This is a genomic window from Methylovorus glucosotrophus (assembly GCF_009858335.1).
Classification (GTDB): Bacteria; Pseudomonadota; Gammaproteobacteria; order Burkholderiales; family Methylophilaceae; genus Methylovorus; species Methylovorus glucosotrophus.
The window spans coordinates 1614803-1730145 of record NZ_VMSE01000001.1 but is presented as its reverse complement, the minus strand read 5'-3'; the positions used below and the strand labels follow the sequence as shown (position 1 = coordinate 1730145).

Annotated in this window: 94 protein-coding genes and 1 tRNA gene (2 of these 95 running past the window's edge); 34 read left to right on the top strand and 61 right to left on the bottom strand. The window is 55.1% G+C overall.

What is annotated here, in order from left to right:
* Both FNL37_RS08050 and FNL37_RS08045 read left to right on the top strand, forming a co-directional pair.
* Window positions 1–1446, top strand: partial view of a methyl-accepting chemotaxis protein gene (locus FNL37_RS08050; protein WP_159355760.1) — the 3' portion only. The gene continues 1083 nt to the left of window position 1, outside the view; the window shows 1446 of its 2529 coding nt (coding positions 1084–2529); the start codon falls outside the window, past its left edge; it ends in the stop codon at window positions 1444–1446.
* Between the two features lie 240 nt (window positions 1447–1686).
* On the top strand, window positions 1687–2148 hold the full coding sequence (locus FNL37_RS08045) for a hypothetical protein (protein WP_159355759.1): 462 nt from the start codon (window positions 1687–1689) through the stop codon (window positions 2146–2148).
* 459 nt (window positions 2149–2607) lie between these two features.
* Here FNL37_RS08045 and FNL37_RS08040 read toward each other — a convergent pair whose 3' ends face one another.
* On the bottom strand, window positions 2608–3069 hold the full coding sequence (locus tag FNL37_RS08040) for a YdiL family protein (RefSeq protein ID WP_041362115.1): 462 nt from the start codon (window positions 3067–3069) through the stop codon (window positions 2608–2610).
* Between the two features lie 153 nt (window positions 3070–3222).
* On the opposite strand from FNL37_RS08040, the gene FNL37_RS14100 reads away from it, so the two are divergent.
* Window positions 3223–3618 carry a hypothetical protein gene (locus FNL37_RS14100; protein WP_015829921.1) on the top strand — a complete coding sequence of 132 codons (396 nt, stop codon included), beginning with the start codon at window positions 3223–3225 and terminating at the stop codon, window positions 3616–3618.
* Between the two features lie 166 nt (window positions 3619–3784).
* Here the strand turns inward: FNL37_RS14100 and FNL37_RS08030 are convergent, their stop codons facing one another.
* Window positions 3785–4111, bottom strand: coding sequence for a cupin domain-containing protein (locus FNL37_RS08030; RefSeq protein ID WP_015829922.1), 327 nt, complete (start codon window positions 4109–4111; stop codon window positions 3785–3787).
* Window positions 4112–4444: 333 nt separating this feature from the next.
* Here FNL37_RS08030 and FNL37_RS08025 point away from each other — a divergent pair, with 333 nt between their 5' ends.
* On the top strand, window positions 4445–6691 hold the full coding sequence (locus tag FNL37_RS08025; protein WP_159355758.1) for a putative bifunctional diguanylate cyclase/phosphodiesterase: 2247 nt from the start codon (window positions 4445–4447) through the stop codon (window positions 6689–6691).
* A 39-nt stretch (window positions 6692–6730) separates the two neighbouring features.
* On the top strand, window positions 6731–8002 hold the full coding sequence (locus tag FNL37_RS08020; protein ID WP_159355757.1) for an OmpP1/FadL family transporter: 1272 nt from the start codon (window positions 6731–6733) through the stop codon (window positions 8000–8002).
* A gap of 368 nt (window positions 8003–8370) precedes the next feature.
* On the opposite strand, the gene cfa is transcribed toward FNL37_RS08020, so the two are convergent.
* The 4 genes from cfa to adh form a co-directional block, all read right to left on the bottom strand.
* Complete coding sequence (cfa, locus tag FNL37_RS08015; protein ID WP_159355756.1) at window positions 8371–9549, bottom strand: cyclopropane fatty acyl phospholipid synthase; 1179 nt, start codon at window positions 9547–9549, stop codon at window positions 8371–8373.
* A 441-nt stretch (window positions 9550–9990) separates the two neighbouring features.
* Window positions 9991–12600: a sensor domain-containing protein gene (locus FNL37_RS08010; protein WP_159355755.1), complete on the bottom strand. Its 2610-nt coding sequence runs from the start codon at window positions 12598–12600 to the stop codon at window positions 9991–9993.
* Window positions 12601–12778: 178 nt separating this feature from the next.
* Window positions 12779–13153: a DUF779 domain-containing protein gene (locus tag FNL37_RS08005; protein ID WP_013442030.1), complete on the bottom strand. Its 375-nt coding sequence runs from the start codon at window positions 13151–13153 to the stop codon at window positions 12779–12781.
* Window positions 13154–13268: 115 nt separating this feature from the next.
* Entirely contained in the window at window positions 13269–14789 is a 1521-nt protein-coding gene (gene adh, locus FNL37_RS08000) for an aldehyde dehydrogenase (RefSeq protein WP_159355754.1), read from the bottom strand.
* A 412-nt stretch (window positions 14790–15201) separates the two neighbouring features.
* On the opposite strand from adh, the gene FNL37_RS07995 reads away from it, so the two are divergent.
* From FNL37_RS07995 to ispF, 7 genes are all read left to right on the top strand, one after another.
* Window positions 15202–15672 carry a formate dehydrogenase subunit gamma gene (locus FNL37_RS07995; RefSeq protein ID WP_015829927.1) on the top strand — a complete coding sequence of 157 codons (471 nt, stop codon included), beginning with the start codon at window positions 15202–15204 and terminating at the stop codon, window positions 15670–15672.
* Window positions 15672–17222 (top strand): formate dehydrogenase beta subunit, encoded by a 1551-nt coding sequence (locus FNL37_RS07990; protein WP_013442033.1) that lies wholly within the window; start codon window positions 15672–15674, stop codon window positions 17220–17222. The genes FNL37_RS07995 and FNL37_RS07990 overlap by 1 nt, the downstream gene beginning before the upstream one ends.
* Before the next feature lie 20 nt (window positions 17223–17242).
* Window positions 17243–20089 (top strand): formate dehydrogenase subunit alpha, encoded by a 2847-nt coding sequence (gene fdhF / locus FNL37_RS07985; RefSeq protein ID WP_159355753.1) that lies wholly within the window; start codon window positions 17243–17245, stop codon window positions 20087–20089.
* Between the two features lie 6 nt (window positions 20090–20095).
* Window positions 20096–20956, top strand: coding sequence for a formate dehydrogenase accessory sulfurtransferase FdhD (gene fdhD, locus FNL37_RS07980; protein WP_159355752.1), 861 nt, complete (start codon window positions 20096–20098; stop codon window positions 20954–20956).
* Window positions 20953–21177: a formate dehydrogenase subunit delta gene (locus FNL37_RS07975; RefSeq protein ID WP_013442036.1), complete on the top strand. Its 225-nt coding sequence runs from the start codon at window positions 20953–20955 to the stop codon at window positions 21175–21177. The genes fdhD and FNL37_RS07975 overlap by 4 nt, the downstream gene beginning before the upstream one ends.
* A gap of 121 nt (window positions 21178–21298) precedes the next feature.
* Window positions 21299–22018 (top strand): 2-C-methyl-D-erythritol 4-phosphate cytidylyltransferase, encoded by a 720-nt coding sequence (gene ispD / locus FNL37_RS07970; RefSeq protein WP_159355751.1) that lies wholly within the window; start codon window positions 21299–21301, stop codon window positions 22016–22018.
* Window positions 22015–22497, top strand: coding sequence for a 2-C-methyl-D-erythritol 2,4-cyclodiphosphate synthase (ispF, locus tag FNL37_RS07965; RefSeq protein WP_013442038.1), 483 nt, complete (start codon window positions 22015–22017; stop codon window positions 22495–22497). The genes ispD and ispF overlap by 4 nt, the downstream gene beginning before the upstream one ends.
* 106 nt (window positions 22498–22603) lie before the next feature.
* Here the strand turns inward: ispF and FNL37_RS07960 are convergent, their stop codons facing one another.
* From FNL37_RS07960 to FNL37_RS07930, 7 genes are all read right to left on the bottom strand, one after another.
* A complete protein-coding gene (locus FNL37_RS07960; RefSeq protein ID WP_159355750.1) occupies window positions 22604–25711 on the bottom strand; it encodes an efflux RND transporter permease subunit in 3108 nt (1035 codons plus the stop codon).
* Between the two features lie 12 nt (window positions 25712–25723).
* Window positions 25724–26842, bottom strand: coding sequence for an efflux RND transporter periplasmic adaptor subunit (locus FNL37_RS07955; protein ID WP_159355749.1), 1119 nt, complete (start codon window positions 26840–26842; stop codon window positions 25724–25726).
* A gap of 1 nt (window position 26843) precedes the next feature.
* Window positions 26844–28130: a TolC family protein gene (locus tag FNL37_RS07950; protein ID WP_159355748.1), complete on the bottom strand. Its 1287-nt coding sequence runs from the start codon at window positions 28128–28130 to the stop codon at window positions 26844–26846.
* 205 nt (window positions 28131–28335) lie between these two features.
* Window positions 28336–28731 (bottom strand): VOC family protein, encoded by a 396-nt coding sequence (locus tag FNL37_RS07945; RefSeq protein ID WP_159355747.1) that lies wholly within the window; start codon window positions 28729–28731, stop codon window positions 28336–28338.
* A gap of 52 nt (window positions 28732–28783) precedes the next feature.
* Window positions 28784–29305, bottom strand: coding sequence for a Smr/MutS family protein (locus FNL37_RS07940; protein WP_015829935.1), 522 nt, complete (start codon window positions 29303–29305; stop codon window positions 28784–28786).
* 164 nt (window positions 29306–29469) lie between these two features.
* A complete protein-coding gene (gene trxB, locus FNL37_RS07935; RefSeq protein ID WP_013442044.1) occupies window positions 29470–30420 on the bottom strand; it encodes a thioredoxin-disulfide reductase in 951 nt (316 codons plus the stop codon).
* Window positions 30421–30475: 55 nt separating this feature from the next.
* Window positions 30476–30940 (bottom strand): Dps family protein, encoded by a 465-nt coding sequence (locus FNL37_RS07930; RefSeq protein WP_013442045.1) that lies wholly within the window; start codon window positions 30938–30940, stop codon window positions 30476–30478.
* A gap of 242 nt (window positions 30941–31182) precedes the next feature.
* On the opposite strand from FNL37_RS07930, the gene FNL37_RS07925 reads away from it, so the two are divergent.
* The 4 genes from FNL37_RS07925 to serS are packed head-to-tail and all read left to right on the top strand — an operon-like array spanning window position 31183 to window position 36787.
* Window positions 31183–33486: a DNA translocase FtsK gene (locus tag FNL37_RS07925; protein ID WP_425325804.1), complete on the top strand. Its 2304-nt coding sequence runs from the start codon at window positions 31183–31185 to the stop codon at window positions 33484–33486.
* A 3-nt stretch (window positions 33487–33489) separates the two neighbouring features.
* Window positions 33490–34119, top strand: a complete 630-nt coding sequence (gene lolA / locus FNL37_RS07920) for an outer membrane lipoprotein periplasmic chaperone LolA (RefSeq protein WP_159355745.1) — start codon at window positions 33490–33492, stop codon at window positions 34117–34119.
* Between the two features lie 22 nt (window positions 34120–34141).
* Window positions 34142–35464, top strand: coding sequence for a replication-associated recombination protein A (locus FNL37_RS07915; protein ID WP_159355744.1), 1323 nt, complete (start codon window positions 34142–34144; stop codon window positions 35462–35464).
* Between the two features lie 33 nt (window positions 35465–35497).
* Window positions 35498–36787 carry a serine--tRNA ligase gene (gene serS, locus FNL37_RS07910; protein ID WP_159355743.1) on the top strand — a complete coding sequence of 430 codons (1290 nt, stop codon included), beginning with the start codon at window positions 35498–35500 and terminating at the stop codon, window positions 36785–36787.
* 102 nt (window positions 36788–36889) lie between these two features.
* Here serS and FNL37_RS07905 read toward each other — a convergent pair whose 3' ends face one another.
* Window positions 36890–38644 (bottom strand): cation:proton antiporter, encoded by a 1755-nt coding sequence (locus FNL37_RS07905; protein WP_015829942.1) that lies wholly within the window; start codon window positions 38642–38644, stop codon window positions 36890–36892.
* Between the two features lie 22 nt (window positions 38645–38666).
* On the bottom strand, window positions 38667–40094 hold the full coding sequence (gene mltF / locus FNL37_RS07900; RefSeq protein ID WP_159355742.1) for a membrane-bound lytic murein transglycosylase MltF: 1428 nt from the start codon (window positions 40092–40094) through the stop codon (window positions 38667–38669).
* Window positions 40095–40701: 607 nt separating this feature from the next.
* Here mltF and FNL37_RS13900 point away from each other — a divergent pair.
* The 4 genes from FNL37_RS13900 to FNL37_RS07885 are packed head-to-tail and all read left to right on the top strand — an operon-like array spanning window position 40702 to window position 45382.
* Entirely contained in the window at window positions 40702–41721 is a 1020-nt protein-coding gene (locus tag FNL37_RS13900; protein ID WP_244948231.1) for a type IIL restriction-modification enzyme MmeI, read from the top strand.
* Entirely contained in the window at window positions 41705–43312 is a 1608-nt protein-coding gene (locus FNL37_RS07895) for a DEAD/DEAH box helicase (RefSeq protein ID WP_211371951.1), read from the top strand. Before FNL37_RS13900 ends, FNL37_RS07895 begins: the two co-directional genes overlap by 17 nt.
* Complete coding sequence (locus FNL37_RS07890) at window positions 43305–44501, top strand: GIY-YIG nuclease family protein (protein WP_159355741.1); 1197 nt, start codon at window positions 43305–43307, stop codon at window positions 44499–44501. The genes FNL37_RS07895 and FNL37_RS07890 overlap by 8 nt, the downstream gene beginning before the upstream one ends.
* Before the next feature lie 26 nt (window positions 44502–44527).
* The gene (locus FNL37_RS07885; RefSeq protein WP_159355740.1) at window positions 44528–45382 is read left to right on the top strand and encodes a DUF4365 domain-containing protein; all 855 of its coding nucleotides are present in this window, start codon (window positions 44528–44530) and stop codon (window positions 45380–45382) included.
* A gap of 309 nt (window positions 45383–45691) precedes the next feature.
* Here the strand turns inward: FNL37_RS07885 and FNL37_RS07880 are convergent.
* The 8 genes from FNL37_RS07880 to FNL37_RS07845 all read right to left on the bottom strand — a co-directional run bounded on the left by FNL37_RS07880 (window position 45692) and on the right by FNL37_RS07845 (window position 53894).
* A tRNA-Ser gene (locus FNL37_RS07880) sits at window positions 45692–45781 on the bottom strand.
* A gap of 169 nt (window positions 45782–45950) precedes the next feature.
* Window positions 45951–47024, bottom strand: a complete 1074-nt coding sequence (locus FNL37_RS07875) for a GNAT family N-acetyltransferase (RefSeq protein ID WP_159355739.1) — start codon at window positions 47022–47024, stop codon at window positions 45951–45953.
* A 4-nt stretch (window positions 47025–47028) separates the two neighbouring features.
* Window positions 47029–48264 carry a beta-ketoacyl-[acyl-carrier-protein] synthase family protein gene (locus FNL37_RS07870; RefSeq protein ID WP_159355738.1) on the bottom strand — a complete coding sequence of 412 codons (1236 nt, stop codon included), beginning with the start codon at window positions 48262–48264 and terminating at the stop codon, window positions 47029–47031.
* Window positions 48265–48269: 5 nt separating this feature from the next.
* On the bottom strand, window positions 48270–48530 hold the full coding sequence (locus FNL37_RS07865; RefSeq protein WP_013442057.1) for an acyl carrier protein: 261 nt from the start codon (window positions 48528–48530) through the stop codon (window positions 48270–48272).
* Between the two features lie 16 nt (window positions 48531–48546).
* Window positions 48547–49380, bottom strand: coding sequence for an alpha/beta hydrolase (locus FNL37_RS07860; protein ID WP_159355737.1), 834 nt, complete (start codon window positions 49378–49380; stop codon window positions 48547–48549).
* 71 nt (window positions 49381–49451) lie between these two features.
* Window positions 49452–50825, bottom strand: a complete 1374-nt coding sequence (locus FNL37_RS07855) for an aspartate aminotransferase family protein (protein WP_159355736.1) — start codon at window positions 50823–50825, stop codon at window positions 49452–49454.
* Between the two features lie 11 nt (window positions 50826–50836).
* The gene (locus tag FNL37_RS07850) at window positions 50837–51529 is read right to left on the bottom strand and encodes an MtnX-like HAD-IB family phosphatase (RefSeq protein ID WP_244948230.1); all 693 of its coding nucleotides are present in this window, start codon (window positions 51527–51529) and stop codon (window positions 50837–50839) included.
* Between the two features lie 271 nt (window positions 51530–51800).
* Entirely contained in the window at window positions 51801–53894 is a 2094-nt protein-coding gene (locus FNL37_RS07845) for an autotransporter domain-containing protein (protein ID WP_159355735.1), read from the bottom strand.
* Between the two features lie 215 nt (window positions 53895–54109).
* Here FNL37_RS07845 and FNL37_RS07840 point away from each other — a divergent pair, with 215 nt between their 5' ends.
* Window positions 54110–54487, top strand: coding sequence for a surface-adhesin E family protein (locus FNL37_RS07840; RefSeq protein ID WP_159355734.1), 378 nt, complete (start codon window positions 54110–54112; stop codon window positions 54485–54487).
* A 37-nt stretch (window positions 54488–54524) separates the two neighbouring features.
* Here the strand turns inward: FNL37_RS07840 and FNL37_RS07835 are convergent, their stop codons facing one another.
* The 5 genes from FNL37_RS07835 to FNL37_RS07815 are packed head-to-tail and all read right to left on the bottom strand — an operon-like array spanning window position 54525 to window position 58389.
* Window positions 54525–55100 (bottom strand): SCO family protein, encoded by a 576-nt coding sequence (locus FNL37_RS07835; protein ID WP_159355733.1) that lies wholly within the window; start codon window positions 55098–55100, stop codon window positions 54525–54527.
* Between the two features lie 25 nt (window positions 55101–55125).
* Entirely contained in the window at window positions 55126–56031 is a 906-nt protein-coding gene (cyoE, locus tag FNL37_RS07830) for a heme o synthase (protein WP_013442064.1), read from the bottom strand.
* Between the two features lies 1 nt (window position 56032).
* Window positions 56033–57037, bottom strand: coding sequence for a COX15/CtaA family protein (locus tag FNL37_RS07825; protein WP_159355732.1), 1005 nt, complete (start codon window positions 57035–57037; stop codon window positions 56033–56035).
* A 3-nt stretch (window positions 57038–57040) separates the two neighbouring features.
* Entirely contained in the window at window positions 57041–57703 is a 663-nt protein-coding gene (locus FNL37_RS07820; protein WP_159355731.1) for an SCO family protein, read from the bottom strand.
* Complete coding sequence (locus FNL37_RS07815; protein ID WP_244948229.1) at window positions 57700–58389, bottom strand: SURF1 family protein; 690 nt, start codon at window positions 58387–58389, stop codon at window positions 57700–57702. Before FNL37_RS07815 ends, FNL37_RS07820 begins: the two co-directional genes overlap by 4 nt.
* A 127-nt stretch (window positions 58390–58516) precedes the next feature.
* Here FNL37_RS07815 and FNL37_RS07810 point away from each other — a divergent pair, with 127 nt between their 5' ends.
* A complete protein-coding gene (locus FNL37_RS07810; RefSeq protein WP_013442068.1) occupies window positions 58517–58711 on the top strand; it encodes a twin transmembrane helix small protein in 195 nt (64 codons plus the stop codon).
* Window positions 58712–58736: 25 nt separating this feature from the next.
* On the opposite strand, the gene FNL37_RS07805 is transcribed toward FNL37_RS07810, so the two are convergent.
* From FNL37_RS07805 to guaB, 18 genes are all read right to left on the bottom strand, one after another.
* Window positions 58737–59615 carry a cytochrome c oxidase subunit 3 gene (locus FNL37_RS07805; RefSeq protein ID WP_159355729.1) on the bottom strand — a complete coding sequence of 293 codons (879 nt, stop codon included), beginning with the start codon at window positions 59613–59615 and terminating at the stop codon, window positions 58737–58739.
* Window positions 59616–59711: 96 nt separating this feature from the next.
* The gene (locus FNL37_RS07800) at window positions 59712–60254 is read right to left on the bottom strand and encodes a cytochrome c oxidase assembly protein (protein WP_159355728.1); all 543 of its coding nucleotides are present in this window, start codon (window positions 60252–60254) and stop codon (window positions 59712–59714) included.
* 128 nt (window positions 60255–60382) lie between these two features.
* Window positions 60383–61975, bottom strand: coding sequence for a cytochrome c oxidase subunit I (gene ctaD, locus FNL37_RS07795; protein ID WP_159355727.1), 1593 nt, complete (start codon window positions 61973–61975; stop codon window positions 60383–60385).
* 41 nt (window positions 61976–62016) lie between these two features.
* Window positions 62017–63186, bottom strand: coding sequence for a cytochrome c oxidase subunit II (coxB, locus tag FNL37_RS07790; RefSeq protein ID WP_159355726.1), 1170 nt, complete (start codon window positions 63184–63186; stop codon window positions 62017–62019).
* 16 nt (window positions 63187–63202) lie between these two features.
* A complete protein-coding gene (locus FNL37_RS07785; protein ID WP_041362124.1) occupies window positions 63203–63667 on the bottom strand; it encodes a DUF2244 domain-containing protein in 465 nt (154 codons plus the stop codon).
* Between the two features lie 224 nt (window positions 63668–63891).
* Entirely contained in the window at window positions 63892–64482 is a 591-nt protein-coding gene (locus FNL37_RS07780) for a Yip1 family protein (protein WP_013442076.1), read from the bottom strand.
* A gap of 252 nt (window positions 64483–64734) precedes the next feature.
* Window positions 64735–65955, bottom strand: a complete 1221-nt coding sequence (locus FNL37_RS07775; RefSeq protein ID WP_159355725.1) for an ABC transporter permease — start codon at window positions 65953–65955, stop codon at window positions 64735–64737.
* A complete protein-coding gene (locus tag FNL37_RS07770) occupies window positions 65948–66667 on the bottom strand; it encodes an ABC transporter ATP-binding protein (RefSeq protein WP_159355724.1) in 720 nt (239 codons plus the stop codon). Before FNL37_RS07770 ends, FNL37_RS07775 begins: the two co-directional genes overlap by 8 nt.
* Before the next feature lie 2 nt (window positions 66668–66669).
* Window positions 66670–67905 carry an efflux RND transporter periplasmic adaptor subunit gene (locus FNL37_RS07765; RefSeq protein WP_159355723.1) on the bottom strand — a complete coding sequence of 412 codons (1236 nt, stop codon included), beginning with the start codon at window positions 67903–67905 and terminating at the stop codon, window positions 66670–66672.
* A gap of 36 nt (window positions 67906–67941) precedes the next feature.
* A complete protein-coding gene (locus tag FNL37_RS07760; RefSeq protein WP_159355722.1) occupies window positions 67942–69399 on the bottom strand; it encodes a TolC family protein in 1458 nt (485 codons plus the stop codon).
* Window positions 69400–69584: 185 nt separating this feature from the next.
* Window positions 69585–71180 carry an ABC-F family ATPase gene (locus tag FNL37_RS07755; protein ID WP_013442081.1) on the bottom strand — a complete coding sequence of 532 codons (1596 nt, stop codon included), beginning with the start codon at window positions 71178–71180 and terminating at the stop codon, window positions 69585–69587.
* A 126-nt stretch (window positions 71181–71306) separates the two neighbouring features.
* A complete protein-coding gene (locus FNL37_RS07750; RefSeq protein ID WP_159355721.1) occupies window positions 71307–71909 on the bottom strand; it encodes a nitroreductase family protein in 603 nt (200 codons plus the stop codon).
* Window positions 71910–71921: 12 nt separating this feature from the next.
* Entirely contained in the window at window positions 71922–72419 is a 498-nt protein-coding gene (locus FNL37_RS07745; RefSeq protein WP_159355720.1) for a GreA/GreB family elongation factor, read from the bottom strand.
* Between the two features lie 208 nt (window positions 72420–72627).
* Window positions 72628–75108: a TonB-dependent receptor gene (locus tag FNL37_RS07740; RefSeq protein ID WP_244948227.1), complete on the bottom strand. Its 2481-nt coding sequence runs from the start codon at window positions 75106–75108 to the stop codon at window positions 72628–72630.
* 106 nt (window positions 75109–75214) lie between these two features.
* Window positions 75215–76276: a FecR domain-containing protein gene (locus FNL37_RS07735; RefSeq protein ID WP_159355719.1), complete on the bottom strand. Its 1062-nt coding sequence runs from the start codon at window positions 76274–76276 to the stop codon at window positions 75215–75217.
* An 8-nt stretch (window positions 76277–76284) separates the two neighbouring features.
* Window positions 76285–76797: a sigma-70 family RNA polymerase sigma factor gene (locus FNL37_RS07730; protein ID WP_211371950.1), complete on the bottom strand. Its 513-nt coding sequence runs from the start codon at window positions 76795–76797 to the stop codon at window positions 76285–76287.
* Window positions 76798–77050: 253 nt separating this feature from the next.
* Window positions 77051–78658, bottom strand: a complete 1608-nt coding sequence (gene guaA, locus FNL37_RS07725; protein ID WP_159355718.1) for a glutamine-hydrolyzing GMP synthase — start codon at window positions 78656–78658, stop codon at window positions 77051–77053.
* A gap of 86 nt (window positions 78659–78744) precedes the next feature.
* Window positions 78745–80205 carry an IMP dehydrogenase gene (gene guaB, locus FNL37_RS07720; RefSeq protein WP_015829966.1) on the bottom strand — a complete coding sequence of 487 codons (1461 nt, stop codon included), beginning with the start codon at window positions 80203–80205 and terminating at the stop codon, window positions 78745–78747.
* Between the two features lie 221 nt (window positions 80206–80426).
* Here guaB and FNL37_RS07715 point away from each other — a divergent pair, with 221 nt between their 5' ends.
* Window positions 80427–80903, top strand: coding sequence for a DUF4124 domain-containing protein (locus tag FNL37_RS07715; protein WP_013442086.1), 477 nt, complete (start codon window positions 80427–80429; stop codon window positions 80901–80903).
* Window positions 80904–80976: 73 nt separating this feature from the next.
* On the opposite strand, the gene FNL37_RS07710 is transcribed toward FNL37_RS07715, so the two are convergent.
* Window positions 80977–81282 carry an RnfH family protein gene (locus FNL37_RS07710; RefSeq protein ID WP_159355717.1) on the bottom strand — a complete coding sequence of 102 codons (306 nt, stop codon included), beginning with the start codon at window positions 81280–81282 and terminating at the stop codon, window positions 80977–80979.
* Window positions 81283–81290: 8 nt separating this feature from the next.
* A complete protein-coding gene (locus FNL37_RS07705; protein ID WP_013442088.1) occupies window positions 81291–81722 on the bottom strand; it encodes a type II toxin-antitoxin system RatA family toxin in 432 nt (143 codons plus the stop codon).
* A 116-nt stretch (window positions 81723–81838) separates the two neighbouring features.
* On the opposite strand from FNL37_RS07705, the gene smpB reads away from it, so the two are divergent.
* Window positions 81839–82297 carry an SsrA-binding protein SmpB gene (gene smpB / locus FNL37_RS07700; RefSeq protein ID WP_013442089.1) on the top strand — a complete coding sequence of 153 codons (459 nt, stop codon included), beginning with the start codon at window positions 81839–81841 and terminating at the stop codon, window positions 82295–82297.
* A gap of 7 nt (window positions 82298–82304) precedes the next feature.
* Here the strand turns inward: smpB and FNL37_RS07695 are convergent, their stop codons facing one another.
* Both FNL37_RS07695 and FNL37_RS07690 read right to left on the bottom strand, forming a co-directional pair.
* Window positions 82305–83708, bottom strand: coding sequence for a phage tail sheath family protein (locus tag FNL37_RS07695; protein ID WP_159355716.1), 1404 nt, complete (start codon window positions 83706–83708; stop codon window positions 82305–82307).
* 72 nt (window positions 83709–83780) lie between these two features.
* Complete coding sequence (locus FNL37_RS07690; RefSeq protein ID WP_159355715.1) at window positions 83781–86396, bottom strand: chemotaxis protein CheW; 2616 nt, start codon at window positions 86394–86396, stop codon at window positions 83781–83783.
* Between the two features lie 218 nt (window positions 86397–86614).
* Between FNL37_RS07690 and FNL37_RS07685 the strand changes: the two genes are divergently transcribed.
* A complete protein-coding gene (locus tag FNL37_RS07685; protein WP_159355714.1) occupies window positions 86615–87850 on the top strand; it encodes a putative DNA modification/repair radical SAM protein in 1236 nt (411 codons plus the stop codon).
* Between the two features lie 5 nt (window positions 87851–87855).
* Window positions 87856–88716 (top strand): TIGR03915 family putative DNA repair protein, encoded by an 861-nt coding sequence (locus FNL37_RS07680; RefSeq protein WP_159355713.1) that lies wholly within the window; start codon window positions 87856–87858, stop codon window positions 88714–88716.
* A 91-nt stretch (window positions 88717–88807) separates the two neighbouring features.
* Here FNL37_RS07680 and efp read toward each other — a convergent pair whose 3' ends face one another.
* The 3 genes from efp to greB are packed head-to-tail and all read right to left on the bottom strand — an operon-like array spanning window position 88808 to window position 91058.
* Window positions 88808–89365 carry an elongation factor P gene (gene efp, locus FNL37_RS07675; protein ID WP_013442094.1) on the bottom strand — a complete coding sequence of 186 codons (558 nt, stop codon included), beginning with the start codon at window positions 89363–89365 and terminating at the stop codon, window positions 88808–88810.
* Window positions 89366–89424: 59 nt separating this feature from the next.
* Window positions 89425–90549, bottom strand: coding sequence for an elongation factor P maturation arginine rhamnosyltransferase EarP (gene earP / locus FNL37_RS07670; RefSeq protein ID WP_159355712.1), 1125 nt, complete (start codon window positions 90547–90549; stop codon window positions 89425–89427).
* Window positions 90550–90563: 14 nt separating this feature from the next.
* Window positions 90564–91058, bottom strand: a complete 495-nt coding sequence (gene greB / locus FNL37_RS07665; protein WP_041370008.1) for a transcription elongation factor GreB — start codon at window positions 91056–91058, stop codon at window positions 90564–90566.
* A gap of 76 nt (window positions 91059–91134) precedes the next feature.
* On the opposite strand from greB, the gene FNL37_RS07660 reads away from it, so the two are divergent.
* Window positions 91135–93864: a PD-(D/E)XK nuclease family protein gene (locus FNL37_RS07660; protein WP_244948226.1), complete on the top strand. Its 2730-nt coding sequence runs from the start codon at window positions 91135–91137 to the stop codon at window positions 93862–93864.
* A complete protein-coding gene (locus FNL37_RS07655) occupies window positions 93861–97286 on the top strand; it encodes a UvrD-helicase domain-containing protein (RefSeq protein WP_244948225.1) in 3426 nt (1141 codons plus the stop codon). Before FNL37_RS07660 ends, FNL37_RS07655 begins: the two co-directional genes overlap by 4 nt.
* An 86-nt stretch (window positions 97287–97372) precedes the next feature.
* Here the strand turns inward: FNL37_RS07655 and FNL37_RS07650 are convergent, their stop codons facing one another.
* On the bottom strand, window positions 97373–98008 hold the full coding sequence (locus FNL37_RS07650) for a DedA family protein (RefSeq protein WP_015829977.1): 636 nt from the start codon (window positions 98006–98008) through the stop codon (window positions 97373–97375).
* 156 nt (window positions 98009–98164) lie between these two features.
* Between FNL37_RS07650 and FNL37_RS07645 the strand changes: the two genes are divergently transcribed.
* Complete coding sequence (locus FNL37_RS07645) at window positions 98165–99070, top strand: choice-of-anchor A family protein (RefSeq protein ID WP_159355710.1); 906 nt, start codon at window positions 98165–98167, stop codon at window positions 99068–99070.
* Between the two features lie 100 nt (window positions 99071–99170).
* Here the strand turns inward: FNL37_RS07645 and mfd are convergent, their stop codons facing one another.
* The gene (mfd, locus tag FNL37_RS07640) at window positions 99171–102590 is read right to left on the bottom strand and encodes a transcription-repair coupling factor (RefSeq protein ID WP_211371949.1); all 3420 of its coding nucleotides are present in this window, start codon (window positions 102588–102590) and stop codon (window positions 99171–99173) included.
* A 96-nt stretch (window positions 102591–102686) separates the two neighbouring features.
* Between mfd and FNL37_RS07635 the strand changes: the two genes are divergently transcribed.
* Window positions 102687–102833 (top strand): hypothetical protein, encoded by a 147-nt coding sequence (locus FNL37_RS07635; RefSeq protein WP_159355709.1) that lies wholly within the window; start codon window positions 102687–102689, stop codon window positions 102831–102833.
* Here FNL37_RS07635 and FNL37_RS07630 read toward each other — a convergent pair.
* From FNL37_RS07630 to FNL37_RS07615, 4 genes are all read right to left on the bottom strand, one after another.
* Window positions 102830–103111: a DUF2934 domain-containing protein gene (locus FNL37_RS07630; RefSeq protein WP_159355708.1), complete on the bottom strand. Its 282-nt coding sequence runs from the start codon at window positions 103109–103111 to the stop codon at window positions 102830–102832. The genes FNL37_RS07635 and FNL37_RS07630 overlap by 4 nt on opposite strands.
* A 91-nt stretch (window positions 103112–103202) precedes the next feature.
* On the bottom strand, window positions 103203–104678 hold the full coding sequence (gene tldD, locus FNL37_RS07625; RefSeq protein ID WP_159355707.1) for a metalloprotease TldD: 1476 nt from the start codon (window positions 104676–104678) through the stop codon (window positions 103203–103205).
* A gap of 157 nt (window positions 104679–104835) precedes the next feature.
* A complete protein-coding gene (locus FNL37_RS07620) occupies window positions 104836–105696 on the bottom strand; it encodes a carbon-nitrogen hydrolase family protein (protein WP_013442105.1) in 861 nt (286 codons plus the stop codon).
* 113 nt (window positions 105697–105809) lie between these two features.
* Window positions 105810–109727, bottom strand: coding sequence for a YhdP family protein (locus FNL37_RS07615; protein WP_159355706.1), 3918 nt, complete (start codon window positions 109725–109727; stop codon window positions 105810–105812).
* A 240-nt stretch (window positions 109728–109967) separates the two neighbouring features.
* On the opposite strand from FNL37_RS07615, the gene FNL37_RS07610 reads away from it, so the two are divergent.
* Together FNL37_RS07610 and FNL37_RS07605 are read left to right on the top strand one after the other, a co-directional pair.
* The gene (locus FNL37_RS07610) at window positions 109968–111869 is read left to right on the top strand and encodes an ATP-binding cassette domain-containing protein (protein ID WP_159355705.1); all 1902 of its coding nucleotides are present in this window, start codon (window positions 109968–109970) and stop codon (window positions 111867–111869) included.
* A 42-nt stretch (window positions 111870–111911) separates the two neighbouring features.
* On the top strand, window positions 111912–112463 hold the full coding sequence (locus FNL37_RS07605) for a hypothetical protein (protein WP_013442108.1): 552 nt from the start codon (window positions 111912–111914) through the stop codon (window positions 112461–112463).
* A gap of 117 nt (window positions 112464–112580) precedes the next feature.
* Here FNL37_RS07605 and FNL37_RS07600 read toward each other — a convergent pair whose 3' ends face one another.
* Together FNL37_RS07600 and FNL37_RS07595 are read right to left on the bottom strand one after the other, a co-directional pair.
* Window positions 112581–113240 carry an EF-hand domain-containing protein gene (locus FNL37_RS07600; RefSeq protein ID WP_013442109.1) on the bottom strand — a complete coding sequence of 220 codons (660 nt, stop codon included), beginning with the start codon at window positions 113238–113240 and terminating at the stop codon, window positions 112581–112583.
* A gap of 205 nt (window positions 113241–113445) precedes the next feature.
* Window positions 113446–113985, bottom strand: a complete 540-nt coding sequence (locus tag FNL37_RS07595) for a Spy/CpxP family protein refolding chaperone (RefSeq protein WP_159355704.1) — start codon at window positions 113983–113985, stop codon at window positions 113446–113448.
* A 239-nt stretch (window positions 113986–114224) separates the two neighbouring features.
* Here FNL37_RS07595 and FNL37_RS07590 point away from each other — a divergent pair, with 239 nt between their 5' ends.
* Both FNL37_RS07590 and FNL37_RS07585 read left to right on the top strand, forming a co-directional pair.
* Complete coding sequence (locus FNL37_RS07590) at window positions 114225–114908, top strand: response regulator transcription factor (RefSeq protein ID WP_015829986.1); 684 nt, start codon at window positions 114225–114227, stop codon at window positions 114906–114908.
* Between the two features lie 2 nt (window positions 114909–114910).
* Window positions 114911–115343, top strand: partial view of a sensor histidine kinase gene (locus tag FNL37_RS07585; protein WP_159355703.1) — the beginning only. Its footprint extends 1022 nt past the window's final position; 433 of the gene's 1455 nt are visible here — the first part of the coding sequence; its start codon is at window positions 114911–114913; its stop codon lies beyond the right edge, outside the window.

Below are 115343 nucleotides of genomic sequence, written 5' to 3'. Positions count from 1 at the left end.
AACCTTTCTGTACGCGTGGATGCCGCGAAGCATCAGGGAGATTTCAAGCGGATTGTGGATGGGTTCAACCATACACTGGATGCCGTGATCGGGCCTTTGAATCTGGCCGCCCAATATATCGACGATCTATCCAAGGGAAGTATTCCCAAGAAGATTGATCAATCATTCCATGGAGATTTCGAGCGCCTGAAGCTCAATATCAACCAGTGCATAGATGCCATCAATGGCCTGGTTGAAGATGCGTCATTACTGGCGGCTAGTGCTGCAGAAGGTAATTTGGCGATTAGAGCCGATGCTCAGAAACACTTTGGCGAATATAGAAAAATTGTCGATGGCGTTAACGCCACTCTGGACGGGGTGATCGGCCCATTGAATATTGCCGCCTCCTACATCAGCCAGATATCACAAGGCTCAATACCCAAGTCGATTAATGAGGAATTCAAAGGCGATTTCAACATCATTAAATCCAATTTGAATACCTGTATTCTCGCCATTAATCGCCTTATTCAGGACACCAAAGTATTGGTCGATGCCGCTGAGGATGGCCGCATTTATGTGAGGGCGGATACTCGCCAGCATGAAGGGGATTTCAAGAAAATTGTGGAGGGAATTAACCAAACCCTGCAATTAATTGCGGACCCGATAGTTGTCGTGAAGCTGGCTGCCGAAACCATCAATCAAGGCGCCAGCGAAATATCCAACGGAAACAATGACCTCTCTCAACGCACGGAAGAGCAGGCCAGCTCCCTGGAAGAAACCGCCAGCAGCATGGAAGAGCTGGCCTCTACGGTAAAGCAGAATGCCGACAACGCAAGACATGCCAACGAACTTGCCAATGAAGCCTCCAGTATCGCGGTCAAGGGCGGCGAGGCCATGAGCGAAGTGATTAACACCATGAGCGACATTAACTCCAGCGCGCACCAGATTGAAGAAATTATCAGTGTCATTAATGGCATTTCATTTCAAACCAATATCCTCGCATTGAATGCAGCGGTGGAAGCGGCACGAGCCGGGGAAAATGGCCGAGGCTTTGCCGTCGTCGCAGAAGAAGTTCGTAACCTGGCACAACGTTCATCTACCGCCGCAAAAGAAATTAAAGAGCTTATAACGGCCTCGGTTTCGAAAACGATTGATGGGACAAGGCAAGTGGAAGCCGCGGGAAAGACGATAGATGAAACAGTGACTGCGTTTAAACGCGTGGCACAGATTATTGCCGAAATTGCAGCGGCATCGGCTGAGCAGAGCTCCGGTATCAATCAAGTCAATAACGCGATCACATTGATGGATCAGGTCACGCAGCAAAATGCCGCGTTAGTTGAAGAAGCTGCCGCCGCCGCCGAATCCTTAATGGAGCAAGCGGATAATCTGGTTGGCGCCGTCTTGAAATTCAAGACTGACCCAGCTCAGTCTTCCAATGTGCGTCAATTGAGTTTCACTGCGGGATAATCTTGATTGGAATGCTATGATTACCCTGAAGGCAGTGAAACAATCGATGAGGCTATATATGACTGGGCAAAGGAATTTTCATCTGCCGGAGTTATGGCTGGAAAAAAATATCTGGCGGGCGAATTGCACAGGGTGGCGAGTCATATTATTCAGGAGATGGTCTTAATAAGGCGCATTTGACGCCCGAGGAAATGATTAAGGCATTAAAAACATCGAAGGGTGAAAATTAATTATTAGGATATGAAAAATTTACTTATATTTATATTATTTTTTTTCTCAATAAACATATATGCTCAAGATGAATTTGAAAAATATCCAGCTCCATTGGTAACCGATTTTAAAAAAAATAATCTTGTTGTTTCGAAAGAAAATAGATCAATAAAAACTATCTTAATTAATGCTTATAAACAACCAGTAAACTTTTCTGGAAAATATATTATTTTTACATATGCATGTGGTGGTGGTTGCCTTTATGGTGGGGTGATAGATACAAAGAGTGGAAAAGTAGTGAGCCAACTTCCAGCTATGTATGATACTTCTGACAGTGCTGAATCGGAGTTCGAGATAGTTTATAAAAAAAGTAGTCGGTTGCTTATCATAAGAGGTAGGAGAATAGACAAAGATAGTTTTGAGCTTGGTGCTTTTTCGACTGATTTTTATGAGTTCAAAAACAATAATTTTTATTTGATAAAATCAGAATAAAAAATCCCGTTATAATTTCTAATTTAAAATGGTATATATTCAACTTTATATTGCCTTATTTTTTATATTTTTTTGTACGTTAAATGTCTCATATTCTGCTAATGTTGACGCAATATGGGGTGGGGAGGTTGGTTCATTTTTTTAAAAAAAAGAGATCGTCTTTTGTCTGAAGGTTGGCAACCGAAGAGAATGCATAGAGTAAACGAATATGATTACATTGGGTTTGAGAAATATATTATAAGTAGAAAATTTTATGAGCTTGAGAGTTGTTCTGTAGATAACAAAAGCTTTTTTATATTCAACTACGTTAAAGGTGATAAGTGCTTGCGTATTACAACAGAAGGGGAGGAGTTTAGATCACTCAGGGTAATTAGCATAAGTAGTGAGTGTGCGCCTGATGATGCTCTTTAAGTAATTCGCACTTGATAAATTAATCGCCATTTTATTTGCATACTCATCTCATCGCGTCACCACCGACGCCCACTGATCTCGCATCAATTGGCTATCCAGGCGGCCATCTAGCCAGCTTTGGTAGGCGTTGTTGTCAAACAGCACTAACTCAATCACGGGAAACTCTTCCGCCAGGGCGGCCATGGCCATGCAGTGGGGTTTCCATTGCACGGCGGTGGCGTCTTGTTGTGTGAGCCAGTCGGTTTCGGTGCCGTAGTAGGTTAGGGTGAGTGACTCGGGCATGCCTTGCACGTTGCAGATGTGCAGAAGTTGGCCACGGGCTTCTTCAATCAGCTGGCGTTTGTAGCTGACGAGCTTGCGCAGGGTATTTTCTATTTCGTCGGGGATAGGCTGGGCGTTGCTTTCCCAGTTTTTCCATGTGGCGAGGGGGACGGCGGCGACCATGTAGGCGGCTTCTTGCGGGGTGTAGCCTAGTGAGAGGCGGAGTGCTTGTAGGGTGGTTCCGTTCATGGGGTGATTTTACCTTGTTGCGTGGGCGAATCAGGCTTTTTTGTTGGGGTGATGTCGAGTTGTCATTAAAGTGACGCAAAACTGTAACGCATGCGTGTGGCGCCTTGCTATAGACTTGAGCCCTTGAATTTATGATGTAAATCGGGGGTAGTTATGAAGATGAGTAGTCCGGAGTATTTGGAGCAGGCCAAAAAGCTGAGTGCGGAAGAGCAGGAGCGTTTGCTTTCCAGAATGGCAGGTAAGTTGCCACGCCGTCTGCAAAAAGACAAGCTCAGCAAGGAAGAGGCCCTGGCGATTCAGCTGGAAATCGAGGATGAGCAGCTGCATGAGTGGCGTGCACGCATGCATGCCATCAAGGCTAAAAGCAAGGCGGATGCCGAGCCCAAGGTGAAAGCCAAGTCATCCAAGCAGGCGGTGGAAGAAGCGCCTGCTGCCGTCAAAGCAGCGGTCAAGAAGGCCGTGGCTGAGAAAGAGGCGGTAACGCCTGCGGCACAAAAAGCAGAATCGCCAGCGAAGAAGCCTGCCAGCAAGAAGAAAACATTAAGTTAAATGCGGATTGCCTGAGTACCACTGTGCGACCCGATCAGCGTGCAGATCAAGCGCTGAACTGAGGCATCACTGATTACACTCAGGCGTAATCCCATAAAAAAAGCCCCATGCTTGCATGGGGCTTTTTTATTGCCTAATGGCAGGCCAAGGCTCTTGGCGCCTGGGGTTAGCCTTTGATTTTGAGCAGGATTCTCCTGAAGACCTGGGTCAGGGCGTTGCCATCAAGCTTGTAGTGTTTGTAGAGAGGCTGTTTTACTTCCCACTGAATTTTCAGGCCGGCAGGGAAGGTGACGAGATCGCCTTTGCCGAATTTGACGGTGTCACCATTTTCCAGCGTGGCGATGCATTCGCCTTCCAGCAGGTAGGCAACCTCTTGCTCGGGGAATACCCATGGAAATACGGAGACTTCTTTTTTCCAGGTAGGCCATTTGGTGACGCCCAGCGTGGCCAGATGGTCTTTGGATGGATTGTGTTCAACGATGATCTTGCTCATGTGCTTGTGATGTCCTGTCTGGTTTTCGTGGTTCATGGTGCAACGCATGCGTATGGTAGTGCAATTGCGCTTGCTCGTGTGCTTATGCATGCCATGTTGTGCAGATTTTCATGCGAAAGCAATGACGTGCTGTATTCGCAGTAGAGGAGTAGCATGTACTTGTCTGCATGAGGATTATTAAAGAAAAAAGCACATGCGACGATACCTTAATTAACAGTAAAAAAATAATAAGATCAGTGCGGAGAGGGTATGTCAGGGAATGGATATCGGCCGTCGCCAGAAGCATTGTTATATTCGGGTAAGCATTCAGATTTAACGCTGGAAATCGTGGAGATGCTCTACGCCAGTAGCACGCGGTCGTTTGTGTTTGCGGCGATTGTGGCAAGTTTGCTGGTGTACGTGCAGTTGGATGTAGTTCCACTGGCGGTATGCCTGGCCTGGATGACATTTTTTCTGATTGTCTATGGCTTGCGCAAGGCGCTGGTCTGGGTATACAAGCGCACGCCTGTGCATGCTTATCCTCCAGGGTTCTGGCTTAACTGGTTCCGCGCCTTGTCGGGGTTGTGCGGTATTGCCTGGGGCCTGTCTGGCATTTTCCTTTTTTATCCTCACGATACAGCGCATCAGGCTTTTCTGACGCTGGCACTGGCAGGGGTGTGTGGCGGCGCCGTCATGGCGTATGCCACCGATAAGCCTACCGCCTATGCTTTTGCGGGTGGTTTGATACTGCTGGGCTTGCCTCGGTTTTTCTGGGGCGGCAATCACTTCTCCATGCTGATGGCCGTCAATCTGCTGCTGTTTATCTTATATGTCACCATTGCCAGCTTTAAATTAGCCAATCGGCTACGTGAAAACATCGTGTTGCGCATCATGGCGCACGAGAGCCAGGAGGCCATCAATGCGATGGCTCAGCGCCAGAAGCTGCATATCGACCATACCCCGCTTGCCGTGATTGAGTGGGATCTGAATTTCAGGGTCACCTCCTGGAATGCCGCTGCCGAGCATATCTTCGGCTATCCGCCGTCGGAGGCGTTGGGGCGGCACATGAGCTTTATTGTGCCCCCCGACGGACAGATGATGGCGCAGGACATCATGAGCAAGCTGGCGCATGAGGCCGGCGGTCAGCATTGGCAGCATGACAATGTGCGGCGTGATGGCCGGGTGATTCATTGCGAATGGTTCAATACCGCGATCAAGAATGACCAGAACCGCATTATCGGGTTTGCCTCGCTGATTCAGGATGAAACGGCTTACAAGAAGGCGCAGGATGAGATTGAGCGCCTGGCGTATTTTGATGCCTTGACCAATCTGCCCAATCGCCGGCTATTGATGGAGCGGCTCTCGCAGGCGCTTAACAATAGTCGAAGCTCCCATCGCATTGGCGGCCTGATGTTTATTGATTTGGATAACTTCAAGACCCTGAACGACAGCCGCGGCCATGCGTTTGGTGATTTGCTGCTGAAAGAGGTAGCGGCGCGTTTGCTGCGTGCCGTGAGAAATCACGACACGGTGGCGCGCATTGGCGGGGATGAGTTTGTCTTGTTGCTGGAAGACATTGGCCGCGATGAAGGCGCCGCCATCCAGACCGCCAGCCAGATTGCCGAAAAGATTCTTGCCGATATCAGCCTGCCGTTTGACTTGGGGAATTACAAGCATCAATGCTCTGCCAGCATTGGCATTTGCATGTTTTATCGTCAGGGCATGCACGTGGAAGAGGTGCTCAAGCGCGCCGATGCCGCCATGTATGAGACCAAAAGGGCGGGCCGCAACAACTATCGCTTTTTTGATGAGAGCATGCTGCCGGTGATTGATTCACGGGCCAGCCTCAAAAATGACCTGCGTTTTGCCCTGTCGCTGGGCCAGTTTGAGCTTTATTACCAGCCTCAAGTGGATGGCGAATTGCGGACAACGGGCGCGGAGGTGTTACTGCGCTGGCACCACCCCGAACGTGGCATGGTGCCGCCCGGGGAGTTTATTCCGCTGGCAGAGGAGTCCGGCATGATTATTCCTATTGGCAACTGGGTGCTGCAGCAAGCCTGCATGCAGTTGGGCAAGTGGAGCCACCATGCCAAGACCAGCCAGCTGCGACTGTCCGTCAATGTCAGCGCGATGCAGTTCGGGCAGGCAGATTTTGTCGAGCAAGTGCGCCATGCCTTGCTGGAAAGCGGCTGCAATGAAAAATTGCTGGTGCTGGAGCTGACGGAAAGTCTGGTGATTCAGAATATTGATGACATTGTCAGCAAGATGCAGGCACTCAAAAGTATCGGCGTTTCGCTTTCCATGGATGACTTTGGGCTAGGCTACTCTTCGCTTTCACTATTGCTGCGCTTGCCGCTGGACTCGCTGAAGATAGACCAGAGCTTTGTGCGCGAGATCCAGGACAATGCGCCCAAAAACGACAGCGCCGTGATTGTGCAAACCATCGTCGCCATGGGTAAAAACCTGGGGCTGGATGTGATTGCAGAGGGCATAGAGGAGCCGTATCAGCAGGCGTTTCTTGAGCAGGTGGGCTGCCATGCCTATCAGGGGTATCTGTATGGCAGACCCAGTGAGTTATCGGTATTTGAGCACACACTTTAAACACCAGACACCTTACTAAAATAAAAAAGCGGGGGGATTATGCGGAATAATCAGGTTACGATGGGTCTGCTGTTCAGGACACTTTCGGTGGTGGCGATTCCCATTCTCCTGCCCTCGGCGGCACATGGCGCAGGCTTTTCGCTGATTGAGCAAAGCGTGAGCGCCATGGGCAATGCCTATGCCGGCGCCGCCGCCGGTGCGGAGGATGCCACCACGGTGTATTTCAATCCGGCCGGGATGGTCTATCTGCCGCAATCGCAACTGGTGGTGGGGGCGCATGCCATTCGCCCATCGGGCCATTTCAACAACGAGGGCTCGGTGAGTGCCTTGGGCCGGCCCGGGACTGGGGAAGGCGGTGACCTCGGCAGCTGGGCGGTAGTACCCAATTTTTATTACTCGCATGTGGTCACGCCGGACATACGGATTGGTATTGCCGTGAACGCACCTTTTGGCCTCAAAACGGAATATGACAAGGACTGGATAGGCCGCTTTCAGGCCGTGAAGTCGGAACTCAAAACATACAACATCAACCCCGCCGTGGCATTTCGGGTCAATGATCGCTTGTCACTGGGCTTGGGTGTATCGGTGATGTATGCCGATGCCGAGCTGACGCGCGCGGTCAACCTGGTCACGAGTGAGAGCACGGCCAATATTTCAGGCGATGACTGGGGCTATGGGTTTAACCTCGGCGCCATCTATCAGCCAGCCAGCGATACGCGCATTGGCCTTACTTACCGTTCGCGCGTAGTGCAGCATCTGGAGGGCACGGTGAAGTTCGGACAGGCGCTGGCGGCCAATAACGGCAAGATCAGCGCCAATCTGGATTTGCCTGAATCCCTGTCCTTGAGCGCTGTTCATCATGTGAATGAACAATGGGAGCTGCTGGGTGATATCAGCTGGACGCGCTGGAGCCAGTTCAATGAATTGCGGATTCTCAATAGCAACGGCACTGTGCTTAGCCTGACCCCGGAAAACTGGCGCAACACCATGCGCTATTCGATCGGTGTCAGCTATCGGTATAACCCGCAATGGAAGCTGCGTGCCGGTCTGGCTTACGATGAAGAAGCCATGAACGAGCGTGATCGCACCACGCGCATTCCGGGCAATGACCGGCTTTGGCTCACCCTGGGCGCAGGCTGGGCCTTTTCAGAAAAGGACCGTCTTGATGTGGGCTATGCCCATTTGTTTTTAAGGGATGCGCGTATAGATGACAACCAGAGTAGTGCATCTGCCGGCTTTAATGGCCGTATTACCGGAAGTTATGACAGCGACGTCAATATTGTTTCCGTACAGTGGAGCAGGCGGTTTTAATAAAAAATGAGATGAACGAGCGGAGAGAAGCCGGGGTTTTAAAACTTTTACAAACTGTTACATTTTTAGAATTAGCTATCAAACCCTATGTGGATAGTAAGCATTACTTATTAAGTAATTGATAATCCATAAAAAAATAAATGCTCTCAAACGGCGTTTTATTGGCAGTCAAGGCTTGTAGGACTAATCCTACAAGGTCGACAGACAAACTCGTCTGAGAGCATGAGCGGGAAATATATACCATTGGTTCTGCAATATTTTCATTCCCTAATAGAAGTATTGCACAACCCTTCGTTATATACCCGTCGTTTCCCCAACGGCGGGTATTTTTTTGTCTATCGATTCTACTGGCTTTTGACGCGTATGCGCTAGCGGACAGAGCGATAAACCTGCCTCTTTTCACGTTTGCTCAATACCAGCTGCCATAGCTGGCCTTGCCGCGAGCGGAAGTAGCCCGCGCAACACATCAGGTAATAGCGCCACATGCGATAAAAGCGCTCGCCATATTGCTCTGAAAGCGTAGGCCAGGCCTCGTTGAAGTTCTGCCACCAACTCATGAGCGTGCGGTCGTAATCCTGTCCGAAGTTGTGCCAGTCTTCGAGGATGAATTTGTCTTCAATGGCGTGCGAGATTTCGTTAGCCGACGGAATCTTGCCATTGGGAAAGATGTAATTGTCTATCCATGCATCGGTGTTGGGCGCCGTCACATAATTGCCTATGGTATGCAGCAGGAATAACCCATCCTGCTTGAGCAGGTCGTGCGCTTGCTGAAAGTAGACTGAATAGTTCTTGGGCCCCACATGCTCAAACATGCCAACGGACACAATTTTGTCGTACTGCCCGCGCAGATCACGATAATCCATGAGCCTGATCTCAACGGGTAAGTGCGCGCAACGTTGCTGGGCCAATGCTTGTTGTTCTTTGGAAACAGTAATGCCGGTGACATTCACGCCATAATGCTCCGCCGCATAGCGCGCGAGGCCGCCCCAGCCGCAGCCGATTTCCAGCAGATGCTCACCTGGCTTTAGCGCCAGCTTGCGGCAGATCATGTCGAGCTTGTGCTGCTGGGCTTGTTCCAGATTGTCGGCGTGCTCCCAATAGGCACAGGAGTAGCTCATGGTGGAGTCGAGCATGGCCTCGAATACATCGTTGCCGATGTCATAATGTTTGTGGGCCACGGTAAATGCGCGCTCTTGCGACTGCAAATTGAAGATGCGATGGCGCACGGCTTCCGTCAATAAGCGAACACGAGCCCAGCCTTTCAACTTGCGATCCAGATCCGCGCTCAGCAGGCGATGAAAGGTTTCATCCAGCTGTTCTGCTTCCCACAAGCCTTCCATATAGGCCACGCCAAATCCCAGCGAGCCTTTGTACAGAATCATCCGGTAGACTTTTTCATCGTAGATCTGGATATCCCATGGCTGGTTGCCATTGATGGAAAGCCCGACATCGGCCAGAAGGTCGCTGATCACCCGCGGCGGCTCAGGTTGCGGCCGCGATGGTTGATGAAAAAACGGCGTGGTTTCTGTTAGCTTGTGCACAACCATTCACTCCCATGACTAAGGCGGCGCAGGGCGCCACGGTTAAGCATCAACAAGAACTGGATGAACGCGTTTGCCTGAAGCCTGCAACGGCCAAGGCGATATAGAACGAAGCTTTACATGAATATATGGGGTTAATCCTAGCAATACCAATGCCAGCTAAATCCTTGAGGCAGGGAGCCCGAGGGATATGCGTTCTGTTTTTTTAAAGGGTATTACCAGCGAATGGGGATTTCAAGAGCCCGGATGGCATGCCAGGCGTTTAAATCCGCTGTCTGACATGCATATCAGACAAATGCCGACAGATAAGAAATCAGAAGGCCACTATTATGAACTCACAACATTTCCTGACTCTTAATGTTGTGACTCTCTCTGATGAGTGAGCCTGTTATACCCGCTGTTATCCCCGATGGCGGGTATTTTTTTGCCCATTTTCTGCGGCAGACTTCAGGGACGAAGGTAGGCTTCAAAGGCTGGCGCGGGCAAGGGCGGCGAGAAGAGGTAGCCCTGACCAAAATCGCAGCCGATCTGTTGCAATAGTTCGCGCTGCTCTTCTGTTTCGATACCCTCGGCAATCACCTTGATATCCAGCTTGTGCGCCATCATGACAATGGCCTCGCACAAGGCCATATCACTGGAGTTGCGGCTGAGGTTGCGTACAAAAATGCGGTCTATCTTCAGGTAGTCGATGTCGAATTTCTTGAGGTATGAGAGGGATGAATAGCCTGTCCCGAAGTCATCCAGCGCCACCTGCACGCCCGCATCGCGGAACCCCAGCAGCTGGGCGGAAATACTTTCGTCGGTATGCATCAGCAGACCTTCGGTAATTTCCACCACGATGCTCTGACGGGGCAGATCATTCATCAGCAAAAACGAAATCCATGCCTCATGCCCGTGCGTCTCGTTATGAAATTGCACGGGAGATTTGTTGATGCTGATCTGGAAACTGGCGTGATGCAGCGACTGCAGGCGTTTGACCTGACGGGCTGCTTCGTAAAATACCCAGTTGCCAATATCTACGATAAGCCCGGTCTCTTCTGCCAATGGAATGAAATTGTCAGGAGGAATCATGCCGCGGGTTGGGTGCTGCCAGCGCAAGAGCGCTTCGGCCTTGTGTACCTGACCAGTGGCGAGCTCCACAATCGGCTGGTAATACAACTCGAATTGCTGCCCCGGCAGCGCGAGATGCAAGTCGTTGCTGAGCCGCATGCGGTTCTGGGCATGGGCCTGCATGGACGCGGTGAAATAGGAATAGCGATTGCGGCCATTGTTTTTGGCGACGTACATGGCCTGGTCCGCATTCTTGAACAGCACTTCCCCCGCGTTGCCATCCTCCGGATAAATGGTAATCCCGATGCTGACAGAGACATGGGTGAGGTCATTGTCGAGCTGAAAAGGGGTGTCGAATTTTTTCAGGATGGACTGGGCAATATCCTGCACCACATCCTTATCTTGCAGGCCAGACAAAATCACCACAAATTCATCCCCACCCAGGCGCGCCACCGTATCGCACTCGCGCACGGAATGCAGTAGGCGATGTGCAGATTCCTGCAGCAGTTGGTCACCCATCAGGTGACCGTAGGTATCGTTGACTTCCTTGAAGCGGTCCAGATCCAGGAACAATACCGCCAGCATCTGATGGTTGCGGTCCGCTTTCAGGATTTCCTGATTCAGTCTGTCATGCAGCATACGGCGGTTAGGCAGGCCGGTGAGCTGGTCAAAATTGGCCTGCCGCCAGATGACTTCCTGATTCTGCTTGTTCTTGGTGATGTCCGAGAATAAAGCCACCCGGCGGATGACTTCTCCGTGTTCATTGTAAATGGTATCGATGGTCAGCCACTCAGCGTAACTTTCCCCATTCTTGCGGCGGTTCCACACCTCGCCTTGCCATTTGCCATTGCTATCCAGCAAATGCCACATTTCTTCGTAGAATTTGCGGTCCTGCTTGCCAGAGGCGAGGATTTTAGGCGTTTTGCCCACCACTTCCTGCGCGGTGTAACCGGTCATTTCCGTGAATGCGGGGTTCACCGACAAAATCTGGCTCTCCGCATCCACCACCATGATGGCCTCGCTACTATTTTCAAACACCAGCGTGGCAAGCCGCATTTTATCTTCGGCCACCTTGCGATCGCTGATATCCTGAAACGAGCCTTGCAGCTTCAGCACGCGGCCATCAATGATGTGCGGCGTACAGACGGTGCGCACCCATTTTCGGATGCCACGGGCGGTGACCAGTTCCAGCTCCAGGTCGTAAGGCTTGCCATGTTCAATAGCTTGCTGAATGGCGGCTTCAATTTTCACGCGGCATTCTGCTTCATAAAATCCAAGGCCGAATTCGGCAGAAATGTTGTCCTTGAACTCCACTCCATGAATATGCGCGACTTCCCGCGTCCAGCTTCCAATACCGGTTTCCACATCAAATTCCCAGCCACCGATATGAGCAATGGCCGACATATGGGCGAGAAGCTGCTCACTCTCACGCAGTTTTTCGACAACACGCAGGCGCTCGGTAATATCCCGGACAATGGCCTGAATATAATCGCTACCGCCAATTTTCAGCAGACAGGCGCTGACCTCTACCGAAAAAGTGCTGCCATCCGCATGCTTGTGCTCGGATTCAAAAATAATGCCGTTATGCTGCGCCTCTGCCAGAAAGGAGCTGCGCCAATCGCTGGCGGCATCCGGCAACAGCTGGCGGGCGTGGATGTGCTGCATCTGATCGCGCGTGTAGCCATACATGCGCAAGGCACGGTCATTGGCATCCACCAGTTTGCCCTGATGGTCGAACAGCAGAATGCTGTCATTAGCATGCACCGTCAGACTGTTATAACGCGATGCCAGCAATTGCTGGCGGTGAATCAGATGATAGAGCAGGGCGGCTGTGAGCAGAATGAACAGCAAGCCCTTGAGGGTTTGAAAATGGGTAATGCTGGCGGCTTCGGGGAGGAGTAATGCCAGTATCTGATCCGACGCCATGATCCACAGTACCGCAAATACGCAATAGATCAGCGGGATGCGAATGGCTGCATAGCGTAGTTTTCGGCTAAAGAGTTTCATCGGTTTCCATAGGCTTGGCTGCTTTGCATAACGCTCAAAGTGGCTGGGCCGTGTTTATTAAGACCGTGTGCGATGGGTTGGTCGGAATAGTCAGTTTGCTGATAATCAGCTTGCTATTGTGCCGTATTTTATTGAAAAGCTCGTGTGTGGCTAGGGTAACGTTTACCTCTGGTTTTGGCTAACTGCAGCTTTCAATCGGGGCGAGCTGGTGCCATTCTTCGTCAGTAAACAGTCGGGAACGTATGATGAAATGTTTGCCGGTTGCCTGCTCCAGCGAAAACATGCCGCCATGACCGGCAATCACATCCAGTGTCATGTGCGTATGCTCCCAGTATTGAAACTGGAATTTCGCCATATAAAAAGGCACACCATGCACATCGCCCAGTTTGACATCCGAGCTGCCTATCATGAATTCACCTTCCTGGAGACACATGGGGGCGCTGCCTTCGCAACAGCCACCGGACTGGTGAAACATGAGATTGCCATGCCTGGCTTTCAGCTCATCAATAAGCGCTTCTGCTGCGGGGGTTGCCACAATACGTGCTGCTGTCATAGGTAACTCCTGTTCAAGCGCTACTGAATGTAGCACACAATAAAAATGAAAAAGCGAGAGGACGGGTAATAGCTCCGTCGCTCTCGCTGGTATGACACCTTAAAACAGCCAGGGTTTAGAAAAAGCCCAGTGCGTTAGGGTTATAGCTGACCAGGAGGTTCTTGGTCTGCTGGTAGTGATCCAGCATCATCTTGTGGTTTTCACGACCGATACCCGATTGCTTGTAACCACCGAAGGCGGCATGCGCAGGGTAGAGGTGGTAGCAGTTGGTCCACACGCGGCCAGCTTGAATGCCACGGCCCATGCGGAAGGCACGGCTGCCATCACGCGTCCACACACCGGCACCCAGGCCGTACATGGTGTCATTGGCAATCGCCAGAGCCTCGGCTTCATCCTTGAAGGTGGTTACCGACAGCACAGGGCCGAAGATTTCTTCCTGGAAAATGCGCATCTTGTTATGGCCCTTGAACACGGTAGGTTCGATGTAATAGCCTTCGCCCAGTTCGCCAGCCAGCTTGGTGACGTTGCCGCCGGTCAGTACTTCTGCGCCTTCTTCACGGCCCAGCTTGATGTAGGACATGATGATCTCTACCTGCTCGCTCGATGCTTGCGCGCCGATCATGGTAGAGGCATCCAGCGGGTTACCCTGCTTGATGGCCTTGACGCGCTTCAGTGCGCGTTCCATGAATTTTTCGTAGATCGATTCCTGAATCAATGCACGCGAAGGGCAGGTACAGACTTCGCCCTGATTCAGTGCAAACAGGGCAAAGCCTTCCAGACACTTGTCGAAGTAAGCGTCGTCGGCATCCATGATGTCTTCAAAGAAGACGTTCGGGGATTTGCCACCCAGTTCCAGCGTCACTGGAATCAGGTTTTGCGATGCATATTGCATGATCAGGCGACCCACGGAGGTGGAGCCGGTAAAGGCGATTTTGGCGATGCGTGGGCTGGTGGCCAGCGCCTTGCCTGCTTCTACGCCAAAGCCGTTGACCACATTCAGCACGCCGGGTGGCAACAGGTGACCGATGATTTCCATAACCACAAGAATGGAAGCTGGCGTTTGTTCGGCCGGCTTCATGACAATACAGTTGCCAGCAGCCAGGGCTGGTGCCAGTTTCCATGCCGCCATCAGAATCGGGAAGTTCCAGGGAATGATCTGGCCGACAACGCCCAGTGGTTCATGGAAGTGATAGGCAATGGTGTCGTGATCGATTTCGCTGATGCCTCCTTCCTGAGCGCGCACCGCGCCAGCAAAGTAACGGAAGTGATCAATGGCGAGCGGGATATCTGCCGCCATGGTTTCGCGGATAGGCTTGCCGTTGTCTATGGTTTCGGCAATCGCGATTTTTTCAAGGTTGGCTTCCATCGCGTCGGCGATTTTAAGCAGAATATTGGAGCGGGCTGTGGTCGAGGTCTTGCCCCAGGCTTCCTTGGCAGCATGTGCCGCATCCAGTGCCAGGTTGACATCCTTATCGTTAGAGCGGGCGACCTTGCAGAACACTTTGCCAGTCACCGGGCTGATGTTATCGAAATATTCGCCGTCTACAGGAGCTACCCATTTACCGCCAATGTAATTGTCATATTTGGCCTGATATGGAATCTCAACACCCAGGCCCTTCAAGCTTTCCAGACTCATAGCAACTCCTCCAAGAGTTATTGAAAAATACTAAAAAACAACGACATAAAACATTTTTTTATAACGACTTATAAATTACTGTACAGCCCATGCCGATTGGATCAGCATGTCCTTCTTAACCTGATTTTTTGTGGGGTTAATAGGTTAGTGTAGGCACAATCCATGGCTTCTGGCTAGCGCTATCCCACATAAATCATTTTTCAGCGAAGCCGAACTGATGCAACTCCGACTCTGATGGCGCAACTTAATTCACAGGCATGCTTCATAAGCTCGGCAATTCGCATGTCAGCACATGCAAAATTAATGAACTTGTGATTTGACACGCTTTCTAAAATTGTATCAAAATGTAAACAGGCAGTCTCAACGAACTCGAATAATAAAAACCAAGTTGTTTTGTAGTAGAGGAGATGTTGTGTTACCTGAGCAAGCAGCGCGTATAGACGCGCACATTACTGCACACAAGGCACTGCCTGGCGGGTTGTTGCCTTTGCTGCATGCCATACAGGACGACGTGGGATATGTGCCGGAGGAGAGCTATGGCAGCATATCCAAAGCCCTTAATCTTTCTGTGGCCGAAATTCACGGCGTCGTCACTTTTTACCACCACTTCCGAACGCATCCTCCCGGACGCCATGTCATCCAGATATGCCGCGCCGAATCCTGCCAGTCCATGGGCTCCACCGAACTCGAAGCGCATGCGAAAGCATCGCTGGGCATTGATTACCATCAGACCACCTCTGACGGCAGTATCACGCTAGAGCCGGTGTACTGTCTGGGCAATTGCGCCTGCTCACCGGCGATTACCGTGGATGAAGAAGTCTATGGCCGCGTCAGCCCCAAGCGGCTGGATGCGATTATTGCCGAAGCGAAGGGAGTGGTGTGATGACCCGTATCTATGTTCCCCGCGATTCCAGTGCCTTGTCACTGGGAGCGGAAAAAGTCGCCAAGGCGATTGCCGAGCACGCAGCACGCCAGAATCTGGCGGTTGAAATCATACGTAATGGTTCGCGCGGCATGTTCTGGCTTGAGCCGCTGGTAGAGGTGGAAACGCCTGCCGGCAGGATTGCCTATGGTCCAGTCGATGTCGCCGATGTGCCATCGCTGTTTGCTGCGGACTTTGTCAATGGCGGTGCCCATGCCCTGAAGCTGGGCGTGACCGATGAGCTGCCCTGGCTCAAGCAGCAAGAGAGACTGACCTTTGCCCGCGTCGGCATTACCGATCCCGTATCCCTCACCGATTATCTTGCGCACGATGGCTATCGCGGTTTGCAAAACGCCCTGGCACTGCAGCCTGCCGAGATTGTGCAACAGGTGACCGACTCAGGCCTGCGCGGCCGCGGTGGCGCGGCTTTCCCGACGGGTATCAAGTGGAAAACCGTGCACGACTGCAAGGCCGACCAGAAATACATCGTTTGCAATGCCGATGAAGGCGATTCCGGCACCTATTCAGATCGCATGATCATGGAAGGTGACCCGTTTGTCCTGATTGAAGGCATGACGATTGCGGCGCTGGCAGTAGGGGCTACGCAGGGCTATATCTACCTGCGTTCCGAGTATCCGCATGCGCTGGCCGTGCTCAATGAAGCCATTCAGCATGCCCGTGAAAAGCATTACCTGGGGCCGAATATTCTCGGCAGCGGCCATGCCTTTGAGCTTGAGGTGCGTCGCGCCGCCGGGGCGTATGTCTGTGGTGAAGAAACCTCGCTGCTGGAGAGCCTGGAAGGCAAGCGTGGCCTGGTGCGTTTCAAACCGCCATTGCCTGCGATCGAAGGCTTGTTCGGCAAGCCGACTGTGGTCAATAACGTGATTTCCTTTGCCAGTGTGCCGATTATTCTGGATAAAGGCGGCGCTTTTTACCGTGACTACGGTATGGGCCGTTCCCGCGGCACGCTGCCTATTCAGCTGGCAGGCAATATCAAACATGGTGGCCTGGTGGAAAAAGCCTTTGGCGTCACCTTGCGTCAGTTGCTGTATGACTTTGGCGGTGGTTCAGCCACCGGGCGTCCTATCCGGGCGGTGCAGGTTGGCGGCCCGCTGGGTGCTTATCTGCCGGAGTCGCAGTTTGACACGCCACTGGATTACGAAGAGTTTTCCAAATTGTGGGCGGTGCTTGGTCATGGTGGCATTGTGGCGTTTGATGACACGGTGGACATGGCCAAAATGGCCCGCTATGCCTTTGAATTCTGTGCCATTGAGTCCTGCGGCAAATGTACGCCATGCCGCATCGGTTCAACCCGTGGCGTGGAAGTGATGGACAAGATCATGCAAGGCCGCGACCACGCGCAGAACATTGCCCTGGTGCGCGATCTCAGCGACACGATGCTGAATGGTTCCCTCTGCGCACTGGGCGGCATGACGCCATACCCGGTGTTGAGCGCGATCAACCATTTTCCAGAAGATTTCGGCCTTAATAAAAAAGCACAAGCGGCCTGAGCAGTATTTAGGAGATAGCCATGGAACACCAAAAAGATTACGGTACCCCAGCCAGCCATTCCGATCAGCAAGTGACCCTCAATATTGATGGCACCGACGTCACGGTACCTGCTGGCACCTCCATCATGCATGCGGCCATGGTCGCAGGCGTGAGCGTCCCCAAACTCTGCGCGACCGACAGTCTGGACCCATTTGGCTCCTGCCGGTTGTGCCTGGTGGAAATCGAAGGCCGCCGCGGCTATCCTGCTTCGTGCACCACGCCAGTGGATAACGGGCTGAAAGTCCGCACGCAAAGCCCCAAGCTGGCCGATATTCGCCGCGGTGTGATGGAGCTTTACATCTCCGACCACCCGCTGGATTGCCTGACCTGTGCCGCCAATGGCGATTGTGAACTGCAGGACATGGCGGGCGCCGTGGGCCTGCGCGAAGTGCGCTATGGCTACGAAGGTGAAAACCACCTGCGTGCCGAAAAAGACACCTCCAATCCGTATTTCACGTTTGATCCTTCCAAGTGCATCGTCTGCTCACGTTGTGTGCGCGCTTGCGAAGAAACCCAGGGCACCTTTGCGTTGACCATTCAAGGCCGTGGCTTTGAATCCAAAGTCGCTTCCGGCGTGAACAATTTTCTGGAATCCGAATGTGTGTCCTGTGGTGCCTGCGTGCAGGCCTGCCCGACCGCTACCCTGATGGAAAAGTCGGTGATACAGCATGGTCAGCCCGAGCATAGCGTGACGACCACCTGTGCCTACTGCGGCGTTGGCTGCTCGTTTAATGCCGAAATGAAAGGCGAAGAGCTGATTCGCATGGTGCCGAACAAGGATGGTGGCGCCAATCATGGACACTCCTGTGTGAAAGGGCGCTTCGCCTGGGGCTACGCCACACACAAGGATCGCATTACAAAACCCATGATCCGCAAGAGCATTACCGATCCGTGGACGGAAGTGTCCTGGGACGAGGCAATTTCCTATGCCGCCAGTGAGATTCAGCGCATTCAGGTCAAGTATGGCAAAGAGTCGGTCGGTGCGATTACCTCTTCGCGTTGCACCAATGAAGAAGTCTATGTCGTGCAAAAGCTGGTGCGTGCCGTGTTCGGTAGCAATAACGTCGATACCTGCGCCCGCGTGTGCCATTCACCCACCGGTTATGGCCTCAAGCAAACCCTGGGTGAGTCTGCGGGCACCCAGACCTTTGACTCGGTGATGAAGTCAGACGTCATCATGGTAATTGGTGCCAATCCTACGGATGGTCACCCGGTATTCGGTTCGCAAATGAAGCGCCGCCTGCGTGAGGGTGCCAAGCTGATTGTGGCCGATCCAAGGGCGATCGACCTGGTGTCGTCACCCCATGTGAAGGCGGATTACCACCTCAAGCTGCGCCCAGGTACCAATGTGGCGCTGATTTCCGCCATGGCGCATGTGGTCGTGACGGAAGGCCTGGTTGACGAAGAATTCGTAAAGGCCCGCTGCGAGTGGGATTCCTTTGTAATGTGGCGCGACTTTGTCGCCAAGCCAGAAAATTCGCCAGAAGCGCTGGAAAGCGAACTGGGCATCCAGGCTGCTGATTTACGCGCGGCGGCACGCTTGTTTGCCACTGGCGGCAATGCGGCCATCTATTATGGTTTGGGCGTGACCGAGCATAGTCAGGGCTCCACCATGGTGATGGGCATTGCCAACCTGGCCATGGCTACCGGGAATATCGGGCGTGAAGGCGTGGGCGTTAACCCCTTGCGCGGCCAGAACAATGTGCAGGGTTCCTGCGACATGGGCTCTATGCCGCATGAGTTCACAGGCTATCGCCATGTGTCGGACGATGCTACCCGTGCCTTGTTCGAATCCGCCTGGGGTCGTCCGTTGTCGGCTGACCCTGGCTTGCGCATTCCCAATATGCTGGACCAGGCGATTGAAGGCAGCTTCAAGGCGCTGTATTGCAATGGCGAGGATATCGCCCAGTCTGACCCGGATACCCAACACGTCACCCACGCGCTGGAATCCATGGAGTGCGTGATCGTGCAGGATCTGTTCCTGAACGAAACCGCGATGTACGCCCATGTGTTCCTGCCAGGTGCTTCTTTCCTGGAGAAGACCGGTACCTTTACCAATGCCGAGCGTCGTATTTCGCCAGTCCGTCGCGTTATGACGCCTAAGAATGGCTATGAGGATTGGGAAATCACCGCCAAGCTGTCCACGGCGCTGGGCTACCCCATGCATTACAAGCATGCCTCGGACATTCTGGATGAAATTGCTGCGCTCACGCCCACGTTCGCAGGCGTCAGCTTCAAGAAACTGGACGAGCTGGGCAGCGTGCAATGGCCTTGCACGGATGAATTCCCGAATGGCACGCCGACCATGCACATTGACGAATTCGTGCGCGGCAAGGGCAAGTTCTTTATTACCCAATACGTGCCGACTACCGAAAAGGTCAACGCCAAGTATCCATTGATCCTGACCACGGGCCGTATCCTTTCGCAATATAATGTAGGCGCGCAGACACGACGTACCGATAATGTGGCCTGGCATCCTGAGGATATGGTCGAGATTCATCCGCATGATGCTGAAGATCGCGGAATCAGCGAAGGTGACTGGGTGGGAATTGCCAGCCGTGCCGGTGAAACGGTGCTACGCGCCAAGATTACCGAGCGTGTACAGCCTGGCGTTATTTACACCACCTTCCATCATCCGGAATCCGGCGCCAACGTTATCACCACCGATAACTCCGACTGGGCGACCAATTGTCCCGAGTTCAAGGTAACGGCAGTGCAGGTCACCCGTGTTTCACAGCTTTCCGACTGGCAGCGCAGCTATCGGCAGTTCAGTGAAGAGCAGATTGCTTTTGCGCAAAACACAGCTAAAGAGGCGCGGATTGAGTAGAGATGTGTGACTGAGAAATTAGTGAATGCCGAGACCGGGTTGGATATTACCGGTCTCTATCCCGTCAGAAAGTGGCGTGCTGATGGGGAAGGAAATGGCGTAACCGCCTTGCAGGATCGTGTGGCGGAAGAAATGCCGGTCGCCATGATTTATAACGATATTTCGCATGCGGTGATGCTGGCAACGCCGGATGATCTGGCCGATTTTGCCCTCGGTTTTTCGCTGTGCGAAGGCATTTTGCGTGAGCCCAGTGATCTTTACGGGCTGGATATCGTGCCGCAGGAAAAAGGCGTTGAACTGCGCATGGAGATTGCCAGCGAGTGCTTTGCCAATCTCAAGGAGCGACGTCGCAGCATGGCCGGGCGTACCGGCTGCGGCTTGTGCGGTGCCGAGAGTCTGGAGCAGGCCTTGCGCATCCCCGAAAAAGTGGTGGCATCGGACCTGAAGTTTGATTACCGAGCGATATTGCGGGCGCAGGAAAGCATACAGAAAAGCCAACCCCTGCAAGCGCTGACGGGCGCTACCCATGCCAGTGCCTGGGTAAGTCCGGAAGGCGAGATACGCATGGTGCGCGAAGACGTGGGCCGGCACAACGCGCTTGATAAGCTGATAGGCGCGATTGCGCGCGCCGGGGATGACAGGCTCGGCTTTGTGCTGACGACCAGCCGGGCAAGTTATGAAATGGTGCAAAAAACCGTGACAGCCGGGATCCCCATGCTGGTGGCGATTTCGGCACCTACTGGCCTCGCGATTCGCGTGGCAGAAAACAGCGGGATTGCACTGGTCGGGTTTACCCGCAGTCACCAGCATGTGGTGTATGCAGGCGCAGAAAAGATTATTTACGGGGATTTTGAAGAGTCGACATGAATATTGAGCATCTGATTACCATGGCAAACCAGATTGGCACGTTTTTTTCTGCATACCCTGATCGCGAGCTGGCAAAAAATGAAATCGTCAGCCATATCAAACGCTTCTGGGCGCACAACATGCGCCAGCAACTGGTCAGCCATGTGAATGAGCAGCAAGGCCAGGGGCTGGATGCGATCGTCACCGATGCTGTCCGCCAGCATGTGGGACAACTGGTTTAGCCTGCTTTCCTGCGGTTTGAAATGCGGCGCCCGGCTGACAGCGATCTTGCTGTCAGCCAACCATGTTCTCCTGTTTCTGCCTTCGTCTGTTTCCGCCAGGTCGGCATGCTAGAATCTGGGCATGCAAAAAAGTCATGTCCTGATCCCGGCAAGTGGCTCTGGTAGCCGCATGCAAGCCTCTCTCCCCAAGCAGTATCTGCCCTTGCTCGGCCAAGCCGTGGTGCTGCGTACCGTGAATCTTTTTCTCGCCAGTCCCTGTATCAGCAGCGTGCATGTGGTGCTGAATCCAGACGATGACATCTGGGTCACGCAGCCCGATTTGCCAAGGTCTGAGCGTTTGCATGTGCATTACCAGGGCGGTGATACGCGCTCGGATTCCGTGCTGAATGGGTTGAGCGCCATGCAGAGCCTGGTGGATGAGCATGACTGGGTGCTGGTGCATGATGCTGCCCGCCCCATGCTGACACCTCATTTGTTGCAGCGCCTGATCGATGCCGTGCAGCAGGATAGCGTAGGGGGAATACTGGCGATTCCACTGGCGGATACACTGAAGCGCGCTGACCGGGCACAGAGAGTGCAGCGTACTGAGTCGCGCGATATGCTGTGGCAGGCGCAGACTCCGCAAATGTTTCCGCATGGCTTGTTGAAGCGGGCGCTGGAGCACACCCGACAGCTGCCTGACTATATTCCAACCGATGAAGCACAAGCCGTTGAGGCGCTGGGCCTGAAACCACTGCTGGTGCAAGGCGAGCTGCGCAATCTTAAAATCACCTATCCGCAGGATCTCTGGCTGGCCGAAGCCATTCTGCGGGCTGACCAGACCCAAGGAGAACAAGCATGATACGTATAGGCCATGGCTTTGATGTACATCAACTGATTGAAGGGCGCCGCTGCATTATCGGCGGCGTGGATATCCCGCACAGCAAAGGCCTGCTCGGGCATTCGGATGCCGATGTGCTGCTGCATGCCATTTGCGATGCCATGCTGGGCGCGGCGGCGCTGGGCGATATAGGCAAGCATTTCCCGGATACCGATGTGCGCTACAAGGGCATTGATTCGCGCGAACTGTTGCGCCACGTGGTCAAGCTCATACGCGCCAAGCACTACGCCATTGTGAATATCGATGCCACCGTCATGGCGCAGGCGCCGCGCCTGTCTGCCCATATCGACCAGATGTGCGCCAACATTGCCGAGGACTGTAACTTGCTGCGCGATGCGATCAACGTAAAGGCTACGACTACCGAGAAGCTGGGCTTTGTCGGCCGTGAAGAGGGGATTGCGGCAGAAGCTGTCTGTCTGCTGCAACGCTTCCAGATCTAGTATTCGCGCCATCCGCGATATTGTGATCGCACAATAAAAACGCCCGGGCATTGCTGTCCGGGCGTTTTTTATTGGCTTTGCCAGCTACTGACTGGCAAAGCTGGGCTTATTGCTCCTTGCGCCAAGGTTTGCTGCGTGCTTCATCCGAGAACGTAGGGAAGAGCAACGGCAGTAACAGCAGGGTGAAGAAGGTGGCTGTCACCAGACCGCCCACAATCACCACGGCAAATGGACGCTGTGTTTCCGAGCCTATGCTGTGCGACAGCGCCGCAGGCAGCAGGCCCAGGCCTGCCATCAGCGCCGTCATCAGGATGGGCCGCAAGCGAGCCACGGCGCCATCCAGCACGGCATCCTTCACGCTTACACCATCCAGTATCATGCGCTTGATCTGCTCCACCATGATCACGCCGTTTTGCACCGAGATGCCGGCGAGGGCGATAAAGCCCACCGCGGCGGATACCGACAGATGCAAGCCCGCCAGCCACAAGCCACCCAGGCCGCCAATGAGGGTGAATGGAATCATCATCAGCACCAGCAGCGCATTGCGTACCGATTTGAAGGCGGTAAACAGCAGCACAAAGATCAGCATCAGTGATAGAGGCACAATCACTTCCAGCCGCTGCATGGCGCGTTGCTGGTTCTCGAACTGGCCGCCCCAGGTGATATTGTAGCCAGGGGGCAATGCCACTTGCGCTTTCACCTTGGCCATGGCTTCTTCCACAAAGCTGCCTTGGTCGCGGTCAATCAGGTTGGCCTTGATCGCCACAATACGCGATACCCCTTCACGGCCCACGCGCGATGCGCCTTGTTTCACCTGAATATCGGCAATCTCGCTCAGGGGAATGCTGCCTGCATTGTTGGGCAGGGCAATCGGCAGCTCGGCAATGTCATCCACCGCATCGCGATATTCCTCATTCAGACGCAAGGTGACATCAAAGCGGCGATCGCCATCGTAAAAAGTATTGGCGGCATTGCCTGCCAGCGCCGTTTGCACGGTGCTGTTAACGTCGCCCACTTGCAGGCCATAGCGTGCCATGCGGGCGCGGTCCAGCTGAATATCCAGCTCCGAGTTGCCTGAAATGCGGATGGCAGCCACATCGGTTGCACCTCGGATGCCATTCAGTACATCCACCACCTGGTCAGCCTTGGCTTCCAGAATCCCGAGGTCGGGCCCGAAAATCTTGACCGAAATTTCCCCTTTCACGCCAGAGAGCGCTTCTTCCACGCTGTCCTGAATTACTTGCGAGAAGTTGGTTGGTATGCCGGGGATGGTATGTATCTTGGCCGACATGTCCTTGATCAAGGCTTCCTTGCTGGAAAACTTCCAGGTGTCCTTAGGTTTCAGGTCAGCCAGGATCTCGATATTGTTCGGGCCCTTGGGGTCGGTGCCATCGTCCGGGCGACCCACATGGCTCACTACCAGACGCACTTCCTGATAGCCCAGCAATATCTTGCGCACATGGCGTTCCACTTCCTTGGTTTTTTCCAGACTGGTGGAAGGCGGCAGGCTGATGGTGAGCCAGATATTGCCTTCATCCAGCCGTGGCAGAAACTCGGACCCCAGCCGCGGTGCCAGCAGCACCGAGATGGCGAGCAGGGCAACCGAAACAATCACCACGCGCTTGCGCATGGTGCCCATGCGTACCAGGAAGTTGCGATAGGCCTGCTGCACCTTTTCCAGCCATGGGCTGTGGCTCTCGGCCATATCTTCCCGGCGCATGGTGTAAGAGAGCAGGGCCGGTACCAGCGTCAGCGTCAGCAAAATGGCACCCAGCAAGGCAAAACTCAGGGTAAACGCCATGGGCGAGAAGATTTTGCCCTCCACGCGCTGGAAGGTGAAGATAGGCAGGAACGCCAGAATGATGATGAGCTTGGAAAACAGGATAGGGCGGCCCATCTCAATGGCGGTCTGCTTCAGCGTATGGATGCGCCAGCCATAACTGGCCTGCTGCGGGAATTTGTCCAGCTCGGTCACCGCCAGCCGCACCATCAGCGCTTCAACCAGCACCACGGCACTATCGATGATGATGCCGAAGTCCACCGCGCCCAGCGAAATCAGGTTGGCTGATACGCCGCGAATATCCATGATGATGAAGGCGAACAACAGCGACAGCGGAATCACGCTGGCGACAATCAGCGCCGCACGCCAGTTGCGCAGGAAGACGATGAGGATCGCTACTACCAGCAGGGCACCGACGATGAGGTTTTCCGTGACGGTATGCACCGTATGATCGATCAGGCTGGTGCGGTCGTAGAAGGGGGCAATGCGCACGCCAGGTGGCAGCTTGGCATTCACCTCCTTGGCTTTTTCGCGCAGCGCTTCAATCACCTTGGCCGGGTTCTGGCCCTTGTTCATGAGCACAATGCCCTCAATCACGTCATCGCGATCGTTATAGGACACAATGCCGGAGCGGGTCTTGTCGCCAATCACGGCCTGCCCCACATCGCTGACGACAATCGGCCGGCCATCGCGCGAGGTGATCACGGTCTGGCCAATATCATCAATGCTCTTGAACAGGCCGATGCCGCGCACTACCAGCGCTTCGTCGCCGCGGTGCATGAGGCCACCGCCGACGTTGCTGCTGTTGTTGCCCAGAGCCTGGTTGACCTGGTCAATGCTGATATCAAACCTCTTCAGCAGATAAGGATCAAGCCTGACCTGGTATTCCTTGACCGCACCACCAAAGCTGGTGATGTCAGCCACGCCGGGCACGGTGCGCAGCATGGGGATGATCTGCCAATCCTGAATCGCCCGGATTTCCCGTTGCGGCATGTCCTTGGGCGCTTCGACCAGATAGCGGTAGATTTCGCCCACCGCGGTGGTCAGCGGCGCGAGGGTCGGCTGGTAAGCCGCGGGCAAGCCAACGCCCTGCAGGCGCTCCAGCACTTGCTGACGGGCGAAATAGTCATCGGTATGCTCGGAAAAGGTCAGGGTAACTACAGACAGGCCGGTAATGGATACCGAGCGCATCTGTATCAGGTGAGGCACGCCGCTCATTTCATGCTCAATCGGCAGCGTGACCACGCGCTCGACTTCTTCCGGGGCCAGCCCGGCAGCCTGGGTGACGATGCCTACGTGCACATCTTCTACGTCGGGGAAGGCCTCAATCGGCAGGTTTTGAACGGCAAAATAGCCCGAAATAATCACGGCCAGGGTGCCCAGCAGCACAAACACGCGCTGCTGGAGGGAGAAGGTAATCAGTTTTTCCAACATGGTGTGATCGCCTTATTTGCCTGCGGCCAGCTCGGAATTGAGCAGAATGGCTCCCGAGGTCACCACGCGTTCGCCCAGTGCCAGGCCGCTTTTGACGGTGGCAAAGTCGCGGGCCTGGGTTGCAAGCTCCACGCGGCGTTTTTGCAGGTGGCCAGGGGAGGTCTCCACAAACACATAGCTATACAAGCCTTCGGTAATGAGCGCGCTGTTAGGCAGGCGGATGACTTTCTCCTGAGAGCTTTGCAGCGGGGTAATGCGGGCATACATCTCGGGCTTGAGGCGGCCCTTGCCGTCTACACTGCAACGCACCTGGATGCGCCGTGTCGCCGGGTCCACCATGCCACCGATGGTCAAGACGCGGCCGCTGAAGGTTTCGCCAGGATAAGCATCCACCTCAATGGCCAGCGCCTGACCGACCGATACCTTGGACAAGTCACGCTCCGGCAGATCAATCGATGCCCACAGGGAATTGGGATCGCTGATGATGAACAGCGGGCTGGCGGCGTCTGGCCTTACCTGGCTGCCAGGGTTGATCTGACGATCCACAATCATGCCGTTGATCGGGCTGCGCAAGCTGAAGCTCTCGCCATTCACACTGCCATGGGTACCGAGATTGCTCAGCATGGCGGAGGTACGGGCGGCTTCTGCCTGTGATTCGGCCATGTCAGCCTGGGTGTTTTCAAACTCCTTGCGCGCGATGACGCCGCCTTCCAGCAAGAGGCGGCTGCGTTCCAGCGCCTGTTTCTTGAGCTGCAGGTCGGCTTGCGCCTTACGGTGATCTGCCAAGGCGGTGCCCAAATCGGGGGAGTCGAGCACCGCCAGTGCCTGGCCAGATTTCACCGTATCACCCAACTGCGCGCTGATGCTGACCACGCGGCCGGTGACGGGGGAACTGATGCGTACAGTATGGTTTTCATCAAACGCAATCTTGCCGTTCAATGGTTCGCTGGCAGGCGCGGGAATCGCCGTAACCGCTTCCATTTTCAGGCTGGAGAACTGGCTTGAGCCAGGTTTTAACACGACCTCCTGCGAGGCAGGCGCCGGACTGGCAATGCGCGGCTTGTCGGCGGCAAATCCAGGGGTGGCGACGCTGAGGCAGATCAGGCTGAGAGAAATAATGCTGCGGTTCATGTTACGGAGCTTCCTGTGGTTGGGTGGCTGCCTGCCAGGCGGCCAGGGATTTTGCATAATCGGCGCGCGCATTGGCGGCGTCCAGTTGCAGGGTTCGGTATACACGGCGTGCATCCAGCAGATCGGTCACGCCCATGGCGCCATGCTGATAGGCAAATTCGGCCGCATCAGCCGCTGTCTTGGCTTCTGCCAGCATTTGTTCATCATAGCGACGTACTTTATCGATGGCGGCATTGAGATCAGCACGTGCGCGCGAGATTTCACCCAGCGCAATCGCCTGCGTCTGTTGCCGGGCTTCTTCGGCAGCCGTCAGATTGACTTCGGCCCTGGCGATTTCGCCCTGGTACTGATAGTTGGTGAACAAGGGGATGCTGACCGCTGCGCCCACGGTGTTGCGACTGTCGTCCGGGTAATGCTCATATTGCACGCCCACGGTAATGTCGCGTGTCTGCAGTGACTCGGCAAGCTTGCGTGCTTCCATGGCCTGGGCGGTGCGCGCGGCAGCGGCCTGAATGTCAGCACGCTGGTCCAGCAAGGTCATATCGGTATTGCCGGTATTCGGTGCATTCGCCAGCGTAGGCCATTCATCGGTCAGATACAGGCTGGTGGCATTTTTTTCCTGCCCGATCATATACGCCAGGATGGCTTGCGCTTTTTCGCGGTCGGCCTGGGCCTGGCGTACATCGTTCTTGGCGCGCAAGGCGTCAACCCGGATACGCGCCACATCGGTGGCCGATATATCGCCTGCCTTGAGACGCAGCTCGGCGGACTGCAACACCTTGTCAAAAATGGCCTGGTTTTCCTGCTGCAGGCGCTCGGCCTGCTGTGCCAGCAGCAGATCGTAATAACTGGAGCGCAGATTGAGCGTCTGCTGGCGCATGCTGTCTTGCAGGTCAAAGCGCGAGGCCTTGATGGCATCTTCGGCCACGGCGGTACGCAGCTCACGTTTGCCGCCGCGCTCTATCAACTGGTCAACCCGCACAATGCTGTCCAGGGTTTTATCCTGCAGGCCGCCATTGCCATTGCTGCCATGCAGTTTGAAATTGGTGCTGCTGAGGCTGAGGACGGGGTTGGGTTTCTGACCGGCACTGAGTTTGTCGGCTTGCGAGCCTTCCAGTGCGCGACGGGCAAACAGTACTTCGCGATTATTGGTCTGTAACAGACGCTCGGCCTGAGAGAGGCTGAGGTGTTGCAAGTCGGCGGGTTGTACTTCAGATGTTTCATCCGCATGGGCAAGCGATACCAAGCCCAGCGTGCAAAGCAGCAATACGATGTAGCGGTGTTTCATGGGCACTTTCCTGCAGCTATTCGAAAGGTCAAATTTGCCACCTCTTTATGAGGGCATGATGCGCATGCTAAGCACGCAACCTTATGGTTTGCTTACAACCCAAAAATACTTTTTCACAATGTGAAAAATGTGTGATGAGACTAGCTACTCTACTTCGCTTTGGTGCCATCGCATAGGGCGAGCTGACGCAGGTTGACGGCCTGCTTCAGGCGCTGGCGGGACGCAGCTGGTTGGCGATTTCGATCAGGTTGGCGTCCGGGTCGCGCAGGTAAATTGACAGGATGCGACCGCTAGCGCCGGTACGCTCTACTGGGCCTTCAATCACTTTCGATCCGCATGCTTGCACATGCTGCATGACATCAGGCAATGGGGTGGATGTGATGAAGCAGAGGTCAGCGGAGCCTGGGGTAGGGTGCTCGGCCTTGGGCTCAAACTCATGCTGGTATTGGTGCAGATTGATTTTTTGCGCGCCGAATGCCAGTGCCTGTCTGCCTTGACCAAATCTCACGAGCTGCATGCCGAGCACCTGAGTATAAAAATCGATGGTTGCTTGCATGTCGCGGACGGTGAGTACCAGATGGTCGAGATGGTCAATTTTCATGATGGATTGGGGAAAGGAGGGGGGGGGAATGCAAGCGGCACGTGGCCCGCACTCAAGCCTTGAGCAACACGATCACCGCACCGCTGCCGCCATCGTTGGCACGTGCCTGGGCATAGGCCAGCACTTCATCCTTCTGCATCAGCCAGTTGCGCAGCTTGTGCTTGAGTATGGGTTCGCGGTTACGTGAGCCCAGCCCCTTGCCATGCACGATGCGCACACAGCGTATGCCCTTTTTCTTGCAATCGGCAAGAAACTCGGCGACATAAAGCCGTGCTTCATCCACGACCAGGCCGTGCAGGTCTATGCCTGCCTGCACTACCCAGTGGCCGCGCCGCAGCTTGCTCAGAATGGCGGGGGATTGGCCTTCACGCAGATAGAGCAGCTCTTCGCCGCTCTCCAGTTCATGGGCGGGGATGTAGTGATCGCTGAGCGAGTCGATCAGGGCCTGCCGCTCATCGCGTATGAATTGTTTGGGGATGGGTTTGGGGCGTGGCGGCGTAAAGGTGACCTTGGACGATTGCAGAGGGCGAGCGCCTTTCACTGCCTCGCGAAAAAGCAGCTCGTCGTCGTCCAATGGGTCATCTGCGGGTGTGTCAGTCACGAAAATTTACCAGGTAAGCAACTGAATCAGTTAAACAATAGCCGCTTTTGTGCTCAAGCGGCAATATCACAAACAAAAACGCACGGCAGGGCCAGAGCCTGTTGCCGTGCGCGCATGGTGGCTTGCGCCGCGATGCCTTACTTCAGTTGATCCAGGTAGCGCTCGGCATCCAGGGCGGCCATGCAACCACTGCCTGCACTGGTAACCGCCTGGCGGTAAATATGATCCTGCACATCGCCTGCCGCAAATACGCCAGGCACACTGGTCGCGGTAGCATTGCCATTGCGACCAGCCTTGGTGACGATGTAACCGCCTTCCATTTCCAGCTGGCCGGCAAAGATGTCGGTGTTGGGCTTGTGACCAATCGCAATGAAAACGCCTTGCAAGGGGATATCCTTGGTGGCGCCGGTTTCATTGTTCTTGATGCGCATGCCGGTCACACCGCTATCATCGCCCAGCACTTCTTCCAGCACGGAATGCAGTTCCAGCACGATCTTGCCTTCCTTCACGCGCTCCATGACCTTGTCCACCAGAATGGCTTCGGCCTTGAACTTGTCGCGTCTGTGCACCAGCGTCACCTTGCTGGCGATATTGGCGAGATACAGCGCTTCTTCCACGGCCGTGTTGCCACCGCCGATCACGGCCACTTCCTGATTGCGATAGAAAAAACCGTCACAGGTGGCGCAGGCAGACACGCCCTTGCCAGAGAACTTTTCTTCAGAGGGCAAGCCCAGATACTGTGCCGAAGCGCCGGTAGCAATGATCAGCGCATCACAGGTGTACTCGCCGCTATCGCCGATCAGCCGGATAGGCTTTTCGGTGAGTTTGGCGGTGTGAATGTGATCAAAGATCATTTCTGTATTGAAGCGCTCGGCATGTTTCTGAAAACGCGCCATCAGCTCGGGGCCTTGCACACCATCTGCATCCGCGGGCCAGTTGTCCACCTCGGTGGTGGTCATCAGCTGGCCACCCTGGGCAATCCCCGTGACGAGCACGGGCTTCAGGTTGGCGCGCGCCGCGTAAACGGCTGCTGAGTAGCCCGCAGGGCCAGAGCCCAGAATGAGCAGGTGGGCGTGTTTTGTTGCCATGATGTTAAGACTCCTGAGTACGATTTTTTCTATAGTGTCGATAGTGCGGTAAAGCTTATTTTTCCAGCAGGCTGCGCAGCATCCATGCGGTTTTTTCGTGCAATTGCAGGCGCTGGGTCAGCAGGTCTGCACTGGCTTCGTCCGATGCTTTTTCCACAACAGGGAAAATCGAGCGGGCAGTGCGGACTACGGTTTCGTGACCAGCGACCAGTTCGCGGATCATGTCCTGTGCATTGGGCACGCCATCGGTTTCCTTGATGGAAGTCAGCTTGGCGAAGTCCTTGTAAGTGCCAGGTGCATAGACATCCAGCGAGCGAATGCGCTCAGCGACCAGATCTACTGCCAGCCACAGTTCGTTATATTGTTCCTCGAACATCAAATGCAAGGTGCGGAATTGCGGACCTGTGACGTTCCAGTGAAAGAAATGGGTTTTGAGGTAGAGCGTGTAAGTGTCTGCCAGAAAACGGGAGAGGCCTTCAGCAATCTTTTTGCGATCTTTTTCATTGATGCCGATATCCATGAGGTGTATCCATCCTTTTCTTTTGTTGTGGTTAACGTTATGCCAGACAATTTTTATGTATGGTAGGTTCTCGAAATTAATAGTGCAAATTGATTCTGTAAATTTGCCTGATAAGTATCGCTAACCGGCGTGTGAGGAATACAAGCAGTACCAGCCATAACTGATATAATTCGCTAGTTATTTATATAATAACCGTTAATGATTTATTGTTGCTCAACCACTGTCCGGATAGCCTGATCATCTTGTTCTTCCAGAAAAAAAATCTCCCTTTAAACAGCAAGCGCGAGACGCCCCGTACCGAAACACCGGGCATCGTCAAGGAAGCCTGGTGGCTTGGGCTTGTGGTTGTTGGTCTCTACCTCACCATTATCCTGGTGACATACCAGCGCGATGATCCTTCCTGGTCACACACCGCCAGCGATGCTGCGGTGACCCATAACGCAGGCGGTACGGTGGGTGCCTGGCTGTCGGATATTCTGCTTTACCTGTTTGGTTTCTCGGCTTGGTGGCTGGCGGTGTTTGCCTTTTATGCCATCTGGCTGGTGTATTTGCGTCTGGAAGTCGTCGCGGCTACGCGCAAGCCGCTGTTATTGCTTAATTTCATTGGCTTTGGCCTGTTGCTTGTGGCGTCTGCCAGCCTGGAGTCTGGGCATTTGGTAGCTTTGCCTGCGCAATTGCCTTTAGGGCCGGGCGGGATGCTCGGTAGCGTTTTCGATGGCTTGTTGCGCGGCATGCTCGGCTTTGCTGGCTCGACCATGGCGTTGCTGCTCATGATGGCGGTGGGCTTCAGCCTGTTTACCGGCTGGTCGTGGATCATGATGACGGAAAAACTGGGTGGCGCCCTGGAGTGGGCGTATGCCTATGTGCGCAACAAATGGCAGGACAGGCAGGACCGCAAGCTGGGCAAGGTGGCCGAGCAGCTGCGCACCGAATTTGTTGATAACGAGCGCAAGCGCACCGAAGACCGGCCGCCTATCCAGATTCAAGCGCCTGCGCTGGAGATTCCCAAGAGCGACCGTATTGAAAAAGAGCGCCAGACGCCTTTGTTTGAAACCTTGCCGGATTCTCCCTTGCCTCCATTGCATCTGCTGGATGAACCCAGTGGGGTGGTGGAAGTGCAGTCTGCTGAAACCCTGGAATTCACCTCGCGCCTGATCGAGCGCAAGTTGATGGACTTCGGCATTGAGGTCAAGGTGATTGCGGCCTTGCCCGGCCCGGTGATTACCCGCTATGAAATCGAGCCTGCTGCTGGCGTCAAAGGCAGCCAGGTGGCGAATCTCTCCAAGGATCTGGCACGCGCCTTGTCCGTGATCAGCGTGCGCGTGGTGGAAACCATTCCCGGCAAAACCTATATGGGCCTGGAGATTCCGAATCCCAAGCGTCAGGTGGTGTTCCTCTCCGAGATTCTCGGCTCGCAGGTGTATGCCGACATGAATTCGCCGCTGGCTATCGCCATGGGCAAGGATATTTCCGGCAAACCGGTGGTGGCTGACCTTGCCAAGATGCCGCACGTGCTGGTCGCGGGTACGACGGGTTCGGGTAAATCTGTTGCCATCAATGCCATGATCCTGAGCCTGCTGTACAAGGCAGAGCCCAGCAAGGTGCGCCTGATTCTGATTGACCCCAAGATGCTGGAGCTGTCGGTGTATGACGGCATTCCACATTTGCTGGCGCCGGTGATTACCGACATGCGCCAGGCCGGCAATGCGCTGAACTGGGGCGTGGCCGAAATGGAGCGTCGCTACAAGCTGATGTCGGTGCTGGGCGTGCGTAACCTCGCCGGTTATAACCAGAAAATCCGCGATGCCGCCAAGGATGGCAAGAGCATTCCGCATCCATTTACACTCACGCCGGACAGCCCCGAGCCGCTGGAAGAACTGCCGGTCATCGTCGTTATCATCGACGAACTGGCCGATCTGATGATGGTCGTAGGCAAGAAGGTGGAAGAACCAATTGCCCGTCTGGCGCAGAAAGCCCGTGCCTGCGGCATCCACCTGGTGGTGGCAACACAGCGGCCGTCGGTGGATGTGATCACCGGCCTGATCAAAGCCAATATCCCGACGCGCGTAGCCTTCCAGGTATCCAGCAAGATCGACTCGCGTACCATTCTTGACCAGATGGGCGCCGAAGCCTTGCTGGGGCAGGGCGACATGTTGTACCAGCCACCCGGCACCAGCGATCCGCAGCGCGTCCATGGCGCCTTTGTGTCGGATCAGGAAGTGCATCGCGTGGTCGAGCATATCAAGACCCTGGGCGAGCCCAACTACATTGAAGGCATCCTCACCGGTGCCACCGAAGAAGGTGGCGATGTGGGGGATGGCGGCGAAGGTGGCGGCGGTGGTGAAGCCGATCCGTTGTACGATGAAGCCGTGGCGATTGTGCTCAAGTCGCGTCGTGCTTCCATTTCCTCGGTGCAGCGCCAGTTGCGCATAGGCTACAACCGCGCTGCCCGCCTGATTGAAGACATGGAACGTGCGGGCCTGGTCTCTGCCATGCAGAGCAACGGTAACCGTGAAGTTTTAGCCCCTAACAGCCATAGCGAGTAACTGATGCGATCTTTTCTGAATACCCTTCTGCTGGCTTTCTCCAGCGCCATCATGCTGGCCCCTGCTTTGGCACAGGCCGATGGCCCCGAGCGGCTCAAGGCCTTTTACCAGAATACGGTCGGTCTCAAGGCCCAATTCAAGCAGACCGTCTCCGATGCGCAAGGCCGCAAGGTGCAGGAAGTAACCGGCAATATGCAATTGCAACGCCCCGGCAAATTTCGCTGGGATTACCAGAAACCCTATGTGCAAGAAATCGTCGGCGATGGCCAAAAGGTCTGGCTGTACGACCCTGAGCTTAACCAGGTGACGGTGCGCTCGCTTAGCAAGGCCATCGGCTCCAGCCCGGCTGCCATGCTGGCCGGCAGCAAGGAAATGGAAAAAAGCTTTGCCCTGCAGGATGGCGGTAACCAGGGCGGGCTGGAATGGGTGAAGGCGACGCCACGCGAAAAGGAAAGCGGCTTCGAGCAGATCATGATCGGCTTCAAGGGCGACCAGCTGGCGCAGATGGAGTTGCTGGATAGCTTTGGTCACCGCACGCTTATCGAATTCAGCCAGATTGAGCGCAACCCCACGCTGGCCGCGCAAGCGTTCCGCTTCGTGCCGCCTGCCGGTGCGGACGTCGTAGGCGAGTAGCCTTTTCCCTGCGGACATTGTTTTGAGCGATCTTTTTCAGCCGAATACCCCCGATGCCCCCTTGGCCGAGCGCTTGCGCCCAGCCACGCTGGATGATGTGGTCGGCCAAAAGCATCTGCTGGGCGAGGGCAAGCCGCTGCGGCTGGCATTTCAGTCCGGCAAGCTGCCCTCGATGATCTTGTGGGGCCCGCCAGGCGTTGGCAAAACCACACTGGCGCGGCTGATTGCCAATACCGCCGATGCGGAATTCATCCCCTTGTCGGCGGTACTTTCCGGCATCAAGGACATCCGCGAAGCCGTGGAGCGCGCTCAGCACACCTTGCAGCAATCCGGTCGTCGTACCATTCTGTTTGTCGATGAGGTGCATCGCTTCAACAAAGGCCAGCAGGATGCATTTTTGCCCTTTGTTGAGAGCGGCCTGATTACCTTTATCGGTGCCACCACCGAAAACCCGTCGTTTGAAGTCAACAGCGCCTTGCTGAGCCGGGCGCGCGTGTTTGTGCTGCAGGCCCTCTCTGAAGCTGACCTCGCCGAACTGCTGGAACGTGCCCGCGCCAATATGGCGCCTGAGATGGCGCTGAGCGATGAGGTGAAAGAGCAGGTGCTGGCCTATGCCGATGGCGATGCGCGCCGTTTGCTCAACTTTGTTGAAGGCTTGTTCAATGCGGCGTTGACCAGTGGCCTGACCGAGATCAACGCCGAGTTTTTGCAAAGCACCATGGCGAGCAAGCTGCGCCGCTTTGATAAGGGCGGCGAAGCGTTTTACGACCAGATATCCGCCTTGCACAAGTCGGTGCGCGGCTCCAACCCCGACGCGGCCTTGTACTGGTTTCTGCGCATGATTGATGGCGGGGCCGACCCGCTTTACCTGGGCCGCCGCCTCATCCGCATGGCAGTAGAAGACATCGGCATTGCCGATCCGCGTGCGCAGACCATGACGCTGGAAGCCTGCCAGATATACGAGCGACTGGGCTCGCCCGAGGGCGAGCTGGCGTTGTCGAATGCGGTGATTTACTGCGCGGTGGCGCCCAAGAGCAATGCCGCCTATATGGCCTATAATCAGGCCAAAGCGTTTGTCGCACAGGACAAATCGCGCAATGTGCCCTTGCACCTGCGCAACGCGCCGACCAAGCTGATGAAAGAGCTGGATTACGGCAAGGAATACCGCTACGCGCACAACGAGCCGGATGCCTATGCCGCGGGCGAGCAGTATTTCCCCGATGACCTTGAGGCCATTCAGTTTTACGTGCCCACGCCGCGCGGACTGGAAGGCAAGATTGCCGAAAAACTGGCACGGCTGCGCGAGTTGGATGCGCAAGCCCTGCGTGCCCCAAAGAAGAAATAAACTATCAAGCAGAAATAACGATCAGGAAGCCTTATGTTAGACATACAACAATTACGCAATGAACTGGATACCGTGGTGAGCCGTCTGGCGAGCCGTGGCTTTGCGCTGGATACCGCCAGATTTGAAGCGCTGGAGAGTGATCGCAAGCTGGTGCAGACGCGCACGCAGGATTTGCAGGCCAAGCGCAACGCTACCTCCAAGCAGATCGGTATTGCCAAGTCCAAGGGCGAAGATGTCAGCAGCATCATGGCCGAAGTGGCCGGGCTGGGCGAGCAGCTCAAGGCCGATGAAGAGCGCCTGGGCGTGATTCAGGCTGAGCTGCAGCAGTTCCTGCTCAATATCCCCAATCTGCCGCACGCCAGCGTGCCACAGGGCAAGTCCGAAGAAGACAACGTGGAAGTGCGCAAGGTCGGCACGCCACGCAGTTTTGACTTCGAGATCAAGGACCACACCGATGTCGGTACGCCGCTGGGGCTGGATTTTGATACCGGCGCCAAGCTGGCAGGTGCCCGCTTTACGCTGATGCGCGGACAGATCGCGCGCCTGCACCGTGCGCTTGCCCAGTTCATGCTGGATACGCAAACCGAGCGCCACGGCTACACCGAGTGCTATACACCGTATATCGTGAATGCGGACAGCCTGCGCGGTACCGGCCAGCTGCCCAAGTTCGAGGCTGATTTGTTCGCCGCGCAAAAAGGCGGGCAAGAAGGCGAGGGCGAAGCGCTGTACCTGATCCCGACCTCGGAAGTGACCCTGACCAACACCGTGCGCGACGAGATTCTGGCGGCGGAAAGCCTGCCAGTGAAGCTGACCGCGCATACGCCATGCTTCCGCTCCGAGGCAGGCTCATATGGCCGCGACACGCGTGGCATGATACGCCAGCACCAGTTCGACAAAGTGGAAATGGTGCAGATCGTGCATCCGGAAAAAAGCTACGAGGCGCTGGAAGAGATGGTTGGTCACGCCGAGTATATTCTGCAGGCGCTGGGCCTGCCGTATCGCGTGGTGTCGTTGTGCACTGGTGATATGGGCTTTGGCGCTGCCAAAACCTATGATCTGGAAGTCTGGCTGCCCGCACAGAATACCTACCGCGAGATTTCATCCGTATCCAACTGCGAGGCCTTCCAGGCACGACGTTTGCAAGCACGTTTCCGCAATGAAGGCGGCAAGCCCGAGCTGGTGCATACCCTGAATGGCTCCGGCCTGGCCGTGGGCCGCACCCTGGTAGCCGTGCTGGAAAACTATCAGCAAGCCGATGGCAGTGTAGTGGTACCTGAGGTGTTGCGCCCCTACATGGGCGGGCTGGAGCGCCTGGGCGCATGAGAGCGGAATGGTGAGTCTGAAAAGCCTGAACTGATGCCGGGCTCACAATCGCGCGCATGATCAAATAAAAAACCACCGGACCCGGTGGTTTTTTATTGCCTGCTAATGCTCGTCTTTCTTCTGGTTCAAGGTTTCCAGCAGCGAGATTTGCAGCAGGTAATGCATGCGTACAAACCAGCGGCGCAGAATAATGAACAGCAGGCCCACAATCACCGCCACAGCCAATGTCAGCTTCAGGCTGGGGATCAGCGGCCAGCTCAGCGCCAATAGCAGGATGGTCAGAAAGGCCAGCGAAATCGCCGGAATGCCGCGCGAGATGACGCGCCGGACTTTGTCAGCTTGCGCGCTGGCCAGCGTTTGCGTGGCATGGTCAGCCAGCAGCAGGCTGAATGCTTGCAGCTTGCGAAAAGCCGCAATCAGGAAAGGCGCCGAAAGCAGCAGGGTGCTGCCCCAGATAAGGGATTTCTTCAGATCGATTTCCCCAGCCCAGGCGGGCAAGTGCAACAGCGGGCTCGCCAGCAAATGGCGAGCGGCCACAAATAGCGCCGCTACCAGGCACACATTCACGAATATCTGCAATATCAGCTTGCGGTAGAGGCCTGCCAGCAGCGCGCGGTCTTCGGCGTTGCCTTCGCCTTGCAGCCAGCCCTGGTACCAATCAAAAAAGCGGGCGATCTTGCCAGGCACCCGTTGCGTGAGCCGGTTGGAAAGCGGGTCAGCCGCGCGAATCAGATAGGGCGTCAGCAGCGTAGTGACCACCGAGGTGGCAACAGCAATCGGATACAGAAAATGGCTGGTGACATTCAGTGTGAGGCCGAGCGTGGCAATAATGAAGGAGAATTCGCCGATCTGCGCCAGCCCCATGCCCACGCGCAATGACGTGCGACCATCGTTGCCCGCCAGCAGCGTGCCGGTGCCGCAGGAGATGATTTTGCCGAGAATGACGGCTGCCGAAATTACCATGATGGGCACGGCGTACTCGACGATGGCGTTGGGGTCCAGCATCAGGCCGATGGTGACGAAAAAGATGGCGCTGAACATATCGCGCACCGGCTCAATCAATCGTTCAATAGCGCGTATCTGCTTGGCTTCGGCCATGATGGCACCGATCATGAAAGCGCCCAGAGCGATGCTGTAATCCATTTTGATCACCAGCAGGCAAAAGCCAAACAGCAGGCCCAATACGCTCACCAGCAGGGTTTCATGCCGCTTGAACGAAGCCACATAATCCAGCAGGCGCGGCACCACCAGAATACCTACCACCAGCGACACCACCATAAACAGCACCAGCTTGCCTATGGTGCCTACGGCCTCACCGGTGCTGACGGTGCCGGTTGCCGCCATGCCGGAGAGCAGGGCGATGATGCCGATGGCGAGAATATCTTCCACAATCAGAATGCCGAAAATGAGCTGCGCGAAACGCTCCCGCTTCATGCCCAGCTCTTCCAGAGCCTTGACGATAATGGTGGTCGACGAGATCGCCAGCATGGCGCCCAGGAAGATCGAATCCATGACTTTCCAGCCAAAATACTGGCCGATCTCGTAGCCTATGCATACCATCACCACGATCTCGGTAATGGCCGCGACAAACGCAGTGGCGCCGACCTTTTGCAGCTTGCGCAGGTTGAATTCCAGCCCCAGCGAAAACATCAGAAAGACGATGCCCAGCTCGGCCAGGGTTTCTACCGTTTCCTGATTATGAATCAGCGGCAAAGGCGGCGTATGCGGCCCGATGATCAGCCCGGCGAGGATGTAGCCCAGCACAACCGGCTGCTTGATGCGCTGGAAGACGACCGTCACAAACCCCGCCACCAGCATGATGACAGCGAGATCCTGTATGAAAGAGAGAGCGTGCATGGTTAGTCTGACTGGTCGAACATTATGGTACGGGTTGGTAAGGCGCGATTCCTGTGGTCATGCCGGCATTCACCAGATTGAAATCCGGCAACACGGGCTGATGCTTGGGCTCGTAGCGCTCCAGAATCTTGTGATAGGTGCGGATGGATTCGACAAACACCACCGGTGCACCGCCACTCGCATAGCCGTATTTCAGCGTGGAGTAATGTTCCGCGCGATTAAGCAGGGGCAGGGTTTTTTTCACATCCGCCCAGCTATCCGGGTTCAGCTTCAGGCGCTTGGTCAAAATCCGCGCGTCTTCCAGATGCGCAAAGCCGATGTTGTAAGCGGCCAGCGCCAGCCAGGTGCGGTCTGGCTCGGGGATGCGCTCAGGCAGCATGTCTTTCAGCATCACAATATAGCGTGCGCCACCCAATATGCTTTGCCGCGCATCCAGCCGGTCGGTGACGCCCAGGCGGTCCGCGGTATCTTCCGTCAGCATCATCATGCCGCGCACATTGGTGGGTGAGGTATTGAATCGATCCCAATGCGACTCCTGATAGCTCACCCCCGCCAGTAGTCGCCAATCCAGACCAGTGATTTCCTGCGCCTGCTTGAATAGCCCCACATATTGCGGCAACACATTACGCGTACGCACCAGAAAGTTCGTCACGTCCATCGGGTTCAGCCGCTCGCTGTGCCCGTAGTAGCGGTCAATCAGATTGCGCAGCCGTCCGTCTTTTTTGATCTTCTCGATAAAGGCATTGGCCCGCTGGTAAATCCAGGCCTGCCCGCGTTTGGGGAAGGCCCACGCCACCTGTTCCGGCTTGCCCACGCTCATGCCATCCGCCAGATTTGGGTAGTAATTCTTGAGCATATTCGCCAGATGCGAATCCGCCACCGTAAAATCCAGCGAGCCATCCGCCACCTGCTCCATCAGCTCATCCGCACTGGCTCTCTTCAGCTCCTCCCACTGCAGGGCAGGGGCACGCTCTTTCATCTCGCGCAGGCGCTCGGCATAGCTTGTTCCCGCAGGCACTGCAATACGTTTGCCGATAAGGTCTTTGATGGTTCTTGGTGGCTTGCTTTGCGAGTCGTTGTAAATGACTTTTTGCTGGGTGGTCTGGTAGGGCACGCTGAACTTCACCAGATGCTGGCGCAGCTTGGTAATACTCAAATCCGCCGCCGCAAAATGCGCCTGCCCCTTGAGCAGCGTCGGAATCACCTGCGAAATATTCCCCACCACCAAAAACTTCGCGCTGTACTCCGGCCCCAGATCCTTCATAAACATCTGCACCAGATCATACTCAAACCCCGCGTTCTGGTTCTCGCCATCCACATAATAGGTATTCGGTCCGTTGTGCGTTACCACAATCAACTCTTTGGTAAGCGGCCTATGGGCGGGGCTGTCGCCAGATTGCTCGCAGGCCGAGCAAAGAAAGGCCAGCAGTATGGTCAGGAATATGCGCATCGGCCCAAGTTTCGCCAAGTTTTTGGGGTTTGTCCAGTTAGAAAATTGAACCAGTGAAAGAACCTGTTCTGTTTCAGGTTTTAGTACCGCTAAGCTTATTTGTATATGGGCGAGTGAGTTGCAGGTGTTGCTGCTGGTGGAGAGGGCGGGACATTTTGAGATGGGTTCTTATTCGTCTGAAATCTCGTCAAGACCCTTTTGGCACATGGGGGGTGATCTCGTCACGAGTTGTCAAAGTGATCGCTGCCGTGTCATAAAATCGAGACAGCTTGCAGTGAATATTTTAAAGAATAACCTAGCGGGATTTTTGCAAGAAATGGTGAAGATTATATAACGGTCGCAATATATGCGAGGTCGGGCGCGTCGATTGTGAGACCAGATCCGTTATGTTTCCATGAGCTATCCTAAGCCACATACGCATATAGTCTCGCCACATACTCCGGTGCAGGTCTGGGACGGAAGAGATCGATACAGTGTTTTCATCTCGTCACAACATATAGCGAATATTCATGGATGCTATAAATATACCCCTTCATGAATAAATTTTCACAGACGTGCAATTCTGTCAAAATCGGTGCCAATTTTCCCCAGGAACTAAAAAATACTAATGAACGCTGTAGAGATCGAAGAAGCGATATCAGACTTAGCGCTCCAGCCTTTTGATAGGGAGGAGTTCCCCTTTGCCTTCTTGGCTGCTTTCGGAAACAAGGATGCCGCTCTTAAACGCCTTCGTGCAGGTAATAACAATACCTCGGATTTGCCAGGAGGGGTGCTCCAGCGCAACAACATCCACATCGCAGTGTGCGATGAGGGTGCGGTGGGTGGCACTCTCCAGGCACTCCGCGCTAGCCCGGCCACTCTTAAGGCTAAAGCCAAGTTCATTCTCGCTACCGATGGGCAGACTTTAGAAGCCGAAGATCTGGCTGGCGGCGAAACAATCGCTTGTCCCTACCCGAAATTTTCAGATCACTTTGGTTTTTTTCTCCCATTGGCCGGCATCTCCACCATCAAGGAGATCAAAGAGAACCCGGTAGACGTCCGTGCTACGGGTCGGCTCAACAAGCTATATGTCGAGCTGCTACGCGAAAATCCTGATTGGGCTAGGGCCGAACGCCGCCCCGACATGAATCACTTCATGGCTCGGTTAGTGTTCTGCTTCTTTGCTGAAGACACTGACATTTTTAACGGTGAAGGTTTGTTCACACAGACCGTCGACCAATACAGCGAGCGCGATGGCTCGAACACTCACCTTGTGTTGTCAGAGATATTTCGAGCCATGAACATCAAAGGTGAAGATCGTGTGAGTGCCCAGCCTCGCTTGCCCAATTGGGCCAATGGCTTTCCCTATGTGAATGGCGGTCTATTCTCCGGTAGCACCGAAGTGCCTCGCTTCACGCGGATGGCACGAACCTACTTGCTGCATGCTGGGGGATTGAACTGGCGCGAAATCAACCCAGACATTTTCGGCAGCATGATCCAGGCGGTAGCCGACGATGAGGAACGGGGTGCCTTAGGCATGCATTACACCAGTGTGCCCAACATCCTCAAAGTATTGAATCCCTTGTTTCTTGACGAATTGCGGGCACAGTTGGAACGCATTCGACAATCGTTTGATCGCCATAGATGAGTTCCATCATGTCTCTGCAAATCCCGGCAATGTGCTGGGCGCTCAGTTGGGCGCATTTATCGCTCGTGACAAAGCACACTTAGTGGCTATGACAGGCTCCTACTTCCGTGGTGATAGCGAGGCGGTGCTGGCGCCGGGGGATGAGGCCAAGTTCGAGACAGTGACCTATACCTACTACGAACAGCTTAACGGGTACAGCTGGCTGAAATCCCTGGATATTGGCTATTTCTTCTACACTGGTCGTTATGTTGATGCCGTTGCTAAGGTGCTAGATCCAGCACTGAAAACGATTGTGCATATTCCTAACGTTAATGCCCGTGAGAGCCTTAAGGACAAAGAGCGCGAGGTGAACGAAATTATGAGCTCGCTGGGGGATTGGCAGGGGATTGATCCGGCCACTGGATTCCACCTGGTGAGAACGGGAGATGGACGTACCCTCAAGGTTGCCGACCTCGTCGATGATAGCGACCCGGCTCAGCGATCACGCGTGCTAGCCGCGTTAAAAGACCCAATACAGAAGGATAATCGCGACCATGTGGATGTCATCATTGCCTTGGGTATGGCGAAAGAAGGTTTTGACTGGATCTGGTGCGAACATGCATTGACTATCGGCTACCGAAGTAGCCTCACTGAAATTGTACAGATTATAGGTCGCGCTACCCGTGATGCCGAAAACAAGGAGCGAGCACGCTTTACCAACCTGATTGCTGAGCCGGAAGCTGAGCAAGCTGCAGTGGCCGAAGCGGTGAACGACATGCTCAAAGCTATCTCTGCTAGCCTGCTAATGGAGCAGGTTCTGGCTCCGCGCTATGAATTTACGCCTAAGAATAGCGGCCCGAAGGATGGCTTTGATTATGGCGATGGGGGCTACAAAGAGGGTGGCCACAATATCGGCGTGAATAAGGATACCGGCCAGATTCACGTGGAAATTAATGGGCTGGTCACCCCTAAAAGCCCCGAGGCCACGCGCATTTGTAAGGAAGACTTGAACGAGGTTGTTACCAGTTTCCTGCAGGACAAATCTGCATTGGAGCGCGGTCTTTTCGACCAGGAAAACACCTTGCCAGAAGAGCTAACCCAGTTGCGCATGGGTAAGATCGTACGCGAACGTTATCCGGATTTGAGCGAGGTCGACCAGGAAGCTATCCGGCAACATGCCATTGCGGCTATGAACGTCACCCAGCAGGCCAAGCTAGCGCTAGCTGAGGCGGATGCCAATGGCGCAGGTGGTAGTACGGCTTTGATCGATGGAGTGCGCAAGTTCGTCAATGTGCGTGACCTGGATATTGATCTTATTGACCGCATCAATCCTTTCGATGCCGCCTACGCTGTGTTGGCGAAAGCTATGGATGAGAAGTCTTTGCGCCAAGTGCAAGCCAGTATTGCCGCCAAAAGAGTGAGCATTCCGGAAGACGAGGCCCGAGAGCTGGCAAAACGTGCTTTGCAGTTCAAGAACGAACGTGGTCGACTGCCTGATATCAATTCTGCAGATGCATGGGAAAAACGTATGGCTGAAGGTGTAGCTGCATTAGCGCGTTATCGTGCACAGGCCAAAGCAAGGCAGGCAGAAGGGGAATTAGGTAATGGCTGAGATGGACGATGACGCATTACTGGATGCATTGGGAGTAGAAGTTACTCCACTTAAGGTATCCAGCCATTCTCCACGAGAAGAACGGATTATTGCCGGTTTCGAAGATATTTTGCGCTTCCACCAAACTCATGGCCACGCTCCTCGACATGGCGAAAGCCTTGATATTTTTGAACGCCTATATGCTGTGCGTTTGGACCAGTTGCGGAAGTTGCCGGAAGCGAAGACATTGCTGGCTGAGTTGGATACTCCTGGTTTGTTATCTAGCGCAATGGCGTCCCACATTAATCCAGACGTACTAGATGAGGACGCTTTGCTGGCGGAGTTGGGAGTTGATTTAACTGGCGAGGGCGACATTACGGTTCTACGTCACGTGCGCCCTTACGCCGAAATCAAGGCAGCAGAAGAAATTGCGAACCGCACGCCTTGTGCAGACTTCGATCGCTTCAAGCATTTGTTCGAGGAGGCTGAGGCTGGCCTCAAGGCAGGCACGTGGATGACCAAGCCTTTTGTTAAAAACGCTAGTATTGAAGTAGGGGACTTTTTTGTTATTGGAGGCCAAACAGCTTATGTAGCTGAAATGAATGAAGGTACCAAAACCAAAGATGGACGTGACAATCCGCGATTAAGAGTTATTTTTGATAATCATACCGAGAGCAATTTGCTACTACGTTCTCTTTCGCGCTCGCTTTATCCAGATGGGGACACTCCAGTTGGTCGCCGCCTTATCATCAAAGACGATGGCCCTTTGTTTGGTAGCGCAACTGAGTCTGACGATATTGAAACCGGGACCATCTACGTGCTGCGAAGCCTATCGAAGCATCCATTCGTTACTGAGCACCGCGAACTGATCCATAAAATTGGCGTAACAAGTGGTAGGGTGGAGACTCGCATTGCAGGAGCTGAACATGATGCTACGTATCTTTTGGACAAGGTGGAGATAGTTGCCACCTACAAGCTACATAACCTTAACAGATCCAAGCTGGAGAGCGTTTTTCACCGGGTATTTGCTGCCGCACAACTTGATCTAACCCTTGAGGATCGTTTTGGGCAGCCTGTGAAGCCAAGAGAGTGGTTTCTGGTGCCATTGAATGTAATTGATGAGGTAGTAACCAGGATTGTGGATGGCTCTATCGTTGATGTTGTTTATGATCCGAAGACAGCGCAACTTATTAATTTCAATCGCACTTAAAATATGAATGAAATGGTATCTTATTTATGCGCACCCATCAGCACATAACTGACACTCGTTCAATCAGACGCGTATTAAACCTTCTTCCGGATCACTGGGTAATCAGAGATCTTACCGAGCGTGATTATGGCATCGATCTAACTGTTGAGGTTTTTGAAAAAAATGGTATCAACATTCATGGAGATACTTATTCTTCGACAGGAGCAATGTTTCACATTCAGGTAAAAGGAACTGCATCAAAACTGAAGCATAAAAGAGGGCGCTATATCAGCTTTCCACTTGATAAAGGTGCTATTGAATATGCTTCACAATTTAATGTACCATTTTTACTATTTCTAGTAGATATTTCATCTCAAGACGCAAAATCATATTTTTTATGGATTCAACGCTATGTTAGAGATTTTCTTGATTTAAAATCCCCGGGCTGGAGGACTGGTACGCAGAATTCATTCTCTGTTCAGATACCTTTACATAACGAAATATCTTCGAGATACAATAAAATTGAAAAGATTGCCTCAAGACCTTGTGTGATTCAAGAAATGGTGGATTTTAACGAGATCTATTCAAATCTTTCCAGACAATTAAATGCAATATCAATTGGAAATTTAGACCTAAACAATGAATCTCTAAAGAATCTAAAAATATTAGCGATGCATATTTATAACTTGAAGATGATTTATAAATATAATGATTGTTGTATAAATAAAGACAGTGCTCAAGATCTGTTGGAATTTGTTAATTCGCTTGATTTAAAGACCGAAAAATCAACATTTTCAAAAAGTCCCCATCAGTACCACTTCTCTCTTCTAGTAAATAGTCTTTACGGCGTAACAGAACTGGAAAATTTTATTGCTGAGAATGATGGTGAAACCGTCTACTAATTTGTTAACTTATTTTTATTGGGACTTCCCATGAATATAAGTGATCAAATTTCCTGCTATGTTGTTTGGATCGCCTAATAAATTCCCAAACGTGAAGCCGCTGGTGTTATAGAGTTCCTGCTCTCAACCAGTTGCAGCGATGCTAGACAGTGCGCGGGGCCGGTAATCCCCTTTTCTTCAAGCAATAAATGCAACACGAGATATCCGGCTTAGCAATTATCTGCCAGATCAAAATTGACTAGTTCAGTGAGATTCGAAATGGTTGAAGCTCGGATTTTGAGTATGAGCGATTTGCTTAAGGGAGACTGCTGGCGGAGAGGGAGGGATTCGAACCCTCGATACGCTTGCACGTATGCCTGATTTCGAGTCAGGTACATTCAACCACTCTGCCACCTCTCCGCGACTCGGTTGCTGGATTGCCCAGCTAATGAGGGCGCTATTCTACCATTATCGGCTTTTGATGCTGTACTTTTTGTGGGGCATTTTTGCTTGCGGCCTTGGCAGTGGCTGTTGCTGAAACAACCCTCTGGCATCGTTCCGCCAATATCCTGTTTCACCAGCCCTGCGATCAGGCCAGCTTGAGCAAGGTGTGTGTTTCATGCAGCTTGGCGGGCATGGTGTTGCGGGTGTGGTATACCTCGCGGCTGCTTTGGTAGGTGTGAAAGCCATCGCGTATGCACATCTCGATGTTGTATATCCAGCTTAAGCAATCAATATGGTGCTGGGCGTTGGCGGCTGGGTTGATGCCGATGTATTTGTCCAGCACGACGCCTTGATGATGCAGCAGCAGGTTAAAGGCAACCAGGGTGTTTTGCTTGAAATACAGCACAAAGCGGGTTTGCTCGGGCATGAGTCCGGCGACGTATTCAAAGAATTTTTTGGTCAGCAGCTCGGATTGCGCCTGTTGGCCGACGTGGGATTCGAGGTACAGGTTGTAGATATCGTCCAGGTGCGGCGGTATGCCCTGGTGCTCTTCGATTCGAATCTCATGGGCGGCGCTGAGTTTTTGCTGAATATTCATGCGCAGCTCGTTGCTCAGGCTGGCAAGGTAGTCTTGCACGGAGCCATGCGTGATCTTGTTGATGGCGAGCGGCATGCTGGGCAGGGCGTTGTAACCCAGGTCTTTGAGCGCCGGGCCATATAGCTGGTAATCCGCGTCTTTGACATCCTTGAAGGCGATCAAGGTGGCGTTTTCTTTTTTGGCAATGGTGGCCAGCGTGCGGTTCAGCACCTGAATCAGCGCGGGATCGAAAGGGTACTCGTGGCTGATGGCGAGCTTGCAGGAGTCGGTGACTGGCGAGCCTACGCACAGCATCTTGATGGTCATGAGGCTGGGCAGTTGCTCTTTTACCTGCGTGAGGATGTTCTGCATGGTGCCTTTGAGGCTGCTTTCGAGCGCATATTGCGTGACGAAGTAGGGCGCGATGCAGAGCAGCACCTGGTTTTTGCGGATGCCGATGTAGCCGGTTTTGAAGCCGGGGGTGTGGCCGGTATCAAAGGCCAGGTGCAGGCGATAGCCTTCAATGTCGTCGTGCAGCAGGGCTTTCCAGTTTTCTTCGAGGAATTTGGCGGCGCTGAAGCCGGTTTCGACCTGAAAGGCGGCAAGGGTGTCGGGCTGGTAATGGCTTAAATCAGGTTGCATGGCGTTAGCTCTTTTTCAGGATGATGACGCCACCGGTGCCGCCAAAAGCAAACGAATTGCTCATGGCGTACCGCACGTGCTGCGGGGTGGCGTGGTTGGCAACATAGTGGAGGTCACACTCGGGGTCAGGCTGCTGCAGGTGCATGGTCGGCGGGAGCAATTGCGCTTGCAGGGCCAGCGTGGTGGCCACCAGCTCAACTGCACCGGCGGCGCCCATGAGGTGACCATGCATGGACTTGGTGGAGCTGATGGCGAGTTGGTAAGCATGGGGGCCGAATACCTGCTTGATGGCGGCGGTTTCGGTGGCGTCATTCAGTGGTGTGCCGGTGCCATGCGCATTGATGTAGTCAATCTGCTCGGGGGCCAGACCTGCATTATCCAGCGCAGCCTGCATGGCACGTGCTTGTCCGGCGACGGAGGGCTGCGTGATATGGCTGGCGTCGTTGGCGGTGCCGTAACCGGCGATTTCGGCATGGATGGTGGCGCCGCGTGCCATGGCGGAGTCGTAGCTTTCCAGCACAAACATGGCACAACCTTCGCCCAGCACCAGCCCACTGCGGTCAGCCGAGAATGGTTTGCAGGAGGCCGCCGGGTTTTGTTCATCTACCTTTGCCAGCGTACGCAATGCTTCCCAGGCTTTGATGGTGCCGAAGGTGAGTAGCGCTTCGCTACCGCCCGCCAGCATGTAATCGCAGTGTCCGTAGGCGATCTGCCGGCTCGCTTCGCCAATGGCAATGGCAGACGAAGAGCACGCGGTGGTGTAGGTGAGGTTGGGGCCGCCCAGGCCGTAATGCATGGCAATGTGCGAGGAGGCGGCGTTGTTCATCGCCATCAGCACGGTAAAGGGTTTGAGGCGGCTTTGGCCTTCTTTAAAAAGCCGGTGGTAGCCTTCTTCGGTGGAGGCGGCGCCGCCCATGCCGGTGCCGAGGTAGCAGCCGGTTTTGTTGGTATCCATGCTGTCAGCGTCCAACCCGGCATTATCCAGTGCCTGCTGGGCGGCATAGAGCGCAAACTGGCTCACCCGATCCAGCACCGCCAGCTCTTTTTTGGAAAAGTGCTGGGTGCCATCGAAGTCGGCACTGGCGGCGATGTTGATTTCCAGCTGATCGCTGAAGTCGGTCTCCAGACGTTTGATGCCGGATACGCCCTGCATCAGGTTAAGCCCAAACTCTTCCACGGTATTGCCCAGCGGCGAGACGATGCCCATGCCGGTAATGACGACGCGACGCGTGTTTGCCATGATGCTTACTTCTGCACCTGCAGGCTGGGCGCTTGTTCCTGCAGCAGCTGATCCAGCAGGTTTGCGACATCCTGCACGGTCTTGATTTCTTCTTTGGGCGTGGGCACCTTGATGCCGAATGTATCTTCTGCCTCAAAAATGATGTCAAAGGTGTCGAGCGAATCCAGCCCGATCTCGGTCAGTACGCTATCCGGTGTAATCGTCGCTTTGTCGATTTCCAGTTTCTCTGCAATCAGCGTTCTGACGGTTTCAAAGGTGTTTTCCATGAGACTACTCCTGTGTTCAGTGAGCGAGGGCAAGGCAAAACTCGGCGCTGCGCTTGGCAATGTCGTCCTTGCGTTTGTCGAGGGTGAGTACGTGATAGGTGTCGCTGATATACATGGTCTGGATATCATGCGAGCCCAGGCGTTTTTCCACGTAATGGGCGTTTTTGATGCTCGCCATGTCGTCTTCCGTGGAATGCACGATCAGCACTGGCGATACCACATCTGCCAGCTGTTTCTTGGCCTGGCGGATCAGGCGCACGCTTTCCAGAATCACGGTGGCGGGCGTTTTGAAATAGCCGATCTTCTCGGAAGCCTGGGCATCCTTGTTATCCAGAATCGCCGCGACTAGCGCCCGGGTGCGTTCACACTTGATGCCGTAGGGCGCGGTTTCTTCCCAATGCACGAAGTATTTGAGCGGGGTATACAACACGATAGGCAGCAGGAAGCGTTGCTTGAATGGCGGCATGTTCCAGCCGTCATAAAACAGCGTGACTGATAACAGAATGACGCCCGCTACCGCTTCCTTATAACGCGCTGCCACCATGAGGGCGATCAGCGCCCCCATGGAAAGCCCGGCGATAAACACCTTGCGATAACGTTTGCGCATTTCCAGAAACACCTGCTCGATCGAACTCACCCAATCCTGCCAGGTGGTGGCGGTCAGGGTTTTGATCGAAGCGCAGTGCCCGGCCAGCACCGGGCAAACGGCGGTGAGGCCCTTGCGGGCGAGCACTTTGCCATAATGCTTCATCTCGGCCGGGGTGCCGGTGAGGCCGTGCACCAGCAGCACGGCATCTTGCCCTTTGCCTTCGATAAAGCCGTTTTCACCAATCAGCTGTTCCAGACTCATGCGGCTTGCCCTTGTTTGGCATGTGTCTGGAGGCGGGGCATGATGGCTTGCATGTGGAGAGTGGCTTGCAATTACTCGGCTCCGCAACGATGCAATAACTGCTCAAACAGTTTAATGCCGAGGTCGATTTCTTCTTCCGAAATCATGAGCGATGGCGCCAGCGTGATGACGTTTTTCTCGTAGCCTCCAATATCCAGCACCAGGCCATAGCGCTTGCCATCGACCATCAAGTTGCCCTTCAGGCCTTCGTTAAACATGCGGTCGGCAAGTGCGCGACTGGCGGTAAAGCCATCTTTCTCACACAGCTCGATACGCAGTGCCAGGCCCAGGCCGCTGACATCGCCGACCACTTTCCAGCGCGACTTGAGTTCGTGCAGGCGCTTGAGGAAATAGGCGCCGCGTTGCCGTACATGCGGCTCAAAGTCAGCCTCCTGCGTCATCTTCAAGACTTCCAGCGCCACTGATGTGCCGAGCGGATTGGAGGCAAATGTGGAGTGCGTCGAGCCCGGCGGGAATTTCTCGGGGGAGATCAATTCCTCACGCGCCCAGATGCCGGAGAGTGGATTCAGGCCATTGGTAATGGCTTTGCCGAAGACGAAAATATCAGGAACGATGTCGAAGTTTTCCCACGACCACAGCTTGCCGGTACGATAGACACCCATCTGAATTTCATCGGCCACCAGCAGCACATTGCGTTTCTTCAGCGATTCCTGCAGCTTTTTCATATAGCCCTCAGGCGGGATGATGTAGCCGCCTGTGCCTTGCATGGGCTCGATGTAAAAAGCGCCGAATTCGCACTGCTTGGCTTTTTCATCCCACACCGACTGGTATTCGGTATCAAACAGTTTTTCAAATTCCTTGTGGCAATAGGTGTCGCAGGTTTCCACTTTCAGGTCATACGGGCAGCGGAAACAGTAAGGGTAGGGCACGAAGTGCGCGCGGTCGGCAAAGTTGCCGAAGCGACGGCGATAACGGTAGCTGGAGGTAATGGCCGAAGCGCCCAAGGTGCGGCCGTGATAGCCGCCCATGAAGGCAAACTGGTGGGTTTTGCCGGTATGGTTGCGCACGACCTTGAGCGAATCTTCAATCGCCTGCGCACCGCCCACATTGAAATGCACCCGGCCTTTGACGCCGTATTTGTCTTCCATGTACTTGCATACGATCTCGGCAAGCTCGACTTTCTCGCGGTGCAGATACTGGCTGGCGAGCTGCGGCAGCGTATCAATCTGCTTTTTCAGCGTGTCGGCAATGCGCTTGTTCTTGTAGCCAAAGTTGACGGCGGAATACCACATCTGCCAGTCCAGATAGGGCGTGCCGCGCTCATCAAACAAAAAGCTGCCGTCACAGCCTTCGAACACTTTGGGTGGGTCGGCATAATTGACGGTATCCCCGTGTGAGCAGTACTTGCTGTTTTTATCCAGGATTTCGATGATCTTGGTTTCCATAGTGGCCGTGGTTATCCTTTAACGTGAATAGCGGTTGGGAATGTGTTGTGCTCCAGCGGCCAGGTGCGTATGGCCTCCAGAACATCCTTGAAGGTAGAAAAGGGGTGGTAGGCGATATCCTGCTGTTCGCAGTAATCAATCAGCTTGCCTTTGGCGAAGACCACATCGGCTTGTCGCGCAATGCAGGCATCCGATTTGCCATCGCCGATCAGAATAACCGGGCCACCGGAGATGGCGGACTGCTCACGGGCAATGGCACATTTGCAATTGCCGTTGCCGCCCTGGCAATCGGTCCGGCGGTTGGGAAAGCTGATGGCGATGCCTTCAGACGTGAAATCAAGGCGATTTGAAAAAATCTGGACAGCTGGAAAACCTGAATGCCGGAACGCCATGTGGATGGCATGATCGACACCATCACTGGCGACAATCACCTCACCGAAGCGTGAGGCATATTCATAAAAAGGCACAAAGCCCTGATCCAGCTCGATCTGCCGGAAAAAAGCATCCAGTGCATCGCGGTCACCGCGCACCATGCCAATCTGTCGTGACATGCACTCCACGGCATCTATTTCGCCGCGTAACCACGATTGCTCGATCTCCTCCCAACTGGCGGGAGCAAACTTTTCCAGCAAAGCATCGATCGTGTCTTTCTTGGAGATCGTGCCGTCAAAATCCACAATAAACAGCATTCTTAAAACATCCATTTCTTGGCTCATGATGCGTTGCACAGGGGCAAGCACACTTTTCTTTTGGTCGTATTTCCCATTCCAAAGCGCTGATTTTGTGGCGCTTTATTTTTCTGGAAATTCGAGCCAGGGGTTTTTCATGTCGGCTAGTTTGATGTTTTATGCTTACTTAACCCTTACGGTTAGCATCGTCGTGTGAGCTAGTCGTCTTCTTTTTGAAATAAAAAACTGGCATAAACCACTCACACGTTTATGCCAGTTTGCGAGAAGGGCTTGGGCCGTTGTAGCTTCAAAACACCCAGCGATAGCTGCCATAGAGCCAAACACTGGGCGTGCTGGCTTCGGTAGTGCCGCTTAATGTGAGCGCTGCAGTGCCTGAGCCTATTGCACCTTCTGCCCCTACCGATGCACGGCCCCATTGCTGTTTATAATTTATCCCTGGCAAATCGAAGTTACTCAGCCCGATAATCTGGCCAGATGATTTTGAGGCCTGGTCTTCCATGCGATGAACCGCTTCAATACGTCCAAGAAGATTAAATCGCTCGTTGAGGCGGTATACAGCATCAAGCCCGAGGCGAACCTGTGTGGAGTAATCGTTGCGCTTGTCCCAGCGTGCGGCAAAACCTCCGCCATGCTCCGTGTAGCCATCTACATGGCTACGGGCGTAGCTCAAGCTGGTGTATGGGGTAAAGCGCGTGTTGCGGAGCGTAAAAGCATCCAGCCAATCCAGCCGGGCCCGCAATGCTGTTTCAGTCACATCGGCGCTACCAGCGGAGGTAACATTGATTCCTGAATTGCTATATCCGCGGCGGATGTCTGCGTCTCCCGTGTTGTAATAAGCACTTAAGGTGGCAAATAGCGGCGTATCAGGCAAACGGAAGATGACTTCAGGGAGGATGTAGGTACCACGTAGCGTGGTTTTGCCATTGAGCATGCTGCTGGTGTCACTATACGTGCGGCCCAAAGCCATCTTTAGCATGGTGCCATTGGCAAAACCACGGGCAAAGCCGATCTCGCCCGCATCGCTATTACCACTGTTGTCGTTATGATCCTGGCGGCCAATATCCCCGGCTACCCAGAAGCTGTTCTTGCCAGGCTCAAGCAAGCCACGCATGGGGCTGCTGTGGGCACCATGCAACACCTGATCTGTTTGTTGATTCGCGAGGGTGGCTACATGGGAAACGCTCAGCAGGCTGGTGTTGTAATTGGTCGTATCTATCATGCCCGAACCGGAATCTGGGTCGGTGTTGCCGCCACTATTATTGACGACTCTTGCAATATACCCATGACCATTGCTTAATACCCCTACGACTACCGAGCCATCGCTATTAGTAGCCTTTGCGTTGGCGACACTGACAGATGAGCTGACATTAACCCCTGCGCTCGTGAGCCATTGTTCGACGGTCTGCATGCCAGTACCACTGGCCCAGCGGAAACCTCTTTCCGTGCCATTGTCTTTATAGCTAGTGCCGACAACAACTTTGCCATCGCCTGAGACACCATAAGCGTAGGAGCTGTTGTCGCCGGGCAGGACTCCCAGACTAACCATACCTGTGTCGGCACTCCAGCGGAAAGCTCGACTCGCATTTTGAGCGTTGCCATCGTTGGCTTCACCAACTACTACGTTTCCATCATAGGAGATGGCCCACGCGTTGGAGTAATTCCCGTTATTCAAAGTGCCAAGGCTTACCATGCCGGTGTCTGGAGTCCACCTGAACGCAACTTGCTGATTGTTTGCGGCCCCATCATTTGAGTTTCCGACAATGGTGAGGCTATCAGCTGCAATCGCATTAGCCCTGGAGTTTCTTCCATTGTTGAGCGTACCAATATCCACTATTGAATACTGCAGAGTACCCGATCCAAGAGGATAGCCACTGCCAGTGTTTTGCCAGTAAACGGCATGCTCTCTATCATTAGCGTAAGTTGACCAGCCTGCGATATAGTCTCCCCTTCTTGAAATGCCGGTGGCGGCCGAATCTTTATAATCGTTCAGTGATTCCAGGGTGATTAGTCTCGCTGACGCTGAAATTGTCCAGATGAAAGCTTGTTTCGGCGAGGACTGAGTTTGTTGTAGCCAGCCAACAACTCCAGTGCTGATGCCATTGCTGTCTGCAGCAATCGCGGAGATATCAGACCTGTATATGCTACTTATGGCCGGATTGGGCGAGCTTGTCAGATAGAAGCTGTGGTCTGAATCCCAGATAAAACCATAATCATTATTCGAGCCAACAACGATAGATCCATCTGCCGATATACCAAATGGAATACTATTGAATCCAAAGTCTGTAATGCTCTCTTCAGCCCGGCTAATATGACTGCTAGCAGCAAATGCAATGGCGATCAGAATGGGTATGGGTTTTGCCCGGAGGCGATTGACGTGCATATGAAAGTCCCTGATTGATACTGTGAATTTTTGTAAAGGCGAAAAGTATCGTGAGGGGCATATGCAGGGATATATCCCTTAAGGGCAGGATGGCGTTGTTAAGCGAGAATCTGTTTTTTTAATTGGGCCTTCAGGCTATATAGAAGATTGAGGAAATATTGAAGAAAATGAGAATGTGTTTTCGGGCAGTGGCAGGTCTTGCGCTGTGGAGTTTATTGGCTGGAATACCGCCAGCGCATGCAGCCGACTGGGAGTCCATCAGCAAAGCCGAGGGTAGCGAGCTGTGGGTGGATACGGATTCGTATGCGGATGACGATGTGTATTCGTCGATCTGGACCAAGACCTTGTACAAGCCAGCTTTGGCATTGCCTGGTGCTGCGGCAGGGGTTAAGTATGTGGAGAAGCGAGCGCGATTTGAGTTTGATTGTGTGAAGCATGCCTTTCGCTTGCGCGAGTTCATGTACTACGGTGCCAAGGGTGAGCTCTTGAGCAAGGGCAAGGGTGAGGATGCTTTTGTGCCAGTGGCGCCGCAATCGGCGGGGTACAAGGTGGGCACGTTGACATGCCAAGTGAGGCGCATGGTTCGGCCTTGAGCATAAGGGCTGGTACAGCCTTTATGCGAGATGTGGTTTACATCAAGAGGCGGAGGTCGTGTGCCATCATGGCTGGCGATGCGCCGTAGTTGAAGTAGAGTCTTATCTTGCCTTGTTTGTCATAGACATAGGTGCCGGCACTGTGGTCTATGCTGTAGTTGCCGCGGGCATCGGGTGGTTGCTTGCTGGCGCTGATCTTGAAGTGATGGGCGGTCCCGGCGATCTCGGCTTCAGTTCCATATAAGCCTATAAAGCGCGGGTCAAAATACGGGACATATTTGGCCAGTACATCTGGCGTGTCACGCGCCGGGTCCAGTGTCACAAACAGCACTTGGACCTGGTCGGCATCCTTGCCCAGCAGTTTCATGGTCTGTGCCATGTCCGACATGGTGGTGGGGCAGACATCCGGGCAGTGGGTATACCCAAAAAACAGCACTATGACCTTGCCTTTGAAGTCCTGAAGGCTGGCAGGTTTGCCGTGGTGGTCAGTTAAATGGAGGCCGGATGCAAAGTCGGCGCCCGTGATATCCGTCGCCTCAAAGGCTTCTTTCGGCTGTGGTTTGCATGCACTCAGGCATGTCAGCATCAAGCACAGCATCAGGGCTCTGACCATCGGCAACTTCCTCAACACAGGTAATTTACCATTCTAGCATCCAGTAATGATCGAGCATCAGCGCGGCAAACAGCAGCGTCAGATAGGTGATCGAATAACGGAACGTACGCTTGGCAAGTGCATCCGAGTAATCCGCATACAGCGCCACCACATACACCATGAACACCAGATTGAGCACCAGCGCCGAGATGAGGTAGATCAGGTGGCTCATGCCCATGCTGTAGGGGATGAAGGTGATGGTGACCAGGATGATGGTGTAAAGCACGATATGCAGCAGGGTGAATTGCACCCCATGCGTGACTGGCAGCATGGGAATGCCTACCTTGGCGTACTCTTCGCGGCGATACAGCGCCAGTGCCCAGAAGTGCGGGGGCGTCCAGGCGAAGATAATCAGAAACATGATCAGCGCTTCGTGAGAGACCACATTGTTGATGGCGGCCCAGCCCAGAATCGGCGGCATGGCGCCGGATGCCCCGCCGATGACAATGTTGAGTGGCGTAGCGGGCTTGAGAAACACGGTGTAGATCACGGCGTAACCGAGTAATGTGCCGAAGGTTAGCCACATGGTCAGCGGGTTCACCATGGCATATAGCAGGCTCAGTCCGGCGAAACCCAGCAAGGTGGCCAATACCAGAGTTTGCCGCGTGCTGACCTGACCGGTTGGCAGTGGTCGGTGTCGGGTGCGGGCCATGCGGGCGTCGATCTTTTGCTCAATGATGCAATTAAAGGCCGCCGCAGCGCCAGATGTCATGGCGATACCGAGTGTGGCGGCAATGAGAATATCCAACGGTGGCAGATGCGGCGTCGCCATGAACATGCCTATCATGGCGGTGAACACAATCAGCGCACTCACGCGCGGCTTGCACATCATGAAGAAACTTCGCAGGCTGACGCGGATTTCCTGAATATTCAAAGCGATAGCATGGGCCATGTCATGTCTCCTCAGGCTGTTTGAGTGGGGTGATGGTGGAATTGAGCACAACCAGCGTGCTTAACAGCAAAGCCGCAAATACGTTATGGCTGACGGCCAGCACCAAGGGCAGTCGCAGCAATACATTGGCAATACCCAGGCTGATTTGGCAGACCAGCAAAAGCAGCAGCACCAGCGCAATGTTTGTCAGCGTGCCTTTATTCAGCAGGCTGAGCGCCAGCGTGCCGCAAACAATCAGCGTAAGCAGGGCGCCCAGGCGGTGTGTCCACTGGATGGTCACCAGTGCATCCGCTGACAATGCGCTGCCATCCGGCCCTTGGCCGAGCTCGCGCAATACATGGTAGGCATCTGCATAGTTAAGTGTGGGTATCCAGCTGCCCTGGCAAGCAGGGAAATCCGTACACGCCAGCGCGGCATAGTTGGCGCTGGTCCAGCCGCCAAGGACGATCTGCAGTAACACCACGATTAGTGCCATCCTGATCCAGACGTGATGCGTGGATGTGACTTGCGAACTGGCGATGCGCCCCCAATGCCGGTGTGCCATCCATACCAGCAGTGCAAGGGTCAACATGCCGCCCAGCAAATGCGCAGATACTACCGCTGGCTTCAGCAGCAAGGTCACGGTCCACATGCCCAACATGGCTTGCAGCGCTACCAGAGCAGTCGTCAAAGTGGGGAGCCATGGCGAGATTGCCAAATAAAGTCGGCCGCGCCAGCCCAGCACGCACAGCGCCAATATCACCAGACCCAACGTGCCTGCCAGGTAGCGATGCAGCATTTCTTTCCAGGCCTTGTGCTGTTCCAGCGGCTTGTCCGGATAGGCGCTGGCGGCTGCCGCGACATCGTCCGGGTGTTGCGGCACGCTTAATTGCCCATAGCAGCCAGGCCAGTCCGGGCAGCCCAGCCCGGCATCTGACAGCCGAACGTAGGCGCCGAGGCCAACCACGGTGAGCGCCAGCAGCGGAGCCAGCAATATCAGGCGTTTAAACCAGAGCGCGGCGGCCATGCCTTAGCCCGCCCAGGCATAGTTGAGCAAGCGGGCGATATCGGCCCGAATATCCCCAGGCGCCAGGCTGGCGGGGAAATACATCATCAGGTTCGCCAGCGGGTCCACCAGATAAATGGTGTTGTTATCAGTGACTGGCGCCTCATGAGTTGCTGATGGGGCTCCCGTGAGCTGGAATTGCTGCGCGTAAGCCTGAACTTCACTGGAAGGCGCGTGCAGAATGATCAGGTCGGGGTAGCGTTCCTGCATCGCCTGCAGATGGGTGTCGCTGGAAATCAGGATGCGCTGCACCCGGCCCATGTTTTTATCCATGGAAACATGTATTTGCCGCATGAGATGCAAGCGCTCTTCGCATGATTCACGGCATGGCCCGGTAACGTAGACCATGCTCCATTTGTCGCGCCACAGATTGGCTGGAACGGCAGCCCCGCGCATATCCTGTATGCCAGCGGGGGGCGGCAACGGTTTCAATGGCGAGACCAGAGTGCCATGGCTGCGCCCATTCGGATGCCAGTCCAACCCATACATCGCAGCCACCACGAGCAGTGGCAGGGCGAAAAACACCAGCATACCGAGCAGCATCTTGCGGCCTTGGGGCCACGATGAGGCGGGGCCGGTGGCAGCAGGGGATAAGGAAGAATCGAGCGAAGACTTGGCCATGGTCATGAGGCTGGTTTTTCTTGTGGTGGGGTTGGTGAATTGGCGGGCACAATACTGAGGTAGACATAAATGGCCAAGGCTGCAAATGCAAAGCCAAACCATTGATAGGCATAACTTAAATGCATGCCAATGCGCTCTGCCGGTTGCGGCCAGTCGCGGTCAAATCCACCGGCCTGGCTATCGGCATCAAGCCGGACGATGACGGGGCTGATGGCAAACGGTACCAGGGCGGCGTAGCGTTGCATGTCCATGTTTTGCCACACGGCATCCCAGTGTTTGGGATCGCTTTTTCCCAGCGTGTAATAGCGGCTGGACGGCACCCATACTTGCCCGGTGACGCGTTGCGGCCCGGTGGGCGTGGTTATTGTTGGCAATTCGCGATGCTCAGGCATGGCTGGCACCCAGCCGCGGTTTACCAGCACGTATTGCTGAGTATTGCGTATGCGTAATGGCGTGATGACATGGTAGCCCGCCAGTTCATGGCTGACCTGATTGTCCAGGAATACCTGGTAGCGCGGCTCGTATTCACCTTCAACGGTAACGCGGCGATAACGCCAGGCCTCGGCGTTATTCAGCTGTAGGGGCAGAGGGCTGGGCTCGGCATGAAGGTATTGTGAGTACAAGGCCTGCAATGCCTGTTTTTGCTGGGCTTTATCGTATTGCCACAAGCCAAGTTTGATGCATATCGCCATGCAGAAAAGAGTGATCAATGCGCCGGGAATGCGCGGAGAAAAACGATAGCGCTGCCTTGTTTTTATTGGAAATTGCAAAATAAGCTGACCCCATCCATACTGATTAAAACCTGACCTGGACATCGCCATGTTGATTAAGCTCGCTATCGTTGTCATGCTGGTACTTATCGTTGGCAGCCTGTTTTACGCCTTGTTTTCAATGGTGAGAAACAAGGGACAAGGGCAGGCCACCATCAAGGCGCTCACTTTGCGCATTGCCCTCTCCCTGGGGTTGTTTCTCTTGCTGATGCTGGGGTTTTATACCGGCGTGATCGGGCATTAACCCGGCCGGTATAAAACCCGGCCTATTAAAGCCAGTAAACAAACACGAACAGCCCCAGCCACACCACATCCACAAAGTGCCAGTACCAGGCAACGCCTTCAAAGCCGAAGTGATGCTCGGGTGTGAAGTGCCCTTTGATGCTGCGTAGCCAGATCACGATCAGCATGAGTGTCCCCAGCGTGACGTGAAATCCGTGAAAGCCGGTCAGCATGAAAAAGGTGCTGCCATAAACACCGGCACCCAGCGTCAGCCCCAACTCGGTATAGGCATGGTGATATTCGAAGGCCTGCAGGCTGATAAACGCCAAGCCCAACACAATAGTGAAAAACAAGCCCCATACCAGCTGCCGGCGGTTGTTTTTGAGCAGGCCCCAATGCGCCCAGGTGACGGTGACGCCGGAGCTGAGCAGTATCAGCGTGTTGATGGCAGGAATGCCCCATGCGCCCATGGGGGTGAATTGTGCTGGCTGGTAATCGCGCCCCAGCACGTGACCGCCCGGCCCGGCGGAAGGCCAGGTGGCGACAAAATCCTTGTACATGGTAAAGGCTGGGTCAAAGCTTGCCAGCTCCGGCACCGAGATAATGCGCGCAAAAAACAGCGCCCCAAAAAACGCGGCAAAGAAGGCAATCTCGGAGCAGATGAAAGCAATCATGCCCCAGCGGAACGACTTGTCCTCCCATGTGCGGTACATGCCGCTCTGGCTTTCGGCAATGATTTTGGCAAACCAGCGGAAGATCATGCTGAGCATGAGCACCAGGCCCAGCAACATCAGCCATTTGCCCGCGGCATAGCTGTTGGTGCTGAAGATAAAGCCCATGGTGAGCAGCAATAGCCCGCTGGACAAGACCACCGGATAAAGGCTGGGGGTCGGGACAAAGTATTTGTCATGCGTTTGAGTGGACATCCATATGCTCCTGTTAGCCAGATGATGCAAATGTTATTGGTTTGATTAATCCTTCTGCTTCAATGCTGATGCCTTTTCTGTACTGTTTCGCTGCTGCTATTTGATTGCACTGTAAAACGCATACGACAGGGTGAGGGCTTTTACATCATCCGGAATGTCGGGACTGACATAAAAGCGCAGAGGCATTTCACGCGATTCGCCCGCCTTCAGATCCTGGCGCTGAAAACAAAAACACTCGATTTTCTTGAAATACTCTGATGCCTTGCCTGGGCTGACGCTGGGGACAGCCTGTCCGGCGACGGTTTCATTGGCCATGTTGCGGGCAATGAAGGTCACGGTTTCTATCTTGCCCGGATGGACCCGTATGCTGGATTGCACCGGGTGAAAGCTCCACGCCAGCCCCGGCATGACATTGCTCGTGAAGCTCACTTCCACCCAGCGCGTGGTATCCACACGTGATTGCGCGCTTACTGCCACATTTTCTGTCTTGCCATTGAGGCCGGTGACGCGGCAAAGCACGTCATACAAAGGCACCAACCCGTAGGCGAAGGCGAGAGCCATCGCCACAATGACCAGCAGCTTGTAACCGAGCTGGCGATTCAGCTGGCTGAGGCTGGCAATCGCGCTTATCTTTTCCATAGCATCCACATGCCCAGGGCGTACCAGAACAGGGCAACGGCCGCCAGCAGCAGCGCAATCAATCGGCTGCGGCGACGTTTGTCCTGGGCGTTTTTCATATCGTTTGCCATGGGAATAAGCGACATGGCTTAGCGGATGACCGGTTGTTCATTGAAGGTGTGATAGGGCGGTGGCGACGGCAACGTCCACTCCAGGCCATTGGAGCCTTCCCACACCTTGTCGGTCGCTTTTTTGCCGCCGCGCGCGCAACTCACAATGTTGTAGACAAACAGCAACTGCGTGAGCCCCAGGGTAAACGCCGCAATCGAGGAGATCATGTTGAACTCCGAGAACTGCAGGGCGTAATCCGGAATGCGGCGTGGCATGCCTGCCAGCCCCAGGAAAAACTGCGGAATGAAGGTGAGGTTGAACGAAATCGCCGTCAGCCAGAAATGCAGCTTGCCCAGCTTTTCGTTGTACATGTGGCCGGTCATCTTCGGCAGCCAGTAGTACACGCCTGCCATGATGCCCATGATGCCGCCTGCAAACAGTGTGTAGTGGAAATGTGCCACGACGAAATAGGTGTGGTGGTATTGCGCATCCGCCGCCACATCTGCCAGCACCAGGCCGGTGAGGCCGCCGATGCCAAACAGGATGATCCAGCCGATGGCAAACAGCATCGGCGTTTCAAAGGTCATGGAGCCACGCCAGATGGTGGCGATCCAGCAGTAAAACAGTACCGCCAATGGCAGGGAAATCGCCATGGTGCTGTACATGAAGTAAAGCAGCGCAGGCACTGGCATGCCAGCAGTGAAGAAGTGGTGCGCCCATACCACCACCGAGAGAACGCCGATGGCACAGAGCGAATACACCTGCGCTTTGTAGCCATAGATCGGCTTGCGGGCAAAGGTGGAAAGTATCTGTGGAATAAAACCCCAAACAGGTAGCAGCAGGATATACACCTCAGGATGGCCAAAGAACCAGAACAGGTGCTGGAACAGGATAGGGTCGCCACCGCCAGCGGCATCAAAGAAGTGGGTGCCGAAGTGGCGATCGGTCAGCAACATGGTGACAGCCCCAGCCAGTACGGGAATGGTGGCGATGAGGAGGAAGGCGGTGATCAGCCAGCCCCAGGCAAACAGCGGCAGTTTCATGAGGGTCATGCCGGGTGCGCGCATATTGAAAATGGTGACAATGATGTTGATCGAGCCCATTACCGATGAAATCCCCAGCAAGTGCACGGCGAAAATCGCAAAATCAACGCCTATGCCGCCCTGCACCGAGAGCGGGGCATAAAAGGTCCAGCCCGTGGCAATCGCGCCATCGCCTATGCCAAACAAAGCCAGGGTAAAGGGCAGTGTAAGCAGGATGGCAGCCGGGGGCAGCAGCCAGAAACCCCAGTTATTGAGGCGGGGCAGGGCCATATCCGGCGCGCCTATTTGCAAAGGCAGCATCCAGTTGGCGAAGCCAGTGGCAGCGGGCATGAGCGCCGCAAAAATCATCACCAGGGCATGCACGCCTATCAGCTGGTTATAGAACTCGGGATGCATGAGCTGAAGGCCCGGCTGAAACAGCTCGGCGCGTACCGCCATGATCATCGCCCCGCCCACCATGAACATGATGAGCGAGAAGGTGAGGTACATGGTGCCTATGTCTTTGTGGTTGGTGGTGGTCAGCCAGCGCAGCATTCCGCTTGGATGATCGTGATGTTCTTCATGGTCGACTGTGGTGCTGTAACTCATTTTCGAACTCCTTTAAATCCTTGATGCAGATGGGATATGGCTTAACGCATGGCCTTTACTTGAGCGGGCTGCAACATATCGCCCAAACTATTGCCCAGCGCATTGCGCTCGTAGGTGATCACGGAAGCAATTTCGGTATCGTTCAAAATGCCTTTCCAGGCGGGCATGACGCCCTTGCCATTCATCACCCGGTCAAGATGTCCGTCTTTGACCATCTTGTTGTCCTTGTCCAGGATCGGGCCGGTGGCAATCTTGCTGCCGGTCAGGGCCGGGAAGGCGGGTGGCAGGCCCTGGCCGCCTACCTGATGGCAAACAGCGCAGTTTTTCTCGTAGATGCCCTTGCCATTGGCAATCAGGTCTTCTTTGGTCCACTCCTTGTCAGCGCCGGCAGCGGCGGCTTGCAGCTCGGCTTTTTTACTGGTGGCCCAGGCATTGAAATCCTCCTCGTTTTTGGCAATGACTACCGCAGGCATAAAGCCATGGCCCTTGCCGCACAGCTCCTTGCATTGACCACGGAAGGTGCCTGGCTCCTCGATCTTGACCCAGGTTTCACGCAGGAAGCCCGGAATGGCATCGCGCGCCGCGCCAAAAGCCGGAATCCACCAGTTGTGGATGACATCGCTGGAGGTGAGCAGGACACGTACTTTCTTGTCGGTGGGGAGGACCAGGGGGTTGTCTACCTCCAGCAGATACTCCGGATTTTTGGCAGCCTGGTTATTGATCTGCTCCTGGGGGGTGGTCATGTTGCTGACAAAGCTGATGCCTTTGGCCGGGCCGTCCATGTATTCGTATTGCCAGCGCCATTGCGAGCCGGTGACCTTGATCACCATGTCGGCGTCAGTGCGGGTATCTTCCATGGCGACCACGCTATGAAAGGCGGGGATGCCCATTAGGATGAAGTCGATGTAAAGCAGGATGGCAAATGGCACCAAGGTCCAGAAAAGCTGCGCGCGGGTGCTAGGGCCAGTAAAGCCGGCAGGCTGGTAATCGCGGCTTTTGCGATGCATGACGATGGAGTAGATCATGATGCCGAGCACCACAACGAAGATCACCATGACGATGATCATGAACTTGTTGTGTACCTGCAGGGTGTCCAGCGCCATCGGTGTGACAGGTTTTGGAAAATTCCACGCGTAGTCCGCGTGTGCTGTCAGGGGCAAAAGAGCGCCCAGTAAACATTGCCAGATTCTTGTTATGCGTAACCTTGCCATGCCTGCTCCCATTGGATTAGCGACCATATTGAATGGCTTGCTGTAGTTGGTGGGCGAGTTCCAGGCGTTGCTCATTGTTCATGAAGCGGTGCCCGAGCTCGACTTCCTTTCCATGCGATCGGACAAACAGCGCCTGCTCGCCATAAGGCCGGTTGCGCAACTGGACCTGGGCCCAGTAACGCTGCATGACGATCTGGCGGTGCGTATGGATGTCGTGTTTTTCAATCGCGAGGTGGGTTTCGTTGATCACGATGGATTCATAGTCTGCTGCATGCCGGTGGATGAAGTAGAACGCATAAGCGACAGCGATCAGTTCAAGTCCGGCAAAAGGCAAGACCAGCCATGCACCAGCCATGGTGAATACAAGCGCGATAACGAGGGAGAGGAGAGCGATGGACGCAACAACGCTGAGCTTGCCCTTGAGAGACAAGGCGCAGTTGGGACGTGCAATAAAGCTTACTTCTACAAAGTTCGATGCCATCTTGCTTCTCCTCAAATTGCCCCGTTTCTGACGAACGGTTTTTGATGCGAAGACTACTTGGACGATCTTGAAACTTGTAAAACGTATAACCTTGATTGACTTGCCTGATCCGTATTCAAGTGAGACTTTTGAATGCGAATGAGGGCGAGTCTACATAAAAAATTCCAGCTTGCGTAGCCCTGTGAAGAAAAAGCCGCAGGACTCAGCTCAAAAAAACAGCGGGTTTAATTCACCAGCAGATTCTGGATGCTGCCCCAGACAACCAGCGTGCAAATCATCAAAAACCCCCATGCAATCACGCCTGCCATGAAAACGGCACCGAAAAACAGCGCGGATTGTCCGCTGTCGCGGATATTGAAAATGGTGGGAATCCCGAAATAAATAAATCCGGCGGAAGCCATCATCGCCAGCGAGGCGATGGCCAGATTGACGTAAATATCCGGCACCAGCAAAAAGATGGGCGCCATCCATAGTGGCGTAGGGGCTACTGCCGCCAGGATAAAGCTTTCGCGATACGTCGGATGAATGTCGGCTACTTCTGCCAGCTGCCGGACGATGCTCGCCATGATGGGCACGACCACGAGCTGCACAATGAAAAAGGCAATCGACACCAGTAACAGCTTGTTGCCGGGCATGAGCTCGAGAAAGGCAAAGCTATGGGCGGAGCCCGCGATGTAGAGCATGGCCGCGGGAATCAGGGAAAATGGAATAACGTGTAACAGGTAAAGCCGGTGTATGGATGGTTGGCCTTGGAGCAGAGATTGCCAGCCAGCCACGGGGGCGAAAAACAACTTGAATAACGTCAGCGGATGCATCTTGTATCCTCCTGCGCAGTTGATGGGAATACCCGTGCGTTGCACTATACGCCTAACTGAGCGGTGAAAGAAAGCATTCCGATCAACAGCTTGCGAGGATTAAGCTAAGTCATTGAAAATACTGATCTGTATAAATTTTGTGTACTGATCGATGAAAGTGCCGTTTGACGCATGCGTAAAATGCTCGGGATGCCTTGCATGCGTCTGCATGCAAGGCCGGCGAAATGTGACGAACGTCGGTGAAAACGTGGGTTATTGAAAGCGCAGTGCTTCGATCGGGTTCAGCTGCGCTGCTTTGCGTGCAGGGTAGAATCCGAAAAAGACGCCCACGGTGGCGGCGACGATAAACGCGGTGAGAATTGACTGGCTGGAGACAACAATCGGAGCCTGGGTAATGTGGCTGACGAGGAGTGCACCTCCCACGCCAATGCCGATGCCAATCAGGCAGCCGACAATAGAAATCACAATGGCTTCCAGCAGAAACTGCATCAAAATATCCCGCTCACGTGCGCCTATCGCCATGCGGATGCCGATTTCACGAGTGCGTTCGGTGACGGATACGAGCATGATGTTCATAATGCCAATGCCGCCCACGAGAAGGGATACCGAGGCAATGGCGCCCAGCAGCAGAGACATGGTTTTGGTTGTTTCCGCTGCCGAGTTGGCGAGCGCAGTGAGGTTACGCACGGAAAAATCGTTATCCATGCCTTCGCGTATGCGATGACGTTGACGCAGCAGACTGTTGAGGCTGTCTTCTACCATGGGCATGACTTTATCCGAGTCCGCCTGCACGATAATCTGGCGCACACTGCCTGAGAATTGCGCGCCAAATACCCGTCTTTGCGAGGTGGTGAGCGGGATGATGATGGTGTCATCCTGATCACGACCATCCAGGCTTTGTCCCTTGTTATCCAGCACGCCCAAAATGATAAACGGGCTATCCTTGATGCGGATGGTCTTGCCGACCGGGTCATCATCGCCAAACAGATTCTGCACCACGGTTTTGCCGATAAGCGCGACACGAGTGGCCGAGCGGATATCGGAATCTGAAAATACATAGCCGTCGCTCAGATTCCATGAGCGCACATCCAGATAGCTCGGCGTCGTGCCGATGATGCTGGTGTTCCAGTTGTTCCCGGCATAAATCACCTGGGCGCTGCCCATGTTGATCGGGGCCACATTGCTCACGCCTTCCAGATCCTCCATGGCGGCAGCATCCTTGACGTTGAGCGAGGGCGCATTGCCGGTAGCGGAGCGGGCGCCGCCCATATTGGGTGGGCCAGCCAGCACGATAAAGAGATTGCTGCCCATGGACTGGATGGATTTCTTGACCGCTTGTTCGGCCCCCTGGCCAATCGCCATCATAAGTACCACTGCACCCACGCCGATCACCATGCCCAGCATGGTGAGAAAGGTCCGCAGGCGATTGGCGCCCATGGCATGCCAGGCTTCTCCCAGCATGGCGCTAAACATGAGGCGCTCCTGTCACGGCAATAGGCGCTGTCCGGGTGTCTTCCACAATCTTCCCGTCCAGGAATCGCACCTGACGGCTGGCGTGCTCGGCAATGTCGGGCTCATGGGTGACCAGGACGATGGTAATGCCTTCGCGGTTAAGCTCGCCAAACAAGGCCATGATTTCTTCGCTGGTCTTGCTGTCGAGGTTGCCGGTGGGTTCATCAGCCAAAATCAGGCTGGGGCGATTGATCAGGGCGCGTGCGATGGCGACGCGTTGCTGCTGGCCACCGGAAATCTGGTTGGGGTGCGAGTTCACATGATTCGCCAGGCCAACTTTTTCAAGCAACACCCGGGCGCGGGCATGCCGCTCGGGTTTGTCTATTCCGGCGTAGACCAGGGGCAGGGCGACATTGTCCAGCAGGCTGGAACGTGCCAGCAGATTGAAGCCCTGGAAAACAAAACCTATGGTCTGGTTGCGCACTTTTGCCAGACGATCCCCCTGCAGGCGCGCCACCGGCTGGTCATTCAACATGTATTCGCCGCTGCTGGGTTGATCCAGGCAGCCCAGGATATTCATGAAGGTGGATTTGCCGGAGCCCGACGGGCCCATGATAGCCACAAAGTCGCCTGCATCTATTTCCAGGTTAACCTCCTTCAGCACCGGGAATTTTCCGGCGGCGGTCTGGTAATCCTTGTAGAGGTTTTTTACCTCGATCACATGGCCAGGCATGGCTAGAACATCCGCATCTTGGGGCCGGGCGAATTTTGCTGCGGCATGTTTTGCCCTTGCAGATCGCCCACAATGACCTTGTCGCCCGGCTTCAGATGACGGCTCCTGATTTCGGTGACTTTGCCATCGGTGATGCCAAGCAGGACATTGACGGCCTCGGGTTTGTCCCCATTCAGCACATATACCTTGCCTTTGGCCATGTCCCCGCGTGGCTTTTTGCCGTCCGGTCCACCGCGATGCTTGCGCTCGCCCGGGCCTTTGCCACCATCCGACCTTGCGCCATCCGGCGGCATGTTGCCTACATCGTCATCATCAAGTTTGGGCTTGTAGCGCAGGGCCGCATTCGGTACCAGCATGACATTGTCGTGCTTGGCGACGCCGATATTCACGTAAGCGGTCATGCCCGGCAGTAGTGTTTGATCTGGGTTATCGACCGAAATGACCACGTTGTAGGTGACCACGTTGGAGGTTGTCGTGGGGTTGAGGCGCAGCTGTTTGACTACGCCTTCAAAATTGCGGTTAGGGAAAGCATCCACGGCAAACTTCGCGGCCTGACCTTCCTTGATGTTGCCGATGTCCGCCTCGGCAAAGCTGGTGTTGATCTGCATCTTGGACAGATCCTGCGCAATGGTGATCAGCGTCGGGGTTTGCAGACTGGCGGCCACGGTTTGGCCGACGTCAACAGCGCGATCCACCACTACGCCGGAGACCGGGGAGCGGATGATGGAGTAACCCAAATTGGTCTGGTCACGCCGCAACTGTGCCTGGATGGTGTACAGGTTAGCCTGGGCAGATTTCAGCGCCTGCACGGCCTGATCGAGTTCCTGGCGGGATACATACTCCTGCTGGAACAGCGAGCGTATGCGGGCTTCATTCGCCTTGGCGAGATCTAACGATGCCTGGGCATTGCGAACATTGCCCTCTGATTGCGCAATCTGGGCGGAGAAAAGCGCATCGTCCAGCTCCAGCAATACCTGGCCTTTTTCCACCTTGTCATTGAAATCCACATACAGCTTGCTGATACGACCTGATACCTGCGTACCGACGTTCACCAGCGTCACCGGATTCAGCGTGCCGTTGGCGGAGACCGACTGTTCCACATCGCCCTGGGTTACTTCCTTGAAGCGATAAAGCTCATCGGGTTTGGGTTGATGGCTTTTGTCATAAAAATAATAGCCGCCACCTGCTACCGCGAGCAGTACCAGGCTAAGTCCGATTTTTTTAAAGGAAGTACTCATGAGCGTGCTTTCAGCATAAATCATGCATAAGATGGATTATGGATTGTTCTGGTCTGGCAGGGTCTGGATCATGGCGTTGTCCAGCACCCCAACAGCTTGCGCCAGCGTTGCCCGTGCCACATTGCCATTCAGATAGGCCTGTATCAATTGTTGCTTGGCTGATGCTAGTGCGCTCTGGGCATTCAGGGTGTCGATGATGTTGCCGACACCTGCCTTGTAGCGACCGAGGGCGACGCGGGATGACTCTTCGGCGCTTTGCACCAGCACTTGGGCGGCAATCACCGATTCATTGGCGGTGCGCAGATTCTGGTAAGCGTTCCACACATCCAGCGAGATTTGCAGACGGATGCGATCGCGCTGCGCTGCCCGCACTTCGCGCGTGGCTTCGGCGGAGCGTATGCGATAGGTCGGCGCATAGCCGCTGAATAATGGAATGGAAACCGTGAGGCCCAAGGTTGAGGTGTTGGCTGAAGTGAGGCTGCTGCCATCTTGCTGGCTATTGCTCATGGCAATCGAAACCGTAGGCTTGGCGGCGGCTTTTGACGCGTCAATGCTGGCTTGCGCCGCTTTTACCTGCGCCTCGCTCGCCATCAGGTCGGGACGGCGATTGCGGGCTTGTTCGATCAGGGCGTCAATATCATCACTCACCGGCTGCAGGGTGGAGTAGTTGGTATTGTTGACCAGTCGAATGGGCTGATTGGCCTGTATCCCCATGACATTGGCCAGCGTGCCGTAAGCGGTTTTCAGATTGCCCTCGGCGGTAATGCGGGAGAGGGTGGCCTGGGCATACGCCGTTTGTGCCTGCAGCTTATCGGCTGGCGTGGCAACACCGGCCTTGTAGCGGGCATCCGCGGCCTTGAAGCTTTCTTCGCTGGCACGCTCGGCTTCGCGGCTGGCATCCAGCGCGGCAATATTGGCTTGCACCTGATAATAGGCCTGCACGGCAGATAACAGGAGCGTCTGCACGGTGACATCCTGGGTGGCGCTGGCCGCCTGCAATAGCTGACGTGCGCTTTCCAGCGTGGCATCGCGATTGCCAAAGTCATACAGCAGGTAAGACGCCACAATGCTGTTGCTCAGGTTGCTGTAAGCGTTGTTGCGCGTGGCCAGTTCCGGGCTGGTTACGTTGATATTGGTCCCTACCGTATCCGTAACGCTGGGCAGGTAAGCCGAGCGGGCAATGCCTACTTGCGCTGCCTGCACGCGCGCGTTGGCCCAGGCTTCACGGGTTTGCGGGTTGTTGCACAGTGTCGCATCCGCCACTTCGCCCAGGGTGAGTGCGTTTTGCAGATTGGGGGCAGCGCATGCGGTATTGCCTACATAACCACTGGAGATCGCAGCAGGCACGGTCACATTAAGCGGATTGCCATCTTTGTACCAGATGGAACTCTCGGCCTGTGCGGGCAGGGCGGTTGTGAGGGAGATCAGGCTTAGGCAGATTGGCAGTGCAGCATATGGCGAGGCGGTAAAACCGGATCGTGCAAGGGGCGACATGTGATCTGTTACTTTCAGCGCTTTATAGTGATTGGACACAATTATCGCTGATATGGACGTAAAGACGCGTAAGCGGTTCAAAAATTGCTAATCATTTTACAAAAATTAACAGGCCATTGAATAACAGCGCGGAGGCTGCCATGCAATGGCCTGTTTTAGCTTGGTTTTTTAGTGAGATTAAATGCTTATTCGACGCCCTGGCTTGCCAGGTAGTCTTCGTAATTGCCGGTGTAATCGCTGATGCCATCGGCCTTGATTTCGATGATACGGGTCGCCAGCGAACTCACAAATTCACGGTCATGGCTCACGAAAAACAGTGTGCCCTTGTACTTGTCCAGCGCGGTATTCAGCGCTTCGATGGATTCCATGTCCATGTGATTGGTGGGTTCATCCATCAACAAGACATTGGTGCGGGCCAGCATCAGCTTGCCGTAGAGCATGCGGCCTTTTTCACCACCGGAAAGTACCTTGACTGACTTCTTGGTATCTTCCCCCGAGAACAACAGGCGGCCCAGCATGCTGCGTACCGAGTTGTCATCGTCACCTTCCTGGGTGAACTGGGACATCCAGTCGAACAGGTTGAGGTCTTTTTCAAACTCGTATTCGTGATCTTGTGCAAAGTAGCCGAGCTTGGCTTTCTCTGCCCATTTCACTTCACCATGGTTGGGTTGCAGATCGCCTGCCAGACAGCGCAGCAAGGTGGTTTTACCAATGCCGTTTTCACCAATGATCGCCACTTTTTCGCCTGCTTCAAAAATCAGGTCGATGTCATTGAACAGGGGGCGGTCAAAGCCATGGCTGAGCTTTTTCAGCTCAACAGCGTTACGGTGCAGTTTTTCGCGATCATCGTATTCAAAACGGATGAAAGGATACTGACGGCTGGATGGCTTGAATTCCTCAATCTTGATCTTGTCGATCTGCTTGGCGCGGCTGGTGGCCTGCTTGGCCTTGGAGGCGTTGGCCGAGAAGCGGCGAACGAATTCCTGCAGGTCGGCGATCTGCTGTTTGGCCTTAGCATTGTCCTTGGCCTGCTGTGCACGGGCCTGGGCTGAGGCTTCCATGTAGTCGTCATAGTTGCCGGGGTAAACCGTCAGCTTGGCGTAATCCATGTCGGCGGTATGCGTACATACCTGATTCAGGAAGTGTCGATCGTGCGAAATGATGATCATGGTGCAGTCACGATTGTTCAGCACATCTTCCAGCCAGCGGATGGTGTTGATATCCAGGTTGTTGGTCGGTTCATCCAGCAGCAGGATGTCAGGATTAGCAAACAGCGCCTGCACCAGCAGCACACGCAGTTTCCAGCCGGGAGCCACTGCGCTCATCGGCCCGGTGTGCTGCTCGATGGGGATGCCCACACCGAGCAGCAGCTCGCCTGCGCGTGCTTCGGCGGTATAGCCGTCATATTCGGCGTAGACACCTTCCAGTTCGGCCGCACGCATGTAGTCTTCTTCGGTGGCTTCCGGGTTCATGTAGATTTCGTTCTTTTCTACATTCGCCTTCCACATCTGCTCATGGCCCATCATCACCACATCGATGACGCGCTGATCCTCGTAAGCAAACTGGTCCTGACGCAGAAAGGCCATGCGCTCATTGCTATCCAGCGAGATATTGCCCGCGGTGGGCTCCAGCACGCCGGCCAGAATCTTCATAAAGGTCGATTTTCCGCAGCCATTGGCTCCGATCAGACCGTAGCGGTTACCGTCGCCAAACTTGACGGAGACATTTTCAAACAGCGGCTTGGCGCCAAACTGCATGGTGATATTGTTTGCTATAAGCATTACGTATACGTCCAGAAAGTTGAATCTTTTTTAATTAATTATTTATTTAATAAACAATGAATTGAGTAATTTTGTTAATGTATTTTATTTCTATATTGTTCGTGCTGCGAGTGCGTGTGCAGCGACTTAAAACGTGTCGCGGATAACTACCTCGCTCATGGGCAGCTGACCGCCACGTGGCCATGGTTCCTTGATACCCTTGCCAATCGCCACAAACATGGCAGGCACATGGTCGGCAGGCAGTTTCAGCAGTTTGGCCACCGCATCAAAATCAAAGCCATCCATGGGACAGCTGTCGTAGCCCATTTCCTTGGCTGCCAGCATCAGGGTCATCGCAGCCATGCCGCATGAACGCATGCCTTCATCACGTTGCACCTGCTCCTTGCCAGCATAATATTGACCGATGGCAGGTACCAGATAATTCCTCACCGCTTCCGGCGCATTGGCCCAGTAACGCTCAGGCTGCTTGCTCCAGGATTGCAGATCCGCTACCAGAACGACCAGCAAGGAAGCATCGGTCACCTGCGCCTGATCCCAACTGGCTGCGCGCACCCGCTTGCGCAGCTCGGGGGATTGCACCAATACAAAGCGCCAGTTCTGAATATTGAATGCAGTCGGGGAGAGCAGTGCCAGCGACATCAGCTGTTCGATCTCGGCTTCGCTCATCGTATGTTCCGGGTCGAATGCCTTGATCGAGCGACGGGTTTCAATGGCTTGGCTTACGTTCATGTTACAAAATCCTCAATAGTGGATGGCAATAATTTCCAGCTCAAGGTTACCTGCCGGACGGTGCCATGTGACACTGTCTCCAACCTTTTGCCCGATGAGTGCATTAGCAAGGGGCGACACCCAGCTGACGCGATTGCTGGCGATATCGGCTTCATCCTCACCGACGATCATAAACACATGGGTTTCACCGACTTCATCCTCCACTTCTACGGTGGCGCCAAAAAGTACGGTCTCCGTCGGCTGTTTTGCCGGGTCAACCAGGATGGCGGATTCGAGCCGGGCATGCAGATAACGCAGGTCACGATCTATCATCGCCAGCTGTTGCTCGGCGATGGGATCCTCTTTGCGCGGGACAAGCGGCAGGCGCTCTTTGTCGAGTTGATCTGCATGTTGTTTCAGTTGCTTGAGGCCGGTTGGTGTAACGTAATTGGGATGTGGGCTGAGCGGACGTTCTGGCAAATCCGTGCCAGCGTGCTCGAGGTCATCCTCTTTTACAAATCCACGGCTCATGGCGCACGACCCATAAAACCTTGAATTATAACTCAACTAGAGGGGCTTGGGCTTTGAAGCTGGGCGGGGAATCTGAGGCGACATTATCCAAATAATGCGACAAGTGATTCCGTAAAGATAATAACGTGTTGGGGGAGGGGGAGTTTGAAAGAAGTTGATAACGGCCGCTATGTCATTGTTAGCGGCCGTTATCAGCACGGCAATGGCCCTAGAAATCCGCTGAGACCGACAGCAGGAGGGTGCGTGGTGCACCGACAGTCAGTCCCTCGCGTGCTGCAGATAACCAGTAATTTTTGTCGAATACGTTTTCGATGGAGCCTCTGACCGTGATGGGCGTTTTCCCCGCCATGAATGCATAGCGGGCTCCCAGGTCATAACGTGTCCAGGTCGGGATGCGTTGCGTATTGCTGGCATCCACATATTGCGGGCTGGTATGTACCATGCGCGCTGTTAGCGTCAGCCCTTGCAAGAACAAGGGGTCCCATTCTCCGGCAAGGTTGAGTTGCAGCTTGGGCACGGCGGGGGCCGTGTTGCCATCATTGGTACCCGCTTCTGTTTTGGTCAGTTTGCCTTGCGTCCATGCCAGACCACCCAGTACACGGACGTGATCGGTGGCTTCCCCTTGGGTAATCAACTCAATACCACGATTTCGTTGCTCGCCATCCATGCTATAGCGGCTGGTGGCTGGATTGATAAAGCCTGCAGGGCGCTCGATCTGAAATACGCTCAGGGTCGAGGCAAAACGCCCGAAGTCATACTTCAGACCAGCTTCGCGTTGCTTGGATACCTGTGGCGCGAACATTTGTCCGGCATTGCTGGTGCCATTTGGTGCGGTGTCACCTTGGCTCAGGGCTTCAATATAATTGCCATAAAAAGACAGCTGATCTCCGGGCTTGATGACGAGGGCGACGGCAGGCGTGACATCGGATTTATCGTAGTGGTCTGTCCTGGCACCTGTCGTACCGTTGAAGTTCGAGGTTTCAACTTGTTGGCGGCGTGCACCCAGGGTGAGCTGAACCTTGCGATCCATCATTGAAATGGTATCTGCTACAGCCAGGCTGTGCAGCCTCGCCTCACTTACCTTGGGCAGGTGGCCGCTTAGAGCAAGGCTTGGTTCAGCAAAACTGACGGGAGAGTAGATGCTGGAAGTGCTGATGCTGCCATTCAATCTTAGCAGCTTGTTCTCCTGGGAGAATGCGTTGTTGCTCAGAACTACCTCGTGCTCAAGGGCGCCGGTGGTGAATTTGCCTTTGATGCCGGTTTCGACCGATAGCACGCTGATGGCTTCGTTCAGGCGGTAAGGCCTTATGAGCATTCCGCCTTGAGGATTTTGCAGCAGCATGCTGGCTTGCAGGCTATTGAAATCGTATTCTTTGCCGCCAAGGGCGCCGTAGACGACCCAGTCCTTGTTCAGATCAAACTCAGCCCGCAGAGCGCCTGAAATTTCATTGCTTGCCCAGTATGTCCATTTGGGGATGAAATTCTTGTCTGCGTCCGGGGCTGAACCAATCTTGATACCGCTTTCTGGGGGGAACAGTAGTCCACCTCGGCCACGTGTAACGCTGTGCTGGTAGTTAAAGTCGCCCTCCAGGCGAAGTCTCTCCCCCTGAAAATCCATGCCGATCGCAATGGCATCCAGATTGTCTCTGACGTTGTTGACGGCTGTTTCGCCGGAGCTGGTGACGGCATTCAGTCGTATGCCCAGCTGTTGTTCTGCACCGAAGCGGCGGGCTATGTCCACGTGGGCTCCCAATACGCTATCTCCCATGTAAGAGAGCGTCAGGCGGTTGAGTGGGGTGGCACCTGCGCGCTTGGGGACCAGATTGATAGACCCGCCAACCGAGCCTGCCGGCGCCATGCCATTCAGCAAGGCATTGGGGCCTCTCAAGACTTCAACGCGCTCAATCCCGATAAGGGAGCTGGTGTTGCGTGGGGACACCCCATAGAGGCCATTGAACATCACATCGTAGTTAAACAGGGTAAAGCCGCGGATGTTGAATTCATCGCGTCCTGAGCTGCGTGAATATGTATTGCGTATGGAAGGGTCATTGATGAGGATGTCGCCTATGCTCCTTGCCTGCTGGTCTTCAATCAGCTTGGCGGTGTATTGGGTTCCGCTGAAAGGGGTATCCTGCATGTCTTTATTGCCTAGCAAGCCCATCCGTCCTCCGCGCGCAACTTGGCCACCTGCATAGTCCTTGGACAGCGTGCTGGAGGAGGTGTCCGAGGATGCTGTTACCTTGACTTCCGGCAGTACGGTCTCATCAGGCTTGCTTTGACTGACAGCAGCCTTCTGTAAGACATAGCCTCCTCCTGTTTTGGGCGTCGCTTCCAGCCCGCTGCCTTGCAACAATACGGCGAGGCCAGTCGCCGCGGTATAACGACCTTTCAGTCCTTTTGTATTCAGCTTGTCCAGCGCTGCTGCATCGTAGGACAGATTGATGTCTGCTGCCGTGGCAAACTGAATCAGGGCTGCATCCAGTGGACCTGGCGCGATGTTGAATTCACTCGAATTCTGCGGCAATTGCTTGCCAGACTCTTCGGCTGCCCCTGCGATCTGTGGCAGCGTGGTCATGCCTATCGCGATACTGAACAGGGCGCCCTGAACAGCAAGGCTGAGTGTGCTGCGGGAAGGCTTTGATCGCAGAGCGTGTGCGTTCTTTGGTAGATGGTAATGATCAAGTGTCATATCGGTCTTTCCATGAGGTAGGTTAAATGCTTCTACCAAGTAGGCCGATTGAGATGGAAAATCCCCTCAAAATATTTGAAATTTTTTATGAGGATTTTGCGAGACCCTATAACAGGGCGTCGCTATACGTTTTTGCAGGTCCGACGGATATCCACAGGCGGGTGCGGTAACTGAGACGTATAGGCTGGCTATGGGCAAGAAACTGCAGCGTTTTGTCCGTGTCCTTGATATGGAACAGCCCCGACACTCGCAAATCGGCAATCTCTGGCGCGCAACTGATTTTCCCCATGCGATAACGGGCGAGCTCTGCCAGTAAGTCAGCAAGCCGAATGTTATTGCCAGAGATGACACCTTGGACCCAGCTGCCGGCATCCATGCCTTGCAAGTTGGCGGGCTCCGTGCCGCTTTCCCGTAACCAGCGACTTTCATTTGCTTTTACGACATAGGATGCCTTGCTTTGCGCTGGATATAGCGCTACGGCATGTTCCTGCACGCTAATGAGCGCACCTTCTGTTGCCAGCCTGACCGTGAAGCGTGTTCCCAGTGCCTGCATTTTGCCAAACGACGTATATACCAAAAAAGGCCGCTTTGCTGCATGGTGCATATCTGTGCCGGTCTTCACCATGATTTCGCCACGGAGCAACAGGATAATGCGGTTTTCTCCCGACAGGTCTGTGCGAATGGCCGTGTCGGTATTCAGTATCAGCTCGGTGCCATCGGCAAGCTGCAATGTGCGTTGTTCTCCTATGCCGGTGCTGGCGTCAGCGGTAAGGCGTTGCCAGGGCAATTGGGCTCGCATTAGCCAGCCCGTGCCGATGGCAAGGGTTGCCAGCGACAGCAGTTGTATTGTTTTGCGCCGCTTCAGCAAGCTCTGGTGACGTTGCTGATCGGCATGTTCCATGGCGGAAATCACCAGGGCAGAAGGTGCGCTTGTGTCCGAAAAGCTATGGCGTAGTGAATGAATGCGTTCCCAGGCAACAGCATGCATGGGGTTTGCCCGCAGCCAATCTTCAAATCTGCGTTTTATGCCTTCGTTGGCTTCGTTATAGTCGAGTTTGATCGACCATGTGATGGCGGCATCAATAATGTCGTCTGGCAGAGCGGTTGATGATGGAATGTCGGGATTGTCATCCTGGGGTTGGGCATGGGCGGCAGATGTGGAATGCATTGCGGTGCTCATGGCTCAAAACGCAAGGTATAGCAATGCCGTAAGGCTTTAGCTATGTAGCGCTCTACGGTTGCCAGAGAGACTCCGATTCGTTCAGCAATCTGCGGGCAGGTTAAGCCATCTAGCTGCGCCATCAGAAAAGCATTGCGTACCATGGGCTTGAGAGCATCAAGCGTGCGATCAATCTCAATGAGCGTTTCCAGGAATATCAGGCGACTTTCAGGCGGGGGTGCCTCGGGGGCTGGCCAACTTGCCAGCGTTTCCTGCCATGCCAGCTCCAGTTCCCGTCGCCGCCAGTGCTCGACCACAAAACCGTGGGCAATGGTGGATAGAAAAGCGCGAGGCTGATGAGCCTGAACGGGTTGCTTGCGCAATAGCAAACGCATGAATACATCCTGCGCCATGTCATTGGCATCAAACGCATTGCCCAATTTACGGCGTATCCAGCCTTGCAGCCAGCCATAGTGGTCTATGTATAAAGCATGGACTTCTTGATGCAGGGTAAGGTCCGGCTTCGACACGATGAGTTCCTGGATGGATTCATGTTGCAATTGAGAATCATTATTATATTGCGGCAAGCAATTTATGCGCAATAGTTATGTGGGTCTTTCCCGATGGGAGATCTACCTGTCAGGGCTTTCGTTCGAATCGTATCATCTACCATGCCATAAGAATGGAGTGCTTGGAGATGCGAATATTTGCTGGAAACTGAAGGACGAAAAAGAAAAAACCCGCTGTTACGCGGGTTTTAGGTGTTTTAATGCTGGCTCAGGATCACTCCCACTCAATGGTTGCCGGTGGTTTGCCGGAGATGTCGTAGACGACGCGGTTGATGCCACGGACTTCGTTGATAATGCGGTTGGAGACGCGGCCGAGCAGGCTGTAGGGGAGTTCGGCCCAGTGCGCGGTCATGAAGTCGCTGGTGATGACGGCGCGCAGGGAGACGACGTAGTCGTAGGTGCGGCCGTCGCCCATGACGCCGACGGATTTGACTGGCAGGAAGACGGTAAAGGCCTGGCTGGTGAGGTCGTACCAGCTTTTGCCGCTGACCTCGTCTATGGTGCTGCGCAGTTCTTCGATGAAAATCGCATCTGCCTGACGTAGCAGGTCAGCAAACTCCTGTTTTACTTCGCCCAGAATACGCACGCCAAGGCCGGGGCCTGGGAAGGGGTGGCGATACACCATGTCAGGTGGCAAGCCGAGGGCCACGCCCAGCTGACGAACTTCATCTTTGAACAGGTCGCGCAGGGGTTCCAGCAGTTTCAGGCCCAATTGCTCAGGCAGGCCGCCTACATTATGGTGGCTCTTGATGGTGACGGCTTTTTTGGATTTGGCGCCGCCGGATTCAATCACATCCGGGTAAATCGTGCCTTGGGCGAGGAAGGTGGCACCCTTGTGCCCACCTGTACCTGCCTTGAGCTTGGCGGCTTCAGCCTTGAAAACCTCGACGAACTCACGGCCGATGATCTTGCGCTTGGCTTCCGGGTCACTCACGCCAGCGAGCTGACCCATGAATTGCGCGGTGGCATCCACATGAATCACACGCGCGTGCAGTTGGCCGGCAAACATTTCCATGACCATCTTGCCTTCGTTGAGGCGCAACAGACCGTGATCAACAAACACACAGGTCAGCTGGTCGCCGATGGCACGGTGGATCAGCGCGGCGGCCACGCTGGAGTCGACACCACCGGACAGACCCAGAATGACTTCTTCATCGCCTACTTGCTGGCGAATGCGCTCGACGGCTTCGCTGATGTAGTCACCCATGATCCAGTCAGCGCGGGTCTGGCAGATATCCAGCACAAAGCGGTTCAGCATGGCCTGGCCCTGGCGGGTATGCGTGACCTCGGGGTGGAACTGCACTGCGTAGAATTTGCGCTCTTCATCAGCCATGGCGGCAATCGGCGTGGTGTCGTTGCTGGCAATGACCTTGAAGCCGGGCGGCAGCTCGGTGACCTTGTCGCCGTGGCTCATCCATACCTCCAGCAGGCCATGGCCTTCGCTGTTGGTGCGATCCTGAATCGCATTGAACAGGGCAGAGTGGCCACGTGCACGGACTTCGGCAAAGCCGAATTCGCGCTTGGTGCCTGCTTCTACCTTGCCGCCAAGCTGCTGGGCCATGGTTTGCATGCCGTAGCAGATGCCGAGCACGGGCACGCCCAGCTCAAACACCGCCTGCGGTGCGCGGTCGGTTTCTTCTTCGTACACGCTGGCATGGCTGCCGGAGAGAATGATGCCGTTGGCGCCAAAGTCGCGCACGAAATCATCGGAGACATCACATGGATGAATCTCGCAATAAACATGCGCTTCACGCACGCGACGTGCAATCAGCTGGGTGACCTGGGAGCCAAAGTCAAGGATAAGGATTTTCTGGTGAGCCATGGTATTGAGTGCCATTAAAATGATGAAGGGCAAACGGCTTTAATCAGTATCAAAGCGGTTTGCCCATGCATCAATGCAGGTTGATGTTAGTCGATATGATAGTTTGGAGCTTCTTTGGTGATCTGCACATCGTGTACATGCGATTCGCGCATGCCGGCCGAGGTAATCTGCACAAACTCGGCTTTTTCACGCATTTCGTCTATGCTCTTGCAGCCCACATAGCCCATGGAAGCGCGCAGGCCACCCATCAGCTGGTGAATGACGGCAATCACGCTGCCTTTGTAGGGGACGCGGCCTTCAATGCCTTCCGGTACCAGCTTGTCGGCATTGCCTTCGTTGTCCTGGAAGTAGCGGTCGCTGGAGCCTTTTTGCATCGCGCCAACTGAACCCATGCCACGGTAGGACTTGTACGAACGGCCCTGGAACAGTTCGATTTCGCCTGGGGCTTCTTCTGTACCGGCAAACATGCCGCCCAGCATCACGGAATAAGCACCGGCGGCGATGGCCTTGGAAATGTCGCCGGAGTAGCGGATGCCACCATCGGCAATAAACGGAACGCCAGTGCCGCGCAAGGCTTCTTCAACGTTGGATACGGCGCTGATTTGCGGAACGCCTACACCGGCCACGATACGGGTGGTGCAGATGGAGCCTGGGCCGATACCGACCTTGACGCCATCAGCGCCAGCATCCACCAGTGCAAGTGCAGCCGAAGCGGTGGCGATATTGCCGCCGATCACCTGGACTTGCGGGAAGTTCTGTTTGACCCATTTGACGCGATCCAGCACGCCCTGAGAGTGACCGTGGGCGGTGTCGACCACGATGGCGTCAACGCCGGCTTCTACCAGCGCGGCGACGCGTTCTTCGGTGCCTTCGCCTACGCCGACTGCAGCGCCTACACGCAAGCGACCATGGGCATCTTTACAGGCCAGGGGGTGATCCGTCGATTTCTGAATATCTTTGACCGTAATCAGGCCCTTGAGGTCAAAGGCATCGTTCACGACCAGCACGCGCTCCAGGCGGTGCTTGTGCAGGAGCGCCATGACGGCTTCACGTGGGGCGCCTTCTGGTACGGTGACCAGACGCTCGCGTGGGGTCATGATATTGACGATAGGCTGGTCAAGATTGGTTTCAAAGCGCAAGTCACGGTTGGTGACTATGCCGACCACCTTGGTGCCATCAACGACGGGCAGGCCGGAAATCTTGTGCTGGCGGGTAAGTGCCAGAACATCACGTACGGTCATGTGCGGCTGAATGGTGACGGGATCGTTGACCACGCCGGATTCAAAACGCTTAACGCGAGCCACATGGGCAGCTTGCGTCTGAATGTTCATGTTTTTGTGAATAATGCCCATGCCGCCTTCCTGGGCGAGAGCAATCGCCAGTGGGGCTTCCGTCACGGTGTCCATGGCTGCAGACACAAGGGGGATATTGAGGCGAATAGAGCGGGTGAGCTGGGTGGCGAGGCTTACTTCGCGTGGCAGCACATTGGAGTGTGCCGGTACCAGTAATACGTCATCGAAGGTAAGCGCTTGTTGCAACAGACGCATATAATTTCTTTCCGACAAAAGCTAATTATACCGATTTGCCGTATTTCGGTAAACGACCATCATGCGTTGCCGTATATCAGGTGTCACTTTACGGTTGGTGCAGTGCTGATCCGGCTTGCATGGCGCTATGCGCCACATGGGCCAGCACCCTTGGTCAGGTACGCATTGACGGCAGGCGCCACTGGTTTTACGCTAGGCCTTATCTTAGCCAAGGAATTTTCATGATGCATTCGCGTTTGCTGCTTGTTGCTTTATTACTGTTGCCGATGATGGCGATGGCGGATGTGTATAAATGGAAAGATACCAATGGCACCACGCGGTACTCGGATATCCCTCCGAAAAACCTGCCCTATGAAACCATAGGCGGTGGCAAGATCGCCGCTCCTGCGCCAGCACCGGCCAAGGCCGCACCTGAGGAAGGGGCATCGATCAAGGACCCCAAGCTGTCGAAGGAGATTGATGCCCAGCGTCGCCGCGATGATGCGGAAAGATCCAAAAAGCAGGATCAGCAAAAGCAGGCTGCAGAGAAACAGAAGCAGGATAACTGCGCCACAGCGCGTGGCAATCTCGCCAACTATCAGCAGGGCGGGCGCATTTACAAGATGAATGCCGATGGCGAGCGCGAGTATCTGGATGACAGCGCGATTGACAAAGGCCTCGAAGAGGCCCAGAAGCAGGTGGATAAATACTGCAAGTAGGCCCAAGATACAATAAGGCCAGCCTGGCTGGCTGACCAGAACAAGCGGTGGCGATATTGCCACCGCTTTTTTGTTAGCGTTTTTTCAGATCCCGACCTTCTGCGACGCGCTTCCTGCGTATGTCTTTGGGGTCGGCAATCAGCGGACGGTAAATCTCGACTCTGTCCCTTGCCCGCAAGGGGGTTTGCAAACTGGCATGCTTGCCGAAAATCCCAATCTTGTTAACGCCGAGATCAATCTGCGGGAACTCCGTCAAAATGCCGGAATGCCGGATAGCATGTTCTGCTGTTGCGCCGCTCTCCACCATGAGGGGGATAATGCGTTGCCTATCAGGCTCGGCATAGGCGACTTCAACCAGTATTTGCGGGCTGGAATCCATGGTGGCGTTTACCGGTAAACCTCGTCGGCGCGCACAACAAAGGCATCGACGAAGGTGTTGGCAATGTGGCTGAATACCGGCGAAATCAGCTTTTCCAGCAAGCCATTCGAAAATTCATAGCTTAGCCGGAACTCAATCTTGCATGCTTCTTCTGCCAGCGGAATAAAGCGCCATACCCCCTCCAGATGGCGGAAAGGGCCATCCTTCAGCCGTATTTCCATGATGGTGGGGTAGGTCTTGATATTCTGGGTGGTGAAGTGCTGCTTGATGCCGTGATAATCAATGCGCAGCGTGGCGGTAGTGGATTCCTCGTCGCGCTGGATGACTTCGGTGCCACCACACCAGGGCAAGAAGGCGGGATAGTTTTCGACGGCATCCACCAGCGCATACATGCGCTCGCAGGAGTGCGGGACCAATACTGTTTTTTCAACCTGAGCCATCGGAGCTTTGCAACTGGAGTAAAATGGCAATTTTAAGCCATATTCCCGGTGCGGCACCATAAACTTTGACCATGGCGGCATGGTCATGTGGATATGCATCACCGGAACGGATAGACATGAGCATTGCACAGAACAAAAAAGCATTTCACGATTATTTCATCGAGGAAAAATACGAAGCGGGCATTGTGCTGGAAGGCTGGGAAGTCAAAGCCATACGGGATAACCGTATCCAGCTGAAAGAAGCTTACGTCATCATCCAGCGCGGGGAGATTTACCTGATTGGCTGCCATGTCACGCCATTGGGTTCTGCCTCAACGCACGTTCGGCCAGATGCCATTCGTACCCGCAAGCTGCTGCTACATTCGGAAGAAATTGCCAAGCTGATCGGCAAGGTGGAACGCGCTGGCTATACGCTGGTGCCGCTTGATTTGCATTTCACCCGGGGGCGCATCAAGCTGCAGATCGGGCTGGCCAAGGGCAAAAAGCAATATGACAAGCGTCAGACCGAGAAAGAACGCGACTGGAAGATGGAGCAGAATTCGCTGATGAAACGTCACGTCAAATCGCAGGCTTGATGGCCTCTCAGGCCTGCGCTCCCAGCATGAAGCTGAGCTGCATATGAACAAACTCGGCTGGACGTTGAGTGGCAACCCCGATCTCCAGCCGCACCCGCCCATCTGCCACATCTTGCAGGGTCATGGTCAGCCCTTGACCCACCCGCACAAAAAAAGCCTGCTCGGGCTTTTCCCCTGTAAACACACTGTTACGCCATAACATCATCAGAAACGTCTCGACGCTTGATTGCAGTGTTTGGCAGGTAGCGGGCGTGTTTTCTTCAAATGTCAGCCAGCCGGAGCTGCGGCGGATGCAGGTTTCTATCCAGGTACACAAGCGTCTGGTAGGTACATAACGCCATTCATTGTCGTTACCCGCCAGCGTGCGTGCACCCCATACCAGCGTGCCCTTGTGCGTGAAAAGCCGGATGGGGTTGATGGACTTGCCGCGCATCACATCCACATTCATGGTTTCGTAATCCGCCACCGGCAGCTCCACGGCAGGAGCGTTGACCAGCGACAGTGTCATGTTGGCGGGAGCCTTCCAGATGCCGCGGTTGCGATCCTGGGCGGCATAGCATCCGGCGATGGCACCGGACGGTGGCAGTACCCGCGGCTGGGCATGAATGGCGGCAATGACGGCGGTATACAAAGCCCGATGATGCGCAAACAGATTGGACAGCGACAGCTCGCTGCCATCGGCCAGAGTGACCTGGATATTGGGCTCATCCAGCCTGCGCGGCAGGTTGACCAAAAGATGAGGCGCATACACCGCTCCCCAGCTCAGATGCTGCTGACCTATGCCCTGTTCCCGGTATATTTCCAGGCCCTCATGAAAATGCTGCGCCAGGCTGGAGGTATTGCCCGGAGCGGGTTTGAACAGCATATCGAGAATCACAAAGCGATCATGGCAGGTGGCGGCATGGGACAAGGCAGCATCGGCCAGGGTGCGATAGTCATCCAGGCTGAGTGCCTGCATTTCGGGGATGACGATGAGGTCTACGCCCTGCATGGTGGCCGCGATATCCAGGCCTGCCTGCAACTCCGCTAATTGCAGTGTCTCATTGGCTGTTTTGAATCTGCCGACGGAGATTACCCAGCAATCCTGCCCGCCATTGGCAAAAAACAGTTCCAGGCTGTCATGCAGCACATGCGGGCTGGTCGATTGCACCTGCGCTGCGGCTGTGCCGTCGGCCTTGATGGAGACTGCAAAGCCGCTTTCGGGATACGCACTGCCGAATAGCTGGATGAATTCCCATTGATGACTGATACGGCGAGGGACGAGAGTGAGCGGCTCCTGCGAGGTGCCGGCGAGCTCGGTATAGCCGATGAATACCGGTACTCCGCTCGCCATGGCTTCAATGGCGGGCGGAGTTGAGGATGTTTCTTGCACATACACGCCAGGCGTGATGTATTCCTTAGGCATGCTCATGATCTCGCGCGGATTTCAAGCCGCCATCATACTCGCTTGTGCGCGGTGTCTTGCTATGTGCTCCGATGGCGATCAAGCCGCTATCTGCACGACATTGTTTTCCAGCGCCTGCTGGTAGTTGTATATTTTCTTCCAGAGACTTTGCGTGGATAACACAATGAGCAGGTTGTCTTTGCCACTATCGGATTTAACCCGGGTGACGCCCTCGGCTGGAGTGTTGCCGATGGAGAAGATGGTCGCGATAAGCTCAATATTCGAAGGCACAATCGATGGAATCTCGCCCAGTGCGCTGACCAGAATACCAAAGCGCGGGGATTCCTCCGTTGCTTCAATCACAATCACCTGGCGATTTTCCGGCGCTGTGTGGCACTCGGTATTGATCAGCTTGGCCAGATTCAGCACCGGAATCACGCCACCTCTATGCTGCATCATACCCTCAAGGATATGGGCGCTTTCTGGCAGCTGCTTGATGTTTTCAGGTTGCACCGCCTCAAGTACCTGACCGGCAGGCAAGGCCATCCATTCGTTGCCGACATAGAAAGTGGCGTACTCTTCTGCGCCCGCGACCGGTGTGCTGCTGGAGGTAGGCTTGAATTGCGTGTGCTGATAGGTATTGTCGGAGGTGATCATGGCATCGATATCCGCCGCATTGCCCAGGGGGATGAAGATCAGCGCCGTCACCGGATTCTGGTAGGGGTCATTCGGTCCCTTGAACTCGCGATAGCCTGAGGATGCACGGGCGCCGACAGCGTAATAGCGGCCTTCATGCAGCACGATATCGAACGCCGCTTCGCCCGGTGCCAGCTTGCACAGGGCAGGCTGGATGGTAAATGTGCTGCCCACGCTGAATGCAGGAAGGGTGGAGGAGATGACCTGCAAATCGCCGTCTACATAAAGCGTGAAACTGCCTGGGATAGGCTCGCCGGCTGTATCGCGCGGCAAGGCATCTGTCAGCATGGCGGAGAATTGCGGGGCGCTGTCAAACACAATGCCGATACCGCCGACGATGCCAACGTCGTCTTCTGAACGAATGGCGGCGGCGTAAATGTAGGTTGGCTTGTTTTTGTACAGCGGGGTGGCCTCAAAGCGCGACACCACGTAATCCTGCGAGCTGCGCAGCCCTCTCAGGCGCGACATCCATTCGGCTTCGATGAATGTGCCTACACAATCGTTGTAGGCCGGATTGGAAACGGCGATGATCTCGCCCTGACGGTCGAAGACCACCAGATTGGCATACACCGTGTACAAGCCATTGATGTACGACAGCACTTTTTCAATCGCGGCGACATCGCTGCGGGAGCGGTTGCTGTGGCTGAGCAATTGACGGAAGGTCGTCGTCAATGCCCACCAGCGACAGTCGTTGGCGCGCTCATACAGGTTGCGATCCATGATATCGACGGCGAGCGACGCAAAGAAACGCGAGTTTTCCAGCATGACCGATACCACCGTCTGATAGAGGTCAGACACGGTAGTCTCAATGACATGTTGCGTCTTGAAGCCGGTATTGCTGATTTCCCACAACAAGGTCTTGGAAAAGCTGGATTGATGCGCGGTCTGGCCAGATTCGCGTTTCTGCCAGATATTGCCGTTCCAGACCGACTGATTGAGGCGGTTCTGGATGGTGGATGCCTGCTTGGGAATGCCCAGCAGCGTTTGCGAGAATAGCAGGGGGCTGCGCATCACCTTGGCGAGCAGCTTTTTATCAATGCCGGCGACAGAGGTCGCAATATCGCCATCAAACGCATGCTCCAGCGGAATCATGGCGTGACCAATCCAGCCTGGTCCCATATAGCCCTGATAGCCCTTGGTTTTGCAGGTAACGGCGATGTATTCACGCCCGGCAAAGCGGGTCAGCAGATAGTCCTTGTCGGCGGCCACTTCAAGCGGGGCACCAATCGGGATCTGATATTTGTCGCTGCTGGCGACGACGCACCCTTTTTGATCCAGCAACAAGCCCACGGCCCAATCCTGGTGCGTGATCAGGTCGCCGAACACGCCTTCCATTTCGTTTTCAAAACGGAAGCACAGGCATAGCACGCCAGCCACGCGCTGGTTGGTGGTGGTCACGCGATACGCATAGATCAGGCTGGTGTTCTGCTCAGGCAGCAGATCGGTTTTGCGGAACACTTCCACATAGGCTTCCGTGGTCTCCAGCGCCTCGGCAATCAAGGCGTCCTGGCTCTGTGTCACGGGGTTTTTCTCATCCAGCTGTACCAGCACATTGCCATCGGTATCGAGCAGGATGATGTTGGAGTAAACCGAGTATTTTTTGACGTATTCGCGAAAGCGATGGCGCAGGGCATCCAAATCCGAGGGGTAGGCGGAGCCACTGAAATGTTTGTCCAGAAATGCACGGATGTCATCGTCAGTCGCCAGGAAACCGATGTCTGCGGTGCGCTCAAACAGGTTACGCACCACAATGTCCACGGTTACCTGGGCTTTGGAGGTGAGCGAGGTAACGGTCTTGTCCAGCGTTTCCTCGGCCAGACTATTCAGCACATCATTGGTCACCTGGCTGAAGGCCTGGCGGGTTTCTGTCATGTCGGTCCCGGTACCCGAAAGCTGGCTCAGCAGGGAAAGGTTGTCCCATACATTCTGCAGTTGCTGCAAGCCATCCCGATAACGGTTAAGACTGACCATGCTGTCTATCATGTGACAGTGGCTGCTGGGGATTTGATCGGTAGGCATAAGAGACTCACTTTCTTGTTTGGGTACGGCGCGTAGTAAAGATATAGCAAAACTTGTGCCCGTTGAGGTTGACACACGAACTATTGTCATAATTGCCTGAATCTGGCAGCGGGATTTTTCGTTATTTACACAAGCGAAGCTCAGCTGTTGCCTAAGCTCAATACGATGCAATTAGCCACTTGCTAGGAAAGTGAGTTGAACGAACGTACAATAACTTCATGCAGCTAAAACAGAAGTTGGAGATACTGGCGGATGCCGCCAAATACGATGCCTCGTGTGCCTCCAGCGGCACCGAGCAGCGCAACTCGCGCGATGGCAAAGGCATAGGCTCCACTACGGGCATGGGCATTTGTCATAGCTATGCGCCGGATGGTCGGTGTATTTCGCTATTGAAAATTCTGCTCACCAATTTTTGCCTGTATGACTGCGTGTATTGCGTTAATCGGGTGACCAGCAATGTGCCTCGGGCCCGCTTCAGTATTGATGAGGTGGTGCAGCTCACCCTGTCGTTTTATCGCCGAAACTATATCGAAGGTCTGTTCCTCAGCTCCGGCATAATCCAGAGCCCGGATTACACCATGGAGCAAGTGGTGGAAGTGGCACGCATACTGCGTGAAGAGCATGATTTTCGGGGTTACATTCATCTGAAAACCATCCCCGATGCCAGCCCGGAATTGCTGGCGCGCGCCGGGCGGTATGCCGACCGGCTCAGCATCAACATTGAACTGCCGACGGCGGCAAGCCTGTCGACCCTGGCACCAGAAAAAGATGGCGTGGCGATTCGTGTTTCCATGGGCAAATTGCGCGAGCGCATTGATGCGAGCAAAGATAAAACCCTGACGGGCAAGCGCCCGCCGCGCTTTTCACCTGGAGGCCAAAGCACCCAGATGATCGTCGGTGCAGATGCCACGGATGACAGGACTATCCTGAATACCAGCGCCGATCTTTATGGCCAGTATCGCCTGCGGCGCGTGTATTACTCGGCTTTCAGCCCTATCCCCGATGCTAGCCCGGTGCTTCCCTTGCAATCACCGCCGCTGGTGCGCGAGCACAGACTGTATCAGGCCGATTGGCTGATGCGGTTTTACGGATTTGAATCGCATGAAATCATTACCGGTGAGCAAGGCATGCTGGCTCTGGACATGGACCCGAAGACCGCCTGGGCCTTGCAGAATCGCGCCATGTTCCCGGTTGATATCAACCGTGCTCCTAAAGCTACCTTGTTGCGGGTGCCCGGCCTGGGTGTGCGTAATGTGCAACGCATTCTGGCTGCACGCCGTGTCAGGGCTGTACGGCTGGATGATCTGGTGCGCATGCGGGCGCCGGTCAACCGCATGCTGCCGTTCATTCAAGTGCCTGACCATCACCCCGGCGCCACGCTGGATGCAGCCAGCCTGCCTGCCCAGCTGAAAGAAACACCAGCCATGCCGCAGCAACTGGGATTATTCCTGTAGTTGAAATGGAAACGGTTTATCTACAGCATGAAACCGATATGGATGGCTGGCGCGATGCGGCACGCCGTCTGATTCTGGCAGGCGTGGCCCCGCACGATGTGCACTGGTGTGTGCGGCCGACCGAGGAGTCCATCGTCCAAGGGGATATATTTGCCATGGCCTCCGTCAAGTCAGTACCTGACACGCAGGCGCCACCCGCCAAAGACGGCCAGCGGTTGATGGTGTCCAAGCAGTTTATTGAGCTTGCGCGCATGGTTATTTTGCATGCTGCGACTGAGCGGTTCGGCTTGCTTTACCGGGTGCTCTGGCGTTGCCAGCGTGAGCGCGGGTTGATGCGCCTGACGGGGGATGCCGATGTTGCCCGCCTGCATGCCATGGCAAAAGCGGTGGGGCGCGACAAGCACAAGATGAAAGCCTTTGTCCGCTTTCGCGAAACCGTTGTGGAAGTGCGGACACGTTACCTGGCCTGGTTTGAGCCCGAACATCACATTATTGCGGCGATCGCGCCTTTCTTTATTGGCCGATTCACCAGCATGGATTGGACCATCATGAGCCCGCGCATGGGCATGCATTGGGATGGCAAAGCCTTGCAGTTTTTGCCCGGCGGCATGCCGGAGGCCTTGCCCGAAGAGGATGCTAGTGAGGCGCTATGGCTGAGTTACTACCGGCATATTTTCAATCCGGCGCGGCTCAAGCTCAAGGCCATGCAAAAGGAAATGCCCAAGAAATACTGGCACAACCTGCCCGAAGCCGAGCTGATTGAAGAGCTGATTGCGGAGGCGGGGGCACGTACCCAGGCCATGCTGGAAAGACCGCCTGAAGCGCCAAGGCGGAAAATTGTCGGCTACAAACGCAAGCCTGATTGACGGGGTTAAGGGATGTATTCGGACAATAAAAAAGGGAGCCTGAGCTCCCTTTTTTGCATGGTGCATGCCACCATGAAATGCTGTGTATTGCTTACTTGACGCGGTTCTTGTATTCCAGCGTACGGGTGTCGATTTCGATCTTGTCGCCGATGTCACAGAACAAAGGCACTGGCAGTTCAAAACCGGTGGAGATACGGGCTGGCTTCATGACCTTGCCGGAGGTGTCGCCCTTGACCGCTGGCTCGGTGTAGGTGATTTCGCGAACAACGGAGTTTGGCAGTTCAACCGAGATAGGCTTGCCGTTGTAGAACACCACTTCACATTGCATGCCGTCTTCCAGGAAGTTCAGGGCATCGGCCATGGTTTCGGCTTCGATTTCGTACTGGTTGTATTCGGTATCCATGAACACGTACATCGGGTCAGCAAAGTAGGAGTAGCTCACTTCCTTCTTTTCCAGCACGACAACATCAAACTTGTCATCGGCTTTGTAAACCGCTTCGCTCGGGGATTCGGTGAGCAGATTCTTGAATTTCATCTTGACCACGGAAGAGTTGCGGCCCGATTTGCTGTATTCGGCTTTGAGTACGACCATGGGATCGTTACCCACCATAAATACGTTGCCTACGCGAAGTTCCTGAGCTGTTTTCATGTGTTGTCCTGCGACCTTAAAAAGGGTGAAGTGTAAAAAGCCGCGAATTATACCCTAGATTATTGAAAATTTCTCACAAAAATCACCAGCTTGGCCGCCAGATCGTCTTGTGCAGCAAGGGCTTGCGATTGCTGGCTGGCATGCTGCTGAATGGCGGGCAAGGCATGCGCCAGCCGGGACCAGCTATCGGCTGCCAGTTGCTCTTGTGCCCATTGCCGATGAAACGTGGCCCAGACATCCGCCGCAGCTGTTCCCAAAGGCGGAAGGTAACGTTGCAAAAATGCTTCGAGTTTAACCAGATGCGTATCTTCGCTCTGGATATAAGGTTGCCAGACGAAGGGCCGTCCTGCCCAGATGGCGCGGATCCAGCTGTCTTCACCGCGCACAAAGTTGAGGTCGCACGACCACAAGAGCTGGTCATACTCCGCCTGCCTGAGAAACGGCAGGATATGGACACTTAGTGAACCTTGCGAGTAATGATCGCCAGGCTGGAGTGTTTCTGTGTCGAAAAACTGGCTGACAGGCGCCAGCAGGCTACTTTCCGGTATCAGGCACACCACCGGTCTGTCGCCACTCGCCATGGCGGTGAACAAGCCCGCAATGTTGGCTTGCGGATAGGCAAACAGGGAAACCCGCAAGGCATCGGCAGGGCTTGCCATGACGCTGAACGTGGCAGAAGACCCAGCTTGCGCGGCATCTCTCTCTTTCATTAAGTGGCGCTCGCGCAATAGCCCACCGGTGTTTTCCGTAAAGCCAGGGAAGAAAAACGTCTTCTTGAGCGCAAGTCGGGGGTGAGGGGAGGGTTGCAGGTGGAACTCTTCCACCCAGGCTTCGGCGCTGAGATATTCCAGGTTGATCCACACCGGCGGCTGCGCCGCCATGGCGTTGATGTAGGGGTCGGGCAACTCGCAGGCAAAGGCTTCAATCACCACGTCGGCTATCCGGTCAAACTGGAAGTCTGGCGACCAGTGCGCGATGGTAACGCCATCCAGCACTTGCTCGGCCAGCTGCGTATCCAGCGCGGGCAGCAGACGTTGTGCCACCGGCAAAGCATCAACCCACAGCCTGACATCCAGCGCATATTCATGGGCCAGTTGGCGTGCCAGCCGCCAGCAAACGCCGATGTCGCCGTAGTTATCGACGATGCGGCAGAAGATATCCCAGCGTTGTCGCTTGTCTGTCATGCGTGCGTTTTCGCTCAGCTTTCCGGCGGGCTGTAACGGATATCAATGATTTCGTAGCTTTCCTCACCGGCGGGCGTCTGCGCGCGAACCACATCGCCGATCTGCTTGCCCAGCATGGCGCGCGCGAGCGGCGATATCCAGCTGATATAGCCGCGGGTGGGGTCGAGCTCATTCTGACCGACGATGCGGTAATGGTGTTCGATGTCGCGCTCCAGTGAGTAAAGCGATACCCAGGCACCAAAAAACACTTTCTCCAGCGACTGCTGCTCCTTGGGGTCGACGATCACGGCCAGGTCCATGCTTTTCATCAGAAACCGCAAGCGCGAGTCGATCTGGCGCAACCGTCGTTTGCCATAGATGTAATCGCCGTTTTCGCTGCGGTCGCCATTGCTCGCTGCCCACGAGACATCGCTCACGACCTTGGGGCGCTCAATTTTATAAAGCTGTTCGAATTCCGCCTTGAGGGTGGCGTAGCCTTCCGGCGTAATGTAATTTTTCTGGTCTGCCATATCGGTTCGCGCCATCTAAGTGGCCTATATGTTAACCTTGAGTCCGGTTAATTGCCCATCTGATTCCATCTTTTACATGCCTGATTCTCCCGCCCTGATCCTTTGCTCCACGGCCCGCCTCGCACGCAGCTTGCGTTTGCATCATGACCGCCGCCAGCATGCCAGTGGATTGTCGGCTTGGCAGCCTCTTCCCACCCTCACGCTCAAGCAATGGCTGGATGATGTCACCGAACAAGCCATCCTCAGTGGTGAGGTGGATGTCGCTACGGCGCCGCAGGGCGTACTCAGTGAACTGCAGGAGCGCATGTTGTGGGAGCAGGTGATAGAAGAAGCGCTGGCGAACGACAATGCTGCCGCCTTGTTTGATGTGCCCGGCATGGCGCAAGCCGCCATGGAGGCGCACCGCCTGATGTTTGAATGGCAATTGCAGATTCCGCCGGGCGGCCACACGGAAGAGAGTCGCCAGTTTTTGAGCTGGCGCGAGCATTTTGTGCAGCGTTGCCGCCAATCCGGCTGGCTGGAGGCTGTGCGCTATATGGCATGGCAGCTGGATTGCCTGGAGCGCGGCCAGCTGCCTTTGCCTGCCAGTATTGCCTTTGCCGGATTTGACCGGCTGGGCCCGCAGGAACAGCGTTTGCAACACTTGTTGCAGCAGCGCGGCGTGGTGCTCAGCAATCACGCCACTTTGCTGCCGCAGCCCGGACATGCCCAGCATGCCATGTTGGAGACGCAGGAGGCCGAGTGCCGTGCCGCCGTCGCCTGGGTTGCGCAGCAGCTGAATGAAAACCCGCAAGCGCGGCTGGGGCTGGTGGTGCCTGAGCTCGGCAAACTGCGCACGCGGCTTGCCGCCTTGCTGGATGAGCTGCTGCACCCCGTTACCGTACGCCCTGGCCTGGTGGAGGCGGATCGCGCCTATGACTTTTCCCTGGGTTTGCCGCTGAACACGCAGCCGGTGGTGCATGCCGCCTTGGCCTTGCTGCGTATCTTCTGGCAGCAGCGCATAGAGCAACAGGATTTTTCCGTGTTGCTGCTCAATCCCTATTGGTCGGCCAGTCTGGGCGAGGCCGACGCCCGAGCCCAGCTGGATAGCCGCATGCGGCAATGGCTGCCACAAACGGTCAGCATGATGCGTTTGTTACGCCTGATCGAGCGTCTGCAGGAAGGCGAAAACCCGCTGCCCATCGGTCAGCTGCTGCAAGATTTACGGGCTGGCTGGGCAGTGCGTGAGGCGCAACCGCGTCGGCAATTGCCTTCGCTATGGGCCGTCGCATTTGAACAATTGCTGGCTGCCTTGCAATGGCCAGGCGAGCGCAGTATCTCCAGCCATGAATTCCAGGCGCAGCGCGCCTTTTCGCGCAGCTTGCAAGCCCTGGCGCGGCTGGATGTGTTTGGTGACACGCTGAATGGGATGCAGGCATTGCAGCGCTTGGGCGAGCTCTGCCGCGAGCAGATATTCCAGCCCGAGGTCAGTGGCGATCCGCCCGTGCAGGTAATGGGCATGCTGGAAGGCGCTGCTGCCCCGCTGGATGCGCTGTGGGTGATGGGCATGAATGATCATGTATGGCCGCCACCACCCAGACCGAATCCCCTTATTCCTGCCACGGTGCAGCGCGCCGCTGGCGTGCCGAATGCTGACAGTGCGGTGCAAGCGGCGTTTGCCCGCATTCTGCATCAGCGTTTGTTGCATACCGCACCGTTGATCGTGTTTTCCAGCGCATTGAAAGATGGCGAACGGCAATTGCGCGCGAGCCCGATATTGAGCGATATCCCCGTGTTCGATGGCGATTGGGCCAAGGCCCAGACCCTGGCTGAGCAACTGGCGCATGGCGAACACGCAGCACTGCAAGTGCTGGACGACCACATGGCACCGGCGGTCGGCGAGGGCGAGCATGTGTCTGGCGGCACGGGCCTCTTGAAAGCGCAGGCCATCTGCCCGGCATGGGCGTATTACCAGTATCGCCTTGGCGCACGCGAGCTGAAAGCGCCGGTGAATGGGCTTGAGCCCGCCGAGCGCGGCACGCTGGTGCACGGCGTGTTACAGCATTTCTGGCAGGGGCGCGACCTCGCTTATTTGCAGGCGCTGGATGCCGAAGAACTGAATGCGGCGCTGGCAGAAGCCGCGCAACAGGCTTTGCAGGACTTTGCCGCCGAACGCGACGAAACGCTGTCGCCTGCGTTTTGCCAGCTGGAGCAGGAGCGCCTGATCAAACTGGTCAGCGCCTGGCTGGCCTTTGAAAAAACGCGCGAAGTGGATTTCAGTGTGCTGGATTGCGAACGCGACACCAAGGTAATGATTGAGGGCGTGGAAATCCGGCTGGTACTGGACCGGATTGATCAGCTGCCCGATGGGCGCGTACTCATCATGGACTACAAAACCGGGCAAAAGCCGGATATTCGCAACTGGGCGGAATCGCGCATTACCGAGCCACAACTGCCGGTCTATGCCGCATTCAGCCTGGACGATGGCGAGGTGGCAGCCGTCAGCTTTGCCATGGTGCGCACCGAAGAGCATGCGTTTTCCGGGATTGCCGGTGAGGAAATCCTGCCTGCGCTGATGACGCTGGATGATCGCAAGGCGCGCGATATTTTTGATGCCGAACGCTTTGCCGACTGGCATACCTTGCTCGATCACTGGCGCGAAAGCCTGCAAGCGATTGCCCGCGAGCTCAAATCCGGCGAGGCCGCAGTGCGGGTGGCGGATCCTCTGCAGCTCAGGTATTGCGAAGTATTGCCCTTGCTGCGTTTGCCCGAGCGGCAACTGCAGTTTGAGCGCCTGCAGGCTCAGCAAGACGGGAGCCGCGCATGAGTGACAATATGCTGAATGACGAAGCCGTGCTGCAAGACCATCTGCTCGCGCAGGATGACGAAAGCCGTCGTCGTGCCCTGGAGCTGGAAAGCTTTATCGTTGAGGCCCCGGCGGGTGCCGGTAAAACCGAGCTGCTGACCCAGCGCTACCTCAAGCTGCTGACCACCGTGCGCGAGCCGGAAGAAATCATCGCCATTACCTTTACCAACAAGGCGGCAGCCGAGATGCGGGCGCGCATTCTCGATAGCCTGCTGATGGCGGCCAGTGGCGAACGTCCGCCACAGCCACACAAGCAGAAGACCTTTGCGCTGGGTCAGGATGCTTTGCAGCACGCGGCAGAGCGCGGCTGGCACTTGCTGGAAAACCCGGCGCGCCTGCGTATTTTTACCATAGACTCGCTGAGCAGCCATCTTGCGCGGCAAATGCCGCTGATGAGCCGCTTTGGCGCGCAACCGGCGGTGACAGAAGATGCCTCCGCCTATTACCAGCTGGCTGCCGAGCGCACGCTGGATCTGGCCGATGGCAGCAGCGATGAGGTGACGCAAGCCTTGCGCTATGTGGATAACGACAGTTTGCGGCTTACCCAGTTGCTGGCCGATATGCTGGCCAAGCGCGATCAGTGGCTGCCGTATGCCAATCGCAGCGATACCCGTGATCTGGCCGAGGCCGCCTTGCAACATCTGATTACGCAGGACATGCAGGAAGCGCTGGCTGCCTTTCCGGTGCGCCTGCAGCAGGTGCTGATGCCGATTGCGCGCTATGCCGCCACCAACCTGCCATGCGAAGCGCCGATTGCCCTGCTGCGCGATTGGGAAACCCCCATGCCCGCCACCCCGAATGCCTTGCCGATGTGGCTGGCCGCCTGCGAGCTCCTGTTTACCGGGCAGGATAGCTGGCGCAAAACCGTCAACGTCAATACCGGCTTCCCTGCGGTCCCTGAATCCAAACCTTATAAGGAACAGCTGGCGGAACTGATCGCCGCCCTGCAAGCCACTGCGGGGGCCGATGCCGCCTTGTGCCGCTTGCGGTGCCTGCCGCAGTTGCGTGCTGGGGAGGAGAGCTGGCAGGTGGTGTCGGCCCTGGCGCAATTGCTTAACCTGGCCGTGGCCCAGCTCTGGTTTGTATTCCAGGAGGCGCGGGAGGTCGATTTTGTCGAGATATCACAGCGTGCCTTGAATGCCCTGGCGGATGATGCCGATGCGCCCAGCGATCTTGCCTTGCGGCTGGATTACCGTATTCAGCATCTGCTGGTCGATGAGTTTCAGGATACCAGCCCTGGTCAGGTGCATCTGCTGCAACGCCTGACGCGCGGCTGGGAAGCGGGAGATGGCCGCACGCTATTTGCCGTGGGCGACCCCATGCAATCCATTTATCGCTTCCGCAAGGCCAACGTCGGCCTGTTTCTGGGAGTGGCGCGTGAGGGCATAGGCGATATTCACCTGACGCCATTGCAGCTGTGCCGCAATAACCGCTCCTGCCCGCCGGTGGTGGACTGGATCAACCATGCATTCGCAAAAGTATTCCCGCGGGAGGACAGCATCGCGCGCGGCGCCATTCGCTATCGCCCGTTTGTGGCTACCCGTGCCGACGAGGTTGATACCGGTGTAGTCATGCATCCGCTTATTCAGGGCACGGATGAGAGCAATGAGCAATTGCGCGGGCGCGAAGCGGCCTTGATGGTCAAGCTGATCCGCGAAGAGTGGGCCGCTCATCCGCAGCGCCGTATCGCGGTTTTAGTGCGCGCTCGCAGCCATCTGGAGCATCTGGTGGCGGATATTCGCCGTCATCATCGTGATATCCGTTTTCAGGCGGTGGAAATTGAAGCGCTGGCCGGGCGCCAGATCATTCAGGATCTGCTCGCGCTCACGCATGCCTTGCATCATCGCGCGGACCGCGTGAACTGGCTGGCTATTTTGCGGGCGCCCTGGTGCGGGCTCACGCTGGCGGACATGCATGTGCTGGCGGCGAGTGATCACCGCAGTACTATCTGGCGCTTATTGCAGCAGGATGCGCGCCTGGCGGCCATGAGCGAAGATGGTCGCCAGCGCGCGCTGCATGTACGCGGCATTTTGCAGGAAGTGCTGGCACAGCAGGGTCGCTTGCCCGTAAGCCGCTGGTTGCATAGTGCCTGGCTGATGCTGGGCGGGCCGTGGTGCCTGTGGGAGCCGGGCGATGTGCAGGACGTGCAGGCGTTTTTTGCCTTGGTGGACAAACTGGACAATCAGGGGCGATTCACGCCGACACGCTTGGCGGAAGAAGTCGAGAAACTCTATGCCGCTGCTGACGAGGCAGCGGATGGTCGCCTGCAGCTGATGACCATCCACAAATCCAAAGGCTTGGAGTTTGATACCGTGATTTTGCCTGGCCTTGAGCGCAAGACGGGTAATCAGGATAGCCCCTTGCTGCTGTGGGAAGAAGTGGCGATTGCGGATGAAGAGCAGGGCAGCAGCGTGGAACTGGTGGCCGCGCCCTTTGTACCCAAGGGTGCCCGGCTGGATGATGGCCCTACGCCTTATGACTACCTGCGGCTGCTGGAAAAAGAGCGCGCTGAACACGAAGATGCCCGTGTACTGTATGTGGCAGCCACGCGTACCGAGCGCCGTCTGCATCTGATTGCCACCGCCACGGTCAATGCCAAGGGCGAACCACGTCCGGCGTCTGGCAGCTTTTTGCAATTGCTGTGGCCGCAAGTGGCCCTGCAGTTTGCCGAGGCCATGGCAACAGAGGGCGTTAGCGAGACCAGCCCGCAGGCGGAAGCCACGCTTGCCGATTTTGTGCCGCCGCTGGTTAGGCTGCAACAGCCGCATATGCCCGCCGTTTTGCAAACCGCCACGCCCTTTACACCGCTGTGGAACCCGGGCGAAGCCAGTGAATCGCTTAGTCTGGCGGCCAGCCTGGAGGCCGATATTGGTACGCTGGCTCACCGTTATCTTGAACTGATGGCGCGCCAAGGCTTGGCTACCTGGCCGGAGGCTCGCATACACCAGGCCATGCCCGCCATGCTGCGCTGGTTGCAGCAACAGGGCCATGCCGAAAAACAGGCACATGATGCCGCCGCTGTGGTGGTGCAATTGCTGCTGACGACTTTACGCAGCGCAGATGGTCAGTGGGTATTGCAGGCTCGCGAGGGCGCGGATGCCGAAGTGGCCTGGAGCTATGCCAATGCCAGCGAGCTGAAGCGTTATGTGGTAGACCGTACGTTTATGGAAAATGGCGTGCGCTGGATTATCGATTACAAAACCGTGGCGCTACCGGCTGACATCAGCGAGGAGCAGTTAAGGGCGCAAGTGGCGCGCTACCGGTTGCAACTGGATAACTACGCTAGTCTGTTTGCCGATCAGGGAACCCTGGTACGCAAGGCCATTTTCTTCCTGGCGCTGGGGAGGCTGGTGGAACTGGCTGCTGAGGATCAGCTTTTCTGATTTAGCGGCTTTATCAAGCGCGAGTCAGGCAGATCAGAGTGTGGTTGCAGTGCGCCCACGCCCTGATCTGCAAAAGTCTTCCGGCTTTAATCGTGATGATGGTGACTGCGACGTACCGCCTTGAAGTGGCGGCGCACATACCACACCAGGAAAATAACCCCGGCGATCACCAGTACGATATGAAATTCGTGGAAATACACCTTGAGCTGATCCCAGTGCTGACCAAACTTCATGCCGGCATAGGCCAGCAGGCCGCACCAAAGCACAGAACCGGTGAAGGTGTAGAAAATGAATTTGCCCATATTCATGCGGGCAATCCCTGCCGGAAAGGCAATAAACGTCCGCACCGCCGGTAGCAGGCGACCGATGAAAATGGTGATTTCCCCGTGTTTCTCAAACCAGCGGTCGGCCAATGCCAGATCATGGTGCGAAATCAGTAACCATTTGCCATATTTATGCACCAGCGGGCGGCCGCCATACATGCCCAGATAATAGGCAGGGATAGAGCCAATCACGCAGCCCACTGCGCCTGCCAAGGCCACGCCCCACAACGTCAGCTCCCCTGTATAAACCAGATACCCCGCAAACGGCATGATGATCTCCGAGGGTAAGGGAATACATGCGGATTCAATGGCCATCAGCAATGCCACGCCTCCATAACCCAGGGTTGAAATGACCAAAATGATCCATGAAGCCACCATGGCTATAAGTTTTTCGAGCATCGTGTGAGGGCCTTAACATCGTTTTAAATTTTGAGCTTGTATCATACCGGCAACGCATGAAGGGATTATGCATAAAATTTACTAATCAAATATGGCCTGGTAATTGCTTTTTATATTATGCATACATGTATCAGCCCATTGCTAAAGGGAGCAAAAATGAAGTTAGTAAGTATGGTCGTCATGGCCGCTGCACTTTTTTCACAGCATGCAGTCGCCCAAACAGTAGATCTTGGCGTAGCGAGCAACTATAACGTTTTCGTATTTGATAGCTACAAAAGTACAGGCTGGAGCTCTATCGGAGGTGCCGTTGCTGTGGGTGGCAATGCAGATATCAGCACATCCACTATCAGCAACTCTGCCAATAACCCCTATGGATTGGTCGTCGGCGGAAACCTCACCAAATCTTATGGCGGTGTCAATGGAACCACCTGGGTCGGCGGTGCAGTCAGCAAACCTCAATGGGATAATTACAACAACTACTCCAGCAGTGATGCTCCCATTGACTTTGCCGCGGCCAAAACATCGTTTTCAGCCTTGTCCGACAAACTCGCTTCAACCGCCTCTACAGGCACCGTCAGCTATAGCTATGGCAGCACCGGCAACCTGACAGGCACCGGCTCAAGCGTCGAATACTTTTCCGTGAATGGCAGTGACCTCACCAACATCTCCAACTGGAGCTTTGCCAATGTACTCGCCAACGCTACATTGATCATCAACGTTTCCGGCAGCAATATCAGTCTGAGTGGCGGTTGGTCAGGTTTCAGCAGCTATAACGTGCTGTTCAACTTCTATGACGCGACGACGGTGAACCTAAGCAACATCAGCTTCGCCGCCAGTATTCTCGCCACAGACGCCACCATCACCGGTAGCGGCGGCAGTTTCATTGGCACCGCAGTTGCCAATAGCTGGAGCAACTCCCTGACGGTAAGCAATCGCGCATTCTCCTCTTTCGAAATGGCTACTCCCAACGTCAGCGCTGTTCCCGAGCCTAACGCCGTGATCCTTCTGATCATGGGTATTCTGATGATTCTGGGTTACAGGCAGTTTAAAAGCAGGCTCTGATCTTTCGACGAGTCCTCATGAGGTAAAAACGCTACAGGCCGCAATTGCGGCCTGTAGCGTTTTTATTGGTTATCAAGGTTGATATGAAGCCGATTATTCCTCAACTCAGATCCTTGATTAGCGTTTCAATCAATTCACTCCGTTGTTTAATAGTGTGGGTTTCCACCGTCATTCTTAATTTATCAGGCCCATTCATGCGATAGCGGCGGTCGCGCTGTAGCAGGCTGACCAGTTTGGTGGGGTCAAGCTCGCTGGTCTGGCTGAATGTGAGCTGGATGGCGCTATCGCTGGCGTCAATCTTGGTAATGCCGAGGGGCTTGGCGGCGATACGCAGGCGATGGCAGGCGATCAGTGCTTCGCCTTGTTCGGGGAGTATGCCAAAGCGGTCGATCAGCTCTTCCTGCATCGTGTCAAGGTCGTCGTCGTTGTCGCAGTTTGCGAGACGCTTATAAAGCACCAGTCGCTCGTGCACATCGGGACAGTAGTCATTCGGCAGCAGAGCGGGGGTATGCAGGTTGATTTCGGTGGTGACGCCCAGTGGGGCGTTGATGTCTGGTTCCTTGCCAGCTTTTAGTTGCTTCACCGCGTGGTTCAGCATGTCGGAGTAGAGTGAAAATCCGATCTCCTGCATTTCGCCGCTTTGTGAGTCGCCCAGCAGTTCCCCTGCGCCGCGGATTTCCAGGTCGTGCATGGCCAGGTGGAAGCCGGCGCCAAGGTCTTCCAGCAGTTGAATCGCGTCCAGGCGCTTTTGCGCTTGCGGGGTAATGTTGCGGTCGGGGTCCGTCAGCAAATAGGCATAGGCCTGATGGTGTGAGCGGCCGACACGGCCACGTAACTGATGCAGCTGCGCCAGGCCGAACATATCGGCCCGATTCATGATGATGGTGTTGGCGGTGGGCACATCAATGCCGGTTTCAATAATGGTGGTGCAGAGCAACAGGTTGAAGCGCTGCTGGTAGAAGTCGCGCATGACGTGCTCGAGTTCGCGTTCGCGCAGCTGGCCGTGGGCAATGCCAATACGGGCTTCGGGCAGGATGCGTTCCAGCTTTTCTTTCATCACGAAAATAGTGTCGACTTCGTTGTGCAGGAAGTACACCTGGCCACCGCGCTTGAATTCGCGCATGGCGGCTTCGCGGATGATGCCTTCTGAATAGTGCGTGGCAAAGGTTTTGATCGCCAGGCGTTTTTGCGGCGGCGTGGTAATAACCGAAAACTCGCGCAGGCCTTCCATGGCCATGGATAGCGTGCGGGGAATCGGGGTGGCGGTGAGTGTCAGCACATCCACTTCAGCGCGCATGGCTTTCAGCTGTTCTTTCTGGCGCACGCCAAAACGGTGCTCTTCATCGAGGATGACGAGGCCAAGGTTCTTGAACTTCACATCTTTCTGGATCAGGCGGTGGGTGCCGATGATGATGTCGATATTGCCGTCTTCCAGTCCCTTGATCGCTTCCGCTTGCTCTTTCGCGGTGCGGAAGCGCGAGATTTCCGCGATCTTGATCGGCCAGTCGGCAAAGCGGTCGGCAAAGTTGTTGTAATGCTGTTCGGCAAGTAGCGTGGTTGGCACCAGCACGGCTACCTGGCGGCCGCCCATGACGGCAACAAACGCGGCACGTAAGGCGACCTCGGTCTTGCCGAAGCCCACATCGCCACACACCAGGCGATCCATCGGCCGGCCGGATTGCATATCGCTGATGACTGCCTCAATGGCAGAGAGTTGATCCGGGGTTTCTTCAAACGGGAAGCCTTCGGCAAAGGCTTCGTAATCCTGCAGGGTGAGGGTAAAGGCATGGCCTTTGCGCGCTGCGCGCTGGGCATACAGGTTAAGCAGCTCAGCCGCCGTATCGCGGATTTGCTTGAGGGCTTTTTTCTTGGCCTTTTCCCATTGACCGCTACCCAGTCTGTGCAGGGGCGCGGATTCCGGTGGCCCGCCCGAGTAGCGCGAGATCAGGAATAACTGGGAAACCGGCACGTAAAGCTTGTCATCGCCTGCATATTCCAGCAGCAGGAATTCGGTTTCGCCCTCGCCAAAGTCGAGATTGACCAGGCCCTTGTAACGGCCTACGCCGTGCTGTTCGTGCACCACGGGGTCTTGCTCGCGCAGCTCGGATAAATCCTTGAGCATGCCTTCGGTATTGCGTGATTTTTCCTTTTCACGGCGGCGCTGCTGGCGCACCGTGGCCGCATAAAGCTCGGCTTCGGTGATGATGCAGAATTTATCGGCGACAAAACCGCCATGCAATGCCGCGACACCGAGCATCACACGTGCATCGCCTTGCTGAAATTCTTCCCAGGAGTTGCCATGGCCATCGCCACAGGCAGAAAACGGCACCTGATGATCGCTAAATAGCTGGGCCATGGTCTCACGGCGCCCCAGACTTTCAGCCGCAATCAGGATACGGCCTTTGTATTTCTTGATGAACTCCTGCAGTTTGTGCAGGGGGTGATCGGCGCGGCGCTCAATCTCCAGCGCGGGCAAGCCGCTGGCGGTTTCTGTTGTGAGCTGAATCCGGCCCCAGACATGGGTGCAGGCAAAAAAGTCTTCGGTTTTGAGCAGCAATACCTCCGGCTGCAGGATAGGCCGCTCAGGATCGTGCGCCAGCTGGCGATAGCGTGATTGTGCATCACGCCAGAACCCTTGGGCGGCATGATCGATATTGCCGTGCATGCAGAGAATGGCAGAGCTCGGCAAATAATCGAGTACCGTCGCCGTTTCCTCAAAAAACAGCGGCAGATACCACTCAATGCCACCGCTGGCGATGCCTTTGCTCACATCCTTGTAAATGCGGCTGCGTGAAGGATCGCCTTCAAAGGTTTCGCGGAAACTCTGTCTGAAGCGGCTGATGCCAGCCTCATCTAACGGAAATTCACGTGCGGGCAGCAGGCGTATCTCGCTAACCGGATAAACACTGCGCTGGGTATCAACATCAAAGGTGCGGATGCTTTCGATTTCGTCATCGAACAAATCAAGACGGTAGGGCAGGCTGCTCCCCATGGGGAACAGATCAACCAGCCCGCCACGCACGCTGAATTCGCCCGGGCTCATGACCTGGCTGACATGGTGGTAGCCCGCCTCTGCGCATTGCGTGCGTAAGGCTTCCAGATCCAGGCGCTGGTTTTTCTTCAGCATGAAGGTATGCGCGGCCAGATAGGCATTGGGCGGCACACGTATCAGGGCCGTAGATACTGGCACGATGATGACATCGCAGGTGTTCTGGCTGATCTGGTACAAGGTGGCCAGGCGCTCTGAAATCAGGTCAGGGTGCGGTGAGAAGTGATCATAGGGCAGGGTTTCCCAGTCCGGCATCATATGCACGCTGAGGTCAGCGGCGAACCAGGGCATCTCTTCCAGCAGGCGCTGAGCTTCAAATGCACTCGCACACAGGATCACCAGCGGCGTGCGCTCAGGCTTTTGTTTAAGCTCGCGCGCGAGTTGTGCCAGGGCCAGGCTGTCGAGGCCGGTTGGCAAAGGTTTGATACGTTCGGAGGAGCCAGACGCCGGGATGGGCAGGGAAAACTGCATGAAAAAACCGCAAATGAATGAATAACAAATGCATTATAGCCGCTTGCGGCAAGCTGCGGCTATGCAAGCGGCACTATACAAGGGTCTAAGCCTTTCATGGCCTGGTTAGAACATGGCCTTAAGGCTCATACATCAGAGGGTGGATTCAAAAAGAAGGAAATGCTGCGAAGCGAACTTGTCGCAGCTATTCCAGTTCATGTATCCACCAGCCTGCTGGTTAAAGCCAGTCAGGCTGAAGATTAGCCCAGCAATTGGCTGATCTGTGCTTCCGCCTGTTCCCAGTATTCGACAGGGTTGCCTTTGAAGCCATTGCGTTCCGCCAGGAAATAGGCGGCAACCTCGGTCATTTTGTAGCGCTCTTCTGCGCTGATCTTGCGTGGGGAGGATTTGGTTTTTGCCGAAGCAGCCTTGGCTGTGGCCGTTTTTTTAAGGGTGGTTTTTTTGGCAGCAGGCTCTGCTGGTTTCGCAGCCGTTTTTTTGACGGCGGGTTTCTTTTCTTCAGTTGCTTTCGATACAGCCATTTCCGTTCCTTTCGTTAAGAGGGACTTCCATGATGCATGCAGCGTTTGCGCTGCGTTGGAGGCAAGGCGGGTAAGCCTTGCCTCCATCATATTAAAGCGTTCCGCCTACCGTCAAGCCGTCGATGCGAAGTGTGGGTTGGCCGACACCTACTGGTACGCTCTGACCTTCTTTGCCGCAGGTACCGACGCCACTGTCGAGCGCCATGTCATTACCTATCATCGATACGCGCTTCAGCACCTCAGGGCCATTGCCGATCAGGGTGGCGCCCTTGACGGGATAGGTGAGCTTGCCGTCTTCGATCATCCAGGCTTCTGCGGCCGAGAACACGAATTTGCCGCTGGTAATGTCGACCTGACCGCCGCCAAAGTTGGCCGCATACAAGCCTTTTTTCACCGACTTGATAATCTCTTCCGGGGCCATGTTGCCATTCAGCATGTAGGTGTTGGTCATGCGCGGCATGGGAATGTGGGCATAGGATTCGCGACGGGCATTGCCCGTCATCGGCATGCCCATCAGGCGCGCATTCAGGCTGTCCTGAATGTAGCCACGCAGGTAGCCGTCTTCGATCAATACCGTGCGCTGGGTCGGGTTGCCTTCATCGTCTATGTTGAGCGAGCCGCGGCGATTGGAAATCGTGCCGTCATCCACTACCGTCACGCCGCGCGCTGCTACTTGCTGACCAATCGCGTTGCTGAAGGCGGAGCTGCCCTTGCGGTTGAAGTCGCCCTCCAGGCCGTGCCCAATCGCTTCGTGCAGCAAAATGCCGGGCCAGCCTGAACCCAGGACCACGGTCATGCTGCCAGCCGGAGCAGGGCGCGCTTCCAGATTGACCAGGGCTTGATGCACGGCTTTCTGGGCGTAATCCTGCAACACCTCATCGGTGAAGTACGCATAGTCAAATCGACCCCCGCCGCCAGCCGAACCTTGCTCGCGCCGGCCGTTGGCTTCGGCGATGACCTGAATAGAGAGGCGCACCAGAGGACGGACATCGGCGGCCATCATGCCATCGTGGCGGGCGATCATGATCACTTCGTATTCGCCCGCAATCGATGCCATGACCTGGGTAATGCGCGGATCGGCTTTGCGCGCATAGCCTTCCAGGCGCTCCAGCAGCTTCACTTTGGCTTCGGCACTCAGTGAGGCGATGGGGTCGTGCGGAATATAGAGTTGTGGCGCATCAATGCGCTGAATCGCGCTACCTGCCTGCTCGGCGCCTATCGCGGCAATGGCCTTGGTGGCGTTGGCTGCTTGCTGCAGGGCAGGCAGGTTGATGTCATCCGAGTAGGCAAAGGCGGTTTTTTCACCACTGACGGCGCGTACGCCCACGCCTTGATCAATACTGAAATTGCCGGATTTGACCTGACCTTCTTCCAGGCCCCAGCTTTCGGCACGGCTGTACTGAAAGTAGAGGTCGGCATAATCCACCTTGTGCGACATCATATTGCCTAGCACGCCTTGCAAGGCGGCGACATCGAGGCCGCTCGGTTGCAAGAGCGTTTCGGTGGCGGTGTCAAAATGGCTGCCGGCTAAAGGGCTGGAACTGCTGGGTATCTGGTCAGGCTTCATGGCCGTTACTCTCTAAGGGACTATAGGTCAGAATATAACAGGGGAGCAGAGTTCCCCTGTTACGTATTTTCTGCAATTGTGACTCATTAAAGCCTGTGTTCAGGCGATAAGTTGTAGCGTAAATCTTTAAAACGCAGTCTGTGGTGAGGTGAGCTGGTTACAGGGTGCGGTGTTTCAGCGCTGGCAGGCTGCCGCGCAGGCTGGCCTGATAACCGGCATTCACCGAGGCGATGACCACACCGGAGCCACGCGGCAAGCGGTCCAGCACCACCCCCCAAGGGTCCACAATCATGCTGTTGCCATGGGTTTCGCGGCCGGAGGCATGGTAGCCACCTTGCGCCGGGGCGATGACGTAGCTCAGGTTTTCAATGGCACGCGCCCGCACCAGGCTCTCCCAGTGGGCTTTGCCGGTAGTCTCGGTAAAGGCCGATGGCACCACGATGATATCGACTTCTTTCATGGCCCGGTAAAGCTCAGGGAAGCGCAGGTCGTAGCAGATGGAAAGGCCGATTTTGCCGAAAGGGGAGTCCAGCACCACGACTTTATCGCCTGCTTCGATTGTCGTTTCTTCACGGTAATGCTCATTGCCGAGATCGAGGCCGAACAGGTGAATCTTGTCGTAGCGAGCAACTTGCTTGCCTTTGTCATCAAACACCAGACAGGCATTGCGGACTTTGTCTTCGGTGGAAGATTCCAGTGGAATGGAGCCGCCGATCAGCCAGATTTCGTGCTTCTTGGCGATTTTGGATAAAAAGCGTTGTATCGGGCCGCTGCCTTCTTTTTCGCGTGCGGCTACCTTGTCGGTATCGCGGATGCCCATGATGGCAAAGTATTCCGGCAAGGCCACCAGTTTGGCGCCCTGGGCGACGGCGATTTCAATCAGTCGCTCTGCTTCGCTGAGGTTGGCGGAGACATTCGGGCCCGAGGCCATCTGAATGGCTGCGACCCGGACGTTACCCGGAGCTGGAGCAGCCGGTTTGCTGGATTTCACTACTTTTGCGCGAGATTTGATAGCCATCTTGATTCCGAACAATATTATCGTTTTTTATGGATGATACTTTATGGGCACTGCTTTTTCATGGCGCTTTACACAGGATACGCCCATCCTTGACACCTGGTCTGCAAGCCTGATTACTTGCCGAGCGGGCTCGCCGCCGGGCTGGCAGGAGCACGAGTGCGGCTATCGCCCTTGAGCTCCTGCGGGTTATCCCATGTTCCGCCGATTTCGTACTCGTCAGCCGCCAACTGATTCAGCGGGTCTTTCAACAGTTTTTGCGCAACATACGCGGCAGCGCCCACCACCGGTCCACCTGCCAGCGCCGCAATGGATAAGCTGTCGCTCAGATAAGGGGTGACCTTGATGTAAAGGTGCTGGGTTTCTTTTTGCAGGTCGGTTTCACCGCGCATATCCACGCGTGCGGTCGGGCCTTCCATGCGGAAGTCATCGCTGCGCATCACGCCTTTGTCTATCTTGACGCTACCGCCGATTTTATCGAAGGTAAAGCCGCTACTGAAGACATCGCGGAAATCAAACGTCAGGCGGCGCGGCAGGTTTTGCAGACTCAGCATGCTGAACAAACGCCCAACGCCTGGCTGAATCTTCAGAATCTGCCCGTGGCGCGCATCCAGTTGCAAGTTGCCGCTCAAGCCGGCAGAGTTAAACTCATGTGGACTGCCTGGCCATTTCAGCTGACCAGTCAGGTCGGCTTCGCCACCTTTGACGGTGCCGGGGTAACCAAAGCGTTCCAGGGTCTTGCCCAGATCCTTGATATCCCAGTTCAGGGTGATGCGGGTATTGGGGTTACGCTTCCAGTTATGCCATTCGCCCTCGGCAGTCAGGGTACTATCCGGATTGATGATCTTGAGTTTTTCTATGCTCCAGTCATCATTCTGTTCACTCGCCTGCAGCTCTAGGCGCCCAAGCTTTTTGTTACCCATTTCGTAGTTTTCTGCCACGATATCCAGAGCAGGATATTGCTGCGCCTGCTGCTTGAAATCGCCCTGGGTGCGCAGCTCTGCGGTATTCGGCGTGGAGCTGGGGGAAATCAGGTTTTTCAGCCGGGCAATGACCTTGCCATTGCCTGCGCTCAGCCATTGAATGTCGCCATTCATTTCGTGACTCTGCACATTCAACTGCCAGCCGCCAGTGATGGGGCGCGCATTAAGCTTGAGGCTGTTGATGCGCTTGTCAAAAATATCCAGGCGATTAACCGTCAGGTCGACCTTGGCAATCGGCGGCAGGGCAGCACTGCTATTGCCACTTGTTACGCTGGCAGCCGGGGTAGCGGCGCCATTCATGCTGGGGGTATTGCTCGTGGCCATGCTGGCATTGGCTTTGTCTGCCAGATTACGCCACTCATCCGCATCCAGCTGCTCCAGTACGGCGCGCACGTTAATGCCGGGTTGCGCACTCTGGCTTGGCGACTCGGCGGGCGCATTCACGGCAATGTCACCATGGTCTATCTTCATTTTTCCGTTCAGCTCAGAACGGAGTATTTTCGCGGTGATGAAATTGCCCAGCGCGACATTGAAGCTATCTTGCGATGGCGTTGTTTGGCGCTTCTCAACGTGCAAAGGCATGATGTCCGCTGGCGATTTGTTCAGTGGCGGTGGTAGCGACGAGGTAATACCCACCAGACTTGAGTCTATGGTCAGATTGAGCATTTTGTTCTGGATATGGATGTCGCCGTTCCAGTCTGTGCTGCCCGAAATACGGTCTGCCATTCCGGGGCCAAATGCCTGGCGCAGGCCGGCATCATTGAGGCGGCCGCGTGCGGTGATATGAACGGAATGATCCTTGTTGGTCACCAGATTGAGCACGGCAGGGCCGCCATAAATCCAATGGCTGACATTCTGCGCATGCAGTCCGTTTTCGGTGAATTCCAGCTTGCCATTTATGCGGGTGATCTCGGGGATTTCCTTGTCGCTCATGCTGCCATTCTTGATCGTGTAGCTCCCCTTGACCTTGGTATTGTTTGCGTCGTGCAGGGGGATGGACAATTGCAGATTAAGCTTCCCATCGCCGGATGTTACCAAGGTGGGCGTAAAGCCCTCTGCCAGATGCAGCAAGGGGCTGTTGTTGATGAAGCGTATGCCGTCGCTGACCAGGCCGCTGGCTTCGCCGGTGATGTTGAGGACAGGCTCAGCGACATGCAGCCCGGGGATGGCAATATTGGCTTTCGTAATGCGCGTTCCCAATATCGTGCCATCGGTGGCGTTCAATTCCATGCGATTGCCCTCAAACAGCATGTCCAGCTTGATGCCCAGGATTTTGGGCCAGCCTGGGGCATAGTCCAGTTCGCCGTCATTGATTTTGGCGGTGACACGGAACAGGCCGGTTTTGTTATTCGGGTAGGGAAAATCATGCAGATTGCCCTTGACCGTCACATTGATATCCTGACCACGCCCTTTCAGGATGGCGCTATCCAGCCATGCCAGCGTATGTTCGCCGAGAATCTTGGGGTAGTAGAAGCGGGCATACTGCGCATCGGCCTGACCAAACTTCGCATTCAGGTCCAGATAGCCACCCTTGACGCCGTTCATCAGATAATTGGCATTGATGGTTCCGGCCAGATGGGGGTTGGCGATGGCGAAATTCTTGACGCGAATATCCAGCCCACTTTTATTGTGGGTCCATTTTACTTCGCCACTCAGGCGGTCAGCCGGAATCGGCCAGCGCATGATGTTTTCCAGCTCAAGCGAGGCGTTGCGCGCATTCAGTGTCAGTGTGCCGTTATCTTCGTCTGCATCCACGCTGCCGCTGAGATTGCTGAAGCCGGGGAACTGCTTGAAAGGCCGCATGCCAAGATTGCTGAATTTGCTGCGCAAGCTGTATTCCTGCGGAATCGTCTCGCTGCCGCGCCAGCTGATATCGACATTTTCCAGCTTGCCGGTAGGGCTGATCTCCTGCAGGTTTTGCTTCACGTTCTTTGGCAGCGGAATGTAACCTGCGAACGTGTTCAAGGTGTCCAGCAGAATCTCGTCCAGGCGAACGCGACCTTCAATCCATTGCTTGTCCTTGATCCAGCGCTCGCGCAGGCTGATGCTGCCGTTTTGCATGTCCAGGCCATCGGGGGTATTCAGCTTGATGTTTTCGGCGGTGAATTCCTGCCCATCTTTATGTTTGTCCCAGCTCAGGCGTCCGGAAAGGTGGTTGAGCGTGGCTTGCGGGCTGCTTGCCGACAAGCGCGTTTTAACATCACTCAGGATGACATCGCTGACAATATTGCTGGGCTTGCCATCATCCAGTTGCAACCAGAAACGGGCTGCGCCATAGCCTTCATAAAGATCGAACGGATAGGAAATCCATTTGCGCCAGGCCGAGATATCTGTGCCCTCCAGCTTGGCGTACACAGTGCCACTCCAGTCTTCTGGCTGGCTGATGTCTTTGCCATAGAGGTTGCCGCGGATGTCGATGGGGGCGGATGAACCTGCGGAAGGCAGGGCGCGCAGACCAAACATATGATGGCCTATCAAGCCTTTCCAGGCAGGGCTGACCACGCGCAGATTCAGTTGCGTCAGGCTGAGCGGAGGGGCTTTGCGCAATTCGTCTTCCCAGATCACGCTGGCGTCCAGTACATCAATGCGCGACTGTCGCAATGCCCAGTTGGCAAATTGTGGCCGCGAAGGGCCGCCCATGGCCATGCCGGCTACATACAGGGTGCCTTGCGCATCGCGGCGTATGGTCAATTCAGGCTGGTAAATTTCGATGCTGGAAAGTCTGGGCTCCAGCAGAGGAATGCTGAGCCAGGACAGGCTTGCTTCCACATGCCCCAGGCTAAGGGCAGGGCGCTCTTCCGCGTCATGAATATCCACGTTATACAGGCTAAGGTGGGGGTTGAGGCCATCCCAGCTGGCCTTGATTTCACCGATGCTGACTTTCTGGCCCATCGCGGCGGTGGCGCGTGCTTCGATATCCGCCCGGTATTTGTCTATGTTGGGCAACACCAGATAACGCATGCTCAGAACCGCAGCCGCAAATACAAAGATGGCGAGCCACAGGGTGAGCAGGGTAAATCGGTAAACCCAAAACAGAGACTTTTTGACCATAATCTTTCAAAGCCGTACCTGTTAGCCGGTACGTATAGAGGGAGCGGTGCGCCGCAATGCTAACAACCTGTGAGTATTTCATTTTCAATACAGATTGGTCAACGCTTTAGGCGATTAAATTGGCCGTTGGAAGCGGGTTTCCGCCACTTTTGTTGGATATGGCGGAGGCGGGAATACCCTGATTCATTTAAAATGTCGCCTTTGGCCTTTTGACAAGGCACAGCAGATAAAGAGACCAGATTGATTCAATTCAAGAATCTCCACCTCACACGTGGCGTAAAAGTGCTGATTGAAGATGCCAGCTTCCAGCTGCATCCCGGCCATAAAGTCGGTTTGACAGGCGCCAATGGCGCGGGCAAATCCAGTGTGTTTGCCATGTTGCGGGGCGAGCTGCACCCGGAGTCGGGCGACCTTGAGATTCCTCCGCATTGGGTAATCGCCCATGTGGCGCAGGAAACACCCGCGCTGCCGGATGCGGCCATCGAGTTTGTACTGGATGGGGATGCAGAATTGCGGCGCCTGGAGCATGAGGTGAAAGCCGCGGAAGAGGCACAGGACGGTGTGCGGCTGGGCGAATTGCATGCGCGCCTGGGTGAAATTGGTGCCTATGCGGCGCGGGCCCGTGCTGCCGAGCTGATGGATGGTCTGGGCTTTACCTCGGCAGACCTTGAACGTCCGGTATCGGATTTTTCCGGCGGCTGGCGTGTACGGCTGAATGTGGCGCGGGCGTTGATGTGTCGCTCTGATTTGCTTTTGCTGGATGAGCCCACCAACCACTTGGACCTGGATGCGGTTATCTGGCTGGAGAGCTGGCTGAAAAGCTACCCGGGCACCTTATTGCTGATTTCACATGATCGTGATTTTCTTGATGCGATTGTCAATCACATTGCGCATATCGAGCAGCAGAAATTCACGCTGTATCGCGGCGGTTATTCGGATTTTGAGCGGCAGCGTGCCGAGCGCCTGGCGCAACAGCAATCAGTGTATGAGCGCCAGCAACGCGAAGTCGCCCATCTGCAAAGCTACATCGACCGTTTCCGCGCCAAAGCCACCAAAGCCCGGCAGGCCCAAAGCCGCATCAAGGCCCTTGAGCGCATGGAGCTGATCAGTGCAGCGCATGCGGACAGTCCTTTTGGTTTCGAATTTCGTGCACCATTGGCGACCCCAGACCCGTTGCTGGTGCTGGATGAAATGGCGGCTGGATACGCAGGCAAGACCGTGCTGGATGATATAGCCCTGACCATACGGCCAGGTGAGCGTATTGGCCTCTTGGGGCGCAACGGAGCAGGTAAATCCACCCTGATCAAGCTTCTTTCCAATAGCATGCCTGCGCTGGGCGGCAAGCGGGTGGAAGGCAAAGACCTCAGCATAGGCTATTTTGCCCAGCATCAGCTTGAGCAGCTCCGGGCCGATGAGTCTCCGCTGCAGCACATGCTGAGGCTTGATCCGCAAACACGCGAGCAAGAACATCGCAATTACCTGGGTGGCTTTGATTTTCGTGGTGACATGGCCAGTGCACCTTGCGGGATGTTTTCCGGCGGTGAAAAGTCACGCTTGGCGCTGGCGCTATTGATCTGGACGCGCCCCAATCTATTGCTGCTGGATGAGCCGACCAACCATCTGGACCTGGAAATGCGCCATGCCCTGACGGTGGCGCTGCAGGCTTATGAGGGTGGCGTAGTGCTGGTGTCTCATGATCGGGCATTGCTACGCGCAACCTGCGATCGTTTTATCCTGGTCGCTGATGGCAAGGCGCAGGTATTCGATGGCGATCTGGAGGATTACCGGATCTGGCTGGCGGAGCAGAAGGCGCAGGACAAATTGCGCGCGCTACCCCCGCAGACCGAGCTTGTAAAAAAGAACGACAAGGCCCAGAACAAAGCTGAGCGTCAGGCCAGGCTGGCCGAACGCCGCCCGCTGACCAAGGAAGCGGAACAACTGGAGAGTCGCATGGCCGATTGGCAGCAGCAGAAAGTGGCGCTGGAAGCGCGCTTGGCCGATGGCGAGCTTTATAGTGCCAGCGACAAGAGCGAGCTGCAGCAGTTACTGAAAAAACAGGCTGAGCTGACGCAGCAGATAGAAACTGCTGAAGAGCGCTGGCTGGAGGTCATGGCACAGCTGGAAAGCATGCCAGCCGCATAATCCTGCTTAATTTTTTACCCATTGAATCAACGGAAAAACACCATGCAATATTCTCAACGATTGAATCTGCTCTACGGCATTGCGCTGCATGAAATGGGCGGCGATGCCGGCTCCATCAGCGTGGACGACGGTGATGTGCAGGATGCTGCGCATTTCCTGGCATGTTATCTCACTGTCAAGGCGATCCAGCTGGCAGAGCGCTCCCCAGCGGATGAGCGTGTTGAAAATTTTGACATGCTGAGTGTCTATCAGGCCTATGCCATGCTGGTGTACACCTATCTCGTATTGCCCTTAGGCGATGAGGGTGTGCAGCCGGACTTCCAGAAAACGGCCGTGACCATTGCCAAATCCTTGTTTGTGGAGCTGAGCGAAGATGAGTGGCTGGAGATTATTGAGTCCGGTCAGCATAAATATCAGCTGATCGGGGATGCAGAGGCCGAGCACTGGATGAACTACCGGCAGGATCTGGACAAAGCCGTGGTGGCGTTTGTCGTCGCCGGGACGGATGAGAATGCGCCGTTCAGTCCTGAGGATATTTTGCCTATTTTCGGCACCATGCTGAGCATGCTGTGCGAAGCCTTTGAAAGCCTGTGATGTTGGATGGCTGGGAGTGAACCTGCCAGCCTCTCATAATGATGAATTTTGAGAAATAAACAAAAAGGCGCGGTCAAACGACCGCGCCTTTTTGTTTTCAGGACTTCAAATACCTGCTTATGCCGAATACGACAAGCTGGAAGAGTTGCTATCGTTCAGTCCATACGCAGAAATCAATTGCTGGATTTGCCGCGTGATCTGACTCATGGCTGAGTTGCTGGAAGAGCTGCTCGTGGAGTCGGTACTATCCGAACTGCTTCCGTTGGCTTTGTTAGTGGATTCCTTGTAAGCCATGGCTTCCTGCATGGTGACCTTGCCATCCTCATTGGTATCTGCCGCTTCAAAATTCTCGGAAATATCCGTCATCAGGCTGGAAAGCTTGCTGTCATCGGTGCTGGATGCAATGCTGGTCATCTCATCCTTGGTCAGGCCGGTGTCCTCCTTGCCTTCGCCGCCTTTAGGGGGAGGAGGTGGCATGCCTTGCGGGCCGCCTGATCCGCCCATGCCGCCTTGCATGCGCATACTGTCAAACTGGCTGTTTAGCCCGCTCAACAGATTGTCGATGCCGGACGTCATCTCATCCTTGGTAATCTTGCCATCGCTGTCGCTATCAAGCGCGCTGAAAAGATCGTCGACATTGCTGCTACTGCTATCTGAACTGATGGAAGAAAACGCCGATTCAAGATCGGTTTTTTCTATGTAGCCCTGACTTTTGGTGTCCAGTTTTGAAAACAGACTACTGGCAATTTGTGATGTAGAAACGCTAGATATCATCATTGTTCTCCTTGTTGTTTTTACTGCTCCCCCCGGAACAATGTGGAACAAGGATATGGCAGGACCATACCGTGTCCACATGGACTAGTATCGGCCAAAGCGCTCCATTTTTTCGACTTGCAAGTGTTAAGTTGGGTAAAACAATGTTAAGGATAAAGTCCCGCTAAATCAGCATGATAAAGCGGGTTTTATAACATCAGGTTTGCTATCAGATCAAAGTCAATGCGGGCTTTTTGCTGTTCTGCGGCGTGAATTTTACGGGCTCTTGTGGCTTGTGTTTGCCGAATTGCGCTTTGGTTTCCTCCAATTGCTTGCGCTGTTCAGCGGTCAATATGCCATTGATCTTGAAGTCATTGCGTACGCGCGACAGTACGAATTGTTTTTCGATTTCACTTAACTTTTCCGCCAGTTGCTGCGCCTTGCGCTCATCAAACGAGGGGGCTTTGGCCAAGGCATCCAACTCATCCAGCGCATGACGGCGCTGTTTTTGTTGTTCGCGCAGAGCGGGAATCTGATCATGCATCAAGGCGAATATTTGATCTTCCTGGGCTTCGCTCAGATCCAGGCCGCGCAGATAAGGTGGCAGGCCGGGGCCTTGCTTGTTGTCGGCAAGAGCGGGGCCCATATGATGCGGAAACCCTGGGGCAGGGGGATCCTGCAGCAAGGGCTGTGCTTGAAGTAATAATGGCAGGCTAAGGCCAAACAGGCCAATCGCCAGTGTGAGCTTGTATAATGTGCTGGTGTTCATGATCTCTCCTGATTTGTAAGTCCTGAATCTGTAAGTCAAGTCGGTCATCATCGCCGACAACTGCCATGCCATTCTGCCGATTTTGTCTGTAAACCTCTGTTAAATAGAGGTTAAATTAGGTAAACCTCTGCTGTGTTTTGTGTGTAAAAATAGGTAAAACACAGGGTGTAGCGTTGTCTCATGTATGTCTCGCTCGTTATCATCATCAAATGATCAAAATGAGGAATGATGTTTACGCCATGAATAAAGTCTTGCTGATTGACGACGACGTTGAATTGGTAGGAATGCTGAAGGAATATCTTGAGCAGGAAGGCTTTGATCCAACGGTCGCCTATGATGGTGAATCAGGCGCGGAGCAAGCCTTGCGCGATACCTATGATCTGATCCTGCTCGATGTGATGATGCCCAAGATGAACGGGATTGATGCCTTGCGCGCCATTCGGGCTGAGAAAAATACTCCGGTGTTGATGCTGACCGCCAAGGGCGAAGACGCTGATCGTATCGTCGGGCTTGAACTGGGGGCGGATGATTACGTACCCAAGCCATGTACCCCCAGAGAAATAGTGGCCCGCGTTCGCGCCATTTTGCGTCGCACCCAGCCTTCGGATAATGCGCAGCCAGTCCAGATTACGGTAGGTGCACTGACCCTGTGGCCGGAACAGCGCCGCGCCGAGTGGTCAGGTAATGTGCTGGAACTCACCAGTACCGAATTCAATCTGCTGGAAGTGCTGGTACGTCATGCTGGTCGTGTGGTCAGCAAGAGCGATCTTTCCTTGCAAGGTCTGGGGCGTCCCCTGGCCAGGTTTGATCGCAGTATTGATGTCCATCTCAGTAGCATCCGTCAGAAAATTGACGCCTATGCCAATGGCCGCCACTACATACAAACGGTTTATCGTATGGGTTACCAGCTCGTCCGCGAATAACTATGGGGCGGCTTTACTGGAAGTTCTTTTTCTTTTTCCTGTTTGCACAGCTGACATCGGTATTCGGTGTTGGCTTGGCCGTGTGGGCCCATAATCGCAGCCTGGAAAACTCCCGATCCCTGATTGAAGCGAGTCCTCCTGCCATGTCCGTCCTGGCCGCGGTCTCCGCGACGCTGGAGCATGGCGGTGTGGGCGCCACGCGCAAAATGCTGGAAGGCTGGCCGCAACGTCGTATGCCGCAGATTTATGTGGTAAACGAGGCGGGTGAGGATCTGCTTCAGCGCAGGGTTTCTCCCGAGTTACTGCAGCTGGCTATTTCGCAGCTCGATAAAGACGAGGCGGTGCGAAGCATTCACGCAGATGATGGTCATGAATACATTTTGTTTGTTCCCTCGCGTTCTCGCGGTGGACAGCCTCCCCCCAATGAGGGCATGG

Coding starts and splice junctions, on each gene's coding strand:
- FNL37_RS08025 (WP_159355758.1), top strand. CDS start 4,445: ATGCTCTACGCCAGTAGCACGCGGTCGTTTGTGTTTGCGGCGATTGTG.
- FNL37_RS07600 (WP_013442109.1), bottom strand. CDS start 113,240: ATGATGATATCTAGCGTTTCTACATCACAAATTGCCAGTAGTCTGTTT.
- mfd (WP_211371949.1), bottom strand. CDS start 102,590: ATGCAGTTTTCCCTGCCCATCCCGGCGTCTGGCTCCTCCGAACGTATC.
- FNL37_RS07760 (WP_159355722.1), bottom strand. CDS start 69,399: ATGTCGCCCCTTGCACGATCCGGTTTTACCGCCTCGCCATATGCTGCA.
- FNL37_RS07875 (WP_159355739.1), bottom strand. CDS start 47,024: ATGCAACCTGATTTAAGCCATTACCAGCCCGACACCCTTGCCGCCTTT.
- serS (WP_159355743.1), top strand. CDS start 35,498: ATGTTAGACATACAACAATTACGCAATGAACTGGATACCGTGGTGAGC.
- adh (WP_159355754.1), bottom strand. CDS start 14,789: ATGAGTCTGGAAAGCTTGAAGGGCCTGGGTGTTGAGATTCCATATCAG.
- FNL37_RS07930 (WP_013442045.1), bottom strand. CDS start 30,940: ATGGATATCGGCATCAATGAAAAAGATCGCAAAAAGATTGCTGAAGGC.
- FNL37_RS07815 (WP_244948229.1), bottom strand. CDS start 58,389: ATGGCGATATGCATCAAACTTGGCTTGTGGCAATACGATAAAGCCCAG.
- ctaD (WP_159355727.1), bottom strand. CDS start 61,975: ATGAGTTACAGCACCACAGTCGACCATGAAGAACATCACGATCATCCA.
- cyoE (WP_013442064.1), bottom strand. CDS start 56,031: ATGGCCCATGCTATCGCTTTGAATATTCAGGAAATCCGCGTCAGCCTG.
- FNL37_RS07710 (WP_159355717.1), bottom strand. CDS start 81,282: ATGGATTCCAGCCCGCAAATACTGGTTGAAGTCGCCTATGCCGAGCCT.
- cfa (WP_159355756.1), bottom strand. CDS start 9,549: ATGGTTGTGCACAAGCTAACAGAAACCACGCCGTTTTTTCATCAACCA.
- FNL37_RS07780 (WP_013442076.1), bottom strand. CDS start 64,482: ATGCATCCGCTGACGTTATTCAAGTTGTTTTTCGCCCCCGTGGCTGGC.
- FNL37_RS07805 (WP_159355729.1), bottom strand. CDS start 59,615: ATGTCCACTCAAACGCATGACAAATACTTTGTCCCGACCCCCAGCCTT.
- FNL37_RS07860 (WP_159355737.1), bottom strand. CDS start 49,380: ATGAGTCTGGAACAGCTGATTGGTGAAAACGGCTTTATCGAAGGCAAA.
- guaB (WP_015829966.1), bottom strand. CDS start 80,205: ATGCGTCTGTTGCAACAAGCGCTTACCTTCGATGACGTATTACTGGTA.
- trxB (WP_013442044.1), bottom strand. CDS start 30,420: ATGGCAACAAAACACGCCCACCTGCTCATTCTGGGCTCTGGCCCTGCG.
- mltF (WP_159355742.1), bottom strand. CDS start 40,094: ATGCGCATATTCCTGACCATACTGCTGGCCTTTCTTTGCTCGGCCTGC.
- FNL37_RS07955 (WP_159355749.1), bottom strand. CDS start 26,842: ATGAACCGCAGCATTATTTCTCTCAGCCTGATCTGCCTCAGCGTCGCC.
- FNL37_RS08020 (WP_159355757.1), top strand. CDS start 6,731: ATGCGGAATAATCAGGTTACGATGGGTCTGCTGTTCAGGACACTTTCG.
- smpB (WP_013442089.1), top strand. CDS start 81,839: ATGAGCATTGCACAGAACAAAAAAGCATTTCACGATTATTTCATCGAG.
- FNL37_RS07685 (WP_159355714.1), top strand. CDS start 86,615: ATGCAGCTAAAACAGAAGTTGGAGATACTGGCGGATGCCGCCAAATAC.
- lolA (WP_159355745.1), top strand. CDS start 33,490: ATGCGATCTTTTCTGAATACCCTTCTGCTGGCTTTCTCCAGCGCCATC.
- FNL37_RS07655 (WP_244948225.1), top strand. CDS start 93,861: ATGAGTGACAATATGCTGAATGACGAAGCCGTGCTGCAAGACCATCTG.
- FNL37_RS07755 (WP_013442081.1), bottom strand. CDS start 71,180: ATGCTTATAGCAAACAATATCACCATGCAGTTTGGCGCCAAGCCGCTG.
- FNL37_RS07590 (WP_015829986.1), top strand. CDS start 114,225: ATGAATAAAGTCTTGCTGATTGACGACGACGTTGAATTGGTAGGAATG.
- FNL37_RS07705 (WP_013442088.1), bottom strand. CDS start 81,722: ATGGCTCAGGTTGAAAAAACAGTATTGGTCCCGCACTCCTGCGAGCGC.
- FNL37_RS07650 (WP_015829977.1), bottom strand. CDS start 98,008: ATGCTCGAAAAACTTATAGCCATGGTGGCTTCATGGATCATTTTGGTC.
- FNL37_RS07950 (WP_159355748.1), bottom strand. CDS start 28,130: ATGAAACACCGCTACATCGTATTGCTGCTTTGCACGCTGGGCTTGGTA.
- guaA (WP_159355718.1), bottom strand. CDS start 78,658: ATGGCTCACCAGAAAATCCTTATCCTTGACTTTGGCTCCCAGGTCACC.
- FNL37_RS07690 (WP_159355715.1), bottom strand. CDS start 86,396: ATGCCTACCGATCAAATCCCCAGCAGCCACTGTCACATGATAGACAGC.
- FNL37_RS07745 (WP_159355720.1), bottom strand. CDS start 72,419: ATGAGCCGTGGATTTGTAAAAGAGGATGACCTCGAGCACGCTGGCACG.
- coxB (WP_159355726.1), bottom strand. CDS start 63,186: ATGGCAAGGTTACGCATAACAAGAATCTGGCAATGTTTACTGGGCGCT.
- ispF (WP_013442038.1), top strand. CDS start 22,015: ATGATACGTATAGGCCATGGCTTTGATGTACATCAACTGATTGAAGGG.
- FNL37_RS14100 (WP_015829921.1), top strand. CDS start 3,223: ATGAAGATGAGTAGTCCGGAGTATTTGGAGCAGGCCAAAAAGCTGAGT.
- FNL37_RS07645 (WP_159355710.1), top strand. CDS start 98,165: ATGAAGTTAGTAAGTATGGTCGTCATGGCCGCTGCACTTTTTTCACAG.
- FNL37_RS07765 (WP_159355723.1), bottom strand. CDS start 67,905: ATGAGTACTTCCTTTAAAAAAATCGGACTTAGCCTGGTACTGCTCGCG.
- FNL37_RS07680 (WP_159355713.1), top strand. CDS start 87,856: ATGGAAACGGTTTATCTACAGCATGAAACCGATATGGATGGCTGGCGC.
- ispD (WP_159355751.1), top strand. CDS start 21,299: ATGCAAAAAAGTCATGTCCTGATCCCGGCAAGTGGCTCTGGTAGCCGC.
- efp (WP_013442094.1), bottom strand. CDS start 89,365: ATGAAAACAGCTCAGGAACTTCGCGTAGGCAACGTATTTATGGTGGGT.
- FNL37_RS07850 (WP_244948230.1), bottom strand. CDS start 51,529: ATGGATGTTTTAAGAATGCTGTTTATTGTGGATTTTGACGGCACGATC.
- FNL37_RS07835 (WP_159355733.1), bottom strand. CDS start 55,100: ATGGTCAGAGCCCTGATGCTGTGCTTGATGCTGACATGCCTGAGTGCA.
- FNL37_RS08010 (WP_159355755.1), bottom strand. CDS start 12,600: ATGAAACTCTTTAGCCGAAAACTACGCTATGCAGCCATTCGCATCCCG.
- FNL37_RS07905 (WP_015829942.1), bottom strand. CDS start 38,644: ATGCACGCTCTCTCTTTCATACAGGATCTCGCTGTCATCATGCTGGTG.
- FNL37_RS07660 (WP_244948226.1), top strand. CDS start 91,135: ATGCCTGATTCTCCCGCCCTGATCCTTTGCTCCACGGCCCGCCTCGCA.
- FNL37_RS13900 (WP_244948231.1), top strand. CDS start 40,702: ATGAACGCTGTAGAGATCGAAGAAGCGATATCAGACTTAGCGCTCCAG.
- FNL37_RS07750 (WP_159355721.1), bottom strand. CDS start 71,909: ATGAACGTAAGCCAAGCCATTGAAACCCGTCGCTCGATCAAGGCATTC.
- fdhF (WP_159355753.1), top strand. CDS start 17,243: ATGGAACACCAAAAAGATTACGGTACCCCAGCCAGCCATTCCGATCAG.
- FNL37_RS07990 (WP_013442033.1), top strand. CDS start 15,672: ATGACCCGTATCTATGTTCCCCGCGATTCCAGTGCCTTGTCACTGGGA.
- greB (WP_041370008.1), bottom strand. CDS start 91,058: ATGGCAGACCAGAAAAATTACATTACGCCGGAAGGCTACGCCACCCTC.
- FNL37_RS07855 (WP_159355736.1), bottom strand. CDS start 50,825: ATGGAAACCAAGATCATCGAAATCCTGGATAAAAACAGCAAGTACTGC.
- FNL37_RS07605 (WP_013442108.1), top strand. CDS start 111,912: ATGCAATATTCTCAACGATTGAATCTGCTCTACGGCATTGCGCTGCAT.
- FNL37_RS07825 (WP_159355732.1), bottom strand. CDS start 57,037: ATGGCCGCCGCGCTCTGGTTTAAACGCCTGATATTGCTGGCTCCGCTG.
- FNL37_RS07615 (WP_159355706.1), bottom strand. CDS start 109,727: ATGGTCAAAAAGTCTCTGTTTTGGGTTTACCGATTTACCCTGCTCACC.
- FNL37_RS07595 (WP_159355704.1), bottom strand. CDS start 113,985: ATGAACACCAGCACATTATACAAGCTCACACTGGCGATTGGCCTGTTT.
- FNL37_RS07890 (WP_159355741.1), top strand. CDS start 43,305: ATGGCTGAGATGGACGATGACGCATTACTGGATGCATTGGGAGTAGAA.
- FNL37_RS07845 (WP_159355735.1), bottom strand. CDS start 53,894: ATGCACGTCAATCGCCTCCGGGCAAAACCCATACCCATTCTGATCGCC.
- FNL37_RS07820 (WP_159355731.1), bottom strand. CDS start 57,703: ATGACCATGGCCAAGTCTTCGCTCGATTCTTCCTTATCCCCTGCTGCC.
- FNL37_RS08045 (WP_159355759.1), top strand. CDS start 1,687: ATGAAAAATTTACTTATATTTATATTATTTTTTTTCTCAATAAACATA.
- FNL37_RS08005 (WP_013442030.1), bottom strand. CDS start 13,153: ATGACAGCAGCACGTATTGTGGCAACCCCCGCAGCAGAAGCGCTTATT.
- FNL37_RS07695 (WP_159355716.1), bottom strand. CDS start 83,708: ATGAGCATGCCTAAGGAATACATCACGCCTGGCGTGTATGTGCAAGAA.
- FNL37_RS07960 (WP_159355750.1), bottom strand. CDS start 25,711: ATGTTGGAAAAACTGATTACCTTCTCCCTCCAGCAGCGCGTGTTTGTG.
- FNL37_RS07785 (WP_041362124.1), bottom strand. CDS start 63,667: ATGGCATCGAACTTTGTAGAAGTAAGCTTTATTGCACGTCCCAACTGC.
- FNL37_RS07870 (WP_159355738.1), bottom strand. CDS start 48,264: ATGGCAAACACGCGTCGCGTCGTCATTACCGGCATGGGCATCGTCTCG.
- FNL37_RS08030 (WP_015829922.1), bottom strand. CDS start 4,111: ATGAGCAAGATCATCGTTGAACACAATCCATCCAAAGACCATCTGGCC.
- FNL37_RS07810 (WP_013442068.1), top strand. CDS start 58,517: ATGTTGATTAAGCTCGCTATCGTTGTCATGCTGGTACTTATCGTTGGC.
- earP (WP_159355712.1), bottom strand. CDS start 90,549: ATGACAGACAAGCGACAACGCTGGGATATCTTCTGCCGCATCGTCGAT.
- FNL37_RS07770 (WP_159355724.1), bottom strand. CDS start 66,667: ATGCCTGGCCATGTGATCGAGGTAAAAAACCTCTACAAGGATTACCAG.
- FNL37_RS07715 (WP_013442086.1), top strand. CDS start 80,427: ATGATGCATTCGCGTTTGCTGCTTGTTGCTTTATTACTGTTGCCGATG.
- FNL37_RS07740 (WP_244948227.1), bottom strand. CDS start 75,108: ATGACACTTGATCATTACCATCTACCAAAGAACGCACACGCTCTGCGA.
- FNL37_RS07865 (WP_013442057.1), bottom strand. CDS start 48,530: ATGGAAAACACCTTTGAAACCGTCAGAACGCTGATTGCAGAGAAACTG.
- FNL37_RS07885 (WP_159355740.1), top strand. CDS start 44,528: ATGCGCACCCATCAGCACATAACTGACACTCGTTCAATCAGACGCGTA.
- FNL37_RS07630 (WP_159355708.1), bottom strand. CDS start 103,111: ATGGCTGTATCGAAAGCAACTGAAGAAAAGAAACCCGCCGTCAAAAAA.
- FNL37_RS07735 (WP_159355719.1), bottom strand. CDS start 76,276: ATGCATTCCACATCTGCCGCCCATGCCCAACCCCAGGATGACAATCCC.
- FNL37_RS08040 (WP_041362115.1), bottom strand. CDS start 3,069: ATGAACGGAACCACCCTACAAGCACTCCGCCTCTCACTAGGCTACACC.
- FNL37_RS07800 (WP_159355728.1), bottom strand. CDS start 60,254: ATGGAAAAGATAAGCGCGATTGCCAGCCTCAGCCAGCTGAATCGCCAG.
- FNL37_RS07945 (WP_159355747.1), bottom strand. CDS start 28,731: ATGAAAATTGACCATCTCGACCATCTGGTACTCACCGTCCGCGACATG.
- tldD (WP_159355707.1), bottom strand. CDS start 104,678: ATGAAGCCTGACCAGATACCCAGCAGTTCCAGCCCTTTAGCCGGCAGC.
- FNL37_RS07775 (WP_159355725.1), bottom strand. CDS start 65,955: ATGTTTAGCGCCATGCTGGGAGAAGCCTGGCATGCCATGGGCGCCAAT.
- FNL37_RS07635 (WP_159355709.1), top strand. CDS start 102,687: ATGGCCTGGTTAGAACATGGCCTTAAGGCTCATACATCAGAGGGTGGA.
- FNL37_RS07620 (WP_013442105.1), bottom strand. CDS start 105,696: ATGGCTATCAAATCTCGCGCAAAAGTAGTGAAATCCAGCAAACCGGCT.
- FNL37_RS07975 (WP_013442036.1), top strand. CDS start 20,953: ATGAATATTGAGCATCTGATTACCATGGCAAACCAGATTGGCACGTTT.